Raw genomic sequence first — 115,343 nt, 5'->3', positions numbered from 1 at the left:
GTGCTGGCGCTTTGCTCTGCCTCTCTCCTGTACTTTACGCTGGACATAAGCCGGGTGCTGCTCCTGTACGGTGCCTTGCCCATCTACGGGGTTATCTTTGTGAGCGGCATTGCCCGGGGCTTTATGGGGCCGGCCATCTTCTCGTTTATGCCGCAGCTGGTGCCTAACAAGCAGCTGTACGCCAATGCCATTACCTGGAGCACCACCACCTGGCAGGCAGCCTCCGTGGCGGGGCCGGCTATCGGAGGCCTGCTGTACGGTTTCTACGGTATTACAGCCTCTTATATGACCGATGCCGTGCTGGTGCTGCTGGCCCTGCTCTTCTTTAGCATGATCAGCAGAAAACCATTGCCAGAAAACGCAAACCCCCAGAACCTGAAGGAGAGCCTGCAGTCGGGGATACGGTTCGTGTTCGGGAACCAGATCATACTTAGCGCGATCTCTCTGGACCTGTTTGCCGTGCTGTTTGGCGGGGCAGTGGCGCTGTTGCCCATCTTCGCCTCCGATATCTTACTGGTGGGGCCGCAGGGCCTGGGCATGCTGCGTGCGGCGCCTGCGGTGGGCTCTGTGCTGATGGCGATGCTCATGGCCTACTACCCGATCAATGTGGATGCCGGCAAAAAAATGCTGTGGTGCGTGGCAGGTTTCGGGGTGTGCATGGTGCTGTTTGGCCTCTCCAGGAACTTTTGGTTCTCGCTGGTGCTGCTGGCCCTGAGCGGGGCGTTTGACAGTATCAGCATGATTATCCGCTCCACCCTTATTCACACATTAACGCCAGAGTACATGAAGGGGCGCGTGTCGTCGGTAAACAACATCTTTGTCGGCTCCTCCAACGAGATAGGCGCTTTTGAATCCGGCTTTACGGCAAAGCTGATGGGGACAGTGCCAGCCGTGGTCTTCGGCGGCATCATGACCCTGGTGGTGGTAGCCTTTACCTCTGTAAAAGCCGATAAGCTACGGGTGCTGGACCTGACGCCAGAGGAGGCCGTGTAGCCTGGCCGGCGAGCCAAATGGCAGAAATATAAACGCGCCTCCCCCGCACAGCAAAGGCCGGGGGAGGCGCGTTTTGCTTTGCGGCGGCGCTACTCCGCCGTGGCCGCCTTGTCTGTAGGCTTCATCTTTTGGTTGTAGTCCTTGTGCGGGCGCCTTTTGCCGTAAGTGCCCTTCGTGATTTTGCCTTTTCTGGATTTTTTATCTCCTTTTCCCATAAAGCGTTAGGTTAGATGATGAACCTTTGCGCATACGCGCGTAAAAGGCTGTGGTTTAGGTTTATGAGCGATATTTTTCCGCCTGTTTCGCTACTCCAGCACTACCCGCTGGCGCACCACCTCCTGGCCTGATTTGGCCGATAGAATGAACATGCCCCGCAGGTTTTGCAGCTGCTGCTGGCTGAGCTGGAGCTCAGCGTCTTCGCCGGCCAGATTTTGCTCAAACAGTACACGCCCGGAGAGGTCCTGCAGCTGTACCAGTACCTCCCGCTGCTGGTAAGGCACTATTAAGCTAACGTTGCAGTCGCCGTTGCGGCACGGGTTAGGCGAAAGCATGATCTGCAGCTGTTTCGCCAGTCCCTCAGCGGTTGCTACAGCGATGACCTTGGAGTATTCGAACTGGCCGTCGTAGTCCACTTGTTTCAGGCGGTAGTAGTTCTGGCCTGGCAGCGGGCGGCTGTCCAGGTGGCGGTAGCGTTGCATTACGGAGGAGGTTCCGTGGCCCTGCACGGAGCCGATCTGCTCAAACTGCTTTCCGTCGGCACTGCGCTCCACCTCAAAATGGCTGTTGTTCTCCTCGCTGGCCGTGCTCCACTGCAGCGCCACGCCATTGGCACTGGCCACCCCGCTAAAGCTGATCAGCTCCACGGGAAGCGGCGTGATGGACAGGCAGGGGTCGTTGGAGTCCAGGCGGGCCTGCAGGTCCACGATCTCGGTCGGGATGGGAATCCTGAACCCGAAGAACTGCAGGTATGTGAAAGTGCTGACTACCACATCGGGCGTGCTCACAAAGAGGTCTCTGTTCACCAGGAGCTCCACAAAGGGGCTGGCAGCCAGCTGCGCCCTGGTCCGCAGAACGGGTACTCCGCCCACGGGCACGAAAATCATCCCGTCGATGTTACTGCAGTTGCCGCTGTTTAGCAGGGTGGCGTTTAAAACCACCAGTAGTGTGCCGGCGTTCGGGGCTGACTCCTGTACGGCCTCGTAAGCCACAAAAATACATTCGTCAGCGTACTCGCAAACGGCAACGGTCTGTGCCTTGGCCCTGCCAAAAGGCATCAGGAGTAAAAAAAGTATCGGTATCAGGAAGGTAAGCAGCGTAGATGTTTTCATGAATAGGGTCGCGTTAAGTTCTAGCTCACGGTGCAACAGGAGGCGTACCCAGCGGTAAACAAGGAGTCAGGAGGGCGATGGCCCCGGAGGGTGAGGGAACAGGCAAAGCGCCATCTTTGGAGGGGTTGGTTCGTTGCAGCAGAGCCTGCAGTGCAGTTTCTGCTACGCACACGGCTGCGCAGTTGCTACAGCATGCCATGCTATACTGTTGTGTACGAGTGCGATAGCTGGGAGGGAGCTGGGAGGTCGCGATTTTAGTAAAGCGCCTTTAAATGCCTGTGAAGCTGTGTGAAGTGTGCAAAAAAGTGGAGGTAGTGAGGGGGCTTGTGAGGCCGCGCCGGCTTTGTTTCCCTGCTGCACGTGCGGCCAGTGCTGTAACTGCAACAAAGCCCTTCAAAATGAGGTTATCTATTCGTAACTTTACCAATTAACAACCAGCATAAAAATGGCCTCTGCCAGAGGTAGTAATACCTGCCGGGGAGGCCGCAAAATTTATGGCAAACACATCTGCAGATAAACTTGACGAGTTAGACGCTCGCCAGAACATCATTATAAAAGGAGCACGGGTACACAATCTTAAAAACCTGAGCGTGGCGCTGCCGCGCAATAAATTTATCGTCATCACAGGGCTCTCCGGCTCGGGGAAGTCTTCCCTGGCTTTTGATACCCTGTATGCCGAGGGGCAGCGCATGTACGTGGAGAGCCTGAGCTCCTACGCCCGCCAGTTCCTGGGGCGTATGGACAAGCCCGACGTGGACTACATCAAAGGCATCAGCCCGGCTATCGCCATCGAGCAGAAGGTAAGCATTAAGAACAACCGCTCCACTGTGGGCACCAGCACCGAGATTTATGATTACCTGAAACTGCTTTATGCCCGCATCGGCAAAACCTACTCGCCTGTTTCGGGGGAGGTAGTAAAGAAGGACTCCGTAACGGATGTGGTGAACTTTATCTTCTCGCTGGAGGATGAGGCCCGCGTGATGATCCTGGCGCCGCTGCACCAGCACCAGGAGCGCACCCTGGCCAAAGAGCTGGACCTGCTGCTGCAGAAAGGCTACTCCCGCATCTACGCAAATGAGCAGGTATACTTTATCGAAGAGCTGCTGGAGGAGAAGAAGCCCAAGCTGGGCAAGGAGGTATTTATACTTGTGGACCGCGCGGTGATCTATAAATCCGACGAGGACCTTGCTTTTCGCATTTCCGACTCCGTGCAGACGGCTTTTTTCGAGGGCCACGGCGAGTGCCGCGTGCTGTACGGCAATGGGGAGGAGCGCGTTTTCTCCGACAGGTTTGAGCTGGACGGAATGGTGTTCGAGGAGCCGTCGGTCAACTTCTTCAGCTTTAACAACCCCTACGGTGCCTGCCAGACCTGCGAAGGCTTCGGCAGCGTGCTGGGCATAGACCCGGACCTGGTGATTCCGGACAAGAGCCTGACGGTGTATGAAGGGGCTATCGCTCCGTGGCGCACCGACAAGATGAATGAGTGGCTGCAGCCGCTGCTCAAGAACGGCATCCGCTTCGACTTTCCGATTCACCGGCCTTACAATGAGCTGACAGAGGCGGAGCAGGAGCTGCTGTGGACGGGCAACAAGTACTTCTCCGGCCTCAATGCCTTCTTTAAAGAAATCCAGTCGCAGACGCATAAGATCCAGTACCGGGTAATGCTCTCGCGTTACCGTGGGCGCACCACGTGCCCGGAGTGCCGGGGCTCGCGCCTGCGCAAAGATGCCAGCTATGTAAAAGTAGGCGGCAAAAGTATAACCGACCTGGTGCTGATGCCGATCACGCAGGTACTGCCGTTTTTCCAGAACCTGGAGCTAACGGAGCACGAGCATAACGTGGCGGAGCGCCTGGTAACGGAGGTGAGCAACCGCCTGGGCTATCTGCAGCGCGTGGGGTTGGGCTACCTGACGCTGAACCGCCTCTCCAACACCTTGTCTGGCGGAGAGAGCCAGCGGATTAACCTGGCTACCTCTCTGGGCAGTGCTTTGGTGGGGTCGATGTACATTCTGGATGAGCCAAGTATAGGCCTGCACCCGAAAGACTCTGAGCAGCTGATCGGAGTGCTGCGCTCGCTGCAGCAGATCGGTAACACGGTGATTGTGGTGGAGCATGAGGAGGAAATGATGAAAGCGGCCGACCAACTCATCGATATTGGCCCTGAAGCAGGCTCGGGAGGGGGCAACCTGATGTTCCAGGGCTCTTTCGAGGAGATGACACAACGTGCCGACACGTACACATCCAAGTACCTGTCGGGCAAGATGGAAGTGCCGGTGCCGGCGCAGCGCCGCAAGTGGCGCAATGCCATCGAAATTATCGGGGCGCGCGAAAACAACCTGAAAAACCTGAGCGTGAAGGTGCCGCTAGGCGTGATGACGGTGGTGACCGGCGTGAGCGGCTCCGGGAAGTCTACCCTGATCAAGAAGATTTTGGCGCCGGCCATGCAGAAGCTCCACGGCTCCACGGCTGAGGCAACAGGCAAGTTCGACAAGCTGGCGGGCGACTATAACAAGATCGAGCACGTGGAGTTTGTGGACCAGAACCCGATCGGCAAATCGTCGCGCTCTAACCCGGTAACCTACGTGAAGGCTTACGATGCTATCCGTACGCTGTACGCCGACCAGCCGCTGGCCAAGTCGCGCGGCTTTAAGCCGTCGCATTTCTCGTTTAACATCGAGGGTGGCCGTTGCGAAGTATGCCAGGGCGAGGGGCAGGTAAAGATCGAGATGCAGTTTATGGCCGATATCTACCTGACCTGCGAGAGCTGCCACGGGCAACGCTTTAAGCAGGATGTGCTCGATATCAAGTATAAAGACAAGAGCATATCGGATGTGCTGGAGATGACCATTGCCGACAGCATTGACTTTTTTGCTGACCAGCCGAAGATCATCGAGAAGCTGAAGCCGCTGAACGACGTGGGCCTGGGCTATATCCGGTTGGGGCAGTCGAGCAACACCCTGTCCGGTGGCGAGGCGCAGCGCGTGAAGCTGGCCTCCTTCCTGACGAAGGGTGCGCAGCCGCACCAGGAAAACATTCTGTTCATCTTCGACGAGCCGAGCACCGGCCTGCACTTCCACGACATCAGCAAGCTGCTCACCTCCATCAACGCGCTCATCGAAAACGGCAATACGGTGGTGATTATCGAGCACAACATGGACATCGTGAAATGTGCCGATTGGATCATAGACCTTGGCCCAGAAGGAGGCACCAACGGCGGTCACCTGCTGTTTGAAGGCACACCGGAAGAGATGGCGAAGCTGGAAGACAACGACACCGCCCGGTTCCTGAAGGAGAAGCTGTAAGAGAAGTATAAAGTAAGAAAAAGCCGCTGCAAGCACACTTGCAGCGGCTATATATGTTTTGCTGAAAATAATTTCGTAGTCTTTTTATCCATAAAAAATTAGTGTCTCGGTTAAAGTATAGAATATGCTAATTTTGTCATTGCTTATTTTTTAGCTTAATCTTATAATCTTGTTATTTGTTATATTGTTTATGGTTGCTTTAACTGAAGTTATTTCCTTATATATATTTATTAGTTGATGTATGTTTGATGCATTCAAACTAAACTAGAAATATGAAAGCAAAACTTAATTTAGTTAAGTCCACAATTTTAATCCTTATAGCATCCTGTGCAAGCTCGTGCGAAGATCAGCAAGCCGATCTCCCTGTTCCCACAGGGAGTAAAATTTTTTCAACGCACAAATTAAGTAATTTAAAGCAGCAGCTTATAAAGGAATACAAAGTTGTTGAAGATGATAGGATAGCAAATGATTTTCTCAAAAGTTTAGAAAAGTCGAAGCCTGAATCTTTTGAAATAGGAGAAGAAACTCTTAAGCTAAAAGCAAATAAAACTGTAGATAAACAAACGTCTCAACAAATTGAATTATACGCAACCAGACCTGATCTCGTTTCTGATACTGAGAGAGGTGGTTATGATAGTGGAGGTGGTGGGTCTGCAAGTTATACAGGAAGATCATATATGACGTTTGAAAATGATTGGCCTTACTCTAATGTAACAGTTGAAATAGCGTATTCAACTGATTCTAATGGAAATATTACATCGTGGGCTATATCTACTTATACCACAGATAGTTCTTTTGGAGGGTTTGATTTCAATGCATTAAGTGCTTCAGCGCATGTTTCTGGTAGTAGTTTATCTTTTAATTTTAGTGGGTTACTTTACACTGGAATGAACTACGATGGTAATGTGTACGGTAGTTCATATGTTGCGGAATATACTGGTGTTGTGAGTGGTGATGGGAGTACTTGGGGAAGGCAATTAATTAGAGATAACTAAACAAGTATGGCAATGACATTTTTAAATATCGATTTCGAAGATGTTTGGGTTCTTTTTGTTTTTATACACATCTGGTTGGTTGCTAGATATTGTTTTGGAGCCTTAACCGGTAAATATCCCTATAATTTTAAAACTTTATTGATAGTTGGGTTCGTCCCTTTCATTGGATATTATTATGTAATGAGACTTCCAAAAGAAGCAAAACAGTAGCACAATACAATAGGCATAAGCGAGAGAGGAGAGCAATATTGCTCTCCTCTCTCGCTTATGCCTATTGTATTCCATACAGTTGTTATCCTACATCAGGAATTACTATCTTGCCGTAAAGCTTCTGAGCAAGCTAAAGCAAGTATAACCATCATCAACACAAAGTATAAAGCATGAGAAAGAAGATTGTTGCAGGCAACTGGAAAATGAACAAAACCGCTGAGGAGGCGCTTTCGCTGGTGTCGGAAATCGACAACATGGTGAAAGACGAGGTGAATGGCGACGTGACCGTAGTGGTGGCTCCTCCTTTCCCGTTCCTGCAGAGCGTGGGCAAGCTAACACAAGGTAATGATAAGATGCACCTGGCTGCCCAGAACGTGAGCGAGCACGACAGCGGCGCGTTTACCGGAGAGGTGTCAGCGGCCATGCTGAAGTCGGTGGGCGTGGAGTACGTGATCATTGGCCACAGCGAGCGCCGCCTGTACCACCACGAGGACGCGCAGACGCTTTACAAGAAGATGAAAGCCGCTATTGCACAGGGCCTGAAGCCGATCTTCTGCTGCGGCGAGCCGCTGGAGGAGCGCGATGCCGACCGCCACTTCGACTACGTGGGCAAACAGCTGCACGACAGCCTGTCTTACCTGAGCAACGAGGAGTTTGACCAGGTGGTAGTGGCGTATGAGCCGATCTGGGCAATTGGCACGGGCCGCACGGCCAGCAGCCAGCAGGCGCAGGAAATGCACGAGTACATCCGGGAGCAGTTGGCCCGCATGTTTGATGCCGAGGCGGCTTATAAAACCCCGATTCTGTACGGCGGAAGCTGCAACCCGGCCAATGCGCAGGAGTTGTTCGCGCAGGCGGATGTAGACGGCGGCCTGATCGGGGGAGCCTCCCTGAAGTCCAGAGACTTTACAGACGTGATTAAGTCCTTTTAAAATACAATAGCATACTGTAAAAAAGGTTGCTGGCCTACGGGGTTAGCAACCTTTTTTTGTATCTTGCCCTGTATTTTAACAAAATTATATATGCAGATACTATTCATGATCTGGATGGCACTGCTGCCGCACCTTTCTCCTGCCGCGCCTGCCACAGCCACGGCAGGGCGTAACTTTTGCCAGATTTACGGATCGGTGTACCTGGAGCGAAACCCCATGTATAAAAACACCGCCTCGCATGTGGTGTATTTGGGGGAGGAAGAGGCCTTTGCCAACATGGTGGTGTACCGCGAGAGCAACAAGCTGTTTGCCGACGCAGCGGCCATCTGGTACGTCACTCCTAACAAAGCCTTTGCTGACCATGTGCTGTATGTAACGGAGCAGCGTTACCAGGCCGATTTTACTGTACATTTTACCGATACGCGCTCTTTTGCCACTTGCCGCGAATAACAACTACCATGGATTTTATAGAAGTAACACTTACCGTAAACACAGATTTTGCGGACATTCTGACAGCCGAGCTCGGAGAGCTGGGCTTTGATGCCTTTGTAGAGACAGAAAATGGCTTCAGTGCCTACATTGAGGAAGACAAGTATAACCAGCAGGACCTGGAGGAAACCCTGAGCCGCTACGCCGACTTTGTGGAGGTAACGTACGCGGTGCAGAAGATTGAGCGCCAGAACTGGAACGAGGAGTGGGAGCGCAACTTTGAGCCGCTGTTTATCGGTGGGGAGGTTTCGGTGCGTGCCTCTTTCCATGAGAAGCCTGCCGCCGCGAAGTACGATATCGTGATCAACCCGAAAATGTCGTTCGGCACGGGCCACCACGAAACCACCACCCTCATGATAGAGAACCAGCTGACGCTGGACCACCAGGGCAAGCGCGTGCTGGACATGGGCTGCGGCACCGGCATCCTGGCCATTATGGCCGGAGAACTGGGCGCCACCGAGATTGTGGCAGTGGAGATTGAGGACTGGACGGTAGAAAACGCACGCGAAAACGCCGAGCTGAACAATTATGCAAGTATAGATGTGCGTTTGGGCGGAGCTGAGACCATCGAAGGAGAAAAACCTTTCGATATTATACTGGCTAACATCAACCGAAACGTTCTATTAGAAGACATGCCTGCTTACAAGGCTGTGCTGAAGCCGGAAGGCTGGCTGCTGCTAAGCGGCTTTTACACCGAAGACCTGCCCATGCTGCAGGAGCGCGCCCAGGAGCTGGGCCTGACCTACCTATCGCACCGCGTTAAAAATAACTGGGTGTCGGCTTTGTTTAAAGCATAACCACTGCCTCAGAGTACATTCCCTTCTTTAATCCCCAACCCTTACCCTTATGAAACAGCTTCTACCCTTCATCTTATTTCTGACGGTTCTGACGACGCAGGCGCAAACCAAATTATCGGATAAGCCTGACGATTTTGTAGGAGATGTAAAAGCCATGTTACTTGCGGGGAAGGTGGAGAACGCCGAAGCCCTTTCCGCAGACCTGGAAGAAGTATGGGGCAGCGGCAAGCTCTCGTCCGGGCAAAAGAAGGAGGTGATTGATATTGCCCAGCTCATGTACCGCAAGCGCATGCGCAGCAACCCGCACTTTGCCAATTTCTTCACGATGCTCACGGCAGGGGCCCGGAAGCAGAACCTGAGCGCAAACCAGCTGAACAACCTGCTGGAGGTGACGTCAAAAGCTGTAAAGCAGGAGAACACCAAGAGCCTGGAGCAGTTCCTGAGCACGGCCAGCCTCTACCTAAGCGAAAACCGCCTGTTCAGGAACTCCTACTATAGCCTGAACGCCTCCGGCGGTTCTTTTAGCTTTGCCTACGAAGGAGCCAGCAAAGAAACCGGGGAGAAAGCGGAAGAGGCCGATGGCTGGGGCAGCGTGTCCTGGGACGACGAGGTAAACGAGCAGGGGGAGCTGGTAGAGGATGACGGCTGGGGCACTGTAACGAGCGCTCCGAAGAAGGAAGACAAGCAGAAAACGGCACAGAAGCGCAAAGAGAGCCTGAAGCGCCAGTTTGTGCCCGAGATGCCCAAGGTGTCGGGGCCGGTGCTGAAGCTGGAGGGCGTGGCGCTCACGTTCGTAACCCCCTGGGACTCCACCTCCATCCAAAACACTGCCGGCCAGCTGATGCTGGTCAACAACATGTTTGTGGGCGAGGGCGGCTCCTTTAAGTGGGAAGCGAAGGGCGAGCCTGCAACGGCAGACCTGGGCAAGTATAACTTTAACACAAGCTTTGCCGGTTTCAAGGCGCCGGACGTAAAAGTGAGCTACCCCGCAGTACTGGCCGCACCCGTGGACGGAATGCTGGAGTGGATCAGCAGTAAGCGCAAGTCTGGCAACTACCCTTACCCGAGGTTTGTCTCATTTACCAGCGATGCCAGGCTCAACAGCCTGGGGCCTAACATAGCCTACACAGGCGGCTTTTCGTTAACGGGCAACGTGGTAGGCAGCCGTCCGCTGGACGGAAGCCTGTCGCAGTTGGTGGTGACACACCAGGGCGCGCGCAAGTTCCGCACCATGGCCCGCAACTATACCTTTGAAGACTCCTTGGTGCTGGCAAACCGTGCCTCCGTGGCGATTTACCAGGGCCAGGACTCCATCACGCACCCGGCCATGCAGCTACGCTACGCCCGCACCAACCAAAACCTGACGCTCACAAAAGACAAAGGGCCTTATGCCCGCACCCCTTTCTTCGATACCTACCACAGGCTGGAGATCACAGCGGAGCGCGTGCACTGGAACCTGAACCAACCAGAAATAGAGTTCTCCATCCTGAATACGAAGACACTGATCCCGGTGCAGCTGGAATCAACGGAGTACTACTCAAACAACCGCTACCAGCAACTGGTGGGCATTGCGCCGTTTCACCCGCTGCAGATACTGGTGGGCTACGGAGCCAAGGCCAAAACCAGCACGTTCTATGCGGCCGATGTGGCCAAAGCTACCCGTTTAAACGAAACAGCCGTGCGGGAGGCTGCGGCAGCCATGTCGCAGCAGAGCTTCCTGGACTACGACCCTGCCTCGGGTTACATCCAGCTGAAGCCCAAAGCCTGGCACTATGTAGGCGCCTCCCGCGACCTGAAGGACTACGACCACTTGGTGATCAAGTCTGTGGTGCCCTCGGGCCGTAACGCCACCCTGAACCTGGAGGATAACAAACTGACGGTTCGGGGGGTGAACAGGATCGCTTTTAACAACGATACAGCGAGCGTTTATGTACTGCCGCGCCGCGAGCAAATCCATATCCTGAAAAACCGCGACATTGAGTTTGACGGGCAGGTGTTTGCCAGCAGCCTTGCCTTTAAGGGCCGCGAGTTCAGGTTCAGCTACGATGAGTTCGCGATAGACCTGGCGAAGCTGGACACCATCGCCTTGGTATCCAAAAAGCGCAGGTCCAGGAGCAACGAGGTGTCGGACCAGGTACTGACAGGCAACAGCGGGAAGCTTTCCGGTAAACTCTACATAAACAAGCCAAGCAACAAATCTGGAGAGAAACACTATGCCGAGTACCCTAAATTCGATGCCGTGGCCGGTGCACAGGTGGCTTTTTCGCGACCAGATGTGGCAGGCGGCGCCTACGACAGCACGGTGTACTTCGACATGCCGCCGTTTAAGCTCGACAGCCTGAGCTCCGGAAAAGGCGTGGTGTCCTTCGACGGTACCTTTAACTCCGGCGGCATCTTTCCGCCAATTAAGGCGAAGATGCAGATGATGCCCGATGAAACCCTAGGCTTTTACTACCAGCCGCCCGCCAAAGGCCTGCCAGCCTACGGCGGCAAAGGAATGGTGTACGATACCATCATGATGAGTTCAGCCGGTATTCAGAGCAAAGGAAGACTTACCTACCTGGCGGCTACGCTGCAGGCCCCGGCCTACACGTTCTACAAGAACGGGGCGACGGTTAAGGGAGGCAAAGAGGTCGTGATTGCGGAGAGCTCTCTCAACGGCACCGCGTTTCCGGTGGCTAGCCTGAAAGACTTCGATATGAACTGGCAGCCTCAGGCCGACACCATGTACCTGCAAACGCAGAAAGAGCCCATGTCTGTTTACAAGGAAGGGTATACCTTTAAAGGTGTCGCCAAGCTTTCTCCCGGCGGCTTGTACGGTAGCGGCGTACTCGATAACCCCAATGCCAACGTAACTTCTCCAAAGCTCCGGTTCAAGCAGCGGGGCTTCAGCGGTAACAACGCGCAGATGCTGGTGAAGTCGGATGTGGCGGGTCGCCCGGCCGTTAAGGCACAGGATGTGGCCTTCACCTACGACATGACCAAGGGCTTCGTGGATTTTGAGAGTGAGCAGAAGGGGGTAGCCAGCCTGGAGTTCCCGAAGGCACAGTACAAGACCTCCATGAGCAGTGCCCGCTGGGACATGAATCAGCAAAAGGTAAGCCTGCAGGCCGACGAGAACGGCGGGAAGAACTGGTTCTTCTCCCAGCACCCGGAGCAGGACGGGCTGAAGTTTATGGCTGCCAGCGGAGAGTATAACCTAAAAGACAACACCCTGCGTGCCGGTGGTGTGCCCTATATTGCCGTGGCCGATGTGTACGTGCTGCCGGACAGCGGTAAGGTGGCTGTGGCTGCCGATGCAACTATCCGCACCCTGCGCAACGCAAAGGTAATGGCCGATTCTGCCCAGCAGTTCCACAAACTGTACAAGGGCAACATTGATGTGCTCTCCAGGATGGCGTTTAAAGGCGATGCCCTGCACGACTACTACAACGCCGCCGGCGACTCGTTTAAGCTGCAGTTCTCGAACTTTATCTACGGTAACCCGAAGGAGAAGAAGAAGCCGGTGTTCACGTACGCCACGGCAAGTATGGAGGAAGGGAAGCCGTTCTACATCTTCCCGAGAATCCTGTACCGCGGCAAGGTAACGATGAACGCGCCAAACGAGCACCTGGACTTTGACGGCGACCTGAAGCTGAACTTTACGGGCAACCCGGCCGACTCTGACTGGTTCTCTTACAAAAAAGACACGCTGGACCCCAAAAACGTCCGTATCCCGATCAGCAAGTCAAAGGCTGCTGACGGAACAGCGCTGCACACCGGCCTGCACGTTTCGGCGGGCTCCGGCAAGCTTTACAACACCTTTGTGTCGAAGAAGCAGGCGGAGGAAGACCTGGACCTGTTTGTGGTGGATGGCCTGCTGTCTTACAACAAGGAGAAATCAGAGTTTAAGCTTGGGCGTGAAGAGCGGGCCTATGGCGGTGCTTACGAAGGCAACGTGCTGCTCTACAACGAGGCGACCAACACGATTCACTTCGAGGGCAAGCTGAACCTGCTGAAGCCTAAGAAAAGCTTTAACGTAGAGGCCTCTGGCAGTGGAGACGCTAACGTAGACAGCAGCCGCTACAACCTGAATACCATGCTGGTGTTTGACCTGGATGTGCCAAAGCAGACGCTGGAGGCCATGGCGGGGAACCTGCGCGGGAACGCTGTAGGTGCTGTGGAGGCCGTGGATAACACAGGCGATGCCATGGTGTACAAACTGGCGGAGTTTGTGGGAGACAGAGAGGCCCGCAAGTATAAAGAGCAGTCGATGGTGGAGTACGTGCCGCTGCCGAAGCTGTCTAAGAAGCTGGAGCGCAGCCTGGTGCTGAGCGATGTGGACCTGCGCTGGTCAAACAAGCAGAACGCCTGGTACAGCGTAGGCGGCATCAGCCTGGCCAGTAGCATGAAGGAGGATATCAATGCCCGCATGAACGGCTACCTGGAGATGAAGCAGGACATGTACGGAGACCCTGTGGTGAACCTGTACCTGCAGGCCGATCCTTTTACCTGGTACTATTTTAGCTACTTTGAGAACGGCTTAACGATGGCCTCCTCGGATGATAAGTTCAACAAGGCGGTGCGTTCCAAGTCGAAGGGCGGGCGCGGCTCCACCAGCAGCTACGGCATCTACGAGGGCATGCCGATCGAGAAGAACGAGTTCCTGAACTACTTCCAGACGACTTACCTGGGTGGCAAGGAAGGGTTTAAGGCAGCCTCAGAACAAGTGGTAAACGAGCCGACCGGCAACTTCGACTTTATTTCCGATGACGACGCGGCTAAAGGGGATAAAAAGAAGAAAAAGAAGAAGAACAAGAAAGACCCGTTTGAGGCGGAGCCGGAAACGGAGGGAAATAACCAGGAACTATAAGCATCGCGTATACAGTTACCGGGTAACTTAATTTTCGCAGATAATTAAGTTTTAGCTATATTTGGGCTTGTTTCTGCCATTGGTTGCGCCTGTTTACCCAAAGGCGTTTGGTGGAAAAGCATCCCTGGAATTAAAAGATTACATCAATGGATATTTTACTGATAGCTGTATTTGCCATAGCTGCTTACCTGATCGGCTCCATTTGCTCGGCCGTCTGGATAGGCAAGGCATACTATGGCATCGACGTGCGCCAGCACGGCAGCGGGAACTCCGGCGCCACCAACACGTTTCGCGTGCTGGGCAAAAAGCCAGGTGCCGTGGTGATGCTGCTCGATATTTTCAAAGGCTGGACAGCCACCTCCCTGGCCGGTTTCCTGGTGATATTCAATGCCATTGAGCCGGAGCAACTGATCGTGTTTCAGTTAATTTATGGTGCCTTAGGCGTGCTGGGGCATATTTTCCCGGTGTACGAGCGCTTTAAGGGCGGTAAGGGAGTGGCAACGCTGCTGGGTATGATGCTGGCTATTGAGCCGGTGGTGGCCCTGATGTGCATCGCCATTTTCGTGATTGTGCTCTTTGCCTCTAAGTATGTGTCGCTGGGCTCCATGATTGCCGCTCTGGCCTTCCCGATGCTGTTGCTGCTGGTGCCGCGCTTTCACCCGGAGAACCCGATCCTGATCATCTTCGGGTTTATACTTTTTGCCGTGGTGGTACTCACGCACCGTAAGAATATAAACCGCCTGATAGCCGGCGAGGAAAGCAAAGCCAACATCAACCTAGGGCGCAAGCGCTAAGGCACCCGAACAGGTACAAAATACTACCGAAGAGCCATCCTGCTAAGCAAGGGTGGCTTTTTTTTGTAACTTTAAGTCGAAACCTAGTTACTACGCTATGATAAACCAATATATCAACGACAACAAAGACCGCTTTCTAAACGAGCTGCTCGACATGCTGCGCATCCCGTCTGTGAGCGCTGACCCTAAGTTTAAGGCCGATGTAATGCGCAATGCGCAGTTCCTGAAGGAGCGCCTGCTGGAGGCCGGGGCCGACCATGTAGAGCTGGTGGAGACGCCGGGCAACCCTGTGGTGTACGGGGAGAAAATGGTGGACCCAAGCCTGCCAACGGTGCTGGTGTACGGCCACTACGACGTGCAGCCTGCAGACCCTTACGAACTGTGGAACTCGCCTCCCTTCGAGCCCGTGGTGAAAGACGGCAAGATATACGCCCGCGGCGCCTGCGACGATAAGGGGCAGATGTACATGCACGTGAAGGCCTTTGAAACTATGGTGAAGACCAACACGCTTGCCTGCAATGTTAAGTTTATGATTGAGGGCGAGGAAGAGGTTGGCTCCGTAAACCTGGGTACGTTTGTGCGGGAGAACAAAGACAGGCTGCAGGGCGACGTGATCCTGATCTCCGATACAGGCATGCTGGGCAACGACACCCCCTCCATTACCACGGGCCTGCGCGGCCTGAGCTATCTGGAGGTAGAGGTGACCGGGCCAAACCGCGACCTGCACTCCGGCCTCTACGGCGGGGCGGTGGCAAACCCGATCAATATACTTTGCCAGATGATCGCCTCGCTGCACGACGAGAACAACCACATCACCATCCCCGGCTTCTATGATAATGTAGATGAGCTGAGCCAGGAAGAAAGAGCCGAGATGGCCCGCGCGCCGTTTGACCTGGACAAGTATAAAAAAGCGCTGGACCTCGGCGATGTGCACGGGGAAGAAGACTATGTAACGATGGAGCGTAACTCCATTCGCCCGACGCTGGACGTGAACGGCATCTGGGGAGGCTATACCGGCGAAGGAGCCAAAACGGTTATTCCGTCTAAGGCCTATGCGAAGATCTCGATGCGCCTGGTGCCCCACCAAACCTCAGAGGAGATTACCGAGAAGTTTAAGAAGCACTTCGAGAGCATTGCACCGAAGAGTGTGAAGGTGGTGGTGAAGCCGCACCACGGAGGTGAGCCGGTGGTAACGCCAACCGATTCGCCGGCCTACCAGGCTGCCGCTAAAGCCTACGAAGAAACCTTCGGTGTAAAGCCGATACCGGTGCGCAGCGGAGGCTCTATTCCGATTGTGGCCATGTTTAAGTCTGAGCTGGGCCTGGATTCCGTGCTGATGGGCTTTGGCCTGGATTCGGATGCCATCCACTCGCCAAACGAGAACTTCGGCCTGTTTAACTACATGAAGGGCATCGAAACGATCCCGTTGTTCTACAAGCATTTTGCTGCCATGAAATAGCAGGTGTGCCTGCCCCAAACGCAAAGCGGCCCGGCGATAACAGCCGGGCCGCTTTGCGTTTACCAGCGCATCATATCGTCCGGAGACGGGCTGGGGATAAGGTAACCGATGCTCAGCTTAAACCCGAAGTTTTTCTGGTCCAGCGTTTTTGAGAAGGAGGTAAGGCCGCCGGTGTTGTGTAGGCTAAAGGAAAAGCCGTTGTCCATCTCGATGCCGATACCTACCGTGTAGCCGTAGTCCCAGCGTTCAAAGTCATCCATGCTGAGGGGGTAGTCGCCAAGTATGGCGGGCTCCGTGTTGCCGGAGTTGCGCTCTACGCGCACCACTTCTGTGTTCTCAGCGAGCAGGTAGCCCAGGTAAGGGCCTCCCTCCACAAACAAGCCTCCTTTCTGCAGTTTCAGCATCAGGGGCAGCGTGAGGTAGTGCAGCCGGTGGTCGTCTGCCAGCGCCTCGGCTACGTTCAGGGGGTACTCATCATATACAAACCCTTTCTGCTCATACAGCAGCTCCGCCTGCAGGGCCAGCCGCGACACAAACTCGTAGCACAGCACTACGCCTCCGTGGAAGCCGGCCAGGTTATCTGTAACATCCGAGGAGCCATCGTCGCCTTGTACAGCGTAGAGGCTGCCGCCCACCTTGGCACCAAAGCGGGTATACTGCGCCTGTGCCAGCAGTACGGGGGCAAGTATAAACAGGAGGAACAGGAGTGTCTTTTTCATAGCGTTGGGCAGTAGGTTTGATGCTTACATTTACTGCCGCAGGTATGAAATAGTTGGCGGGCATAAAAAAAGCCAGGCCCACCAAAATGATGGGGCTGGCTTAGGAAGACAGAAAAAAATAATGTTCTCTTACCCGGAGGTTTAGAAGTTCAGGCCGAGTGTCAGCATAACAGTAGAGTGGCGGGCATCGGTAAAGTTCTCATCGTCGAAGTACTCGTTGGAGGACTTGTCGACAATATCGGTGAAGCTACCGTTGTAGCGCAGGCCAATGCTCAGCATGCCGCTTGTAATACCGACTCCTGCGGCGTACCCTACCTCAAACTCCTTCATATCATCCTTATCCAGGTTGGTGGTGGCGGAGCTGGTGCGCTCACCGTTCATGTACTCTTTGATGTTGTTGTTCACGCTCAGCAGGTACGACGCCTGCGGGCCGCCTTCAAAATAAAGTGGGCCTGCCTTGATGCGGGCCAGCACCGGTAGCTCCAGGTAGTTATAGTTCATGTTGCCCTCTCTGCGGAAATCGCCTCCCAGGGGAAGGGTTATTTCGGTGTCTTCATACTTAAAGCCCTTGTTGGAGTACAGGAGCTCTGGCTGGATGGAGAAAAACTCGCCCACTACCGGAATGTTATAGGTTAAACCGGCATGGAAGCCAATCTTGTTCTCGTAGCGCGATTCATCCTTTAGGTCGCCGGAGAGGTTAGAGAGGTTGGCGCCCGCTCTGATGCCTAAACCAGACTGTGCCTGAGCCGCTCCAAAGGCAGCCAGCGCAAATGCGAATGATAAAAATAGCTTCTTCATAATCGTGTTCGTTAGTCGTATGTGCCTTAAACGTGCAGCATACAGGTTTTAGGATACTTGTGTTCTTAAGCTTTTATAATATTGTCCTTAAATCGGCGCAACAGGCTGTTACTGAAAGTGTAAATTTTTTACTGTCGCTAACACCCCTGGCGCCCTCACATGCATGTACCGGAAACGGTAGCAACAAGCGGGCCAAAACATAGCCAAAGAATATATAGAAGGGCGAAATATGTAGGCAGGCTATACTTAACGTATGGTAGAGAGGCATATAAAAAGTCCGGACCAGGTCCGGACTTTCAGTTTTTTCACAGAGTTAGTTTGTACTAAGGCATATTCTATCGGCTCGGGAACATATAGCCCAGCGTGAGCATAAATACCCCGTTCCTAAAGTCAGCAGCGTCGTCATCGTCATAGAGGTTAGAAAAGTCGCCGTTGTAGCGCACGCCTATGCTTAGCCCCAGCGGGGTAGAGGCAAGACCAATACCGGCTGCGTAGCCTATAGCCGTACGCTTCAGGCCGTCGCTGTCTACGTCAATGCTGCTGTCATCAATCTCCAGCTTGTCTTGTACCCGAAACGAGACCTGCGGGCCTGCCTCAAAGTATAACGGGCCGGCATTGATCTGGGCAAGCACAGGTACATCTATGTAGCTTAGCCTGTACTTTACCTCATCTATGTCTTCCAGCTTGGCACCTTTCTGAGAATACAGTATCTCAGGCTTTATCGAAAAGAAATCTTCCACTACAGGAAAATTGGCCGTAACGCCCGCGTGGAAGCCGAACCGTCTGTCCGCGCCGTCGGCATCGTCTCCTTCAAAGCCAGAATAGTTGGCGCCCACCTTTACTCCGAAACGGGTTTGGGCCTGGGCGGCAAAAACAGTAGTCAGTATAAATGCAAAAAGTAATAAGACCTTCTTCATAATTTTAAACATTTGTAACTTAATAGAACAATAGGATGAGCGCGGAAACACCGTGCTGCCTAATGTAAGCCTATTACGCAGGGGTTTTAGAAAAGTATAGCAGCCCAGAGCTATTTTAGCGACTGCAGAGTACATTTTAGGTAAGCCGGACCAGCGCAAAGGCAACAAAAAACAGGCTGCTGTCTGTAGCTGCCTGTTATGTTAAGTTATTGTTAAATAACGGTTTGTGTTGTGCCCGGTTCAGCCTGCCCAGCCCTCGCGGTCGAGGCTGCGGTACTGAATAGCCTCTGCTAAATGTTCAATTTTAATTTCCTCGCTACCGGCCAGGTCGGCAATGGTGCGGCTTACTTTCAGGATGCGGTCGTAGGCGCGGGCCGATAGCCCCAGGCGCTCCATCGCCGTTTTGAGGAGCGTGCGCCCGGCCTCGTTTATCTGGCAAACCTCCTTCACCATCTGGGAGGGCATCATGGCGTTGGAGTGAATCTGCGGCACTTCTTTGAAGCGGCTCGTCTGCAGCTCCCGGGCCTGTACCACCCGTTCCCGTACAGAGGCGCTGTCCTCGGCTTTGCGCAGGGCCGTCATTTCGTCAAACGTAACCGGCGTCACCTCTACGTGCAGGTCTATGCGGTCCAGCAGCGGGCCGCTTACCTTGTTCAGGTAACGCTGCACCACACCGGGGCCGCACACGCACTCCTTGTTGGGGTCGTTGTAATAGCCGCAGGGGCAGGGATTCATACTTGCCACCAGCATAAAGTTCGCCGGGAAGTCAATAGTAGTCCTGGCGCGCGAAATGGTAACGCGGCGCTCCTCCAGCGGCTGGCGCATCACCTCCAGCACGGTGCGCTTAAACTCCGGCAACTCATCCAGAAACAGCACACCGTTGTGCGAAAGCGATATCTCGCCGGGCTGTGGAATACCGCCGCCGCCAACCAGCGCCACATCCGAAATGGTGTGGTGCGGCGAGCGGTACGGCCGTGTGGTAAGCAGCGAACCGGTCTCGCCCAGTTTGCCCGCCACGGAGTGTATCTTTGTTGTCTCCAGGGCCTCGTGCATCGAGAGTGGCGGAAGTATGGACGGCAGGCGCTTGGCCAGCATGGTTTTTCCGGCGCCCGGCGGGCCGATCATGATGAGGTTGGTCCTTAGTAGCTAAAATGTGGTTTTTTAGGCAAAAAGAGCAGGTTTGAGCACTAAATCAATAGTACGGGTTACCAAGTGGTGACTAATTATACCCATTGTCTTTACAATTTGCTAAGTTCATCGCAAAATTGCTTTCTGGAAAAGGAAATTTTGGCATGAGTGTATCCTGCTTATTTATGATTATTCAAGCAAACTTAAAGTTTCTTCTAAAAATTCAGGGTATTCATTTTTATACTCCGAGAGGAAGGCTCTTTCTAAGGTATTGTTGATACAAATTAGCTTTGCTTCGTTATTAAGGTATGTTTCATTATAATCTGCTGCAGATATCTTGTTTTCTTTCGAATCTGCAATAGTCATTATTATTTGAGTATCTATTGGCTTATTTTTATAAATAAACTTTAATATAGAGCCTCTATTATCGTCATCAATATCCTCCTTGAAAATGGCATCCATCATAAAAGGAAGTCTATGTACATTTTCAGTTTTTTTAATTATCTTGTTGAAAGCAAAATTATAAGCTAATAAAGTTTTCAGTAATTCTACACCTTGTTTCGGGAATGCAGGTATTCTATACAATAATAGAAACCTATCATTGTCAAACTCTTTTACCCCTAATTCAGAAAGATAGCTCCCAAAATATCTTTTAAATTCATATTCCTTTGTCTTTCTTTCTTCTATGATGTCCTCATCTGCTTTGAATGCTTTTAGCTGTTCAATTTTCTTATCCAGCTTGACGCTTATCTCTCCTATTTTATTTAATGCATTCTCAGATAGTTGAACGTTTACTTTATTATCAATCCAAGAGTTGAAAGTCAAGCCGTCTACTTCATATCTAGTTAAAGTAGAGTATTCTTCTGAAATTAATTTTTTACGTTCATTAATTCTATCCTCTAATGAATTGATAGAGCCCTTTAGTCTCTTCAATTCAGCTATTTGTTTGCCTATTTCACTTAGTTGTTTATTTGTGTCATTGACATCCTGTAGATGGTCATAAATATATTCAATTGTGTTAGGTAGAGGTTGGTTACAGGTAGGACAGTTGTTTTTTAGTGGTTGCTGCTTAGTTAATGCTTTTTTAACTCTTGATAAAACCCTTCTACGCTCCTCTAAAAACGCTAGTTTATTACAAGCTAATAAATACTCTTTCTCCCACTTAATTAACTTCGCTTTGTTATTCTTATATTTTTCAATGTATTCATTAGATGTAGAAATAAACCTTTCGTCTTTCATTCTAGAAAGTCTAAACTCGTCATTACTTTTTTCAATCTCCTTTAAAAACTTTAGTTCGCTTTCAAGTTTAGTTTTTTCCGTTTCTAAAATATGCTTTTCAGCTCTATCGAAGTCATTTACTATACCTAAATAATAATCGAAAAAATCAGTTTTAAAATTTTTGATAAAGTCTAATCCTCTAAAAGATTTGTGCCTATACACCCATCCAACATCCTGCGCCACATAATATGGTAAAAACATAGCTTCAATAGATGCTGGTTTATATGTCCCTGCACTCTCTAAATGTAAAGAAGATCCAATTAAATTTCCTACGTATTCCTTAAGTTCCTTATGTTCTTCTGACCTATCACCGCTAATTCCAATAAATTTCTTGATAGGCTTATCTTCTCTTCTTACAACTATAAATTCATTATCTCTAATGAATGTTATTCTTTCAGGAGAATCCTTTTTCAAAATGAAGTCAAGCCTGAAAATCACTCTTTCTTTTAAGACCTCATCTAATTTGTATTTTTCATCATTAATACCAAAAGTATAGAGGATGGCCTGTATTAGTGTGCTTTTACCTGAGGTGTTTTTACCGTGGATTAAATTAATTCCTGAATTGAATTCTGTGTTGAAATATTTATTTTGACTTTCAGAATAGGCAAAAAACCTCTTATACTCAATTGTAGCTTTCATTATTTATTAAGCCTTTTTATACATCACTTCAAAATAAGCAGCATAGATAGCAGCTTTCAGGTCAATTTCTTTTAAGGTTGTGGCTTTTTCTAGCTTAAATTTGTCATACAATTCTAAGACGACCTCCTCCTCCTGCGTTTTCGAAGAAGTTAAATAGTTTACTCCCACAAATTGAAGTACATTTTTATGCTCTTGCTCTAATTTACTTTTGAATAAATCAAAAGCCGATTGAAAACTAAACTCAAACTCCTCTTTTTCATACGGTTTAATTCCAAGCACTTTCCTTATCCCTCTTTCTTCATTTCTCCAAAAATCAAATGCCTTGGATTTAGTTGTAATGACCCTTATAGTTTGGTCTATTTTATCGCTTGAAACTCTTTTAGTTTTATCAAGCAGTTTAGCTGTGTTTCCTTGATTATATGTCTTCTCAATCACTTCAAACAATGATATAAGTGTATCAATCGCAGCTTTTGTATCCACTATATCGGTTCCAAAAATATCCTCTAATTCACTCCTTAGGATCTTTCTTTGTTGTTCATCAGTTCTGGGTAAATCCACAAAAAGAAAATGTAGATGTTCTAATTCTGCTTCATTATCAATTATCGAAGAAGTAGTTAAACTTTTTTTTATCTTCTTCTTTAAGTCATCATCTAAGTCCTTAAAAGCCACCAAACAATTTTCTTCACTAATTGATATGCTCTTTTTCGATTTCTTATCTTCTAACTTTATTGAAGAATTGGTTGAAAAATGAAGTACATGAGCATAATCTGTAGATTTTGGGATTGAATCTTTGATTAACTTGTTGCCTGTATCTAATATCTTATTGATTATTTCTGCAAGTTCATTATTTATCGACCAGTTGGTAGGAGATTTCTTTTTAGACTGATAAGCATCTATCTTTTTAGCGTTGTCATTATCATCTAAAAAGCAGAAAAGAAAATCGTCGTGGTGTTCTAAACAAATGAAGTATTTGTTGTGCCTAAATTTAGAATCATAATCTGTTAAGAGAATGTATAATGCAGTGTTTCTTTGCAAAGCAAATCCATTTTCGGCTCTTGGGCCTGCATTCACACTATTATCTATCATCTGCTTTATTATGTTCTTATAAATTTATGGATATTTCCTGAAAGGAAGTCGGCAACATTACACTTTATGCATATAGATATTTTTATATTATAAGTATTCACTCGTTTTTATTGTTCAGTCGCTGCGACTTTTATATTTTCTTCCACTACCCCTACCTTATCTACCTCCTGCATTAGCCTATCTGTCTCATTCAGGGCAACAATAATTTTCTGGTAATGCATTATGTCATCAAAGCTTAACTGGCGACCTTTGCGGTCTTTAAGCCATTTTTGGGCAGGCTGGTACCCTCCAATGTAAAACTCCCAAGCTACTAAGGGTACATTGGCAAAGTATTGCGTATCGCTGATGTAGACGTTGCCATTATCATATTTTGGCTTCTCAACCACATTGCTGCCGTCTTCAGGGTACTGCGTAATGTAGTTATCCACTATTGGGCTTTCCAACAAATGTATTTGGCGCAGCTTACTGCCTAACTCTACCAGTGACCTAAACTCTTCGACATCCGTTGGGTACGGCACACGTGGGAAATCTATCTTCAAAAACTCCTTGTACTTCTCTCTATATGATGGGCTATGCAACACTGCGTAGATATAGTCTAAAATATCAACAGGTGAGAAAGTGCTTGGCGTGTTTTCTTTCTCTGAAGTAAATTTTAAACTTAGCTTCTCTTGAAGGTTCTGCACAATCTCTTTGTTCAGGTTTGGAACACGTAGCAGAGCAGGTTCGGTAGTAACTTGTAAAGTATTATTTGGATAAATGTACAGCGGAAAAACAGTACCTCCACCTCTATAATATATGTTTTGGTCTGAAATAGTGTCTGTGATAAATGATAAGTTCCAAGCCATACTACCTACAGCTTGCCCTTGCCGACCTGAAACCAAAGCAAAATTGTCTCCACCCCTCATGTTTCGCATGATTCGGTTTTGACTGTATGCAAAAAAGCCTTTAGGCTTTCCTGTAAAGTAAGTCCAACGACAGTCAAAAGGTCTGTATGATATTACTTTGTAGTTCTCTTCCTTGTGATTGTCCTTAAGGTCTTGAATAGCTCTTGATAAAGCCCAATCCCTGCTATCATCTTTGACATTGTAGGCTTTCTTTACCTCTGCTTCATTGTATTGTGTAAAAAAATTAATCCTTTGGCGCAACTCTTCTTTATCAAAATCAATAGTCACTTCATCGTTTTTTGATAACACACCTAGTGAGCTTTCATGAAACAAGTCTAGGAGATAAATACCTTTTTCGTATTGATTCTGGTCTTCAAAATTTTTCGGGGAAAGAAAAAAATGTGGTGAAGTAGGGTACACTTGATTGTAAGGTGTGCTACTTAATGTATTTTCTAAGAGAAAGCTATACTTGGTTTCCCTCTTTCCAAAAAGGTCAAAGTGAAAGACTTGCCCTAACTCACTCTGTTTCCTTCCTGTTTTGATAAAGAAATTGATGGACACCCCCTGTTCAATGTCAAACACATTTACGTCAGGAGAACCGTCAGGTGCTACTTCTTTCTTCTTTGCATTTCCATGCAGGTCAATAGTGTAAACCTTGTCATAGGTCTTCAATAGGTTCCAGCGCATTCCCCTGAAGGTTGGGTTGTCCAAGAAACCGTGCGGGTTGATGAAGGCTAATACTCCCTCACCGTTACGCTCAATGAAGTGCTGCCCGTAGCGCAGGAACTTTACGTAGTCATCATTGATGAATTTAGAATTCTTCTCCTTCAGCTTTACCTTGCCTCCTGGCTCTTTCTTGTAGTCTTCCATTAAGCTCATAATCCACTCTCCTTTGTTGGCGCTTTCACCGCTGTAAGGAGGATTGCCTATCACTACCATAACAGGAGTGTCACGCTTAATGTGGTTTGCCTCATTTGCCTCATTTGCTAAGGCTGTAGCAAACAAAGATCCTGTATCAGGGTGGTGCTCTTCCAAGCTGTTTGTTAAGTATACCCTAAATCGCTGATCTCTGGTGGGCTTGTAGCCCGTTTCTGACAGCAGTAAATCCAGCTTTAGGTGTGCCATAGCATAGGATGCCATAAGCAGTTCGAAGCCATTTAAGCGTGGTACAAGGTGGTTCTCCACGTAGTTGCTCCAAATACCCTGCTGTCCATTAAACTTATCATAAACATGTTTTACAACCTCTGCTAAGAAAGTGCCTGTGCCTGTGGCTGGGTCAAGTATCTGCACCTTGTGTACTTCCTGCTCAATCTCCCGTTGGCCTGCTTTGTATCGCTTGTCATGTGTTGGTATCTTCAGGCTTACTTTAGTCTTAGCCGTATCGGCTAAACCTTGTGGCAGGTCAAATTCTGTCTTCAATATGTCATCAACGGCACGTACAATAAAGTTTACTACAGGCTCTGGCGTGTACCATACGCCACGCGCCTTGCGCAGCTTAGGGTCGTACTCAGCCAGAAAGGTCTCGTAAAAGTGTATAATAGGGTCATGCGTCTGTGTAGCCTTGCCAAAGTTCTTCAGCAATGCGGCTACGTCTGTTGCCCTAAACAAGTCTGCCAAACCATCCACAATCCATTTAATGCGGCTGTCAAGATCGTAGCCTGCAATGTACTGGAAAAGGGTACGCAAAAAAGGGTTTGACTTGGGTATAAGTTCTGCCGCTTCTTGGCGAGTAAATGTAGGTAAGGTTGGGTCGTGCAAACGTGCCGCAAACATACCGTAGGCTATTGTCTGGGCATAAATATCTGCAAACTCCCTGCTTTTAATGTCGTGTATAAGCACCTGCTGAAAGGCATTCATTTGGTCTTTCAGCGTACTGTTCTCTTGGTTTTCCACGTCACTATTCAGTGCCTTCTCTATCACATCTGCAAGCATACGCGCCTTGCCTGCCATCATCTCTGCAAGCTTGCGGGAGCTTTTTATAGTTTGCCCGCTAAAAGTGCAGAAGTCCTTGACTAGGTTAGTAAAGGTCGTAAAGTTGTCCTGCAAGGGTTTAATTAAGCCATTTTGCAGCTCAGCAATTTTAACAGACGTTTTAAAATCTCCATCAATGTACAGGTGGAAGTCTAGGTAGTCTGTAATAAGTAGGTTATCCAGCGAGGCGCGATAACGGTCAAACTGCTCTTTTAAGCTCTTGCTGTTGAGGGGGACACCTATGTCCTTGGCTTCAATGTAGCCTACAGGTATCTCTTTTTTGGTTATAATATAGTCAGGAGCACCGCAAGCCACCCGCGCAGGTTCATTTGTAACCAATACTTCTGGTGCTAACGCTTCTAGTAGGTTCTGTAAGTCGCCACGGTAGCTGTGTTCTCTGGATATGCCTTGGTTATAGCGGGTAGTGATGCGGTCTAAATAGTCCTGTACAGTCATTTGTTTTCGTGCAAGTAAGGTGATGTGCTAGGCAGTCAGGAGCGAACAGTTACGCAATTGCCGTTGCAACTGTAAGTTGGCACAAAATACAAGTACATGCAAATAAATTGATATTACCATTGAGCTGTAGCACCAGCTGCAGCATGTACTTTTATGCTATTATAAGCTATGCTAACGAAGCCTCACCTTTACCCATAAAAACAAATGCCAACCACTGTAATGAGGTTGGCATTAGTAGTTGGAGGGCTTTAGCGGCTTAAATCAATTCTTCCTTAACTATACATGCCCATCCTTCCTTAAAAGCATTAGACCTTTTGAAGGTAATCGTGTACTTCCATGCTGCCGAGTAACATACTGTACCCTGCTTGGTTACTTCCTTTTTGCTACCGTCACAAAAGTTTTGAATAATCCACTGCTTGTCCTTTTCGCTCCGAACCCCTGTGATAGACTTGTTCAATATGCATTTGCCGTTCTTGTCGAAGTAGTTGTACATGTACACCTCCCCTACCTTGTAAGCTATATGACCATCTTTGGCCGTTTGGTAGGCTATGTCATTGTCTCGCAGTATCCATATCACCTCTTTTTTACTTCTCCCTATCACGTTACTCTGGCAAAAGGCAGAGTAAGAGAAGGCTGTAAACAGCAGTAGTATTAGCAGCTTTTTCATTTTAACCTTTGTCTTGTATTAATTCTTCATTTTCTTTTTGTGGTAAGGCTAGTTGACTATCTATGTGCCTTATTTAGCCCTTACATACTTCCCGCTGGGAATTAGAAAACTGTTCTCTAGGGTGAGGGTGTCAGTGTCGGTGATTTTAAAGCGCACCTGCGTTTGCGGGCTTGTCAGGTACAGGTAGCCATCCTCAACCCTGTACTCACTGCTAACCTCTGCCGCTGCAAGCACAGTCATAGTATAGGTTGCCATTGTCTCGCCTACCTCCAGCACATACTCATCCCTCAGTTGGCCATCATCTAAGAGCTTGTATGTTCCCTTTAGGCTGTTGCCTTGCATGCTCTCGCAGCCAGCAATTGCAAGTGCTGTAAAGCACAGGGGTAAAAACTTGTTCATAGGCTTTAGTTTAGTTGTTGTCAGTTGGGTTTGCTGTAGCAGAGGCGCTCAATCAACATCTGCAAAAGCATACTATAATATGTTTAATATTATGTGTGCAATATAATAGGTAAACTTTAATATGCATAATGCTGAATTTTCCCGAAAGTTTGCTCGTCATGCAGGAAAAGGAAGTAGACCCAAGGCTCAGGGTAATCGGGGAAAAAATAAAAAAGCTAAGGCTGCAAAAGGGGTACAGCTCCTACGAAAACTTTGCCTTCGACAATGGCCTGCCTCGCGTTGGTTACGGGCGCCACGAAAAGGGTAGCAACTTAACCATGGCCAGTTTGCTGCGAATTGCTGACATCCACAACATCACTTTAAGGGAGTTCTTCAGTGACATTGATGTGTAGTTTATAGCTGTGCTGTAGGGCTAATTTACAGCTTTGTAAGCCTAGCTACAGGCGCAGGTGTAACAGTGCTTCTTTGGCCCATTTTAAGCGACTTTGGGCGCTCCTTACCTACAAACCTAAGCTGTACCTACCTTTGGGGTAACACTGCGTTAAAGTCCTCCTTTTTAACATACCTTGTTAACCTGTACTACCCCTAGTACAAATAATAAAATAGTATACCTGTAGCCAAGCACCTTAAAAAGGTAGTACTGCAGGTATACTACTAAAAATTAACTGTAACGCTAGTTACAGGCAGCGTTAGCTGCTAGCTCTTTTTACTTTACTTTAGTTCTTTACTTATTTACTTTACTTAAGGGGGGTAATTTTAGGTATAGGTAAGTTAATTTTAACTACCCCCCCTACAGTTTTTAGTATGCTTTGTAATTAAATTTAACATACCTGTATATATAGAAACGACCTAATCCCAGTCATCATTATACAGGTCTTCATCCTCATTATTATCTGCACCACTTTGTTTCAAAAGCTTTTGCTGCTCTTCGTGCATGTGCACAAAGTGATTATACCTGTCTTTGTATCTTTCTAGGTGTTCAGGCTCTGCGAGGGGATGGCTTTTTTTGTCACTGATAAATAAAGCAGGAAGCAGTAGGTACAGTCGTTTATAATTCAGCTGATAAATAGTTGTGCCGGAAATCTTTTTCCCTCCTATCCAACTCGATAGTATCTTCAGCTTTATCTCGAATCTCAACAATATCTTTTTAACAGTAGCCACACTAAATCCTGTGTCCCTACAAATTCTTTTGTTAGAATGGTAAAAGTTTGGGTACCCTTTGTTGAAGTAATGCCTACTTAGCATTATCATGTACTCTAACATCATTGCTTCATTTCTACTTACAAGTAGCCTTTTCTTTATCGATCCAAGCGAAAGAGCCTTTTTAAAGTTTTTAATACTATGATCTGCCACGATTAGGTGATCCTGGAAGTGTAAGTAGTTAAATGCTGCCGGATAGTGTAGGTTCTTATCCTTTATATTCTCTGTTGTAGCACTACCTGTTTTTCTTCTATTAATTACTGTTTTGTGTTGTGTTAATGGATTAGAATTCTTTTTAAACTCGTACGTCTTGGTCTTGCTGTTGTACAGATAGTGGGGATTATGTATGCGCATTTTTTTAGTGTTTACATTTCGATAGATTACATCTAGCTTAAGTTTCTTAGGAGAAATTTATAGCCCATATTACTTTAGGATACTTTCGTAGGATCTCTTTACATGCCTTTCCATAAACTCGTCAAGATCCGACTTCCGGTACCTTACTTGTTTTCCCGGTCGGTAGGAGGTTACTTTTCTAGTGCTTGTCCACTCCCTCAGTGTGGACTCTGGAATGTTTCCTAGGTACTCTATAGCCTGCTTGAAGCTTAAGAATGGGTTTGCCAGAACAATTTCTACTTTGGCTTCTTGTCTCATGTTAATGTTCAAAATTTTTGTTCTGGTTTAGATAACTGTACTCACTTTCGTCACTAGAGCAAATTTTAGGTATAGAGCAGCGGTTAATTTGTGTAGGGTTTGAAATGTTATATAAACTGGGTTTTATAAAGCAAAAGGAGGGTTATTAACCCTCCTTTAATACCAATGTTAAGAAATTGTTAAGAATTTTTTTAGCTGCTTTTTTGCCCTTTTTAGGGTGATTTTACCCTAAAAAGCTGTTGAGTTGACTGATTGCGGCCTCCTTCCTGCTGTCCACTACCTTGGCATATCTAAGTGTCATGCTAATGCTCTTGTGACCCATTAATTTGCTCGTGGTGTTGATGTCTACACCAGCGGTCTGTAGCATGGTACCGAAGGTGTGGCGGGAAGAGTGGTAGGTAAAATAAATACCTGACTGTGTGCGCCATCTGTGGATGTACCTCTTGGTTTGGGTGCGGCTCTTTAGCTTGAATACTAGGTCATGTGCCCGAGTGTCTTTAGTTTCTAAGTTTTGTCGCTGTAAAATACTCATCGCTTGCTTGGAGAGGGGAATTACGACTGTTTCCCCCGTTTTGGTCTGCTCCTTTATAAGTGTAAACTGCCCGTGCTTCCCCGCTGTAGGTACTATTTCCGCCCAAGTCAGGCTTTCCACGTCTGATAGCCTCAAGCCTGTATAGCAGCTGAACAGGAAAGGGTCTGTAAACCACTGTGGTATGTTTTGAGTGTTTTGCTCTAAGACCTCTATCTGCTCACGAGTTAAGTACTTTGGCGGAATCTCTTTTCCCCTTACTTTTCTGATGTTGGTAGCCGGATTTGCAAGGATAACCTTCTCCCTTACAGCTTGATTCAGGCATGTTGTGATGATGCCCATGTAGGAGCACACAGTAACATCTTTTATCTTGGTTCTCAGATATTCTTGGAAGCGGTGAAGCCATTCTTCTGTTACGTTCCCAAAGGTTAATTTACCTTTAGTGTAATCATAAAGGTGGCGTCTTACACTTTGCCAGTTTTGGTTTCTGCTTTCCGCCAGTTGTTCGAAGTAATGTATGAAGGAGGCGGTTTTATCCGTCTTGGTAGGTAAGTCGTGCTCTCCATGCGCCAGTTGCATTTCTTTCTTATGCTTTAGATACAGGGCTTTAGCATAGGTCTCTTCAAAGGCATTTTTAAGAATAGGGTTTTTGCTCCTTTTGTCGCTCGGATACACATAGAGCTTTAAAGTTTCTTTCTTTCGCTGCCCGTGTTGGTAGTAGTCCAACAGTAAAGATACCTTACCCCCTGTAAGCTTCTTTTCAACGATGTTTACTTTAGCCATTGTCTGTGGTTGTTATTAGTCTGTACAGCTAATAACCCTACTCGTTTTCGTTTTTAAATAACTTTTAAATGAAGTTGCAGGACTATTAGTTGGTCCCTAATTAACCGTTAACAACCGTATCTAACTAGACGAAAAAAAAACGAAAATTTGGTGGTGCAGTTTTTAGCATATAAATCTAAAGCCTCTTTTACTATTGATCTGGAGCTTCTAAGCTTGTAGTACTAGTTGTGTTCAAAGGCAAATCGACACTTCTCTTGCCGATGCTATTGAAATAAGTAATTTTGATATATTTACAATTCACTAGATTAAGTTAAGCTATATGAAGAAGTACTTCATTACTTGTAACGGAGTGAAAAAGGGGCCTCTGACCAAGGAGGAAATGCAACAGGAGAACATAAATAATGAAACTCTTGTTTGGTATAGTGGGCTCTCAAATTGGTCTAAAATGTCTGACTTAAGGGAGTTCGATGACATTCTCATTCCTCCTGTATTACATACTAAGGGGCAGACTTCTGTTATTAAGTTTAAGAGAGCTATTGCAACAGAAATAGTAAGGTTTGTAAAAGCTGTAGTAGTTGTGCTAGTCCTTGCGGCAGTATTCGCATCTATAAGCTATCGAGCAAGTATAGCTAACATAGACTGTGAGTTGGAAAATATAAACAAATGGATGGCAACTCAAAGCGAAGAAGATCTAAGACATGATTTAGCATTGCTAGAAGCAGGATTTGTTGGTGCATCTCGTTCTACAAGCCTAGAATACTTACAGTGTAGCGAGTATAGCAAGTTTCTCGTTAACAGCTTAGGTAATAGTTATGAAAGACAATTTATGACGAGTAACCTTAGTTCGTTGATACCCGATTACCAGCGTGAGGAAGAACAGAAGGAGTTATATGCAAACTTGAACAAAGAGCTTTTTGCCTTATTATTTATTGGCCTACTATGTTCTTACATTGTTTTGAGACTCGGCAACTTTGTTATAAGATGGGTAAGTGAACATTCAAAGTAAATGTGTGCATTGAGCTACTGCTAAAACGGAAACTTCTTCGGGTACCATTGGGGTACTGTAAACTCATATGTAACCATAAGAAACCAGAAATACCACTATGATAAGTTTTACTACTTTTGAAGAGGAAGCTTCAAGAGTAGCTTATAAACTGACTTTTATTTATGGGTAGCTATGGTTACTAAGGAGGCGCTAGTCAAGCGAAAATACGGGGACCAATAATGATGACATTGTGGCCTCCGGCAGCGGCAATCTCCAGGGCGCGCTTTATGTTCTCCTGCCCCTGCACGTCAGCGAAGTCGGCGGCGTACTGGTCTACGGCGCTGTTGAACAGGTCACGCGTGTTAATCTCCAGCGGCGCTATGTCGCGGGTCCCGTCCAGAAACTCGACGGCCTCCAGGATGTTTTCCACACCGATCACCTCCAGGTTGTTGACAATAGCCGCCTCCTGAGCGTTCTGGATCGGAAGCACGATGCCTTTGAAGCCCTCTTTGCGGGCCTGTATCGCAATAGGAAGCACTCCTTTGATTGGGCGCAGCGAACCGTCCAGCGACAGTTCCCCCATGATCATATACTGCGATACTTTCTCCGGCGCGATTTGGCCGGAGGCAGCCAGAATGCCCATGGCGATGGTCAGGTCGTAGGAGGAGCCCTCTTTGCGGATATCGGCGGGCGCCATGTTTATAACGATCTTCTGGCGGGGTATTTTATAGCCGTGCTGCTTCAGCGCAGACTCTATGCGCTGCTCGCTTTCCTTTACGGCATTGTCGGGCAGGCCAACCAGAAAATACTTGGTGCCGGCGCTTACGCTAACCTCCACTGTAATGGTATAGGCATTAACGCCCTGCACGGCGCTGCCAAATGTCTTGATGAGCATTTATGTAAACTTTTTCCGATCTAAAACAGGTAACGTGACGTTTGTGCGGCAACACCGGGCAAAGCTACAAAGTTCTGCGCATTGCATTAAATAAAGAAATAATGATCGGCTACCGCTCATGCTCCGCCTGCTGCTGCTTTACCGGGGCTGCTGTGGCTGGCGAAGGCGCGTTGTGTCCGGGTGAATGGGCAGGTAAGTGGCGGTTATGTCCTTGCCTTTTTCGTGCACTGTAATGGCAACGCAGGTGCTGTCGGGCGGTGTCACCTCAAAGGTTATCCCTTCGGCCTGATCATCGAAAATGTACACCTTTTTGTTTTGCTTATTGGTGTAGTAGGCGATAGGGGTAAGGGAGCCGAACTGCTCCCGAATGGCAGGCATTGTGCTGCCTGTGCTAATGCCGTTGCTGGTTTTATAGTTGGGGGAGGTAACCTGTATCTGCTTTACTTTGGCCGGACTGCCGGTCCCGTCGAAGTTGTTAACAATGTACACGGCAAGGTAATCCTGTGGCTGCCCCTGGTTCAGCCAGAACTGCAGCGACTTCCCCATGGCGGCGTTGCCACTGTCAGGCTCACCCATCGCATCGCTGATGGCTGTGTGCGGCATGTTGAGCGTGAGCGGCCCGATGCGCTCACCGGGCACGATCAGGTGGGCAGAGTCGGGGGCCTGCGGCTCCGGGGGGAGTGCGGCTGTGGCAGTGCCGTTGCCGGCCGGTTCGGTTGTTGTCGCGTTATTGTTCTCCTGGCTCTGGCAGGAGGCGAAGCAAAGCGTGCCTGCAAGGATGCAGTGTAGGGTAAACTGTTTCATAGGGTTCGTTCATTTATTATCTGCCCGTATACGAGTGGCAATGCAAGTACGGCAAACGCGCTGCTCGCAACATGGCTGCGGTGAAAAGCGAAAGGCCCTGCAACGGAAGCATTTTCCGACTGCAGGGCCTTTCTGGTATACTTGCCGTGGTGTAAAGCAGCTACACCAGTTTTTGCTCCAGCAGCAGAATCAGGATGTGGATGACTTTGATGTGGATTTCCTGCACACGGTCGGCATAGCCAAAGTGCGGTACGCGCACCTCCACATCGCAGAGCGGAGCCAGTTTGCCGCCGTCCTTGCCTGTGAGGCCTACCACCTTCATGCCCTTCGCCCTGGCAGCCTCTGCCGCCTTTAGTACATTGGCAGAGTTGCCGCTGGTGCTAATGGCCAGCAGCACATCGCCCGCGTTGCCTAAAGCCTCCAGGTAGCGCGAGAACACAAAGTCGTAGCCGTAGTCGTTGCCGACGCAGCTCATGTGGCTCGGGTCTGAGATGGAGATGGCCGGCAGGGCTCTGCGGTCGTTGCGGTAGCGGCCGGTCAGTTCTTCGGCAAAGTGCATGGCGTCGCACATAGAGCCGCCGTTGCCGCAGCTCAATATCTTGCCGCCGTTTTGCACGGCTCCGGCCATGGTATCGGCGGCCAGTTCTATGGCGGCGATATTTTTCTCGTCAGACAGAAACGCAGTAAGCACTTCCTGTGCCTGCGTCAGTTCCGTCAGTATGGTAGTAGCTGTCATGTTTGTGTTAGTTCAGTGCCTCCACCTCTTCTTGGGCGGGGGCTTCTTTGTGGCTATTGCTCCGGAAGGCCTGGCGCTTTTCGTAAAGGTTGGCCTTCAGTTCGTTTATCTTCAGTTGGGCGCGGTACCTGTCGTGCTTCATGCTGGCAATGTACACGCTGCTCATCAGTACCCTGGCCAGCATAATAACGCCGCCCACGGCTACTAGTATTTTGTAAAGCGTCAATGCCTGGTCTTCGCCGCCGGTAGCCAGAACAGCGTTCTCGTCCATGGCTCCCGCCAAAAGTAACGCTGTAAAGAGTACGTAGCCAATTACCAGTACATCGAGTAATACCTTAAGAGCTTTCATGCTGAAATAGGGGGTTTGGGTGCAACAACTGTTTCGATAAAAGTAAAAATAAAATATGATTTTACCGAACCGTTGTGCCCTAACCCGGTCATGAAGGCTGTATGGTATAGTATGTAACGCTATTTTACCGCTACACCGTCAGCTGCATCTGCGTTAGCTTGGCGTACAAACCGGAGTTCTCCAGCAGCTCATCGTGGGTGCCGCGCTCCACTACCCGGCCTTGCTGCAGCACCAGGATCTGGTCTGCGTGCTGGATGGTGCTCAGGCGGTGGGCAATCACAACAGAGGTGCGGTTCTTCATCAGGTTGTTTAGCGCCTCCTGCACCAACTTCTCCGACTCCGTGTCCAGGGCCGAGGTGGCCTCATCCAAAATAAGGATAGGCGGGTTCTGCAGGATGGCGCGGGCAATGCTCAGGCGCTGGCGCTGCCCGCCCGAAAGCTTGCCGCCCCGGTCGCCGATCATGGTTTGGTAGCCGGCTTCTGTGTTGATGATGAACTCGTGCGCGTTGGCGATTTTTGCCGCCGCTATTACCTCCTCCTCGGTGGCTTCGGTCTTGTTAAAGGCGATGTTGTTGAAGATCGTGTCGTTGAAAAGGATAGACTCCTGCGTTACCACGCCCATCTGTGCCCGCACCGATTCCATGGTATAGTCGCGGATGTCGTGGCCGTCCAGCAGTATTGCCCCGCCGGTTGGGTCGTAGAAGCGCGGCAGCAGGTCGGCCATGGTGGACTTGCCGCCGCCTGATGGGCCAACCAAGGCCACGGTGGTACCCTTCTTTATATGGATGTTGATGTCCTGCAGCACCGGTTTATCGCCGTAGGCAAAAGACACGTTACGGAACTCAATCTCCTCTTTAAAGGCAGGCAGCACTTTGGCGTTCGGCTTGTTCACGATCTGCGGCTTCGTATCGATCACCTGCAGCACGCGGTCGCCGGAAACAAGGCCGCGCTGAATGTTGCTGAAGGCCGCCGACATGGCCTTGGCCGGCACAAGCACCTGCGAGAAAAGGATGATATAGGTGATAAACTCACTGGCTGAGAGGTCCGACTCCTGGTTCAGCACCAGTGTGCCGCCGTACAGCAGCAGCCCCGCCACCACCGATACGCCCAGGAACTCCGATAGCGGGGAGGCCAGGTCGCGCTTGTTGGCGATAGAACGCTGAATACGGGCATAGCGGCTGTTCTGGTCCTGAAACTTGCTCAGTATAAAGGGCTCAGCGTTAAAGGCTTTCACCACGCGCATGCCACTCAGGGTCTCATCAATAATGGTCAGTATAAAGCTGAGGGAGTTTTGGCCTTCCTTCGCCTTGCGCTTCAACCGCTTGGAGATGCCGGCAATAATACCGCCCGACAAAGGCAGGAGGATGAGCGAGAACAGCGTCAGCTCTACCGACATGTTGAACAGCAGTATGAAGAAGGCAATGATGGAGATCGGCTCACGAACCACCACCGTCAAGGTACTAACCACGGAGCTTTCCACCTCCTGTATGTCCACGGTCAGGCGCGTCATCAGGTCGCCTTTGCGCTCATTGCTGAAGTAGCCCAGGTGCAGCTCCGTTACGCGCTGGTACACTGTATGGCGCATGTTGCGCACCACGTGTGCCCGCAGCGCCCCCACAATCCGGAAGGCCAGGTAGCGGAACAGGTTCGCCAGGAACACGGAGATGATCACCATGACGCAGACAAACAGCAGTGCCCCCTCACGCCCCTCCTGCAGAATGATCTGCCCGAAGTAGTAATTGAAGAACTCTTTAAAGAACTCGATATTGAGCGCGAATTCAGGCTTTGTAGCAGCCATAACTACCGCTTCTTTCTGCCCAACTTCGCCAAACAGCACGTTCAGCAGCGGTATGATGAGCGTGAAGTTAAACAGGCCGAAGATGATGCCCAGAAAAGTATAAATGGTGTACAGCGGCACAAACCGGCTGTAGGGCTTGGCAAACTGCAGTATGCGAAGGTAGGTCTTCATGGTGTATCTGGGGTTGCCAGCCGCTTCTTCCGCACGCGCTTCTGCTGCAGGCCGGCAACAAGGACGGCCATCGTTGCAGCCATCACAAATCAAAGTTAAACAGTTTATACTATGGCTGTTAGGCGGTTAACCGCACCAGCCGCTGCAAAGATACTTAAATAGAATGGAGAACGAAGAATTGTGACGGACAGAATTGAGGGCGGAAAAGCCACCAAAACAGAAGAGGCGCAACTGGTTGCGTCTCTTCCGTTTTGGTGGCACTAAGCCAGCCGGAGTGGTACGTGACCGATTAAAACTCATGCAGCCTCTGCGGAATGTTCCAGCGGAAGGCAAAGGAGGTGAAGTAGGTGCTGTAGTCTGGCGCCTCGCCCTCGGTGTTTGTGCGGCGCACGATCTGCTTCAGGTCCAGGAACATGTTGTGGCGCAGCTGGAACGAGGCCGTCAGGTCCAGGTACAGCTGGTCTGTTTTTACGCCCTGCCCGATCTCGTTGCCGTAGGTGGACACGCGGTCGAGGTAGGAGAGGAGCGGGTTGTTGCCGTAGTTCAGCGTGTCTGTTGGCGTTACGATGTCCTGGCCGTAGCGTGTGGCGATGGCCTTGCCCGTCAGCATCAGGCGCGGGATGGGCTGGTAATACACGATGCCTACAAACTCCAGCAGGTTCGCCCCGATCGGGTGCGCCAATGGCTGGCGGTAATGCTGGTAGTTGGTAAACTGGTCCTCGTGCTGGTACATGTACGGGCGGATAATGTTCATCTCGCCCTGCAGGTCGAGGTTGCTGATGCCGAAGGCGTCGATGTACTTGGCGCCGATCTGGCCAGCCTGTTTGTTGGCCCACCAGCCGTTGCCGGACTTCACCTCATCCAGCACAAACTCATCCAGCTGCAACTGGCCGTACAACTGCAGGCGGTTGGCTATGTTCCAGCGGAAGTCTGCTCCCAGCATGGCATTGTCCGAGCTGCCCAGGCCCTGCTCTATACTTCTGTAAAAGATAACCGGGTTGAGGTACTGTAGCTCAAACTTACCCTCGCCGCGCGCAAAGATTACCTGCTCAAACAGGCCCAGGTTAAAGTTGTCGGTTATGTTGATGCCCAGGCGGTGCAGGGCCATGTACTTCTTCGGCAGCAACTCGTCCTTGCGGTCGGCGGTGGCGATCAGCTCCTGAAAGAGGTTCATGTAGTGCAGCTTCCACACCTTGGTGTTGAGCTTCAGGAAGAATGCCGGCGGGGCGTAGTCGGAGTACACCAGGGAGCGGTAGCCGTCGCCGATGAAGTGGCGGTCGTGGCCCAGCTGTATCTCCACATGCTTGCTCAGGGCGTAGTTCAGGTAGCCCCGGGCCGTGATAAAGTCGTAGCCGTCCTCTTTAAAGTCTTTCCAGAGCGTTTCGTGCGGCACCACGCCGTCGCGGCGTATGCGGCGGTTGACGTACTCGGGGAAGCGCGCCTGGTTCTCGCCCACAAAGGCGTAAAAGCCGAAGCGCTTGTCGATGCTGCCCTCCAGCTGCACACCGCGCGTGTTAATGTAGCGCACGCCGTCTGACTCGTTGTCCAGGCCAAGCTCGAAGTGGAGAACCGGGTTCACGCGCAGCGTAAAGTCCTCCGACTCCACATGGAAAAGGTCGGTTTTGTTGCGGTAGAAATAGGTGAGCACAGGCTTGCGGCTGTCGTTGTTCTCCTGGTTTGTGTAGTTCCAGTTGTCGTTAAGCAGGTAACCCGTATTGAACTGGTCTACGGCTGTACGGGCGTTGCGGGCGCTGATCTCGGCCAGCTCCGCCACATCGCGGCGGCCATAGGGGCGCACGGCAGTATGCATTTCAGGCACCTGCTCCCCATATTTTATCTGGTAGCGGTCTATCAGGTGGTAGGTGTCGCGGCTGTACGGCATGTACACATCCTGCGCTTGTGCAGCAAAAGCGGCAAGCGCCAGGGCAAAGGCACCGAGTATGCGTTTCATGTGGGCTAGTTTAGTGCAACTAATTTGATCTGGTTAGGTGCGAATGTACTGCTTTTGGAGCTTAAAGTTTAGGTGGGCAGGCCTAATTTATACTTTAGCAGGAACGTACACTAGTTTTACAGGTCTGTTTAACGCTTGCCGCCGCCATACCAGTGCGGTGAGAAAGAAGGCTTGCTTCTGCTGCGGGCCGGTTGCAGGGGAGCGCCGAGGGTAAAATTTGCCGTCAACTTTGGTGCATGCCCTGCGTCTTCTGTATCTTTAGGGCAAAATAACATACGCTCTGGCGCCTCGCATGGAAAATAACAACATACACATCCTGACTAACACACCTTCTCTGGCCAATCACTACGTAGCTGAGCTGCGGAATGTGCAGGTCCACGGCGACAGCATGCGCTTCCGCCGGAATCTGGAGCGTTTGGGTGAGTTATTAGCCTACGAGATATCTAAAACGCTGCCGTACAAAGAGGAAACCATCATCACGCCCCTGTCCCAGACAAACACGCTCCTGCTGACGGAGCAGCCGGTGCTGGCCACCATCCTCCGGGCTGGCTTGCCGTTGTACCAGGGCATGTTAAACTACTTTGACAAGGCCTACAGCACGTTTGTGGGTGCTTACCGGGTAGAGGAGGAGAACACGCAGCTGCAGATCAACATGGAGTACCTGGCCTCTACCAACCTGCACGACAAGATCCTGATCCTGGCTGATCCGATGCTGGCCACCGGCCGCTCCCTGGTGAGGTCGTATGAGGGAATGCTGCGCCACGGCAAGCCGAAGCAGGTGCACTTTGCCGCAGCCATTGCCGCACCGGAAGGTTTGGCCTATGTGCGGGAGCAGGTGCCGGAGGCCCATGTATGGCTTGGGGCGCTGGATGATCACCTGAACGAGAAGTCCTACATTGTGCCGGGCCTCGGCGACGCCGGTGATCTGGCCTTTGGGCCTAAAGTATAGCCTGAACCTTTGCCCTCTGCGGGCTGTTACACCTCTGCCTTCGCAACGCTTTGCTATTTAAGTGATTAGCTTAATAGATTGTTAAAATGTTTATACGTTTTAATCGTGTGGTGTGCGTATACATTAGTATGCCAACCTTTGCCTTTGAGCGAGTGCAATTTTAATTTAAGAATACTGTGTTCGTAGAGATAATGAAATACCTGACGGTGTACTTGATCAGCATGGTCAAGTTCTTTGGTGGCCCTGTCACAGGGGTCTCGTTGGGTCTTACCTATGTAGAGACTGTCTTGCTTACCGTGGCAGGTATGATGACGAGTGTTATCATATTTTCCATCCTGGGCAGGGCTGCGTCTAAATGGCTCTCGGCTCGCCGTAAAGCAAAGCAGAAGCCTGTGTTCACAAAGAAGAGCCGCCGCATTGTGCAGGTGTGGTGCCGCTTTGGCATACCAGGCGTTGCCTTCCTGACCCCCATCCTGCTTACTCCTATATTCGGAACCATTGTAGCTGCGCTGTTCGGGGCACCTCGCAAACTTATCTTTGTCCACATGCTCTGGAGTGCCTTTTTCTGGAGCGCCATTCTTAACCTCATGGTATTTGAGTTCGGCCAGATGGCCGAAGGGCTCTTGCTGAGCATCACCAACCTTTGGTAGCAGCAAATCATATCCTTGCCGATGATGAGGCACGGCTTTTTCCCCTATTTCAGGTATAAAACTGTAGCAGAGCAACACCAGTGCCCCACCCTCCCGAGAGGGTAGTTTGTGGCTGTTCTTGTTCTACGCCACGGTTTGCCCAACCGCTCACTTCCCCCTGTTTAAGTACAGGAAGCCTACTGCTACTGCAGTTACCGTTTCTAAAGTGTAAACGCTGTAGCCTGAGCAGTATAAGGCCTTTTCCCTGGGTTCTTAAAAAAAGGTCTTCTGAAGTATGAGCAGTAAAAGGTTCTATAGTAAAAGCAGTGGCTACTGAAATTGATCCCAGTCTTTGGGTTGGACGCCTTGTGCCTGTTGCGGTGCCCGTAAGAACATCCCGTAGCGGAGCTAATAGAGGGCCCCTACCCCCGGAGCAGCTTCAGGCATACAACGCGATGCCCGAGGCACGAGCCCTCGCGGGCCTGAGCGCTCCAAAGTATAAGGTGAAACGAAAGCTTTGTGGGAGCTGGAGGATAAACGGAAGCTAGAAAGGATAGCTTGGCTGAAGATGCGGTAAGCAGTTATGATAGAAGTATAGCAGGAGCAGTCGCGGCACAAGCGGACGCTTGCGCCAGAAAGGTACACGTATAGCCAAGGCAGTAACAGGTGTGGCTTTACAAGCCAGTTGAGTTACAAACTCAACATCATAGTAAGACACGAGTTGTAAACTCGCGCCAGCAGGGGAAGACTCGCGCCAGCAGAGGAAGACTTACGCCAGCGGGAGCAGTTGGAGGCACAGGCGGACGCTTGCGCCAGCGGGGAATAGGAAGACACAGGCAGACGTACAGGGCTGGCAAGTAGCAAGTATAGGTAGCAAGTACAGTTGAAACAAAAACAGCAACCGTTGCCAGTTGCTGTTCCTTCAGGTGTAATAGTCAAGATATAGTCTGACAGCTGTGGTTTAGCTGACAGTGGTCTGCCTTAACGTATTGTTCCATGAGCCCGCGTCGTGGGGCTCATTTTTTTTCTGCACCACCCCTTCGTCTGCAGGTGTAAGGACTGGTTCCGAAAAAAAATGTTTGACAGGATCTTGCCGAAGAGTGTCGAGCATTTTCTCCTGTGCCAGTGGTTTCGTTTCCAGCAGGGTCTGGTAAGGTGTTCTGCCAAAGCAGTACTTGCCTGTGTGGGTACGCTCTTTGTTGTAATGCTCCAGCCACAGGTCCAGGCCTTCCTGCAGCTCCTCTAGAGTTGTATACACCTTTTTACGGAAAGCGATCGCGTAAAACTCGTCCTGCATGGTGCGGTGGAAACGCTCGCAGATGCCATTGGTCTGCGGGCTCCTGGCTTTGGTTTTAGAATGGTCAATGTCTTCAATAGCCAGGTAGAGCTGGTACTCGTGGTGCTCTCTGGCGCCGCAGTACTCGGTGCCGCGATCGGTCAGGATGCGCAGTAGCTTCAGATCATGCTGCTCATAGAATGGCAATACTCTGTCGTTGAGCATGTCGGCTGCCACCAATGCATTCTTTCTATCATACACTTTAGCATGTGCCACCTTGGTGTAGGTATCAATAAAGGTCTGCTGGTAGATCTTGCCTACGCCTTTGATGTAGCCCACGTAATAAGTGTCTTGCGCACCTAAATAGCCAGGATGGTGTGTCTCGATCTCTCCGTGCGCCGTCTTCTCTTCTTTGGCTTTTTCCAGGGCTACGATCTGCGCCTCGGTCAGGATCAAACCTTCCTGAGCTACCTTCGCTTCTAATGCTTTTAAACGTTTGGGAAAGGTCTCCAGGGCGTGGCGCAGCCAAATAGAACGTACCCCGCCAGGTGAAATGAAGAGGCCTTGCTTTTTGAGTTCGTTGGAAGCTCTGAGTTGCCCAAAGGCTGGTTGCTCAGTGGCCAGTGCTACTACCGCTTCTTCCACGGCTTGCTCTACCCTGTTCTTGATGTTGGGCCTTGCGCGGCTTATCTCCTGCAGAGCGGATGTGCCGCCCTGTTCATAGAGCTGTTGGAAGCGGTAGAAGGAATCCCTGCTGTAGCCCATCACCTTGCAGGCCTGGGATACGTTGCCAAGCATCTCGGCCAAGCTTAGCAATCCTAACTTGTTTTTGATAATTTTGTCTTGAGTGGTCATGATATAAGCGGGTTTAAATAATTAAATGCGTCACATTCAATTTACTTAAACTGTCAGATTATATCTTGACTATCTCACTTCAGGTTATTTCTTGCGGCTGCCTTTCTTCTTCGTCTTCTGCCAGTAAGAGTCTTTCGGGTCGCCCTTGCTTTTCTTGCCCTTGGCGAAGTTAGACTTGTGCTTGCCTTGCTTTTCATGGAAGGCCCCTTTAAAGTCCGGGTTCTCGCGGCGCTTCTGGCGGTCTACCTCGCGGGCCATCTCCTGCTGCTCCTCAAAAGGTGTTTTAAACAACTTTACACTGGCTGGCATCGGCACCTGCGGTATCTGCATGCGGATGATCTTCTCGATCTTCTGCACGTGGTACAGCTCAGCGTCAGTGGCGAAGGTGATTGCGGCACCTTCGTTCTCGGCGCGGCCCGTGCGGCCAATCCGGTGCACATAATCTTCGTAAATCAGCGGCACATCAAAGTTAATCACGTGGCTCACCATGGTAACGTCTATACCCCTTGCGGCCACATCCGTCGCGACCAGGAAGCGCACTTCGCCGCCCTTGAAAGCCTCCATCGAGTTAATGCGCGTGTTCTGCCCTTTGTTGCCGTGGATGGCGCGCACGTCGCCGTAGTCGCGGTGCTCCAGGAACTTGGAAACGCTCTCGGCGTTCTTCTTGCTGCGCGTAAAGATGATCACGCGCTTAAAGGTCTCCTCATCCTGGATCAGGTGCTCCAGCAGCTCTATTTTGGTGCGCAGGTTAGGCACCTTGTACAGGGTCTGGCTTACGGTTTCAACCGGTGTGGCCTGCGGTGTGATCTCCACGCGCGTCGGGAACTCCAGGAACTCCTCTGACAGCTCCACCACCTTGTTCGGCATGGTGGCCGAGAAAAGCAGGTTCTGGCGCTTGCGCGGAATCACCTCCAGCAGCTGGCGGATCTGCGGCATGAAGCCCATGTCCATCATCTTGTCGGCCTCGTCCAGGATCAGCGTCTTCAGGTCTTTGAGCACAAGCTCTCCTTTAAAGTACAGCTCCATCAGGCGCTTGGGCGTGGCCACCAGTATGTCGATGCCTTTATTCAGAATCTCGATCTGTGTTTTGGGGCCCAGGCCGCCGTAGATGGCCGTGTGGCGCAGGTCGGTGTATTTGGCCAGCAGCGTGATGTTCTCCTCAATCTGCATTACCAGCTCGCGGGTAGGGGCAATAATGAGCGCGCGCGGGTGCTGGCCCTGGGCATATTTCACTTTCATGAGCAGCGGCAGCAGGAAAGCGGCCGTTTTGCCTGTGCCGGTCTGGGCGATACCCAGGATGTCGTGCCCCGCCATGATCAGCGGGATGGCCTGCAACTGGATGGGAGTCGGCTTTTCGTACCCGGCATCGGCTATAGCGTTCAGCAGCTGCTTGTTCAGCTTAAAATCCTCGAAGGTGGTTATCTCTTTCTCTGCTTCTTCTGCCATGATGGTAATGTATACTTTGTGTTAACATACAAAAGTACGGCTTTTTTATCGGAGAGAGGTAAAGACTGGGCGGATAGAAAGCAAATGACGGGCAGATGCCGTATCTTAGCCGATATTAAGGTTACCTGAGAGCAAATATGCAGATGAAGTCTATCCTCATAAAAAACGCACAACTCGTAAACGAAGGAAGTATAACTACTGCCGATGTACTGGTAGAAGAAGGCCGTATCACCCGTGTAGGCCAAGGTATAAGTGCCGCGGCTGATGAAACCATAGATGCCACCGGGCTGCACCTGCTGCCCGGCGTGATCGACGACCAGGTGCACTTCCGGGAGCCCGGCCTGACGCATAAGGCCAACATAGAAACGGAAGCCCGTGCGGCTGTGGCAGGCGGTACCACCTCTTTTATGGAGATGCCCAACACGGTGCCCAACGCTACCACGCAGGAGCTGTTGGAGGACAAGTATAAAATAGCCGCTGAGACCTCGCTGGCGAACTACTCCTTCTACATGGGCGCCACCAACGATAACCTGGCCGAGGTGCTGCTTACCAACCCCAACACGGTGTGCGGCATCAAGATTTTCATGGGCTCGTCTACGGGCAACATGCTGGTGGATAATGAGGAGACGCTGGAGCAGATCTTCTCGAAAGCCAAACTGCCGATTGCGGTGCACTGCGAGGACGAGCAGACCATACGCGACAACATGGCGCTGTACGAAGAGAAGTATGGCGAAGACATTCCGATCAGCTGCCACCCTGAGATACGGAACGAGGTCGCCTGCTTTAAATCATCGTACCTGGCCGTAAAGCTGGCCGAGAAGCACAACACGCGCCTGCACATCCTGCACATCTCCACCGAAGAAGAGCTGAAGCTTTTCCGCAACGATATCCCGCTGAAGCAGAAGCGCATCACAGCAGAGATATGTGTGCACCACCTGTGGTTTGATAAGGAGGACTACGAGAAGTACGGCACCCAGATAAAGTGTAACCCGGCTATAAAAGAGCATCGCCACAAAGAAGGACTGCTGCAGGGGCTGTTGGAAGATAAGCTGGATGTGATTGCCACCGACCACGCGCCGCACACCTGGGACGAGAAGCAGGCCAAGTATAAAAAAGCACCGTCTGGGGTGCCGCTGGTGCAGCACTCACTGCAGATGATGCTGGAGTTTGTGAAGCAGGGCAAGCTGACGCTGGAGAAAGTGGTGGAGAAAATGGCGCATGCCCCGGCTATACTGTTTAACGTGCGCGAGCGCGGCTACATACGCGAAGGTTACTGGGCCGACCTGGTGCTGGTAGACCTGAACAAGCCGTACACGGTTACCAAAGAGAACACCTACTACAAGTGTAACTGGTCGCCGTTCGAGGGCCATACCTTCAGCAGCAGCATTACGCACACCTTGGTTTCCGGGCACCTGGCCTTTGCCAACGGAGCGTTTGATGAGAGCAAGAAAGGGGAGCGCCTGCTGTTCGACAGGTAAGTAGGGAGCTAGAGCCAGTGCCGATGGAACCGCAAGCCACTTTAAGGCAGCAGTATGCAATGGTGCAACAGTCGCGTGAGGTGCTGCTGCAGTACTGCGACACGATAACGACTGCCGACTTTTGTATGGAGAACAGCTCCTTCGGGAGGGGGAGTATGCGGAACCTGCTGGTGCATGTTGGCAACACCTATGAGCTCTGGCTGGGGAAGCGGGCCTTGCGCCGGGAAGCCAGCCTTACAGCGCCAGAGGCCATCGGAAACGTGGAAGCCTGCCGCAGCTTCTTCCAAAGCGTTGATGCACTGGTGGCGGCTTTTCTCGACGCCTTTTCGCAGGACTATCTATCCGAGATCAAATTAAGTATAAACAACACACCTGCCCAGGCAAGCCCGCTGAAGCTGTTCACGCACGTGGTCACGCATGAGTACCATCATAAAGGGCAGGTGCTCTCGCTGAGCAGGCATTTGGGGTATACGCCGGTTGACACAGACATTATGCGCTAGCCTTAGAACGGGTTTCTATCCTTCATGCAAAGCAAGCGCGTTGCCGGCACAGGTTTTACAAGAGAGTTACAGAGCGCAATGGAGCTGGATAAATTTAAAGAATTGCATGCCCGCTTCTCCGGGGAGGAGCTGCCGGAGGAGGTAATGGCTTCAGAAGAGTATGAGGCCTATGTTGATGCCGTGCATGAGGATGAGGCCTGCTACAACTGGGCCACAGCCGAGAAATTAAAAAGCCAGGGCTTCGACTACGAGCGCTACTGCTGCATGATGCTAGCCGATAAAGTATTCCAGAGCCTAGATGAGGAAGGGGAAACCAGGTACGGCGACCCGGAAGTAATCATCAACAAATGGGACGAGGGGCTGTACGGTATTCCCATCCACGATGGCGGTGCCTCCATGGTCGTAATCAACTACTGCCCGTGGTGCGGGCACAGGCTCAGCAAATAGCCGCAGGCAGTACTATAGCGGAGGCTATATATTCAGGAAAAATATGCTTCTGATTTATAGTTGTTTATAGTTGTAAGGGCTTTTTTGAGCTAAAAAATATGCGCCAGCTATTGCATTGTGTCAAATGCTACGTATATTTGCACACTCAAACGAGACACGGTGGTTGTAGCTCAGTAGGTTAGAGCACCAGATTGTGATTCTGGGGGTCGTGGGTTCGAGCCCCATCTTCCACCCCAAGCCCTTGAAGCTGAAACTTCAAGGGCTTTTTTGTTTATATTGCATGGTTGGGTGGCCGGCTTGCCTTGTTCGCAAGGCCTGGGCGTTCACCCGTGCAAAAATCAGTCATTCAAAATTTAAAGATATGAGCTTAACAGTAGTTGGTTCGATGGCGTTTGATGCGCTGGAGACTCCCTTCGGAAAAACAGATAAAATTGTTGGTGGCGCGGCGACCTATATTTCTTTGTCGGCCTCTTATTTTGTGAAGCCGGTAAACGTGGTTTCGGTAGTGGGCGGCGACTTTGACCAGGACCACATCAAGCTGATGCACGAGCGCAACATCAGCACCGAAGGTGTGCAGGTAAAGGAGAACGAAAAGTCTTTCTTCTGGTCTGGCCGCTATTTTAACGACATGAACAGCCGCGAAACGCTGGCAACGGAACTCAACGTGCTCGGCGATTTCGATCCGATCATCCCGGAGAGCTATCAGGGATGCGAGTACCTGATGCTGGGCAACCTGGCGCCGCAGGTGCAGAAGACGGTAATAGAGCGCCTGGCGAAGCGCCCGAAGCTGATCGTGATGGACACGATGAACTTCTGGATGGATATCGCCCTGGAAGAGCTGAAAGAAACCATTAAACTGGTCGACGTGCTTTCGATCAACGATGAGGAGGCACGCCAGCTGAGCGGCGAGTACTCCCTGGTGAAAGCGGCTAAGAAGATCATGGGCATGGGCCCCAAGTTCCTGATCATCAAAAAAGGGGAGCACGGTGCCCTGCTGTTCAACGAGGATAAGGTGTTCTTCGCGCCGGCCCTTCCGCTGGAAGAGGTGTTTGACCCAACCGGAGCCGGCGATACTTTTGCCGGTGGCTTTATCGGCTACATCGCCAGCACAGGCGACACGAGCTTCGAGGGCATGAAGCGCGCCGTGATCCACGGTTCTGCCCTGGCATCGTTCTGCGTAGAGAAGTTCGGCACAGAGCGCCTGAAGAGCCTGACACAGGAAGAGATCGATAGCCGCGTGCAGCAGTTCGTAAACCTGGTGGCCTTTGATACCGTGCTGCAGTAGGTACAGGAAGTATACAGGATAAAACAAAAAAGGGGAGGCTTCGGTCTTCCCTTTTGTTTTAGATATAGTACTATAAATATTCTTTAGAATCGCTGTATTTGCAGTAATTACACAGGAGGTGCAGCATCAAGGTGCAACAAAGTGCTGCCTGGCAGGGTATACTAAGTATAGACTAATGAGGAGAACGAACTATGAGCATAAAGAATCAAAATAAAAAAAACCTGGATGAGTTGAAGAAAAATAACCCCAACGAGGCGGATCCAAAGAAGCCGATGGGCAACATCGACGATAATCCTAACCGCAACGCACTGAACAAAGACGCTACGAAAGTGCAGAACCCGAACCGTAACTTAGCAAAAGGCGGTAACAACATGCCTTACGATAAAAAGTAGGGCTGTTAAGCAGAATAAACTATGAAAACAACGGAAGAGGAAGTCCTGTAGAAGGGCTTCCTCTTTTTTATGTCTGCTCTGTGCCGTTTGGCTGCTTCTGTTTATATTTAAAGAAGTATTTGAACACGCTATGCACGAAACAGACGTTTGTATCCTGGGAGCCGGCCCTGCCGGTGCCACTGCCGCCCTTCACCTTGCCACTAAAGGCATCCCATCGCTTCTGATAGACAAAGCGGTGTTTCCGCGCGATAAGGTGTGCGGCGACGCCCTGAGCGGCAAAGTGGTAAATGAGCTGAGGCGGATCTCTCCGGAGCTGCCGGCCTTGCTGGGGGCGCAGCAGGAGGCGCTGCCGTCGTGGGGGATACACTTTATCTCGCCGGGAGGGCAGAAGCTGAGCGTGCCTTTTAAGTATGACTACCGCCCGGAGCAGGACGTGCCGGCAGGCTATATCTCCAAGCGTGTTGATTTCGACAACTTTTTGATAGAGCAGGTACGGCAGCGGCCGGAGGTGGAGCTGTGGGAAGGGGTGGCGCTGCATAAGTATGAGCGTACGGCCCAGGGCGGGTTTGTACTTTCTGACAAGCAGGGCCAGCCGCTGGTGCAGGCGAGGCTGCTGCTGGTGGCAAACGGAGCCCAGTCTGGGTTTACGCGCCATGTGGCGGGGCTGGAGCAGGAGCCGGAGCACTACTGCGCCGGCTTGCGGGCCTATTACAGGGGTGTGGCGGGCATGGATGCCGACAATTTTATTGAGTTGCACTTCTTCAGGGATTTCCTGCCGGGCTACCTCTGGGTGTTTCCGCTGCCGGGGGGGCAGGCGAACGTGGGGGTAGGCATGCTGAGCAGCGAAGTGAGCCGTAAGAAAATCAACCTGAAAAAGGAAATGCTCCAGATGCTGGCGACGCACCCCGACCTGAAGCAGCGCTTTGCCAACGCCGAGCTGATCGACAGTATCCGGGGGTATGGCCTGCCGCTGGGCTCCCGGAAGCGGGTGATCTCCGGCGATAGCTACATGCTTTTAGGGGATGCGGGGGCGCTGATTGACCCCTTTACCGGCGAAGGCATCAGCAATGCCATGATCAGTGGCCGCTGGGCAGCGGCACAGGCGGCGCAGTGCCTGGAGCAGCAGGACTTCTCCGCTGCTTTTATGCGCGGCTACGATAAAGCGGTGTACAACCGCCTCTGGAAGGAGCTTCGGCTCAGCCGCCAGATGCAGAAGCTGCTGAAGTACCCCTGGCTCTTTAACCAACTTGCCAGCAAGGCTTCTAAAAACCAGGCGCTCGCCGAAACCATCTCCTGTATGTTCAACGACATAGACATGCGCCAGCGCCTGCGCCAGCCTTCATTCTACATGAGATTGCTGTTTAATTGAGAGACACAAGACATAAGTATCAAGACAAAAGACTTTTCTATTGACGTAAAGTAAAAAGCCGCTTTGACGGCAGGTTTAGGTTCCGCTTTCTAATATTCAAGTATGAGGTTGGGAATGATAGTATCAGCAGCCAAGCCAGAAGTAAGTCTGGCGTCCAAAATCTAACGTCTAAAATCTAGCGTCTAATATCTAAACTAAAACTCCTGCTTTAGCCAGCGTTTGAAGTTCTCCTTCTCTGCTGCTGTTGCGTTTGCCCGTTTCTCTACCGTGTACTTGCTGTAGTAGCTTTCCTGGTTTTGCTCCAGCCTTACCACGCGCAGTTGCTTGTCCCTGAACAGCACCAGCTCCACCTCCTTTGGCTCCAGTGCCAGTAGTTGCTGCAGGTTGTTCTCCAGCTTTCGGCCATTGAGTGCCACAAGTTCGTCGTCTATACTTAGCAACTCACTGGCCGGTGAGCCTGGCGCCACGGCTGTCACTTTTGCACTTCCCTCGGTGGATACCTTAAAGCCGTATCTGCCTTCGTGCCGTAGCGGGTTCTGCTGCTCTTTAAGCGTGCAGCCAACAAAGTGCAGGGCTTCATCCAGCGGTTGCTCAATAGGCGCGGTGCCGTTTATGAAGTTATCAAAGTAGGATTGAAATGATTGACCAGCCACCTCGTCAACTAATTGGGCGTAATCCTGCGCCGTGTAGCCAACGTTCCCTTTCCCGTATCGCTCCCAGAGCTTCCGCATCACCACATCCAGGCTGGCCTTGCTGTCGGTGGCCTGGCGTAGCTGCAGGTCCAGGAGCAGGGCGGTTAAGGCACCTTTGATGTAAATAGACACCTTACGGTCGGGGATGCCGGGCTTGTAGCCGTCGAGCCACAGGTCAAAGGAGGAGTCTGCCACAGAGAGGTTGTGGCGGCTGTAGTCGGCAAAGTAGCGCTGCAGGGTCGTGTTCAGCTCTTCAAAATATGCTTCGGCAGAGAAGAACCCGCTGCGGGCCAGCATGTAATCGCCGTAGTAGGTGGTGATGCCCTCGGCCACATAACCGGTTTTAAAGTAGTTCTCCTGCGCAAAGTTGTAGGGCAGCATTTCCTTTGGGCGAATCTTCTTGATGTTCCAGGTATGGAAAAGCTCGTGCGAGCTCACGCCCACGAACTCCTTGTACAGGCTGGGTGCCATCAGCAGCTCGCCCGGCCCCAGTGTAATAACGGTGGAGTGGCTGTGCTCCACGCCGTGGTAGAAGCGGTAAGGCAGTATTTCGTTCAGGTAATGGTACTCCGGCACCGGAAACTCGCCGAATACCTCCAGCTGCTCGCGCGTAAAGCCTTCGAAGTCGCGGGTCAGCTTTTGCCAGTCCGGCTGGCAGTCGCCCTGCATCCAGATGTGGAAAGTATAGCCGCCCACCTTGAAGGTTTCCCGGCTGAGGCTGTCGCTGGCGATAAAAGGGCTGTCTGCCAATTCGTCAAAGCTGGCAGCCTGTAGTGTGTGCCTCTCTTTCTCCGGCAGCCCGCAGGCAAGCTGCCACTCCTGCGGTAGCTGCAGCTTAAGCTGGCAAGGCTCCTGCTCCCTGCCCTCTACGGCCATCAGGCAGTTGATCGGGTTCAGGTAAAGCTGCTGCTCGTCCAGCCACGAGCCCCCGGCGTCCATCTGCCTGGCAAAGAAACGGTAGCGGATCTCTACTTCCGTGGCGCCACCGGCCTGTACCTGCCAGCGGTCTTTGGTGGCCTTTTCAATGTTCAAGCTTTCCCCATTGGCCGTTGCCGTAACGGCACTCAGTTTCTGTGCAAAATGCTGCAGCTCATACCTGCCGGGCCGCCAGGCAGGCAGCTGCAGGTACAGCTCCTGCTGTTGGTTGTCTTTTACAGTAATCCTGACGTCGAGAAAATGCGTGAGCGGGTTTTGGAAGGAGAGGTGGTAGTAGATCATAGGTATGGATGCTGGTGAAGTACGGTTATACTTTGGAGTGCCTAAAAGTGATACAAGTATAAAGTAGCCGGAACGGAAAGTCAAAGGCGCGGCATGCAAGGTGCTCTGCTAAAACAAGGAGGGCAACACTGCCCTGCACCCAGTTGCCCGCTACTCCTGGGTATGTTCCTCCGGGCTTTGGAGATCCGGTGCCTAGGCCTGCAGGGTGAACGTAGCCAGGAAGGTTCGCTTGGGTGAAGACGCAGCCGACGGCTGCAGAAGTATAACGGCGTAAAGTACAGCCGAGGCGGTGGATGTGCGGCTTTTTGAGCTAGCCGAGCCAAAGGCCCGGCACTACAGTAAGCCCCAAACCTGGAGACTTGCACCAGCAACAGGAGAAGCAGCGGCGGCTGCAAAAGCCGTTTGAGCAGCCACTACGCAGCCTCTCTGCATCTTTTTGCAAAATTTCTGAGGCAGACTTTGCTATTTTACAAAGGTTTACTAATTTTGCAGGCCATAATAAAACCATTGGCAGACGATGAAAAGAACATTCCAGCCTTCTCAGAGAAAAAGAAGAAATAAGCACGGTTTCAGATCTAGAATGGAGACCGCAAACGGTAGAAGAGTATTGGCCAGCAGAAGAGCCAAAGGCAGAAAGAGACTGACAGTTTCTAGCGAGAAAAGACATAAGGCAGCTTAATTCCTGATGCAGGAATTGGCTTCGCTAGTAGTATACAGCCGCTAATGGATTCAGCAGCAGCTAACGAGCAGCAAGCCGGCCAGCCTAACACTTATACATTTTCGAAAGAAGAACACTTGTGCAGTAAGCGGCTTATTTCGCTGCTTTTCGCCAAGAGTTCTTCTTTTAATTTGTATCCGCTGCGGTTTGTGTACTACACGCCGGAGAACCTGCCGCCTGGCTCCACCCAGGTGCTCATTTCTGTGTCTAAGCGCTATTTTAAGCGCGCTGTAGACCGTAACCGCCTGAAACGGCAAATACGGGAGGCTTACCGCCTCAACAAGCACATACTGTACCAGCACCCTGAGCAGGCACCCCGCCTGCTGGGTATCCTGTACATCGGCAAGGAAAAAAAATCCTTCCAGTCTATTCAAAAAAAACTAATTTCAGGTTTAGAGCGTTGTCTAAATAAATAGACTCACCTCGTCTCTTAAGCCTGATATTATGTATAAGAAATCCATCGCTGGCCTTTTTGTCGGCGTTTTTGCCCTCGGCCTTTTCTCCTTTAAAACGGATTCTGAGCGATACTTCGAAATAGCCAAGAACCTCGACGTTTTTGCCACGCTTTTTAAGGAAGTAAACACCTATTATGTGGACGATGTGCCGCCCGCACAGATGATGCGCACCGGCATTGATGCCATGCTGAAATCGCTCGACCCGTACACCAACTACATTCCCGAAGACGATATTGAAGACTTCCGCACCATGACCACCGGTCAGTACGGCGGAATCGGTGCTATTATCGGTGCCCGCGACGGCAAGGTGATGGTGCAGATGCCTTACGAGAACTCCCCGGCGCACAAAGCTGGTTTGGCCATCGGCGACGAGATACTGAAGGTGAACGGGGTGAACGTGCAGGGTAAGTCTTCAGAGGAGGTGAGCAAGCTGCTGAAAGGGCAGGCGAACACGGCCATTAAACTGGAGGTGCGCAGCTACGGCCAGGCCAAATCACGGAACGTGGAGCTGATGCGTGAGAATATCGTGGTGGATAATGTGCCTTACTATGGTATGCTGGATAGCGAGATTGGCTACTTCCAGCTTTCAGGCTTTACCATGGATGCGGGCAAAGAGGTGAGAACGGCCGTCCAGAAACTAAAGGAGATGGGCGCCAAGAAGATTGTGTTTGACCTGCGCGACAACCCGGGCGGCCTGCTGCATGAGGCGGTGAACATCTCCAACGTGTTTGTGGACAAGGGCACGGATATCGTCAGCACGAAGGGCAAGGTAGAGGAGTGGAATAAAACGTACAAGGCGCTCGACGAGCCGCTGGACAAGAACATGCCGCTGGTGATACTTACCAGTTCGCGCAGCGCGTCGGCTTCCGAGATTGTGGCCGGCGTCATGCAGGACTACGACCGTGCCGTGCTGGTAGGGGAGCGCACCTTCGGGAAGGGCCTGGTGCAGGTAACGCGTCCGCTCTCTTATAACTCCCAGTTAAAGGTAACCACAGCCAAATACTACATCCCAAGCGGGCGCTGCATTCAGGCGATCGACTACACGCATCGCAACGAAGACGGCAGTGTGGGTAAAATACCGGACTCGCTGCGCGTGGCCTTTAAAACCGCGGCAGGCAGAGTGGTGTATGACGGAGGCGGCGTGAGCCCGGATGTAGAGGTAAAGCAGACGGGCTTCTCAGAGATTACCAGAACCATTGCCGGCAAGGGCTACTTCTATGACTATGCGAACCAGTATAAACTGGAGCACCCAAGCATTCCGGCGGCCAAGGAGTTTCAGCTGACGGATCAGGAGTACAAGAAGTTTGTGGCTTACCTGGCGAATAAAGACGTTTCCTATACAACAGGCATAGAGAATGAACTGAAAGATGTAGCGGAAACTGCCAAAGAGGGCAAGCACTACGATGATATAAAGGCAGAGCTGGAGGCGATAAAGCAAAAAGTGTCTCATAACAAGGCAAACGACCTGATGCGCTTCCGCGAAGAGATCCAGGAGGTGTTGGAGGCGGAGATTGCCTCGCGCTACTATCTGCAAAAGGGATATATTGAGTCTTCTTTCGATGATGACCCGGATATCCTGATGGCAAAACAAGTACTGAACGATCCGGTTAAGTATAACGCGTACTTAAAGGCCAACTAAAGTATAAAACACACAAGCAGGGGAGGGAGGTGCAGCAGTGCCTCCCTCTTTTGCTTTCCGGCGGCCATACTTTTGGTGCCCTCGCCGGCTTAGCTTAATTTTGTGTAGATTTTAAACCATAACCATACTTGCACATGCCACTGTTGCTCGCGCTCGAAACCTCTACCACCGTCTGCTCTATCGCACTATATAAGGGTCAGCAGCTGCTGGGAGCCTCTGAGCTGCAAATAGAGAAATCGCACTCTTCGCACATAACCGTTATGGTGGCGCAGCTGGTCGAGAACTGCGGGGCCACACTGCAAGAGCTAAGCGCTGTGGCCGTTTCTGGTGGCCCTGGTTCCTACACAGGCCTTCGGATCGGCACATCCACGGCAAAAGGGTTGTGCTATGCCCTCAACATTCCGCTGCTGGAGGTGTCCACCTTGTACGGACTGGCGGCGCAGGTAATAGCCGCTACACCAAACCCGGAGCGCTACCTGTTCTGCCCGATGCTGGACGCCCGCCGTATGGAAGTATACACCTGCATGCTGACCCACGAGCTGCAGGAGGTAGAGCCCATTGCGCCGGTGGTGCTGGAGGAGGACACGTTTAGAGAGAGACTACAGGAGCAACCGGTTATCTTCTTCGGGAGCGGTGCCTCCAAGTATAAAGGTATGGTGGGGGCAAACACAAACGCTCTGTTCGTAGACGGGGTGCTGCCATCGGCTAAAACCATCGGAGCCCTGGCCTTGCCGAAGTATGAGCAAAAGCAGTTTGAGGACGTAGCCTATTATGAACCCTTCTACCTGAAGGATGTTTATATAACAAGTGCCGTGAAAGGCGCTAAATAAAAAGGAGAACAACCATGTCAGAAGAAATAGTAAACAGAGTGGCGCAAAGTGCGCTGGTTACGCTGAACCTGGAGCTGCTGCTGCACCCAGGCGAGCGCGTGGTGTATGATATAAAAGATAACCTCTTTCAGGGGCTAATTCTGAGGGAGAAGGATTTTCGCGCCTTTGTAAAAGAGCACGACTGGTCGCAGTATGCTGGGAAGAATGTCGCCATCATTTGCTCTGTGGATGCGATAGTGCCAACCTGGGCGTACATGCTTCTGGCGTCTAAACTGCAGGGGCATGCCAACTACTACGTGTTCGGCGATTTGGAAGCACTTGAGCAGGCGTTAATGCAGGAGGCAATTGCCAAAGTAGACATAGAAGAGTACAGAGACGCTAAAGTTGTAGTGAAAGGCTGTGGCAGTGAGCCCGTACCAACCTATGCCTATGTGGAAGTAATGCGAAAGCTCTTACCCGTTGCCGCCAGCATTATGTACGGGGAGCCGTGCAGTACAGTCCCTTTATATAAGAAGCCAAAGGGCGCGTAGTGTAAAAACAAATGCCAGACAGAAGGGGAGCAGAATGAGTTGAATTCTGCTCCCCTTCTGTTTTTTTATGGGCGTACTATCCAAATGTATAAAGTAGAGACAGACAAGAGGCAGATAAAAAAGCTGAAATTTTAGCTGGTTAGATGGAACAAACACCGTTGCAGTGGGTGTTAATTACCTACGACCGGAGAAAAAGGGAACTTTACTTGAAAAGCCGCAAAAATAATCCCCTTCAGCTCCAGGCTGTTGCGGGTTTTCCGGTTTTATTTGGCGGCGTGCGCTTGCGGGCCGGGGAAAGTTTGCTACTTTTGCATCCCGGTTCAGCAGGGACGGGAGAGAAGGGGGGACGCTAACACAGGCTGCGGCCGCGGTTTTGGGCCCCCGGCGGAGAAAGAGAGACTGAAAAAAAAAACTTGGCCGGGGCCTTGCGGAACGGAAAGCTTTGCTTACCTTTGCAGCCCGCCTCGGAAGGAGACGGCCACCGGCTTCCGCCCCTTTGGAGGGACGGGCCGGGGAGAGAAAAAGAAAGAAAGTTTTTCTTGTTTTCCGGAAGTTTCCCCTTACCTTTGCAGCCGCTTCCAACGCGAGCCGCGCTACGGAGGCCGGGAAAATAAAGTTCAAAAAAAGTTTTGCGGTTCGAAATAAAGCCGCTACCTTTGCACCCCGCCACGGAGCGAACGGCTCTGAAGGGGAAAGAGGAAAGAAAGGAAGATAACGTCGCAGGACGGCAAGCGAGGACAACAGGTCCTCGGAAAGTTCTTTGAGAGATTGCTTGAGACAGAAATTAAGGTAAGACCTTGCGGCCCCCTCGGGGGCCAGACACAAGGGGAGCCGGGGTCGGACAGACACATTTTGCGGTTTTATGCCGCAGGAAGCATATTCTTACAATGGAGAGTTTGATCCTGGCTCAGGATGAACGCTAGCGGCAGGCCTAATACATGCAAGTCGAACGGATCAGGTTCCTTCGGGGACCTGGTTAGTGGCGCACGGGTGCGTAACGCGTATGCAACCTACCTTCCACAGGGGGATAGCCCGGAGAAATCCGGATTAATACCGCATGTGACCACGAGAGGGCATCCGACCGTGGTAAAAGCTTCGGCGGTGGAAGATGGGCATGCGTGCCATTAGCTAGATGGCGGGGTAACGGCCCACCATGGCTACGATGGCTAGGGGTTCTGAGAGGATGGTCCCCCACACTGGTACTGAGACACGGACCAGACTCCTACGGGAGGCAGCAGTAGGGAATATTGGGCAATGGCCGAGAGGCTGACCCAGCCATGCCGCGTGCAGGAAGAAGGCCTTCTGGGTTGTAAACTGCTTTTGTATGGGAAGAAAACGCCCCTGCGGGGGTAACTGACGGTACCATGCGAATAAGCACCGGCTAACTCCGTGCCAGCAGCCGCGGTAATACGGAGGGTGCAAGCGTTGTCCGGATTTATTGGGTTTAAAGGGTGCGTAGGCGGCCCGTTAAGTCAGCGGTGAAATCCCACGGCTCAACCGTGGAACTGCCGTTGATACTGGCGGGCTTGAGTTCGGTCGAGGCGGGCGGAACTGGCGGTGTAGCGGTGAAATGCTTAGATACCGCCAAGAACCCCGATTGCGTAGGCAGCTCGCTGGGCCGAAACTGACGCTGAGGCACGAAAGCGTGGGGAGCGAACAGGATTAGATACCCTGGTAGTCCACGCCGTAAACGATGATGACTCGATGTTGGCGATACACTGTCAGCGTCCAAGCGAAAGCGTTAAGTCATCCACCTGGGGAGTACGCCCGCAAGGGTGAAACTCAAAGGAATTGACGGGGGCCCGCACAAGCGGTGGAGCATGTGGTTTAATTCGATGATACGCGAGGAACCTTACCTAGGCTAGAATGCGCGTGACCGCTCCAGAGATGGAGCCTCCCTTCGGGGCACAAAGCAAGGTGCTGCATGGCCGTCGTCAGCTCGTGCCGTGAGGTGTTGGGTTAAGTCCCGCAACGAGCGCAACCCCTATCTTCAGTTGCCAGCACATCATGGTGGGGACTCTGGAGAGACTGCCTCCGCAAGGAGCGAGGAAGGCGGGGACGACGTCAGGTCATCATGGCCCTTACGCCTAGGGCTACACACGTGCTACAATGGCCGGTACAGAGGGTTGCCACCCAGCGATGGGGCGCCAATCTCAAAAAGCCGGTCTCAGTTCGGATCGGAGTCTGCAACTCGACTCCGTGAAGCCGGAATCGCTAGTAATCGCGTATCAGCAACGACGCGGTGAATACGTTCCCGGGCCTTGTACACACCGCCCGTCAAGCCATGGAAGTCAGGGAGACCTGAAGCCGGTGACCTCAAAGGAGCCGTCTAGGGTAAAACTGGTAACTGGGGCTAAGTCGTAACAAGGTAGCCGTACCGGAAGGTGCGGCTGGATCACCTCCTTTCTAGGGACGGCCCTCGGCTCCCCTAAGGCTTACGTTAACGTCTGTCTCGGCAATTGCTCAAAACTCACTTACTCGGGCGGCCAGGCCCGGCCAGAGAAGCGGGCTTGTAGCTCAGGTGGTTAGAGCGCTACACTGATAATGTAGAGGTCCGTGGTTCGAGTCCACGCAGGCCCACCGCGAATTACCTGGGGGATTAGCTCAGCTGGCTAGAGCGCCTGCTTTGCACGCAGGAGGTCAACGGTTCGACTCCGTTATTCTCCACACCGAGAGTAAACACAAGGCAGGAACGACAGGTTCTTGCTTCATATCTTAAAGAGTTGGCAAAAGGGCTAGATGTCTAACATCTAGCGTCTAATGTCCAGCGTCTTCAGGAGAAAGTTCTTTGACATGATGGGAGAGAGACAAAAGAAATAGACTAGGCCCTAGCGATAGGGCCCTAGTGCGAGAGAGGCGGGCCGGCCCACGCTTGTGGGGCCGGCCGAAGACGCAGAGAAGGGCGCACGGGGGATGCCTAGGCTCTCAGAGGCGATGAAGGACGCGACAAGCTGCGATAAGCTTCGGGGATCGGCACATACGAGTTGATCCGAAGATTTCCGAATGGGGCAACCCAGTGTATTGAAGATACACTACCCTACGGGGGGCGAACCCGGGGAACTGAAACATCTAAGTACCCGGAGGAAGAGAAAACAACAGTGATTCCGCAAGTAGTGGCGAGCGAACGCGGATTAGCCCAAACCAGTGCTGTTACGGCAGCCCTGGGGTTGTAGGACCACGTCGTGGGACCAAGTATTGAAGCATAACAGGCTGGGAAGCCTGACCATAGGGGGTGATAGTCCCGTGTGCGTAAGCTGCTTGGCCCTAGTGGTATCCTGAGTAGGGCGGGACCGGAGAAATCCCGCCTGAATCCACCGGCACCATCCGGTAAGGCTAAATACTCCTGAGAGACCGATAGTGAACCAGTACCGTGAGGGAAAGGTGAAAAGCACCGTGAATAACGGGGTGAAACAGATCCTGAAACCGTGCGCTTACAAGCGGTCGGAGCCACTTCGTGTGGTGACGGCGTGCCTTTTGCATAATGAGCCTACGAGTTACTCCTCCCTGGCGAGGTTAAGTGTTTGAAAGCACGGAGCCGCAGCGAAAGCGAGTCTGAACAGGGCGCGCAGTCAGGGGGGGTAGACGCGAAACTTTGTGATCTACCCATGGGCAGGATGAAGGCTGGGTAAAACCAGTTGGAGGTCCGAACCAGTTTACGTTGAAAAGTATTTGGATGACCTGTGGGTAGGGGTGAAAGGCCAATCAAACTGAGAAATAGCTCGTACTCCCCGAAATGCCTTTAGGGGCAGCGTCGTGGTGGAGTCATATGGAGGTAGAGCTACCGATAGGACTAGGGGGAGTCACATCCTACCGAATCCTGACGAACTCCGAATGCCATTTGATATACACGGCAGTGAGGCCTGGGGTGCTAAGGTCCCAGGCCGAGAGGGAAAGAACCCAGACCGCCAGCTAAGGTCCCAAAGTCTGCGCTAAGTTGAACAAAGGGGGTCCAGTTGCCTAGACAGCCAGGAGGTTGGCTTGGAAGCAGCCATTCCTTTAAAGAGTGCGTAACAGCTCACTGGTCGAGCGACAGGGCATCGATAATAATCGGGCATCAAGCACAGCACCGAAGCTGCGGATTGTATTTATACACTGGTAGGGGAGCATTCCAAGGGCGACGAAGGCGTCCCGGCAAGGGGCGTTGGAGCGCTTGGAAAAGCAAATGTAGGCATAAGTAACGATAATGCGGGCGAGAAACCCGCACACCGAAAGACCAAGGTTTCCTGATCAACGCTAATCGGATCAGGGTTAGTCGGGTCCTAAGGCCGAGGCGAAAGCGCAGGTCGATGGACAACTGGTTAATATTCCAGTACCGGCACGTCATAGCGATGCGGTGACGGAGAAGTGAAAGGACGGCGCGCTGACGGAATAGCGCGTTTAAGGGCGTAGGTAGTAGGACGGTTGTGAAGTACGCCGACCTAGCTGAAACCCGAAAGTACTCCGCGGCCCCGGCCAAGGAGATCGTCCCTAATCAGGCTCCCTAGAAAACCCGCTAAGCGTTTAAATGGCTTGCCGCCCGTACCGCAAACCGACACAGGTGGTCGAGGAGAGAATCCTAAGGTGCTCGAGTGAATCACGGCCAAGGAACTCGGCAAAATGGCCCTGTAACTTCGGGAGAAGGGGCGCTTCCTGCTAGCAATAGCAGAAGCCGCAGTGAAAAGGCCCAGGCGACTGTTTAACAAAAACACATGGCTTTGCGAAATCGAGAGATGAAGTATAAGGCCTGACACCTGCCCGGTGCCGGAAGGTTAAGAGGGGGGGTTAGCCGTAAGGCGAAGCTCTGAATCGAAGCCCCGGTAAACGGCGGCCGTAACTATAACGGTCCTAAGGTAGCGAAATTCCTTGTCGGGTAAGTTCCGACCTGCACGAATGGTGTAACGATCTGGGCGCTGTCTCAGCCGTGAGCTCGGTGAAATTGTAGTCTCGGTGAAGATGCCGAGTACCCGCAACGGGACGGAAAGACCCCATGAACCTTTACTATAGCTTAGCATTGACGCTGGGTAACTCATGTGTAGGATAGGTTGGAGGCTTTGAAGCGGCGTCGCCAGGCGTCGTGGAGCCGTCCTTGAAATACAACCCTTGAGTTGCTTGGCGCCTAACCTTGTAAGACAGGGGACAGTGCTTGGTGGGTAGTTTGACTGGGGTGGTCGCCTCCAAAACAGTAACGGAGGCTTTCAAAGGTGCCCTCAGCACGCTTGGTAACCGTGCGCAGAGCGCAATAGCATAAGGGCGCTTGACTGTGAGGCCCACAAGCCGAGCAGGGCCGAAAGGCGGATATAGTGATCCGGTGGTTCCGCATGGAAGGGCCATCGCTCAAAGGATAAAAGGTACTCTGGGGATAACAGGCTGATCTCCCCCAAGAGCTCATATCGACGGGGAGGTTTGGCACCTCGATGTCGGCTCGTCACGTCCTGGGGCTGGAGAAGGTCCCAAGGGTTCGGCTGTTCGCCGATTAAAGTGGCACGCGAGCTGGGTTCAGAACGTCGTGAGACAGTTCGGTCCCTATCTGTTGTGGGCGTAGGAGATTTGAGGGGTCCTGACCTTAGTACGAGAGGACCGGGTTGGACGAGCCTCTGGTGGACCTGTTGTGGCGCCAGCCGCAGCGCAGGGTAGCTACGCTCGGACGGGATAAGCGCTGAAAGCATCTAAGCGCGAAACCCGCCCCAAGATGAGATCTCCCTTAAGGGCCGTCAAAGACGATGACGTCGATAGGCCGCAGGTGTAAAGCCAGGAATGGCAAAGCCGAGCGGTACTAATTGCCCGAGCGCGTCCGGTCAGCAGCACCGGCCCGCCGCTCTCGATTTTGTTTCTCCCCCACAAGTCATGTCATAAAGCATCCGGCACGCATAACAGCCGTGCGCAAGATAATGGTGGCTATGGCCCCGGTGAGCACCTCTTCCCATCCCGAACAGAGAAGTTAAGCCCGGGCGCGCCGATGGTACTGGGGTCACACCCGGGAGAGTAGGTGGCCGCCAACCCCAACAAAGAGCGCCCCCTCCGCAGCCGCGGAGCGGGGCGCTCCCTTTTTACCCCCGTCCCGAAACCGCACCACCCGCACCAGGCAGGGCCTGAAGGAGGAGCGGTGGCGCGTGCAGCAGCACAGCAAGCAGCCGCCAGAGCAACAAGCCCGTGGCAGAGAGCAAACGGAAACAAACACAAAGGCCCCGGCGCGAAAGAGCGCCGGGGCCTTTGCCTTTTTCAGGGCCGGACGGGTTAGCTGTTGATGAAGCGCGGGTGGATCAGGTTCTCCACCGAGAACACCTCGTCCCACTTCGCCTGCGTGATCCTGCCGCGCTCATTATATACATTCTTCCTGTACTTGTCTTAAAATAAAGTACAAAGTAATTCGCACAAAAAAAGCCCCGACTAATGCCGGAGCTTTTCTGTTTCAATAGAAGCTTCTATGCTTTTCTACCTGCAACGGAAGTATAAAAGTCCTCTTCCTTCAGATAGGTCGTAGCCAAGGCTTGCAATTCTGCTGCTGTCACAGTCCTGACAGTGGTAACATAATTGTTGTAGTGCTCCTGAGGCAGCTGGTGCAGTACAATGCGCTTATACCTGTCACACTGATCAAAGATGGTGTTAATGTCGTTCAGGAACTTACCAAGCATGTAGTTCTTCACTGTTTCCAGCTCAGAGGCTGATATTTCCTCCTGCTGCAACAGTTTTACTTCCTTCAGCACTTCTTCTATGGTATTTTCAGTTACCGCGTAGTTCACGTCTGTGCCAATAAAGAATAGGCTGTCCTGTTCTTTGGGTGACATGGCAGAGTAGATGCCATATGTGTAGCCTTTATCTTCGCGTATGTTACGCATCAACCTGGAGCCAAAGTACCCGCCCAGCACCTCATTCAGCACGAGCAGCTTCTGGTAGTCCGGATGGCTGATCTCAGGGAAGCGCTTTCCTATACGTATGGAAGACTGCAGACTCTCCTCTACCGGAACAAGGTTGAACTTGCTGGCAGCACCACTAATACTATGGGAAGGAGTAGTAGCCGATGTGGCCGAAGGCTGCAGCTGGAGGTTTGAAATCTCCTTTACCAGGTCCTGCTGCATCAGGTCATCTATAGCACCACAGGCAAACACTTCCAGTTCTTGTGTGATAAACCTGTTACGGTAGTAGGCTTCCACATCCTCCTTGCTAATGGCCTCCAGTACGCCATCGTCAAACCCGAAGGTGTAGGCATGGCCTTTGCCATATACTTGCTGCGTAAAGCTGTGGGTGGCGAGGTAGTTGTTCTTCTGCCGCTGCACTTTTAGCGATTGTACTGTACGCTGCTTCAGCAGGTTAAACTCTTCTTCCGGGAACACAGGGTTCTGCAGCACGTCCAGTACAAGTGGCAGGAGCTCAGAGGTATACTTAGCCAAACAGTACAGCGTAAACTCAGAGCGGTCGTAGCCGTGGTTATTCTCAAACGAGGCGCCGTAGAAGGCTACCTTGTCAGCAATTTGTTTTGCCGTATGGTTGAGGCTCCCCTCCAGCAGCATTTTTGCCGCTATATCCGAGACGCCTTTCTTATCCTCAAACCATTTACCGGCTTTAAAAACAAAATCCAGCCTGATAACAGGCTGGGTTTCGCTTTTGATAGCATGCAGTCGTGCTCCGTTGCTAAGGTGTGTCACCTCGGCGATCTGGATGTTAACGGCATCTATTTCATGTATTTCAGGAGCTTTTGTTCTATCAAGCATTCTTATTGTTTTGTTTACTAATCCAGGTTAAGAGCAAGCGTGAAACGCCATGTGTCGGCGAGTGGGTTGCTCTGGTCGTTCGGGATGAGGTAAGCAGCATCTAACCCGAACTTTTGGTAACGTATACCTAAACCGGTTGAAAAGTATTTTCTACCGCCTTTATCCGGGTGCTCATAGAAATAACCGGCACGCGCTGCAAAGAGCTCATTGTACCAATACTCCACACCCGCAGAAAGGTTGACCTCTTTCAGCTCCTCGCTGCCACCGCCTTCAGCATCTCCGAAAGAAGAGAAGATACCGCTAACCACGCTCTGGTCTGTGTCGGCACCAGGAGACGGCACCAGCAGTTTGTTGGCGTCCAGCAGGAAGGTAAGCGAGTTGTAAGCGTCGAGGTTATACTTTACAGCAGTACCAACTTTCAGGTTTGTAGGCAGGAAGCTTTTATCCTCGTTTTCGGAGTAAGCGATCTTGCCGCCGATGTTGGAGATGTTGGCGCCAAACGCCAGGTTCAGGTTCTGGCTCAGGTCCCTGTTATAGTACACGCCTACGTCTACGGCGGCTGTGTTACCCGGTTGCGACTCCGTATTGCTGCCGCTCACGTTCACATCACCGGCAAGGTTAGAGTGTATAAAGCGCGCCGAGATACCCAGGCTGAAGTTCTCACTCAGCGCCTGCCCGTACGAAACAGTAACAGCGTACTCTTTCGGGTTGTAGTTCTGCAGGGGGTTCTGGTTGATGTCTATGAACTGTATTTCTCCCAGGTCGAAGTACATCAGGGAAAGGGAGATGGCAGATGTCTCGTTCAGCTTCTTGTACCCAGACAGGTAGTTGAGCGACATATCGTCCACGATGTTACGAAGCCACGGAGAGTAAGAGAAAGCCACGCTCAGGTCGTTTTCCACAAAACCAAGTTTTGCTGGGTTCCAGTAAGATGAGTTGGCATCTGGAGACAAGGCTACACCGGCGTCACCAAGGGCTGCGGCGCGGGAGTCTGGGCCAACGGTCAGGATCGGAACGGCGGTGGTTACAGCGTTCAGATCGGAGCCTGTTGTAGTTGACTGTGCCTGTGCAAAAGCTGCCGGAGCTGAGATTAAGGCGAGCGCCAACGCGGCGGCCTTCCATGTCTTACTATTTTTATGCATATGAAGGGTATTGATAGCTATATCAAATATAGAAAAATTGTAGTACTATTCTAGTTCAAGATTACAAGTTTCTCAACCTTGGAGGCCTTGGAGCCGTCCTGCTGCGACCGCACACTCACTCTATAAACATAAACGCCGCGTGCCAGCACATCATTGCTCTCGCTTCGCCCGTCCCAGGTTAATTCTCCCACGCGCGTACTGCTGCCGTAGAAGGTGGTCTGCAGTGTTTTTACCAGTTGTCCAGATAAAGTGAATATTTGCACCTGTACATCTAAGTCTTCGCCGGCTCGGTTATGGTCAAATTGGAAAGTTGTTTCTGTAGAAAACGGGTTCGGATGGTTGAGTACATGCTCTAACGCAAGATGGGCATCATTTGATACATAAAACTCTATATAAGCTTCCGCAGAGTTGTTATGGGTGTCCCAGGCTTTGAAGCGGATGGTGTGCGGCCCCGGCTCCAGGTTCTTGAGGGTGTACTGCAGCTCTCCTTTCTGGTAGCTGTCGGGTACGGACGTATAGTAATCGTTAAGGATGACCAGGGTGTTTGGGTCCTCGTCGAGTACCGCTGTTATCTCGTGGCCGATACCGATGCCAGCCGTGTTAATGCCATTATCGTCGAAGAGTTTGGCTAACAGCATCGTGCTTTGGCCGGTTAAGCCGCCGGAAACAAACGAAGCATCGTCCATGTACAGCTGCACGGTGGGCGGAGTGTTATCCGTGGCTACGTCCTTGGCTGTACCCCCGATAACAATATCCTGGTTGGCTCCCAAAGCGTCCTGCGTATCGTTGCTGGCGTACAGGCTGATCTTGCCCTGGCCAAAACTGTAAGAAATGTCCTTCGGCACCACAAAGCTAATCTCGAAGAGCCCCTTCCTAACGGTTGCCTTGCCGTCGTAGAGGATGTTTTCCCGCACTTGCACCGCCGTTTTCAGCCCGTTTTCGTCGCCCAGGGTCTGCCGCTTTGTCGGTTTCTCATAAACCCTGAGCTGCAGCATACCGGAGAAGTCGCTGGCTATGTTACCGGCGTTATCCTGCAGCTGCCCTTTTAAGGTTACTTTACCCAGCGCGCTCAGCGTGTCGGTGGGGGCAAGCTGGCTCTGAATGCTGGTGATGCTGGCTTCCAGCGAAGGGTAGGCCAGCTGCAGCGAAGGGTCGCAGAGCAGGGAGAAGTTACGGTTGTTGACGCCGGTAGAGCCGCCTGCATTCTCTGTGATGCTGTTATTCTTGGTGAGCATCACCAGGTCGCCGAGGCGCGGCATACGGCCATTGATCGGCGTGAAGGCACTCCTGAAGAAGTTGCGGTTAAGTACGCGGTTGCTGTTTGAGTAAACAGGGCGGGTGGTGGTGATAAGCCCGATAGCACCGCCTTCGGCATGGAGCAGCGCCATCTCAGCACCGGACGGCCTGCCCGGGTCATCGTAGCGGCCAAACTCACAGGTGGCGGTCAGCAGGAAGGCAAGGTTGTTCCGGTTCTTCCAGTTGGCGATCTGCTGCAGGCCCAGGATCTGCTCGCTGGCCCAGCTTACCTCGTTTCCGTGCCCGGTGTAGTTGATGATCAGCGAGCCCTGTTCCACGGCTTTGTCTATAGCGGCGGCGGCATCGGGCACACGCTGCCCGTTGGCCACGGCCTGCTGCTGGTACAGGTCGGTGTATACTTTGTTCGGGTTATACTTGGGGTGATGCTCCACCAGGTAATCGGCCAGAAACTCGGCATCGTTCTGGTGTTCGTTGTAATCCCCGTCGTCCGATACCAGCGTTATGTTGCTGCGCCAGCTGCCGAAGTGGCTTGGGCTGTCGTAGGCGATGATCTTGTTAACCAGCGTGGCTGCCTCTGCGGCTGTTTTGGCCGGGAGCCTGCCGATGCCAATATCCATCAGGTGGTCACCCGCTGTTGTTTCTGCCCACTCGCCTTCGTCCTCATCCAGAAAACCGTAATAGTCTTCAGAAGAGTAGCTGGCGATCGGGTGCAGCGACTGCCGCGACTCATAGATAGGAACAAAATTGGTGTTCTGGCGGATGCGGTCCTTATAGTCGTAGGAGGCGTCTCCGAAGAGGAGCAAGTACATCACATCGCCCCCGGACTTGCTGCTGCGGCCATAGAGCATGCGCATAAAGTCGCGGATGGCCGTCACATCCTGGGCACCTGAGGAGAACTCGTTGTATATCTGCGTGGTGGTAACAACTTCTACCTGCATGTTGCTGTGCTGGGCACGATGCGCCGCCAACCTGTTCGCCTCCTGCAAAAAGCCCGGATACGTGACGATCACAAAGTCCACCGCACCGCCTGCATTCAGGCTGTGGAGGTTCTGGTTTGCTACCTTTCCTACGGCTACGGGCGTTCTGCTGATGTTACTGGCCTGGAACACCACAAACTCCCGCAGTACATCTGTTGCCGTGCTGAAGCTGCCATTGCTATGCCGCTGCGCCACAGGCTGCCCCAGGGTCGTAACATCCCACACCGTGGCCCCGGCAGGGACCTCTGCCACCGAAAAGGTACTGATCGGCTGGTTTATACTTCGGATAGAGCGGAAAGCCGTCTGCGCGCCATACAGCTTTAGCTGCCGCTCATAATTCAGCTCCAGGTAATTCAGGTAGCCCATTGAGGTGGAGCTGCCGCCTGTAAAAGAAAGTGTAACCCTATAATTGCTGTCTGAGCCGAGCTTCTGTTGAGATATGCTGTAGGTGCTGGTACTGTTAACGCCTTCCGCATGGTAGCTGTAGTTACCGCGGCCTGAGATGGGCTGTGAGCCGAGCGCCTGGCCGTTCAGCGCAACACTGAAGGCGCAATCGGAAGAAGAGTTGGCCATCAGGGCAGCCGTCAGTTTCACCGTGGAGGCAGGCACGGCGTCTGAGCCGGGCAGGCTGAACTCGCGGGAGGGCTGGAAGGAGTTAAACTCCTCTCCATACCACTCGCGGCCCGAGAACACCATGTTCTTCAGGTCCTTTTCATAGAAAGTGTGTTCGTTGTAGCTGCTGATGGTCTGTGTGGCCCCTGAAGCCTGTTCGCGCGTGGCTACCCTGGCGCCGGGGCTGTGGTTAATCCGCAGGAAGTAAAAAGCCGTGTCCGAGTAAAGGTTAAACGCATGCCTGAACTGCTCCTCTGCGGCATCATAGCGCCAGGTATGCGGCCCCTGTGCATAGAACAGCACGTAGTCTCCGTCATCAAATCTACCGTCTGCCTCGCCTACCACGGTTACGGCGTTTTCCTGCAGGTCGTCGGGGCGGGGGGCGCTGTTAGGCTGGGGCAGCATGCCGCCGCCGTTGCCAAAGAGCTGTATCTTTTTCGGGTCTATGGCGGAGGGGCTGACGCCCAGCGCCTGCAGCACGCCTTTGTCAATTTTATAGATGCCGCTTTCAGTGACTGCCAGTTTGTACCAGTCGCCGGAGCTTAGAACAGAGGTAGCGGAAAAGCCCGTGGTGCGCGCGGTGGTGTTTTGGGTAGCGTACGCTGGCGTGGTGCCTGCTACTACGGCTGGGCTATGGCTCGCGATGGCAGCAGCCTGGCTTTGCCGGGCGGGGGTAGCGGGAGTGGGTGCGGTGGCTTGTGCCGTGGCGGCTGAAGAGGCCAGGCTCAACAGAAACAGCGCACATGCATTTACCAATCGCCTGGGCCACATCATAAGCAAACAGAATTAATGAAAAGCTGCCTGCACCACTCGTTTCAGCAGGGCAGGCAGCAACCTTATCTTTCAACAAAGATAAAGGTAAATTATTGTACTACAGCAGGTTTTTATGCCTGCTTCAGCTCAAAGGTATAAGACTCCATGATGAGGTTCGCCAACAACTTGCTGCAGGCTTTCTCTACCTTTTCGCGGGCGATGTCCTCTGTCTCGGCTTCCAGGTTCAGGGTGATGTGCTTACCGATACGCACGTCGTCTACTTGGTCCAGCCCGAGGTGCTCCAGGCCCAGCAATACGGCTTTACCTTGTGGGTCCAGTAGTTCAGGGCGAGGCATTACGTCAATTTCAGCAACAAATTTCATGATGTATGGGATGTTTTTTTGATGATGGACAAAAGTACGTACAGCACTATAATCAGTGGTATGGCTGCGAATTTAAGCATAGCCACCAAGATAACCGACAACCCCAGGAAAATAAACCGGATAGAGTTATCCTGCCACGTAAAGTTCTTGAACTTAAGGGCAAACAGGGGCAGCTCCGCCACCAGCAGGAAAGACAGCATGACCGTGAGCACAAGCAGCACCGGCTGGTTCAGGATGATCTCAAACATGATGAGGTCGCCGGTTTCCAGGATAAGCGGCAAGGAGGCCACGAACAGCGTGCAGGCCGGTGTGGGCAAACCGATAAACGAGGTGGTCTGGCGGGTGTCGATGTTGAACTTGGCCAGGCGCAGCGCCGAAAAGATAGTGATGAGAAAGCCGGCAAACGGCACCACGTCTGCAGGTATACCCCAGAAAGGCGCCTCGATGCGCTGCAGCAGCATAAACATGATCGTGCCCGGCACCACACCGAAAGAGACCATGTCGGCAAGAGAGTCGAGCTGCTTTCCAATCTCCGAGTAGGCACCTATCAGGCGGGCGATCATTCCATCCATGAAATCGAATATGGCGGCTATGCCCACCAGGTAAGCTGCGGTTACCAACTCACCTTTAAAGGCAAAGTACAGCGCCAGGCAACCTGAAAGCAGGTTAAGGCAGGTAATAACGTTGGGGATGTGTTTCTTCATGTAAGGATGTGGCGGCAACAGCGGCTACCGCAGAAATGGGTTATATTTTTTCTCGTACCCAATGGTGGTTTCCGGGCCGTGGCCGGGGTAAACCGTTACGTCATCAGGCAGGGCGAACATCTTCTCTCTTATACTGGTGATGAGCGTGTCAAAGTCTCCGCCGGGCAGGTCTGTGCGACCGATGCTGCCCTGGAACAGCACATCGCCGCCAATGCAGATCTTCTCGGGGCCGTTGTAGAACACCACATGCCCCGGGGCGTGGCCCGGCGTAAAGAGCACCTGTAGCTCCGTGTTACCGAACTTTACCGTGTCGCCCTCCCTCAGAAAGCTGGCCGGGAGTTGCTCGGCATACATCGGGAAGCCATACACAGGCGCATAAGCAGGCACGGCACGCAGCGTTTGCTCATCCTCCGGGTGTATCTCCAGGCCTACGTTGTAGGTGTCGGCGACGAACTTGTTGCCCAGCACGTGGTCTATGTGGCAGTGGGTATTGAGCAGGCGCACCACCTGCAGGCCCTTCTCTTCAATATATTTCTTTAGCTGCTCCTGCTCCCCGCGCTCATAGCAGCCGGGGTCCACAACCACGCATTCGTTGGTTTCGTCGTGCAGCAGGTACGTGTTCTCCTGAAACGGATTAAATGTAAGGCAGGTAACTTCCATAGCTTCTTCTCCTGGGGTTTAGGCAAGCACAAAATCGGCTTCTAAGTTAAGAATTTACGCCGTACATCTCGTAACTTGCCTTTATGAAATACGATTTTATAGTGGTTGGCCACGGCATTGCCGGTGCCATTCTGAGTTATACCCTACGCAAACGGGGGCAGCGGGTGTTGGTGGTTGACGAGCCTCGCCCCAGCGCCGCCTCGCGCGTGGCCGCCGGTTTGCTGAACCCCGTGGCGGGCAAGCGCTTTGCAAAATCATGGCTGGCCGATGAGTTTATACCTGCCGCCGATGCCTTTTACGATGAGCTGGAGGAGCGCTTCGGGCAGGAGCTGTTTGTGCACAAGCCCATCTACAAGATATTCTCCTCTGTAGAAGAGCAGAACACCTGGATGGCCAAGAGCGCCGGCACCAACTGGAATGACTACATCCTGGCCACCCACACCCAAAGTACAGGCCAGCCCGGCATTGAGGACCCGCACGGCGGCATCATGATCGGGCGGGGAGGCTACCTGCAGGTGGCGGAGATGCTGGACCTGCTGGCAGAGGAGCTGCTGGCGCAGCAGCTGATGCTGCCGGAGCGCTTCGAGATGGAGCAGCTGCAACTAACCCGCAACGGTGTGCGCTATAAGGGGGAAGAGGCAAAGCACCTGGTGTTCTGCGAGGGCTTTCAGGTGGTGAACAACCCGTACTTCAGGTGGTTGCCCATCCAACCGACCAAAGGGGAGGTGCTGGAGGTGCAGACGGAGAATTTTACGCCGGAATGCATCTATAATAAAGCCGTTTACGTTGTTCCGGTAGGAGGTGGCCGCTTTAAGATTGGGGCTACCTACAACTGGCGCCAACCCGACGAGGAGCCGAGCCCGGCAGGGCAGGAGGAGCTTTCGGAGCGGTTTAGCCAGATTACCTCTCAGCCATTTCACGTGATACACCATTGGGCAGGCATTCGGCCGGCCGTACGCGACCGTCGGCCGCTGGCCGGAACGCACCCGCAGTACCCACAGCTGAGCGTGTTCAACGGAATGGGGTCTAAAGGCGTGCTGATGGCCCCTTATCTGGCCCGGCAGTTTGCTGCAGCGCTGGTCGGAGAAGGGGAAGTGATGCCGGATGTACAGATTTCAAGATATTTATCGTTATATTACGACTACATAAAAGAACAAAACCAGCAACCCTAAGCGCATGCGTTTTTATACAAGATTTCTGCCTCTGCTCATACTTGGCCTTTTGTCTGCCACTGCCCTGCAGGCGCAGCGAAATGCAGAAACGTTCGGCAAGAGCCGGATACAGTATAAAAGCTTCGACTGGAAGCTCTACAGCACGCAGAATTTCAATGTATACTTCTATGAGGGCGGCCAGGAGGAGGCTATCAGCGCGGCAGCGTATGCAGAAAAGGAGCTGAAGCGCGTCACCAGCCTGATCGGGTACTACCCCTACTCCAAGGTCACGCTTATCCTTTACAACTCCCCCTCCGACCTGCTGCAAAGCAATATCGGCCTCGACAATGACCTTTACCAGACCGGCGGCGAAACGCTTTTCCTGAAAAATAAGGTGGAGCTGGCCTTTGGCGGCACGCAAACCGACTTTAAGCAGAACCTGAGCTTTAAGCTGACGGAGCTGCTGATGAACGACATGATGTATGGCGGCAGCCTGAAAGAGGCCCTGCAGAGCAGCTACCTGCTGCGCCTGCCCGAGTGGTTTATCAGCGGTGTGGCCGCCTATACGGCAGAGGGCTGGGGAATCCGGATGGACAGCTACATGCGCGAAATGCTGCTCGAGCAGGACAAGCCGCGCCCGGAGAAGCTCTTCGCCAAAAACCCGAAGCTTACAGGCCAGAGCGTCTGGAACTATATTGCCGAGCGCTACGGCTATACCGCCATCCAAAACATCCTGAACCTGACCCGCATCACGCGGGATGTGGAGATTGGTATTACCAGCAGCCTGAACGTGCCGTACAAGCGCTTTCTGCAGGACTGGTACAATTACTACGTGCAGATAAACACGGCTACTGATAACCCGCTGGTGCAGCTGCCCGACGAGGCGAAGCTGTTTAAGAAAAACAAAGAGGGCCATTTCTACGGCAAGCCGGTGCTGAACCCGGACGGTACGCTGCTGGCCTACGTGAAGAACGATAACGGCATCTACAAAATATTTGTGCAGGAGGTGCGCACAAAGAAGGACCGCGTGGTGTGGCGCGCCGGCTACAAGAACATGGACCAGGAGGTGGATTACAGCATGCCGGTGCTGGCCTGGCGCTCTAACTCACAGCTGGGCTTTATTGAGGCCAGGCGCGGGAAAATGATGCTGCGCCAGATTGACGCCCGCGACAGGTACTCCTTCATCCCCTTCATAGAGAACCTGACCACGCCTGCCGCCATACTGGAACAGTTTGCCTACGTAAACAGCATGGACTATGCCGAGGATGGGCAGACCATTGTGGTGAGTGCCGTGCGCAACGGCCAGTCAGACCTGTTCCTGCTTCGGGCCAACGGCCGCCTGCAGCAGCAGCTTACCAACGATATATTCGATGATGTAGACGCGGTGTACCTGCGCAACAACGGAGGCATTGCCTTCAGCTCCAACCGCTGGGACGATACCACCGCCACCTCCCTTACCCCCGACTTTAACAGCATCGTAAATAACTACGATATCTTCTTGCTGCAGCAACAGGGGGCAAGAAACAGCATCCGGCAACTTACCAGCGACATTGCCAGCGAAGTAAAGCCGCGCCCGACGCAGGACGGAAACCTGGTATACCTAAGCGAAGAAAGCGGTATCCGCAATGTGTACCGCTATGACCTGAGCACAGGCACCAGCACGCCGGTAACCAACTTCCTGCAAAGCATAGAGCAGTATGACTATGTGCCGTCGGCCAACGTGCTGGCAGTAGTAGCCCGCGACGAAGCAAACGACTTTGTGTACCTGCTGCCTAACTTTACGCCAACCGCGCTGAGCGAGCTGCCCAAGACATCGCGCCAGATTATACTTGAAACGCGTGCCCGCACAGCCCAGAACGCCGTCTCGGCCCGCCGCAAGTTACTGGATAAAGAAGAGAAGCAAACCAGCGGAAATGAAACGCGCCGGGAAGGTGAGATCAACATAGAGGACTATGAGTTCGACAAAACCGAGCAGCAGGCGGCACAGCCGAAGCAGGCCTCAGCGCCGGTGCGCCGGGCCAGTAGCGGCAGAGGCGGTACGGAGCTGGTAGGCCCGCTGGACTATGACCTGCGCTTCAGTGTGCAGGAGATCATTACCTCGGTGCAGGCCGATCCGCTGCTGGGCTTTGGTATAGTGGCCGGTGTGGAGATGAGCGACCTGTTTGAGAACCACCACATCCGGGGCGCGGCCTTCATGCGCACCGACTTTGAGACGAACAATTTCTTCGCGGAGTACATGAACCTGTCAAACCGGGTAGACCTGGGGGTGCAGTTTGAGCGCTCCACCCTGGTCGGAAGCCTGCTGAATGCGCCGGGATCGGTTGTGAGCTTCACCAAGAACGAGCTGACGCCAGTGCTGAAGTACCCGCTGAGCCACAGCACCAGCCTACACCTGAAGCCCAAGTTTGTGAGCACCCGTTTCACGTACAAGAATGACTTTTCCATTCCGGACACGGTGGGCACTTTCTGGGGAGGCAACGCCGAGCTGGTGTACGATAACAGCGTGATCACCGGGGTGAACCAGCGCGAGGGCACCCGCTTTAAAGTAGGCTTGCTGTCGCTGAAAGGGGTAGAAGGGTCGCAGGGGAACTTCAGTAAATTTTACGCGGATTTCAGGCATTACCTCAAAATTCACAGGCAGATCATACTGGCCACCCACGTAAGCTATGGCGCCTTCTTCGGCAACTCTCCCAAGAAGTTCCTGATCGGCGGTATGGATAACTGGCTTCTGGCCGATGAGGACGAAGAGGCGGAACTGAACGATGTGCAGATCAACTCGCCCGCCGACCTGTTTTACCTGGAGTACATCACACCGCTGCGGGGCTTTAACTTTAACGTGAGAAGTGGTAGCCGCCACCTGCTGGCCAACGCTGAGCTGCGCATCCCGATCATACAGTACCTGTACAACGGGCCTATCGCCTCCGGCTTCTTCCGTAACCTGCAGCTAAGCGCCTTTGCCGATGCCGGCTCTGCGTACAGCGGCGATAACCCTTTTTCAGGCAATAACTCCATTAACACCCGCGTAACCGGCGGCACGACCGACCCGCTGAACGTGGACAAGTTCGATATTACCGTAATTAACTACCGTAACCCGTTCCTGCTGGGCTATGGCTTCGGTGCCCGCACCACCCTGTTGGGCGTGTACGGCAAGCTGGATGTGGCCTGGGGCGAGGAAGAGGACAGGCGCGTAGGCCCTAAGTTCTACGTAACGCTGGGGTACGATTTCTAACACAAACCACACTGCATGAACCGCAAAGCCAAACGCTTTGGGCTGGGCACTCTGCTGCTGCTGGGGCTGCTGGCCGCCTATATCCAGATGTCTGACAGGAGCTACGTGTACAAAGCCGTTGTTTACAACTTCGCTGATATTGACGACAATGACATATTTGAGCAACGCGAAGTAGACGCGCCGCCGCAGGCGCAGCCCTGGCCACTGGCCAAAGAATACAACCAGCTACAGCTCCCAAAAAAACTACAGCGGCTGCACGAAGACCTGGAGTCGATCGCGTTTCTGGTGATAAAGGATGACTCCATACTTTATGAGCAGTATTGGGGCGGCTATTCGGATGAGTCGCTGAGCAACTCGTTTTCGATGGCCAAAAGCATTGTGGGCATGCTGGTAGGCGTGGCGATAAAAGAAGGCAAGATCCAGAGCGTGGAGCAGCCGGTAGGCGATTTCCTGCCCGAGTTCCGGAAAGGCGATAAGGCAAAGATACGGATCAAGCACCTGCTCTGGATGAGCTCCGGCCTGAACTGGGACGAGTCCTACAGCAACCCGTTCTCCATGACCACCGAGGCCTACTATGGCACCGACCTGGAAAAGGTGATTAACCGGCTGGAAGCGGAGGAGGAACCCGGCCAGCAGTGGAGCTACAAGAGTGGCGACACACAGGTGCTGGGTTTTGTGCTGCAGGAGGCGACCGGCAAAAGCCTGAGTGAGTATGCGGAGGAGAAGCTCTGGAAGCCTTTGGGTGCAGCCCACGACGCGGAGTGGAGCGTGGACCGCCCTGCTGGTATTGAAAAGGCATACTGCTGTTTTTTCTCCAACGCCCGCGACTTTGCCCGCCTCGGAAAGCTATACTTGCAGAACGGCATCTGGAACGGCGACACCATTGTGCCACCATCCTACGTTAAAGCATCGCTTACCCCCAACGGCCTTCCTGCCGCCACCGATGGCGAGAAAGTCAACTTTTATGGCTACCAATGGTGGTTGCTGCCTGATTACAAAGGCCAGGACATCTTCTATGCCCGTGGTATACTGGGCCAGTATATTATTGTGATCCCTGAAAAGGACCTGATTATCGTGCGCCTAGGCAAAGAGCGTGGTGAGCGCATCAACAACCATCCGAGCGAAGTAATGGCGATGATTGACGCGGTTAATAAGATGGTGGAGTAGAAGTATAAAAAGGTAATGTAATTTATACTTGGGGACAAGCGGTTTGTGCCTTACCCCTGACAGCTTAGGCCGTTGTTGTGCGCTAAATGCAGCCCAGGACTGAAAGCAAAACCCCGCTGCCGTTCACTCAATGAAACAGCAGCGGGGTTTATACTTTAAGTGTATGTAGTTTACGCCAGCTTATCTGTGGCTACCGCGTAATGTGGGTCCTCCATAATATTGACATCGATGACCTCCTCCGCGTTTTTGAGGAGTATTCTACAGTCCTCGCTTAGGTGCTTCAGGTGCAGTTTTTTACCGGCGTTCTGGTACCGCTCCGTCAGCTTGTTCAGCGCATCAATGCCGGACATGTCCGCTACGCGGCTTTCCTTGAAATCAACCACCACCTCTTCGGGGTCGTTCAGCACATCGAACTTTTCGGAGAATGCCGTTACAGAGCCGAAGAACAGCGGGCCGAAAATCTCATAGTGCTTTACACCGTTTGCGTCGATGTACTTTCTGGCTCTGATGCGCTTAGCGCTCTCCCAGGCAAACACCAGTGCCGAAATGATAACACCGATCAGCACGGCCAGCGCCAGGTTGTGCAGCCAGATCGTAATCACAGCCACCAGAATCCCCACAAAAACATCCTGTTTCGGCATTTTGTTGATGATTCGGAAGCTGATCCATTCAAACGTGCCAACGGCCACCATGATCATAACACCCACCAGGGCCGCCATCGGCACGAGCTCAATAACAGGGGCGCCAACAAGTATGATCACCAGAATGGTAAAGGCTGCCACAATACCCGCGAGGCGGGCTCTGGCACCGGCAGAAAGGTTTACCAGCGTTTGAGCGATCATGGCGCAGCCGCCCATCCCGAAGAAGAAACCGTTCAGCAGGTTTGCGCTACCCTGGGCCATGCTCTCTCTGTTGCCCTGGCCTCTGGTGCCTGTAATTTCATCAACCAGGTTTAGGGTTAGCAAGCTTTCTGTTAGGCCCACTCCCGCCATGATCAGGGCGTAAGGGAATATCACCTCCAGCGTTTCCAGCGTGAAAGGCACTGCCGGAACATGGAAAGGAGGCAGGCCACCGCTAACGGCCGCAATGTCTGCCACAGTTTTGGTATCGATGTTAAAGCCGAGAACAACCAGGAAAACAACGATGATGGCCACCAGCGACGGAGGAACGGCCTTGGTTACTTTAGGCAGTAAAACAATGATGGCAATAGTTAGCGCCACCAGGCCGGCCATAGTGTACAAAGAGCTGCCGGACAGCCAGACCAGCTGCCCGTTTACCTCTGTCTGAAACTGCCCCACCTGCGACATGAAGATGATCACAGCAAGGCCATTCACGAAACCGTACATAACGGGTTGCGGCACCAGGCGGATAAACTTGCCCAGCTTAAAAAGGCCGACCAGTATCTGCAGCACGCCCGCCAGCGCCACGGCCGCGAAAACGTACTCGAGCCCGTGCGACTGCATCAGGGCGATCAGGACGACAGCTGTTGCGCCCGCCCCACCGGAAATCATGCCGGGCCTGCCACCCAGCACAGCCGTAACTAAGCCCATGATAAAGGCGGCATAAAGGCCCACCAGTGGCGGGAAGCCAGCCAGAATGGCAAACGAAAGTGACTCGGGGATCATGGTCATGGCTACGGTAAGGCCAGCCAGCACTTCTACTTTATAATCGACCTTTTGGCTAAAGTCAAAGAGTCTGAGGTATTGCTTCATTTTCTTAACAGCGTATTGTAAGGTTCGCGAAGCCATCAGCCAGGCCAGCGTCGCATAGAATGGAAACGGCGGGGCAGTTATCCGGTTGCCGGGCAGCTTATACGGTGCGTACGGCAGCCGGTAAGCCAGCGCCGCTCCCATAGGTGCCGGGAGAGGCGGGTTTGCGTCCTTCTAAACGAGTGCCTGTGTGTTGGCGGTTCGCTCTTTAAGTATAAAAAGGATATAAAGTACAGCATAGGCTACGCTATGCCGCATACAGCAGGGGTGGCAGCAGGTATATTGCACCACAGTTGCTAGCTATGCCATTTAAGCATAGCAAAACCTGGTAACGGCCTGCCAGGCAGCTGCTTCAGGGTGGAGTAAGCGATATAAATGGGGTTGCTTTTCTCATTGCGGGTGCAAAGGTACGGCTTTTCTCTTAAACGTAACAGTGCAGCTGGCGCTGAGGGTGATACAGCGGCAGGCACGGGTACAAAAAAACCGGATGACGGCTTTAGCAGCTGTCATCCGGCGTGTTATTTTATGCAGGAAAGGCTGGCGTAAGCAGCCTTAGGCGTTCACTAGGTTTAGGATAGACTCAAAGATGGCGCGGCCGTCCGTGTTTCCCAGTTCTGGGTCCACTGCGCGCTCCGGGTGCGGCATCATTCCGAACACGTTCTTCTGCTCGTTGCTCACACCGGCAATATTCAGCAAGCTACCGTTAATGTTGTAGATTTCGTGGGTGTCGGCCACATTGCTGCTGTACTTGAACATGATCTGCTCGTTGTCTTCCAGCCGCTTCAGGGTTTCCTTATCGGCGTGGTAGCGGCCCTCGCCGTGCGCCACCGGAATCTTGTAAGCCTTGTCCATGTCCAGCAGGCGTGTCGGCAGCAGGTTTGTGGTAGCCGGCTTGATGTACACGTTGTCGCAGATGAACTTTTGGTTGGCATTGCGCAGCAGCGCCCCCGGCAGCAGCCCAGCCTCGGTCAGGATCTGGAAGCCGTTACAAATGCCCATCACGTAGCCGCCTTTGTTGGCATGCTGCACCACCTCCTGCATAATAGGAGAGAAGCGCGAGATAGCACCGGAGCGCAGGTAGTCGCCATAAGAGAAGCCACCAGGCAGCAGTATAAAATCACAGCCCTGTAAGTCGTGGTCTTTATGCCACAGCTTAATACATTCTTGCCCCATGCCAACGCTAATGGCATCCACAAGATCTTGGTCGCAGTTGGACCCCGGAAAAACGACTACACCAAATTTCATGATTCAAAGTTAAGTAATTTATACTTCGGCTACATACACAAAGTGCGGCTTTTACAGCTTTCACATGTGCTTGCTGTACAAAAGTGAATAATTATCCCTAATTTGCCAAAGTATCATTTTATAAAGAGCTTATGTTGCAGTCAATGACAGGCTTTGGCAGTGCCCGCCTCGATGCCGACCAGTATTCGGTTTCAGTGGAGATCCGCTCGCTTAACTCCAAGAGCATGGACCTGAGCGTGCGTACCCCCAGGTTTCTATCAGACAAGGAGTACGAGATCCGGAACATGGTGCAGAAGGCCTTGGTGCGTGGGAAGGTGAGTGTTTCAATTGAGTTTGTGAAAAACAAAACGCAGAAAGCACGCAACACAGTAAACAGAGAATTGCTGAAGGCATACTATACGGAGCTGAGCGAGGTGGCCGATAACCTCGGAGCCTCAAAAGGAGAGCTCTTCAGGCTGGCCCTGCACATGCCCGAGGTGCTGCAGCAGGAGGAGCAGGACGAGGACGCCGCCGAGGCAGACTGGAGCCTGGTGCAGCCGCTGCTGCAGGAGGCCCTGCAGAACATCAACGTTTTTAGGGCAGATGAGGGGAAAGCCCTTACAACCGAAATCATGTCTTACATCGACCGCATCCGTATTCTGCTGGCCGAAGTAGACAAGCACGACCCGGTGCGCATGGAGAATATCCGCACGCGCATCCGTGGCCACATCGCAGAGCTCTCCAACTCAGAGCATTTTGACCAGAACCGCTTTGAGCAGGAGATGGTGTACTATATGGAGAAGCTGGACATTGCCGAGGAGAAAGTGCGCCTGGTGAACCACCTGCATTACTTTACCGAAACAGTGTACCTGCCGGAGCCAACCGGTAAAAAGCTGGGCTTTATCTCACAGGAGATAGGCCGGGAGATTAACACTATCGGCTCCAAAGCCAACGACTCCACCATTCAGCACCATGTGGTGGAAATGAAAGAGGAACTGGAGAAGATAAAGGAGCAGATCAACAACATCCTCTAAGTATAAGTACAGCTTAGAAAAGGCGGGGCCGCTGCAGCAGATGTTGCAGCGGCCCCGCCTTTTTACGTTTTACACCTGCCGCCTGAGCAGGATTAGTGTCAGCAACTCCCGGTGTTAGGCTGCAGTGTGGTTAAGGAGTTGCCGTTGCCGTGCTGCGCGATGGGAACGGTATGGCTGTCGCTCTTCTGTAGCTGGTCTGCCTTGTTAAAGTAGCCGCTTCGGAAAGTCTCTGCTGTGATAACGGCGCGAAAGTCGGCGAGCTCTGCCCGATGATGAGCGTTTCTTTTGGCTCCAAGAGGTACCCTGCCCCTGTTGGAGCCATTTTTTTTGCGCAGCACGACCTACATCAGATGTTACTTTTATGCCGTTGGTGCGGTGTTATAAGTGAGAAACAGGCCAAGCCAAGCGTTTTACAGCAGCGATTTATGGCACTTTTAAATGTTACTTTCTGCAGTGTGTATTCCTTATTTATGAGTTTTATATATGCTATGTTTATAGCGTAAGTATCTGTTGTGTTGTCAGATATGGTCAATTTGTATTGATTGTGTTAACATTGATGTGATTGCACTAATATCAGGAGGTGCGCTGGAGGGGTATGCCGTGTAGCAGCCAACAACCTATACTTACAGGCTTACTGACACCTTATAGATTACTAAACCATATGTCTAACCCAAAATTATTTAACGTATGAAAATGAGACGTTTATTTGCTCTTGCAGCGCTTGCAGCTGTATTCGGTTTCTCCTCCTGCCAGCAGGAAGAGGAAGAGGCAATAACACAGAACGAGGTGTCAGCCGATGCCCTGTCGCAAATAGCAGCCATGGGCTTTAGCAACCACAACGTGCAGCGTATGGAAGGCGGCTACCTGGTGGAAGGCGACATTATGCTGTCAGAAAGCGACCTGAGCGGCTACCACGAGCAGAAAGCCCTGCGCGTAGGAGAGTCTGAGCAGTACCGCACCAATAACCTTGTAAGCGTGGGTACAACCCGCACCATTGATATTGCAATCTCTACATCGCTTCCTTCTAGCTATGTGGCTGCCATTGATGAGGTGATTCGCCGGTACAATGCCGAGAACCTGAAGCTGAACTTCCGCCGCGTATCTTCCGGGTATGACGTGCTGTTTACAAAGGCTCCGAGCGGCGCTTCCTACCTGGCTTCCGCTGGCTTCCCGTCTGGTGGCAACCCGTACAACAAGGTGCAGGTAAACTCTGCGTACCTGGGTTCTAACCCTGGCACAAGCTACCTGGCCACCATTCTGGCGCATGAGTTGGGCCATTGCATTGGCTTCCGCCACACCGATTATATGGACAGAAGCTATAGCTGCGGCGGTGGTTACACCAACGAAGGCGCCAGCACAGTAGGTGCTGTATACATCCCGGGCACACCATCCGGCCCAGATCCAACTTCCTGGATGCTGGCCTGCATTGGCACCGGCCAAAACCGTCCGTTTAACTCAAACGACAGAGTAGCGCTGAACTACCTTTACTAACCCAACATTTCCTAAAACAAAGCAATACTAACACAGTAAGATATAAGGTTACGGCCTCTGCAGCACCAGCTGCAGAGGCCGTTTTTTTGCTGTTAAGGCATAGCGCTCCAGCTGGTAAGGTATGGCCAGCCCTTCTCGGTTACGTTAATGGCGCTGTGGCAACAGTGGCATTAGCTGTTGCGGTGGGTGATTGCTGGCAGCTTTGTCTCGTGCCTTTACAGGCGACATGGCTGAAAGCCTGCTAGAGCACAAGCAGCCGTGTCGTCAGCTTTTCCCCCTTTTCTGTGATGAGGCGCAACACGTAGAGCCCGGCAGGCAAGCCCGCAGTCGGTACCGTTTTAACGACACCCCCGTCGGTTGAGCTGTGGAGGAGCTGGCCTGTAAGGTTGTAGAGCTGTAGTTGTGCCAGGCCCTCCCCGTGGGCGACTACCTGTACTTCCTGCCCTGCCACCACCGGGTTCGGAGCTGCCTGTATAAAACCCCGCCGGGTATAGAACACATCCTCCAGCTGGCTATAGTAGTATTGCTGCCCATGTGCTGTAACGCGTGCCCTGTAACGGTTCAGCCCGGCTTCCGGGGCATCATCAGAAAGCGTAAAACTAGTATGCCCTTCCTCGGATTTGGTTTGCACAGTGCGGTAAGCGCCCTGCTCCCACCGCTCCAGCGCTACCTCCTGTACTTTGTAAGCGGTACTTAGGCGGAGGTTAAACAGCACAGAATCCATGGCGAGTTGCTGCGGCAAAAAGCTGTAGATGTAACATCGCTCCTCCTGGGGGTTAAAGGTAACGGCATCGCTGCGTTCGCCTGCTACCCCTGAAACTACGGGGGCCACAGAAAAATAGGCGCCTGCCGTTTGCCCGGTTTTGGGAAGCACGGCCACGGTGTCTGCAGTGGTAAGCAGCGGCTGCAGGTACAGGCCGTCCAGGCGGTAGAGCTGGTAGCTGCTTGCATGCTTCACTTGCGGCCACTGCAACAGTACTTTCGTGCCGCAGTTTAAGGTAACGGCGGCCTGCGTGGTGGGGGCAAGTATAAATTCCGGGGAGAGTAAGGTTTGCCCGTTCGTGCTAAGCCGCAGTTGCACCAGTGCCAGTGTGTCGGGGGCAAGCCAGTCAACATAAGGCTGCCTTAGGTCGATATTGTCAGAGATAGGAACCCAGTCGTTGCTGCCGCTCCATTTGTAGGCAAGCTCTCCCGTGCCATTGCCCACGCCACTCCAGCGCAGGCGATTGCTGTGGCCGGCTTTCAGGCTACTGCCTTGGCTGGGGTAGGACCAGGTGAGGCCGGAGGTGTACTCATAGGCGATGCTGTAAAGCTGCGGGCCCTGCGGCACTGCAAAACCCTGCACCTGTACTTCGTAGGTGCCTGCATCGGGCTGCTGCAGTGTTACCTGCTCCACGTTATTGAGGTGGTCCGGTTGGCGGGTGGCCGTTTGGTGGAGTGAGTCGGGGTGAGGGTAGGGGTTGAGCACCCACGGCAGCCAGCTCGCGCCGGAAGCGGTGTGCTGCAGGCGCAGGTCCAGGTCGTTAACTAAGGCTGTGGGCGCATCTGGGGAGGAGGGGGCATCGTGCCACACCAGCGTCACTTTTAGCTCCTGTGCCCCTGCCGGAACCCGGAGTGTAAACTTATCCACGGCACCTGCGGCTACACTTCCAGAGAAGAAGCGCTGCTCCTTTACCGTCTGCACAGCTCCCAGGGCATCGGCATTGCCATAGCCGCTTTTAAAGTCCACGTGTGGGTTTTCCACGTCGTCGGCACTGTTTATTAAGATAGCCTTTACAAGTGCAGCCGGCGGCAAGCTGCCGTTGTGCTGCTGTGCATAGGCCTGCTGTACCAGCAGCGCTATTCCTGATACCACTGCCGCTGCTTCTGAAGTGCCGCCCACTCCGTGCGCCACCACCTCGGGCTTTACGCGGCCGTCATAGGCAGGGCCGGTGGAGCTGCGGGTGCCAACGGTTCTATCGGCATCCAGTGCGCCCACACTCAGCGTGTTTTTCGATGTTTTGAACTGCCCGGTCAGGTTGGCAACACCGCTTATGCCGGCGTAGCGGCCCGTTTCGGGTGTTTCGTCGCCGCTGTTACCTGACGAGAACACATGCAGTAGTTGCGGCTGCGCCAGTGCCTGCTCGTCGTAGGCCATACTTTCGAGCCCGTAGTAGTTCTCCAGCCCAACACCATAGGAGTGGTTCTGCACGCTGATGCCCTGTGCTGCCAGCGTGGCGGCGTCGTCAGGCATGAGGTTGGCAAAGCTGGAAGAGGTAACTGCCGCGGCCCGGGCTACACCAGTGGCGTCAGGCGAGGTGTTGCCGGCGCCGGCGACCACGGTAGCCATGGTGGTGGCGTGGAGCGAGTACGCCTCCTCAAAAGCTGGTGCCGGAAGAATACGGCCTTTCAGGTCAATGTCTGTCGTGTCGAAAGGGCTTTCTTTGATGGATACGGCCAGCCCGGCACCGTTCAGCTCCGGGTAAAGGGCATGTACGGCCGTGATGTTGTTTGCGCTCAGATCGGTGTCTTTCAGTTCCAGCTCTTCCTGTGCCTGCCGGTTTGCCCGGTCTATGTACCTGACCCAAGGGCACTGCTGCAGCTGTACAAGGTCCTGCGCCTGCAGGTTGGTGAGCGTTATACTTTGCCCCGTAGTTTGCTGCCGCTTTACATGCGGCAAACGCTGCTGTAGCCATGCGTGTAGCTGCTCCCGGTCCTTGGGTAGCACGCGCACCTGTTGTGGTGTGCTTTGCTGGCTGTTCTGCAGCAGGGGAGCTGCTATTTTGAACGGCTGTACCGGCTTTTGCTGTGCCTGTAGCGGAGCAGCTGCGGAAAACAGCAACAGAAAGGGCAGCAGGTAAGCCGCAGCAGGTTTTCGGAGCCGGTGCCGCATAGCGATCAGTGTAAAATAGGGAACATAGGCTAAAGAAAGCTACGCAATATCCCCCTCAAACACAACTTATAACGGCTGAATTTAGCTGCCTCAAAGCTAGTTTTCCTGTGCCGCCCCTGCCGTGAGCGCGCGTGCAAAATCAGTAATGAGGGCAAACACCTCCGGAAATTTTGTGAGCGGCAACTGCGCAGCATAGTCCTGGGTGCTGTGGTAGGCGGCGGTGCCTCCGAGGGTGTAGAAAAAGAAAGCCGGAACGCCAGCCTCAGAGAAAGGGTAATGGTCTGAGTTGGCGGCTTTCCCGCGGCTCTTTAGCTGTGGCAGGTAGCCGTGCTGCTCGTTCAGGCGCCGGAGCAGGTTAAACTCCTGCTCGTGTACTTGGCCGTTTACCACCATCAGGCCATCGCCGCCGGTGCCAAGCAGGTCCAGGTTAAGCAGGAAAGCAATCTGCTGCAGCGGGAAAAGCGGCTTCTGCACGTAGTAAAATGAGCCTAACAGCCCGGCCTCTTCGGCGGCGAAGGCAATAAAAGCCATGCTGTAGGCGGGCGTGTTTTCGGGCTTGCTGTAGTGCTGCGCGAGCTCCAGCAGCATGGCCGTGCCACTGGCGTTATCGTTGGCCCCGGGGAAGTATACCTCCTCTCCCTGGCTGCCCAGATGGTCGTAGTGGGCGGAGAATACCAGCACGGAGTCCGGTTGCCGGCTGCCGCGGATAAAGCCGATTACATTCCGGGCCTGGTGTTGCTGGTTAAGGTCTGCCTGTACGTCAAAGTTTACCTGCTGTGCCTGTTGTGGCCATGCGCTTTGCAGCACCTCCAGCATAGGCATAGCTGTCTGCTGCCGGGCTACGGTGGTGAGCAACGCTTTGGGCTGCAGTATGAGGTGCAGTTTTGCCTGTTGCAGTTGCTGTTGGTAGGCGGTTGGCAGTTGCAGCAGGCGCTGCTGCTCTCGCTGCGGGTACACCAGTGCCTTGTCTGAGAAGTCGCGGCGGAAGAACTTGCGAGATGCCCTGGCATCTGAGAAGATCAGCGTATCGAGGGGGAGCACTGTTGCCTTGCCCGCACCGGAGCCAGAGGAGGCCCTGGCGACAAAGTCCTGCCCCGGCACCAGCCTTTGCCCATCCACCTGTAGTTGGGGCGTCTGTACAATGCGGTTTACCGGAAAGCTGAACTGCTGAAAGTAGGAGCCGTTCACCGGCTGTAGCCCCATCTCCTCAAACCTGTTTTGGATATACTCGGCCGCCTTGCGGTCGCCGTTGAACGTATAGCCGCGGCCATGCATGCTCTTAGAGGTAAGTGTGTCGATGGTGTGGCGCACACGCGTCATGTCCTGAGCCCGGGTAACCGGAGCGGAAAGGCACAACAGCAGCAGCAGAAGGAAAGGGAGTCTGTTCATACTTCTAAAATAGCATGAACTCCGAAACCAACCAACTTTAAGCTATCCCGGGTGAGTGCACCTGGCCTTGCCTGCCAGTACAAAGTATAAGCTATGATCTTTTGAGAATGTAACTCGATTGGTGTTGCTAGTGAGGCAGCCCGAGGCGCAAGGGCAGAATACGATAGCTGCGGCGAACGGGCAGGAAAGGAGCGCCAGCCTTCATAAGCCAAAGCTTGTGTATGAAAAGCCACAGGGGAAAGGTGCCGGCAAAGCTACGGTAGCTTAGGCAAAAGCTGCAAAAGCCTTCTTCGGGTGCACCAAAAGGTTGTGAGTTATACTTGCCGAAAGGCAGCGGGTGCTACCAGATGTAAATCCACTTAAAGAGCACGATGCCAAACAGGCACCCGAGGGTGTTGGACACTACATCGATGATATCGCCCTGGCGGCCGTAGATGAAGAAGTGCTGCAGCAGCTCGATGAAGATGCCGAACATGGTGCTGATAAAAAGGCTGCTCCGGATGGCGAAGTGGTGCAGGTGCGGATAGGTAAACTGCTTCGACATGCCCACAATCATCAGAAAGCACAGCACACTGAACATGAAGGCGTGTGCAAAGGAGTCAAAGGAGAAGAGCTCCCAGACTGAGAGAGCAGGAAGAGAGGAAGAAGGCAGCAGTGTCATCAGTAAGATCACTGCTGCCCACATTATCGTAAATAGGTTGTAACGAAAAATCAAACCTATCTGCTTCTGTTTTACTGACCGATTACTTCACGGTAGCCTTCTGCCGTAAGCAGACCGTCAACTTGGCTTGCGTCGTCGATAGACATTTTGATGATCCAGCCGTCGCCGTAAGGATCAGAGTTTACCAGCTCCGGGCTGTTCTCCAGCTGCTCGTTAAACTCCAGTACAGTACCGCTCAGTGGGCTGAACAGGTCAGACACTGTTTTTACAGCCTCTACTGTGCCGAACACATCTTCTTGGTTGATCTGCTTGTCTACTGTATCGATGTCAACGTACACGATGTCACCCAGTTCGCTTTGAGCAAAGTCAGTGATGCCGATGATAGCTGTATCGCCTTCTATGCGTACCCACTCGTGGTCTTTGGTATACTTCAGGTTCTCAGGTAAGTTCATTTGTTATGTATTTTTTAAATTACTTGTCAAAAATACGGTCTTTTTCGCAATGCCAAAAGTTTATTGCAGACTAACTCGCAGCTGAATGCCTCCCTCCGTTACACTGTTGCGGAACGACGTGGATATTTTGGGATCTGACACGGTGCGCAGCACATAGAACTGCAGGTTCAGGCGCTGGCTCAGTACGTAGTCTATCGTTGGGCGCAGCTGCAGCTGGCGCGTACCGTTCGTGATCTGGTTCTGGCTGCGCTCGTTACCGGTACCGTCGTCGGAGATGGCGCGCTGCACGGTTTGGTTGTCGCGCACCTGCAGGTCCAGGCGCATGGTTAGCTCGTTGTCGAGTGTGATGCGCTCCCCGCCGATCTTAAACGGTAGCCTGAAATGGTTCGTGCTGTAGCCAAAGCCCACTACGTAATCCTTCACGTTTGTTTCCGTAATCTGTGCGTTTGTCAGGTTCAGCGACAGGTTTCGCTCCATCTTATACTCAAGCCGCCCGGTAAGGTTATTCTTTGTCCGGAAGTTGATGCCCAGCAGTGGCGCCAGTCGCTCCATTACCGTTAGTTGGTTTACGATGTAGTACGGCTCAATCTGCCCGAACTCGTTCAGCTGTGTCGGGAAGCCCGACGGCTCCTGGTTGTAAGCCAGCGAGGTGGTGTAGCTGGTGATGTTGTAGCTGGAGCTGTACGCGTGCGAAATACTGATCTGGCTGAACCAGGTCTGGAAGATCGGCAGGCGCTCCAGGCCGTTGTAGGTTATGCTCCAGTTCGGGATCGGCAGTCGGCTGAACGGGCTCTCCGCCTTGGCCTCGTATCCGTTTACCTCCCGCCCCTGGTAGGCATAGAGGAAGGACTTCAGCAGCACCTCCTGCGAGTTTAGGGTATAGCCGGAGTCACCTGCGGCCGGGTTGGCAGCTGTGAGCCTGTCGCGGATAACATGGCGGTTACGGATAAATTCCTCAAAAGCAGCAGAAACCCCATCGTCGGTGGATTCGAACAGCGTACCCAAGGCCATAAACGAGGTGCTGAAGGCACCGGAGGTAAACGGGTTCTGGCGCTGGTCCTCCTGGCTTACGTCCCCGAAATCGTCGAACTCCTTGCGGTAGAACACTTCCTCTATCTCAGACTTGGTGCGGCGCACGTCCAGCGTTACGTTAAAGTTGCGGAACGGCTCCAGGTTGGCACGGCCGGTAAAGGTTTCGGTGTGGACGGCGCTGAACGGCGTGTTTAAGTACTGGCTGCTGTCGGTGTACCAGCCGTTGCTGTTGGCGCGGTCGTACAGCTCGCTCAGCTCATACTGCTTGCCAAGTATAAACGGCAGGCCTGGTGCGTCGAAGGCATCGTCAAAACCGAAGAACTTAGTGTCCGGCAGGTAGCCCGGCAACAGTGTGCCGCGGTTCTCCTGGTAGGTCATGTTCAGGGAGCGCGTCATCATCAGCACCCGGGCCAGCGACTTCACAAACTTCAGGTCCGGTTTCTTCTTTTCGGTGGCGCTGGTGTCGTTCGGGATCAGGTTGGCAGGTTTGGCCGGCGTAGGGGAGTTCACCTCTTTCAGGAACTTCACCTTGTTGTAGAGCTTCACCATGTCAATCCTGCCGTTCATACTAAACTCCATGTTGTTCTCCGCCGTGTTGCCCAGCCTGAACGTTGTATCCTGGTTCAGGGCCGTTGAGCCTGCCGTCCAGATGTAGGTGGCGGCATAGCGGGTGTCGGCGCTGATCCAGTCGGTCAGCGGGAACTTGTCGAGCGGCAGCTTGTAGTTTAGGGCTACCAGCTGGTTAAAGTTGGTGTTGCGGCCTCCTTCTCTCAGGTTCTCCCAGATTCTCTTGTTCTTATAGGCCAGCGAATCCACCTCGTTGTTAATGCGGCCGTCCGGCTCATCTATTACGGAGCGGTTGGTGGCGGTGTAGTCCAGCGACAGGCTCTTGGTCAGGTCCCAGCGCATGTCGTAGATGCGGTTAAAGAAGAAGTTTTTCTGGAATACCGGCTCAATGCCCCTGGTTGTTACAAAGCGCGTCTCCGGGTCTGGGCGCTGCAGGTACGTTTCGTTGTAGAAGCGGCTCAGGTCGGCCCGGAACGAGAAGGTGCTCGGCAACAGCGAGAAGTTGAAGTCCTTGATCAGGCGCAGGTACGGCGAATTTAGCTTTTCGCTGTCGGCGAACGGCTGATAGCTCCTCGGGGTGTTGGTGTAGGTATACGCCAGTGCACCCGTATAGGTCTTGGTATAGTCGCGGTCTGTCTCCACGTCTGTGTACAGGCGCTCGGCGTAGGAGTAGGACACGGCAAAGTTCTCAATGTCGTAAATGCGTGCTTTGGCCTCCGGGTCGGTTCGCTCCTTGCGCACGTTCAGCAAACTGATGCTGCGGCGGGTCTCCTGCGTGATCACCTCTTTCTTGTAGGCATCGCGGGCCTCGTCGTTGTCGAACTTGGAGAGCGACTGCTCCAGCGGCACGTCTTTGTCCAGCGGGTCGTACTGCGGCTCGGCACTTGTTACGCCGTACTGTACCGTTAACGGTACCTTTACGCCCCACTGCTCCGGAAGGAACTTGTCCAGTACCACATTGGCTGTTACGTCAAACTGGGAAATGTCTTCACGCGAGCGCAGCGACAGTTGCTGCTGCAGTCCACCGAAGCCCACCGTGGTGTAGGCGCCTGTGGCGGTGATGTTGGCAAAGTCTGCCAGCTTTGCGTTCATGCGCGCAGTAGAGGCCCAGCCGGACTTGTTCACGAAGTCAGTCACGCGCAGCTCATCCACCCAGATACAGGCCGAATGCGGGCGCGCATCCGAGTTCCTGTCAGAAGGGTTGCGGATACCAATCATGATGCCCTCTACCTCACTAAAGTCCGGGTTACCCACCACGCGGATCAGCTTCCCGTCGGCGGTAGTGACTGTGTACGGCACATAGATGTTGCCTGGCGCTGCTGTGTTGCGCTTTACTTTGGCGTCTACCAACTCCTGCAGGTTTACGTTCACCTCGTTTTCGTTTGGCCAGATTTCATTTGCGCTAATGGCCCCCGCTTGTGTGAATTTAAGCGGCACCACATACTCGTAGTAGTTTTGGGTAAAGTCTGTACCGATGCGGATAAAGGCCTGCATCTCGCCATCCTGGATGGACGGCTCGTCAGACTGCGCGTGAATAAACATCTTGAGCTGCTTGTAGGCCAGCAGGTCGAGGGAGATGTTCTTGAATACGGCTTTGGAGAAAGAGTCTTTCAGGTCCTCCACGCACAGCTGCAGCGATTGCTCGTTCTGGCGGCGCTCGTTGGTTGAGGAATAGTCGCGGAGGCGTTCGATGCCCGGCGGTACCTGGTACGGTATCGTGTTGACACCCTCTACCACCTGGCTGTTTTCCTCAATGTTTACGGTTGATACGGTAAAGCTGCGGGCGTCGTCGGTACAGGTAAGGCAAGGGGTGCCCTCGGTAAGCGGTTGCTCAAACTTACGCCACTGGTTAGCCACAAACTGGAACTGCGCCATGCGCAGCACTACCGGGTCGGCAAAGCCTGTCATGTACAAGCGCATAAACCGCACCGACTTAAAGCCGTCGATGTTGCCGACAGTGCCTGTTGGCTGGCGCACCGGCACCCGGAACTGGTACCATGTTGCCCCGTTTCGACCTTCCACCTTGTCCACGATGTAGTTTTGGCCCACATTCAGCTGGTCTGGGTTCAGGTTGATCTTGTACTCGTAATACTGCTCCAGGTCGTTGATGACGTTGTCGCCGTTCAGGTCCTCTTTATCCGGGAAGGCATAGTTGGCGAAGCGGCTGTTTTCCGGGGAGTTGTTCTCCATGCCGTTGTAGTTCTTGTAACGCTGCAGTACACCGGCGTTGCGCTGGTCGTACACGGGGTCCAGGTGGTGCAGGAAGTTGTCGGCAGAGGGGTCGTCCAGCACTGTTTGCGGCACGGCACCCGGAATGCGGCTCAGGAACGGGTCCTGAAAGAAAGTGGTCTCACTGGCGTCATTTAAACCATCCAGGCCAATGTCCTGAAATTTACGGCCGCCCGGGATGCCGGTGAAAGCATCCGTCAGGAACTGCTGCTGCGTAATGCGGCCCCAGATCGTTTCCTCCAGGTCCTGCACATCGTTGGCACCCGTTGGCAAGCCGTTCTCAAAGGCGTACTCGTTGTCGTCCAGGATGTCCTCCGACACGTTGCCCAGGTTCAGCACCAGCTGGCCCGGGTCGCGCGGGTTCACATTGCCGCCAAAGGCGCCGTCTCTACCGTTAGGCCCGGCAATGAACGGGTCCATGAGCCAGAACTCCATGTACTCGATGTTGGCATTGTCAAAGTCGGTGTCGAAGGAGATCTCGCGGCTGATACCGCCCCAGTTGTTACGCGGGTCGCCGGCAAGCAAGCCCTCCTGGGTTAGGTTATAGTTATAGTTGTACTGGCCACGCTCGCGCGGGTAGTAAGCCAGGTCAAAGGTATACTCGTAGGTGTTGGATACTTCGGAGTCGCGGCCCGGGAATATCTCTGTGCGGTACACGCCACGCACGTAGTTGTTCTTAAGTTCTTCGTCCGTAATGTTGTCTGGCTTCAGGTTGTCGGCGTTACGGTAGAAGATCTGGTCAATGGTGTACCAGGCAAACTTTGCCCGGTTGTAGGAATAGGCAAGGCCCGCGCCGGGCACAAGTGGGGCCGGTGTAGCCGCCAGCCGCCAGGTGCTGTTGTTAAAGCCGCCCAGGCTGTACGGTGTTTCCGCACCCTCAAAGTCATCGAGGTAGGAGGCGCCGTCTTCATTGGCGTTCGACTTAGACTTGGTTGGCACGAGCTGGGCAAACTCCCCGCTGAAGGTCACGAGCGATGGGGCCTTGGTCTGTATCAGCGGGATGGCATCCACGAACCGCGTCAGCATGCGCGACTCCTTCTGCATGTTCAGGTCCAAGCCGTACATGGTGTTGTTCGTAGGCTCATCGCCTATACTTACCCGGTTGATGTAGGACTGCTCGCTCAGGTGCAGCACCGTGGCGCCGATGTTCACATCGTCGTTCAGGCGGTAGTCGAAGCGGGCGCCCAGCATCGTGCGCGGCTGAATGTTGAGCAGCTCGGCCTTCTCATAGGTCACGCGCAGGTCGTTGGCGGAGCTCAGGTAGCTTGGGTTCAGGATTTTGATACGGCCCAGGTCATAGAACACCTGGTAGTCGGTGCCCTCCACCAGCCTGGTGCCGCCAGAGTACACCACCACAGAGCCTTCCGCAATCTGGAAGCCCGGCAGCATGATCTCATCAGATGAGGTAGACTGTAGCCTGCCTTTGATGTAGAACTTTGCCTTTACGTTGTTCTGCTGTGCATCTGTCTGCGTCTGCTCGTACAGTTCCTGAAACACATACTGATCCACCAGGTTCGGGTAGCCCTCCAGTTTGCTGGCCAGGTAGTCGCCGAACGGCTCTACCTGCGGAAAGAAGATGCGCCCCGACTCCGTGTCGATGGTGATGCCCGGCAGAAAGTCGAAGTTGCCGTCGCTTGGCTTGTCATTGTTAGAGTTTACGTTGTCCAGGTTCAGAACCTCTACCAGCGGGATATTCTGGATCGGGCTCGGCTCCTTTATACTTGTCAGGTCCACACCAGACTCGTCATCCTTGTAAACGATCTGCAGCTTAAAGTCCTCCCGGTTTACCTGTGTTGCATCCAGCGCGTACACGTTCTTCATCATCAGGTCCCAGGTCGGGTAGTTCAGAGACGGGTTCGTGGCGCGCAGCAACTTCATGTGGATGACCTTCTCCGAATCCAGGTTCTGGTAGTCGTCTATGAGTTCCCCCACCTGATAGGTCTTGCCGTTGTAAGTATACTCAAAGGCGATGCCCAGCACCTGGTCAGGCAGCAGGGCAGAGTTAAGCGAGATATAGCCTAGCTGCGGGTTAAACTTATACTCGTTTGGCTCCAGCTTGCGGGCGCGCACGTGCTCAAAGTCAATGCCTTTCTCCAGCCCCAGCGATTGCAGGTAGCCATCTACGGCGGAGTTGTTGCGGGCCTTGCTGTCTTTCGGAGAGATAAGACTGTAGAGGGCGTTGGCCTGATTGTCGGCAGGGGCCGTGGCAGGCCTGCTGGTGTCAAAACGGTCGCGGTACGGGTCTGCTTCGCCCAGGTCCATATAGGCGACGATGTTACGCAGGTTCTCTGTAGAGCGGTTATTGTTGGTGACGTACAGCTCCACGCGGCGAATCACGATGCCGGAGTTCACAAGCGGCAGGCTTCGGAGAGCCTGGTTGTAGCGGCCTCTGAAAAACTGCGACAGGAAGAAATGGCGGTCGCGGTCATACCTGTCCACCCGGATCTCAAAAGGCTTGTTCTGCCCTCCGTTCTGGATGATCACCTCGTCGTTGGTGCCGCGTACGCTGGAGGCGATAGTGGTAACGCCAAGGCGGCCAAACTGCAGCTGCGCCTTTACGCCAAACAGGTTCTGCGCACCCGTGATCAGGGAGTTGTTCAGGGGCAGGCTTACGTTACCGGCCTCTACCTTGCGTATAATCTCCTCTTCGTAGCCGGTATAGTCCAGCTTCATGTTGTTCTCGAAGTCGAAGTTGGCGTTGTTGTCCCAGTTAAAGTTGAGTCGCATCTTCTCGCCTATCTTACCCACCAGGTTCAGGGAGATGTTCTGCTCAAAGTCGAAGTCGCCGGTGCGCTGCTGGCTAAGCGGAATGGTGGGGTTCTCGTTGCGGTTAAAGCGCGCGCCGAATTTTAGCCCCACGTTGCCGTTCGGCTGAATGTCTACGTAGTTGCCGCCGAAGATGCGGTCAAACACAGGGCTGATGTATATTTTGGGGATCAGGCGGTTGCTGCTCACCACGCTCTCGCCGTCCAGGCCGGCGGATTTGGCGCGCCAGTAGTTGCGGATGGCCTCGCGCTGCTGCCACTCCGAGTACTCCCGCATCGACATAGAGGACGGCGGGCGGTACATTACGCTATCGCCGAGGGTTTCGGTAATGTTATACTGCTGCAGGCTGTCGTCCAGCTCCACGTTTAGCTGTACGTTGTTTGGCTGGCCTAACAGCAGGGGCGAGGTGCTGGAGCGGGTGCCAAACGGGCTGCCGTAGCGGTCGGAGGGGGTAAACGTAGGCCGCCGGCTGGGGATATACTTGGCCGTGTCCTGGCGCAGGGTATCTTGTAAGGATAGGAGATTTTGGAGAATAGTAAGTTTAGACCGGCGTGATGTACGCAGTTCTTCCGCCTGCGACCACCACGCCAGCATAGAAATAGAAGCAACCAGTGCCAGGAACAGGTTGGGCTTTTTACTTTTCCAGATCAAAATTGGGTATATCTCTTATGAAGACTTCAACGCAAACTTTATCAACTCCTCAACACTTAAGTTACCACCCTCGCGTTTGATAATCGAGTCCAGCGTTTTTTCGGCAACGTTCTTAGCAAACCCCAAGGTTACTAGTGCTGATAACGCCTCGGCCCGATTCGTATTGTGTGAGGCGGCAGGTATGGTGACATCCGACACCAGCGCCTCTTTTTTCATCTTGTCCTTCAGCTCCAGAATGATACGCTGCGCTGTTTTGGCACCTATCCCTTTCACCTGCTGTATCGTGCGCACATCCTCCCGGATAATGGCGTGCTGCACCTCCTCAACCGACAGGGAAGACAGGATCATGAGCCCCGTGTTGGGGCCCACGCCTGAAATGGATATCAAGTGCAGAAACGCGTCTTTCTCGGCTGCCGTCGTGAAGCCATACAAGGTATGGGCATCTTCTTTGATGTGCAGGTAAGTCTGTAGTTTACAGCGCTCACCGGCGGGCAGCGAGGAGTACGTGCTCAGTGAAATGCGGATCTGGTAACCTACGCCATTCGCTTCGATAATGACGTAGGTGGGATCTTTGTGCGTTAATTTGCCATCTATATAGGCTATCATCTATATATGTTGATTATTATAGTTCTGAGCATCTACGACAGCAATGGATACCATGTTCACGATATCGCGAATGGAAGACCCAAGCTGCAGAATATGTACTGGTTTGCGCATGCCCATCAGTACCGGGCCAATCACCTCAACGCCACCTATTTCCTGCAGCAGCTTGTAGGCAATGTTGCCCGAAGCAAGCGTAGGGAAAACCAGCGTGTTTGCGCCCTTATCGGCCAGCTCGCTGAACGGGTAGTGCTCGCGAAGCAGGTTGCGGTTCAGGGCAGTGTTTGCCTGCATCTCCCCGTCGATCAGCAGTTCCGGGTAGCGCTGCTTGGCCTTGCGCACTGCCTCGGTGGCTTTGTTTGGGATTTCCCCGCGCACTGACCCGAAGTTAGAGTACGAAAGCATCGCCACGCGCGGCTCCGTGTCGAAGAAGCGGACCGTGCGCGCCGTCAGGCCGATGATGTCAACCAATTCGTCGGCCGTTGGGTTCACATTTACCGTGGTATCTGCAAAGAAGTATGGCTCTTTCTGCCCAAGGATGATGTACATGCCCGCCACCTTGTTGATGCCCTCTTCCACACCTACCACCTGCAGTGCCGGCAGCATGGTTTTAGAGTAGTCGCGGGTAAGGCCGGAGATAAGCGCGTCGGCCTCCCCGGTGTTCAGCATCATACTTCCGAAGTAGTTGCGGTCGCGCATCAGGCGGCGTGCGTCGAACAGGGTAAGGCCCTTGCGCTGGCGCTTGTCAAACAGTATCTGCGCATACTCCTCGCGCTTGGCGTCCTCCTTAAACGGATCGATGATCGTGACACCCTGCAGGTCCATGTTGTTTTCGGCGATAATGGCCTCGATACGCTCGGGGTTGCCTAGCAGTACAGGGTTGGCGATGCGCTGCTCTTTTACGATCTGCGCCGCCTTCAGTATTTTGTAGTGGTCCGCCTCGGCGAATACCACGGTTTTCGGGTCTTTCTTAGCCTGCGTGGTAATGCGCGACATCAGCTTCTGGTCGATGCCGATGCGCTCTTTCAGCTCCTGCTCGTACGCCTCCCAGTCCGTGATCGGCTGGCGGGCCACGCCGCTTTCAATGGCAGCCTTGGCAACCGCCGGTGACACGGTGGTGATCAGGCGCGGGTCCAGCGGTTTTGGGATCAGGTAAGTACGGCCGAAGTTAATGGTGTTGTCGCCGTAGGCTTTGTGCACCAGCTCCGGTACGGGCTCTTTTGCCAGCTTCGCCAGGGCGTGCACGGCGGCCAGCTTCATTTCCTCGTTTATCTCGGTGGCGCGCACATCCAGGGCACCCCTGAAAATGTATGGGAAGCCCAGCACGTTGTTCACCTGGTTCGGATGGTCGGAGCGGCCGGTTGCCATGATCAGGTCCTCGCGCGTTGCCATGGCCACGTCGTATGGAATCTCCGGGTCCGGGTTCGCCAGCGCGAAGATAATCGGGTCGGCTGCCATAAGTTTCACCAGCTCCGGTGCCAGCACGTTACCGGCCGAAAGGCCCACAAATACGTCGGCGTCGGTCAGGGCCTCGGCCAGTGTGTTGATCTTGCGGGTCGTAACGAACTGCGCTCTGTAAATATCAAGGTCGTCGCGCTCCGGGCGGATGATGCCGTCTTTGTCGAACATCACGATGTTGTCCATCTTCACACCCAGTGCCACGTAGAGCTTGGTGCAGGCGATGGCCGCGGCGCCGGCGCCGTTCACCACAATCTTAATCTCCCCGATTTTCTTATCAACCAGTTCCAGCGCGTTGAGCAGGGCGGCAGACGAAATGATCGCCGTACCGTGCTGGTCGTCGTGCATGAGCGGGATGTTCATCTGCGTCTTCAGCGCATTCTCAATCTTAAAGCTCTCCGGCGCTTTGATGTCCTCCAGGTTGATGCCGCCAAAGGTAGGCTCCAGCGACTTTACGATGCGCACAAACTCCTCCGGGTCAGTGCTGTCGATCTCAATGTCAAACACGTCGATGCCGGCGAACTTCTTAAAGAGCACGCCTTTGCCCTCCATCACAGGTTTAGAGGCATCCGGGCCAATGTTCCCCAGGCCCAGCACGGCTGTGCCGTTGGAGATGACGCCCACCAGGTTGCCCTTAGCGGTGTACTTATATACGTTGTCTTTGTTTGCGTAAATTTCTTTGCAGGGCTCTGCCACACCCGGAGAGTAAGCCAGCGCTAAATCGTGCTGTGTGCTCACCATCTTGGTTGGCACGACCTCAATCTTACCGGGTTTCCCCTCCATGTGGTAGTTCAGGGCGTCCTCTTTGTTAACTTTGATCATGTTGTGGTTGTATTGTATGTAGTAGTGTAGCTAACTCAGCTTGGTCAACATGTCTTTAACTTTTCCCCAAGTTAATCTGGCTAAAGACCAATTTTGCAAGAATTTACCGTTAATCCAAAGCTGAGCCTTAAAGATAAGTGGTGCAATATTTATCAAGGCAGATTTTATACTTTTTTTAACTCGGTAATTAAAGTGTAACATGCTATAAACGAAAAGCACCCTCTTGTGCAGAAGGTGCTCCTAAGGTAAGCCGTACGTGGCTTGCCTAGCTCAAAATCAGCTTTTGGCCGGGTTTTATTTCGTTTGACCTCAGTCTGTTCAGTTTCTTGATCTGCTCTACGGAGATGCCGTTATACTTCTTGGAAATATTCCAAAGGGTATCGCCGGGCTGCACGTGGTAAATCAGCTCTTTCTTCTCCACGGCAGACTTCGCCTCTGGCTTGCCTTTTGTGTTCAGGGCCAGCACGGCTCCCGCCTCCGCCTGTTGCATCACCAGTAGCTCCTGCTTGGGCATCAGGCTGCTGCTCTTCAGGTTGTTCCACTCCTTCAGCTGCTCCACGGTCACATCGTGGCGCTTGGCAATCTGCGTCAGGTTATCGCCGGGCTGTACGGTATAAGTAACCTTGGCAACGGCTGGTGCCTCCTTCTTCTCTGCGGCTTGCTCCGTTTTTGCGGAGGCAAACATCACCGGTGTTTCCGGCTCCGGATCTTTTGTGTGCGGCACTACCGGGGCCGCCGCCAGCATAATGCAGCTCTTGTCGTCGGCTGTGGCGAGCAAGGCGCTCCTGCTGGCCGGTATGCGCAGCTTATAGTTGCGCATATGGTCGGGGAGGTTCGTTTTCTTCAGCTCAGGGTTAAGCGCCATCAGCTCCTTTGGGTCCAGGTGCAGTTCCTCCGCCAGCTTCTCCAGGTCCAGCGCCTGCATTACCTCCAGGTACGCTACCTCGGGCTGGTACAGAATGGAGTCGGAGAAGATGTTGTGCTCGCCGGCATAGTTCATGGCATACTGCACGGCGGTCATACTTGGCACATAGCCTCGTGTCTCGCGCGGCAGGTAGGGGAAGATCTCCCAGAATGTCTTTTTACCTCCCCCTGCGCGGCGGATAGCCTTGTTCACGTTGCCCTGCCCACAGTTATAGGCGGCAAGCGCGAGTTCCCAATCGCCATAGTAATTGTGCAGGCGGCGCAGAAAGCGCATGGCGGCTTCCGTTGATTTCTCCGGGTCCAGGCGCTCATCAATGTACTGGGTCTGGTGCAGGCCGTACTCGCGTCCGGTAGGCTTCATGAACTGCCACAGGCCGGCCGCCCCCACAGGGCTTTGCGCCAGCGGGTTTAACCCAGACTCCACAATGGCCAGGTACTTTAGCTCATCCGGCATGTTGTGCTTCTTGAGGTATTTCTCAAAAAGGGGAAAGTACACGTTCTCGCGCGTGAGCATCGTGCGCGTATACTTGCGGTTGCGGATGGTGAAGTAATCGATAAAATTCCTTACGTAGTCGTTGAACACCAGCGGGATGTCCGATTCGATGCAGCTAAGTCTGTCGGCGATCACGTCGTTGGGCTCGTTTGGAATTACCTCCACCAGGAGTGCCAGCTCTTCCGGCGTTAGCACGGAGACGGTGGTGGTGTCGGTCTGCTGCAGTTTAACCGGGTCGGCTGCAGCCAGTGCGAGCGAGTCTTTGGTGGGCGCGTCAAGCAAACGGCTATGGCCGAGAGCACTGGCGTCAGATGTCCAGATGCTGCCAGCCATAGCCGCAAGCAATGTAAAGAATTTGCTGTAAGTCATGTCAAGGTTTATGCTTCAACGGTTATCTTGTCCAGGATGTAATTTGAGAAAGCAAGCAGCTGCGGCTCCTCAAATGAGCGGGTCATTAACTGCAACCCGATGGACAGGCCGTTGGCATCGCGACCAACCGGAATAGAGATGGCTGGTACGCCGGCAAGTGAGGCCTGAACCGTAAAGATATCGGCCAGGTACATGGCCAACGGGTTTGCTGTGTTTTCTCCTATTTTAAAAGCGGTAGTAGGAGCGGTAGGCAATATAAGGAAATCATATTGCTGAAGCAACTCGTCGGTTTTCTCTTTAATCAGGCGCCTCACTTTCTGCGCCTTGGTATAGTAAGCGTCATAGTAGTCTGCGCTGAGCACAAACGTACCAAGTACGATACGGCGCTGCACTTCCAGGCCAAAGCCTTCGGCTCTTGTCTTTTTGTACAACGATGTAGGGTCGGTAACATTGTCTGAGCGGTAGCCATACTTCACGCCGTCGTAGCGGCCGAGGTTAGAGCTCGCCTCCGCGGTGGTCAGGATGTAGTAGGTCGGTACCATGTAGTCGAGGTAGGGGAACTCCACAGCCTCTACTTCATGGCCTGCATCGCGCAGCATGTCCTTTACGCCAAGTATGGCGTCTTTTACTTCTGATTCAAGGCCCTCGCGCTCAAAGCAGTCGCGGATGTACCCTATCTTATACTTCTTGTCTGTCTGCAGTAGCTCGCTGTAAGCGGGCACCTCGCGCTGGCTGGCGGTGCTGTCCATGCCATCCTGCCCGGCAATTACCTCCAGCAGCAGAGCGGCATCGTCCACGCTCTTGGTGATCAGGCCAACCTGGTCAAAAGAAGAGGCATAGGCGATGAGGCCGTAGCGGGAAATGCGGGAGTAAGTGGGCTTCAGGCCGATTACGCCGCAAAACGAGGCTGGCTGGCGTACGGAGCCGCCTGTGTCTGAGCCAATGGAGGCAAGGCAGAGGTCTGCCTGCACGGCCACGGCCGAGCCACCCGAAGAGCCGCCCGGTACGCGGGCATGGTCGTCGGCGTTCAGTACGTTACCGAAGGAGGAGTTCTCGTTTGAGGCACCCATGGCAAACTCGTCGCAGTTCTGGCGACCGATGATGATGGCGTCCTCTTGCAGCAGGCGCTGCACCGCCGTGGCAGTGTAGAGCGACTTAAAGCCGTTCAGGATCTGGCTGGATGCCTGCAGGCTGTGGCCTTCGTAGGCCAGCACGTCTTTTATGCCTATTACCATGCCCGCCAGCTTGCCCGCTGTTCCGTTGGCTAACTTCTGATCGACGGCATTGGCCTGCGCCAGTGCCTCTTCTTCAAAAATTTCCAGAAAAGCGTTTAAGTTGGCTTTCTCTTTTATGTTATGGAGATACTGCTCCACCAGTTGCCTGCACGAAACCTGGCCACTGGCTATGTCCGTGCGGATGTCACGTAGCGAATTATACTGTCTCAATCTTTTTTGGACTTAGGATCGTCTTTGATGGATTGCTCTAGTTCGTGTTTTATTTCGTTTGTTGCGTCTTTAAACTCCCGGATGCCGCGGCCCAGGGAACGGGCAACGCCGGGTATCTTGTCGGCACCAAACAACAAAAGAAATGCGGCCATAATGACCATCATTTCTCCTCCCCCCAGATCCCCCAGGAAAAGGAAAACGGTGTTAAGGTACATAGGGTGACCTTACAATATGTCAGTCAGTACTACTTGGTAGTGCTATCGTCCTTTACAGAGGTTTCGATATCGCTCTTAATCTCTTTGGTGGCGTCCTTAAACTCCCGGATGCCGCGGCCCATGCCTCTAGCTAGCTCAGGAATACGCTTCGCGCCGAAAAGCAGCAGAATCGCGAAAAGAATCAGGATAACTTCTGTACCGCCTAAGCCTCCAATGAATAAGAAAATGTTGGTGATACCCATGTCTTTAAATGTTTAAAGTGTGCTACAAAATTAGGGTTAATATTTTAAATAAACCCACAACAGCCGGGATAAGTTTAAAATGCCTGAAAGTTGACGCTGACGCGTCGCTTATGCCAACTTCTTACTTACGGGGGCAATATACGGCCGGATTTTAGCTCCGGCAAAAAGAAGCCTGTGTTTGGTGGGGGATGCGCGGTGCATCTTTCCCATGACTGGAAAAATGCAGTGGTTTTATTCCAATATAGGGATGTTTTTGATCTTGCTTTAATTTGTTGATACTAAGAGTCAGTGTGTTATGTATTGAGGCGGTTTTGGCACAACACTTGTAAAGTGTAAAAGCAGAAGCCCTTCGGTGTAGTTTGGTGAACGTGCTGAAATAAAGGGTTAAAGTTAATGGGGCCGCCGTTAATTCACAACCTAAAAAGCAACTCAAAGCGGGTGTAAGATGTTATAGAAGCAACTAGGAATTTTTTTTAGAGCATCTATAACCTTTATCTCTAAATAGGAGTATAGCTATACATAAATGCGATTGGGAATTAGTTTTTGCCTCATTGTTGCATTTTTATAAACAAGGTTGTAATTTAGTGTCATGAAATCTCAGCAGGCCTTCAGCGCCTGCCTATAGATATAAATATTAAGTTTGTTTTCATAGCTTGGAAAGGCACCCTGCACTGTGGGGTGTTTTTTTATTTTAACCTAAGCTGTTTTGGTTCTAACACAAACACAAACGGCCTTTAGTAACATTGCTTGAGTTTTGCCTGGGGGAGGTAAAACTTAAAAAGAGAAAGCCACAGCAACGCTGTGGCTTTTTTCGTTTCTGCCGAGGCTGTTCTGCCGCCGCTCTATTTTTTTACAATCCAGGATTCAGGGTTCATGTTGGAGCTGTTCTTCCAGATCTGGAACTGCAGCTCGGTGGTGCCGTCGCTGTCGGTGTACACCGTGCCGATGGTGTCTTTCAGCTTCACTGTCTGCCCCGGCTTCACGTTCACGGTCTTTAGCTTGGCATACACGGTAAAGTACTCGCCGTGCTGCACCATCACAATGTTGTTCATGCCTGGTACGCTGGCCACAGTCAGCACCTTGCCCTCGAAAATGGCCCTGGCTGCCGCTCCTGCCGCCGTCTGTATATCCACGCCGCGGTTCTCCACCACTACCCCCTTCAGAACAGGGTGGTTGTGCCGCCCGAACTTCTGCGAAATAAAGCCGCGCTCTACCGGCCAGGCCAGCCTGCCCTTGTTGCCCGCAAAGGACGAGGAGATGAGGGCCGCCTCCGGAGTGAGGGTTACCTTGTTGGGGCTGCCGCTGGTGGCCTTGCCCGCTTCGCGTGCGGCGCGTGCTGCCCTGGCAATCTCCTCGCGTACAATGTCGGCGATAAGTTTGTCGAGCTTCTTCACAGCCTGCTGGCGCTCGGCTACTTCTTTCTGCAGGTTGCTCTCCTGCTGGCTCAGGCGGGTGATCACGCTGTCCTGCTGCTGCTTGAGCGACTGCAGGCTCTTGCTTTCCGCTACGTGCTTTGAGAGGAGGTTCTGCTTTTGCTGCTTTTTGGACTCCAGTACCGCTACCTGCCCATTAAGCACCAGCTGCACCTTGTTTATCTGCTCCACCTGCTTCTTGCGTGCCTCGGAGTACTGCTGCAGGTAGCGCAGGCGCATCACAAACTGGTTAAACGAGTCGGAGGCGAACAGGAACATGAGCTTGTTATAGCTGTTTGCTGTTTTGGAGGCTGCATACACCATGTGGGCGTACTCAGCCTTGAGCTGCTCCAGGTCGTGCTGCAGGGCACCAACAATGCCCTCTGTCTCCTTTACATCCGACTCTATGAAGGTGATTTCGCGGGAGATGTTCTGTACAACCCCTTTCTGCACGGTTATTTTCTCTTTGATGGCGTTGAGCTGGCCAATGGAAGCCTGCTTCTGCTGCTTGGTCTGCTGCAGAATGCGGTTTGCTTCTTTTATTCGGGTGAGGTTCTCCTTTTTCTCCTTCTCTAGCTGTGCCTTCGATTTTGTTTTCTGGGCCATGGAGGCCAGCGGCAGGCTCAGCAGAAGCAGGAAAAAGGCTAATCTGTAAAGGGCCTTCATCAAAACGTTCGGTTCTTCTTCTCTCAGTCTACAAATATGGCAAAACTATAACGGAAGAACCAACGGGCCCAGAGATTTAATTAATCGTGAGGTGCTTATACTCGCTCGGCACCGTGAACGGAAACGAGAGGGGCTCGTCAGACACGCTTACGCGGCTGTGCTTGAGTGTAAAGTCGGACACCTCGCCTTTCTGCAGCACCTGTGCGGCCAAGCCATGGGCAAAGGGCACCTGGCCTACCGGCTCAAAGCTGTTGTACTTCACCGTGATCGTGTTGCTGGTGTTGATGTCCTGCACGTTCAGCTGCTGTAGCTTGCTGTTGATGTCGCTGATAAAGTAGTCGAAGGTCAGGTTCTGGCGCTGCTGCTGTATATGCTGCATGCCTTCTGCGCTCATCACCTTCTCAGAGCCCTGCGGCTGGTAGTTGCCCAGCAGTATGGATTGCAGCACCTCAAAGCTAACATCCACCTGGAGCTTGTTGCGCAGGAAGCGGTAATCCGTGGCGGCGTACTCTTTCTTCAGGCGGTTCATGAAGTATACCGAGTCCTGGGTCAGCATCATGCGGGCGGCCTCAATGCCCAGCCCGGGCTGTATCGACACCCATATCACGCTGTCTTTCTGCATGCGGATGCTCAGCCCGGAGGAGAGGTTGTCGTTTTTGTCATTGACCGTGATCTGGCCTTTGCTGCTGAGGTAGTTGAAGTCGAGGTTGTTTACCTTTACATCCCCGACGGCTTTTACGGCCGTGGAGGCGGTGGAGGGTACAGTTTCTTTCTTGCAGCCTGCCAATAGCAGCAGGCCGAACAGGAAAAGCAAAAGATGCTTACTCATAAAGCTTTCTGTCTTTGATCTTTTTGTCGATGTAGGCGGAGGCTTCTCCTTTTAATTTGGCTTTCTGCCACTGGCTTACGGCTTCTTCTTTCTTGCCCAGCTTAAACAGCACATCGCCGTAGTGCTCTACCACGGTGGCATCGTCGGAGATGGCCACGGCCTGCTCCAGGTACTTCCGAGCATCGGTGTAGTTACCCATTTTGTACAGCACCCAGGCGTAGGTGTCCAGGTAGGTCGGGTTGGTGGGGTGCAGCTTTACCAGCCGCTCCGACATCTGCTTGGCGCGGTCCAGCTTCTCGTTTCGCAGCGACAGGAAATAGCTGTAGTTGTTGAGCACGTGTTCGTTATCCGGGTCCTGGGCCAGCACTTCCTCATAGGCTGCATCCGATTTTTTGTAGTCCTTCAGCGAGTTGTAGCTGTCGCCCAGCTGCAGGTTAAACTGCTTCACCAATTCCGGCTCACCGGCAGAAAGGCGCTTGCCATACTCCAGTGCCTTTACGGCTTTGTCGTAATTCTTCTCGATAAGGTGGCCGGTGCCGCTGTAGAACCAGAAAACAGCCTGGTTCGGGAACAGCTCCAGCGCCTGCTCTGCATGCTTTACCATCTCATCCGGCTGCTCCAGCTCCGCATCCAGCAGCACAATCTGCTGCCATATCTTAAAGTGGGAGTCGTCTAGCTTCACCGCTTTCAGGTAATTGTTGCGGGCGATCTCTTTCTTGCCGACGATAGTCTGCAGGTCGGCGGCCACGGCATAGGCTTTGGCCTCTTCCGGGTGTGTTGCAATTGTCAGGTCTACCAGCTCCAGTGCCACGCCCTCGATCTGGGGGTTCGGCAGCTGCCGGATAAAGTCCACCAGTATGCGCACTTTGGTGTCAATGTCCAGTTCCGGGCTGGCGAAAGCGAGCTTTACCTGCTTCTCCGACTCTGTATGCTGTCCTTTCTGGCGGTTCAGGTCCGAGAGCATCAGATGGGCGAAGGGGTTGCCTGGCTCCAGGCGCAGGGCTCTGTTCAGGGTAGAGATCGCTTCGTCGGGACGCTGCGAGGCATTGTAAAGCTCCGCCTGAGACAGGAAGTAGCTGATCTCCGTAGGGTTGGACTTCAGGAGCTTCTCGCCTTCTGCAATGGCTTTGTCCACGTTCTTCTGGCGCAGGTAAATCTGCTGGCGGTTTACGTGGAGCTGCTCCATATCGCCGAACTCCTTTTCGATGCGCTCATACGTGCGCAGGGCGTTGTCGTACTGCGACTGCGACAGGTACAGGTCGGCCAGGTTAAACAGGTACTCGTCCGAGCCCGGCACGTTGCGGATCAGGTCGTTGAAAGCCTGGGCGGCGGCATCGTACTGCTTCTGCTCAGAGTGCAGCTGTGCCAGCAGCAGGTAATAATAGGCGTTACGCTTGTCGAGGGTGGCGGCCGCCTGGGCAAAAGGCATGGCTGACCGGGGCTCGCTCAGGTGCAGGTAGGTTTCGCCGATCTTGTAGTTGAGTGCGGCGTTGCCCGGTGTTATGGTGTAGGCTTTCTGAAAAAGCTGGAGGGCTTGTTGATAGTCCTCCAGCATAAAGTATTTCATTCCATCCAGAAACAATGCCTCGCTAATCTGGCGCTCGTGCTCACTTGGCTGCTGCACCTGTGGTGCCGGTGCCTCCTGTGCGGCCTTGGCTTTCTTCTTAGCGGACTGTGCCTTGCTTTCGCCTGTGCCGATAATGGCCAGGCAGCAGGTGGCAAGTATGATGTTTCTGTATGTAGTAGTCATGGTATTACTCTGTAAGCGTATTGTAGTCGCCTAGGCTGAGATCAGACTGGCGCCCCTCATACACAACAAAGTTGCCCAACATTGAGTTTGCCACGTTGCCGTTTTTAAGGGATGTGCTCTCCTGAATGATGGAGTTGCTCACCACAGAGTTGTATACGTTAGTGTTGTTGCCTATGGAAACATGTGGTCCTACTACCGAGTTGGTAATGCGCACGTTTTCGCCAATGTATACAGGAGGGATGATTACTGCATTCTCCAGCTTTGCCGACGAGGCCACCAGGCCTTCCTCATCCTTTATATACTCCAAATAGCGCTGGTTAGTATGAACAGTTGCGTTTTTATTTCCACAGTCTAACCACTCCGAGATCACGGCAGGTATAAACTTGGTGCCCTTGTTCTTCATGTTCTCCAGGGCGTTGGTGAGCTGGTACTCGCCTTTATCCTTGATGTCGTTATCGAGCAGGTACTGTAGCTCTTCTTTCAGGTACTCGCCGTCGCGGAAGTAGTAGATGCCGATGATAGCCAGGTCGGAGATGAACTCCTGCGGCTTTTCCACAAAGTCAGTGATCTCGTTTTTGTCGTTCAGCTTCACCACACCGTACGGACGCGGGTCCTCCACGCGCTGCACCCAGATGGTGCCGTCGGCGTTGGTGTCGAGCTGGAAGTCTGCTTTGAAAAGCGTATCGGCGAAAGCCACCACCACTTTACCCTTCAGGGCCTCTTTGGCGCAGAGTATGGCATGCGCTGTTCCCAAGGCTTCCTCCTGGTAAACAATGGTGCCCTTGGCGCCGATCTTGTCAGCGATTTCCTTCAGGTCGTTTTCTACTTCCTCCCCAAAATGACCGATAATGAAGGCTACCTCTTCAATAGGCTCCTGGCACACTTTGGCTATATCTTCCACCAGGCGCTGCACGATCGGCTTGCCTGCAATAGGGATAAGTGGTTTGGGAACTGTAAGCGTGTGTGGGCGCATGCGTTTGCCCATTCCGGCCATCGGTACGATAATCCTCATAGCTGTTTTTTTAGTTCTAAAGTTAAGTTTATGCTACGGCCTGCGCCATAGCTTATTTATTCGTTTTATACTTGTTACTGTTGGCGGGCGTGCCCCGGGCTAGCCGTGCGCCATAGTTCCCAGCGGTGTGCGGGCCAAAGCAGCAAGGTTTGGCCGCTTACCTGGTGCCGGTGCTGCCGTAGCCGCCCGCCCCACGGGCTGTGTCCGATAGGGCGTTTGCTTCCTGCCACTCAACGCGCTCATACTTTGCCACCACCATCTGGGCTACGCGCTCTCCGTCCTCCACCACAAAATCCTGGTCCGAGAGGTTGACGAGCAATACCTTTATTTCGCCACGGTAATCGGCGTCGATAGTGCCCGGGCTGTTAACGATGGAAATGCCATGCTTGTAAGCCAAACCGCTTCTTGGGCGTATTTGCGCCTCGTGCCCCTCAGGCAGCTCGATAAAAAGGCCCGTTGGGATGAGGGCACGCTGCAGTGGCTTCAACGTAACAGGCGCCTCGAGGTTCGCCCGCAGGTCCATGCCGGCAGAATGCACGGTTTGGTAGCCCGGCAACGCGTGCTTCGATTGGTTAATGACGTTTACAGGCAGGTTCTTGTTGTCCATTATAGCTAAATATATATATTAAAGTTTAAGAAGACTATGGCGCTCCCGCACCCACACCACTGCCGCAAAGGCAAGGCAAACGGAGAGGTGGTAAGCGTGGCGCAGCCAAAAGTTCTGGATATCAACGGATAGGGCCAGCCACACGAGGCCTGCCGCCAGCAGCACGTACCCCATAATGCTTTTGACAGGGTAGGGGATGGGGTAATGCCTGTTGCCGAGCAGGTAACTGGCCAGCGCCATGCTAAAGTAGCAGACAAGCGTGGCGACAGCGGAGCCCATGTACCCCAGCACCGGTATCAGCAGCAGGTTAAAAAGTATGGTGACGGCCGCACCGCCAAAGCTGATGTAGGTGCCGTACTTGGTCTTGTCCGTCAGCTTAAACCACACAGACAGGTTGTAGTACACGCCCAGGAACAGGTTCGCCAGCAGCAGCACCGGCACCACCATGATGCCTTCGCGGTACTGCGGGCTACGCAGCAGCAGGGCAAAGTCCTCCAGGTTGGCCGAGATAAACAGGAAGATGAAGGCGCACACAATCACAAACCACTTCATGACCAGCGCAAAGGTGGTAGGGGAGTTACGGTCTCCGGACTGTGAGAAAAAGAACGGCTCGGCGGCGTAGCGGAAAGCCTGTATGGCCAGCGTCATGAAGATGGAAAGCTTGTAGCAGGCCCCGTACACCCCAACGGCAGCCATGTTGCTCATGTCAGGGTAAAAGCTTTCGGGTAGCCAGCGCTCCAGCAGGATGCGGTCGATCACCTCGTTAACCATACCTGCGAGCCCCATGAACAGCAAAGGGTACGCATACAGCCACATTGGCTGCAGCACCTCCCTGTTCAGGCTAAAGCGGAAGTCGCGGAACTCGCGCCACAGCATCGGGATAAGCAGCGCGTTGGCCACCAGGTTGATCAGGAAAATGTAGCCAACGCCAAAGTCCGGGTTGTAGATGCGCTCCACCAACGGGCGCAGCCCCTGCAGGTACTCTCCCTGGTAGATGTTCCGGCACAGCACGAGAAAGAACATGTTAGCCCCTACGGTGAGCAGGATGTTCGACAGTTTTATACTGGTGAACTTCATCGGGCGGCCCTCCAGGCGCAGCCTGGCAAATGGAATGGCGACGATGGCGTCAATGGCCAGTACCAGTGCCAGCCAGATGATGTACTCCTGCTGGTCGGGATAGCCGATATAAGACGCGATGGCCCCGGAGGCAAGTATGAGGACGGCGGTAAACACGATGCTGCTGCAGATGATGAGGCTGAGCACCTGGTTGTAGAGCCGGTGTTGGTTGGTGTCGGGCTTGTTGGCGAAGCGGAAGTAGGCCGTTTCCATCCCGTAGGTGTACAGGATGTTAAAGAAAGCCACAAACGCATACAGGTACGTTACCACGCCGTACTCCTCCGGGAGGAATACGGCGGTGTAAAGAGGAACGAGCAGGTAGTTGAGGGCTCTGCCTACAATGCTGCTCAGGCCATAGGCAGCAGTTTGCCCGACCAATTTCTTGGCTATGCTCATGCGGTCTGTCTCGGGGTCGGGGTAAGGGGTGTTTTTGCGTGATTAATTGCCAGTGAACTCCGGCTTACGTTTCTCGATAAAAGCGCTGGTGCCCTCTACAAAGTCTTCGGAGGTGCAGCAGCGTGCAAAGGCGTTTGCTTCTGTCTGGTACCCGTTCTCGTCCTTGTTGAACACGGCGTTCACGCACTCAATCACCAGCCCAATCGCCAGCGGTGCCTTGCCCATGATCTTTTCCAGAATCTCAACGCTTTTGCCCATCAGCTGCTCCTGTGGCACCACGTGGTTCACCAGCCCCAGCTGCAGGGCCTCCTGCGCCCCGATCATGTCGGCAGTCATCATAAGCTCCATGGCTTTGCCTTTGCCCACCAGCTGCGTCAGGCGCTGTGTGCCGCCGTAGCCCGGTATCAGGCCCAGGTTTACCTCCGGTTGCCCGAAGCGGGCGTTCTCAGCGGCAACGCGAATGTGGCAGGCCATGGCCAGCTCGCACCCGCCGCCCAGCGCAAAGCCGTTGACAGCGGCAATCACAGGCTTGGTGCTACGCTCGATCATGGCGAACACTTCCTGCCCTCTTTCGGCAAAGCTACGGGCCGTTACCTCGCTCAGCTCGGCAATCTCAGTGATGTCGGCGCCTGCCACAAATGCCTTCGGTCCGGCACCTGTCAGGATGGCTCCTTTTATCGCTGTATCGTCGTATACTTGCTGCATCGCGTTTTTTATTTCCTTGATAGTGTCTATATTCAAGGCGTTAAGCTTGTCTGCACGGTTGATGGTAATTGTCAGGATGCCGTTTTGCAGGTCAAGCAAGAGGTTTTCGTATGTGGCCATAAGATATTGTCAACTCTGGTTAAAATCTTTTTTCTTTGTCACAAATATAAGGATTTAGTTCAATCCCGAAACAGCTACTCAAGGAGCAGCCGGTGTGTGCGGCTTGTCCTGAGGGGGTGCCAGCCTGCTGCCGGGGGCCTTCTGGTCGTCTTATTTTTCACCCTTTATCTATAGTTTTATTCATGGGATTTATCTCTGATTTTAAGAAATTTGCCGTCAAAGGCAACGTCATTGACCTTGCCGTAGCGGTTGTGATCGGTGCCGCCTTCGGGGCCATTACAAAATCGCTCGTTGATGATATTATTATGCCCCCGCTGGGCCTGCTCGTTAGTGGCATAGACTTTAGTTCGCTCCAAGTGGTGCTAAAGGAGGCCGTGGTGGAGAACGGCGAGGTCGTGGCGAAGGCTGTTACCCTCAACTACGGTAATTTTATACAGGTGGTCATCAACTTCCTGATTATCGCCCTGGCTATATTCATGCTGGTGCGTACCATTAACCGCCTGCAGGAAAAAGAGGCTGCCAAACCTGCGCCGCCTGTTAACAAGCAAGAAGTGCTGCTGGCCGAGATCCGCGACCTGCTGAAAGGGCAGAACCCCTCTGCCGCCTCAGAGCCCCACGATAAAGTTGTTTAATCTATTCCAAAGTCATGTCTTTTTACTGTTTGCGCGTACTTTTACTTGTTCTTACTCTTTTCCCTTTCTTCTCCACAGTAGCTGCAGCGCCACTCCCGCAGGATACCACCAAGGTCAACATCTGGGATTTTGGCGGCGTTGGGGCCGTTAACTTTAGCCAGGTAAGCCTGAGCAACTGGGCCGCCGGCGGTCAGAACACTGTTTCAGTGCTGGGCACGGCCTCTCTGTACGGCAACTACAAGCAGGGCAAAAACACCTGGAACAACTCCCTTGATCTTACTTACGGGCTCGTGAAGCTAGAGGGGCGGCGTGTGCAGAAGAGCGATGATAAGCTGGAGCTGAACCTGAAGTACGGCTACCGTGCCTCCAAGCGCTGGTACTACACGGGGCAGTTCAACATCAAGACCCAGCTTACGCCAACCTACACCATTACCCGCGATACACTCCGGTCTAACTTCTTCTCGCCGGCCTACATCCTCGCTTCCGTCGGTATGGACTATAAGCCAAACGACAAGCTTTCGGTGTTTATTTCGCCCTTCACGGGCAAGTTTACGATCGTAGAGAGCCAGGTGCTGGCAGACAAGGGCGCCTTTGGGGTTGCCCCCGCCAGGAAGGACAGCGAAGGCAACCCTATACCCGGAACTGGTGAGCACCTCCGCAAGGAGTTCGGTGGCTACGTAAACGTGCGGTACACCAGCGAACTGCTGACCAACGTGACGCTGCAGTCTAAGCTGGACCTGTTTTCGAACTACCTGCGCGACCCGCAGAACATAGATGTGAACTGGGAGAACATGGTCAATTTCAAGGTGAACAAAACCATCTCTGCCAGCCTTTTCGTGCACATGATCTATGACGATGACGTTGACGTGGCGCTCGACCGGGACGATGACAATAAAGTGGACGGTTCCGGCCCGCGCCTGCAGCTGAAGCAGACGCTTGGGCTCGGCGTTTCGTACAAATTTAAATAGCAGGAATTTTCTATTCCGGTGTTGTGTTTTGAGAAAAATGTATACTTTTAGAGCCTGTTTGCGTTGTATACATAGAACATTAACAATGGTTTATGAAAAAACTGATTCTGCTTCTGTTTTCTCTTGGAATTGTACTTTTCACCACGAAAGCCAATGCCCAGTCGTCGCTTAGTAGTGCTTCTACTAAAGATGAGTATTGGGGCACGGCCAAGAAAGAGACCCGTGGCTCGACGGAAGATGCAGTAGGCCAGCGCGCCGCTGGTCTGGATGTTCGGTACAATACCTACGAGGGTGTTACGCGCAGCAGCTTCGCCAAAAGAAAGATTGCGAACAGCAAACGCATGAAGGCGATTCTGAAGAAAGAGGAGAAGATGATGAAAAAGCGTAAGCGCGATAAGCGACGCCTCCGCCGGCAGGACCTTGATTAAACGAAGCTAAAGATATAAGTATAAAGCAGGAGCGGTCGCCCTTATTGGGCGGCCGCTCCTGCTTTATACGGGCTCCTGTAAGTACGGTCTGTAGCCTTGGCTGCCTTCTCTGTACTTCTTTGCGGCAGTCGGTTAAGTGCTGGTGTCTGGATCCTTGTCTTTTAATGGCAGTTGCTTCACGCTAACCGCCCCTTCCTCTTCTTTCGCTTCCCCTGGTAAGAAGTTTGTTGCTGGTAAGTTACGGTTGGTCTCTTTGTGGGCAAGTAAGATCAGGTTTGGTACTGAGCGTACCTTCCGGCTCTCTTGTCGATAAAGACCTACGCTGCCCTCATGTGCAGGCCTGGGCAGGATGTGCCGCCGCCGCATAAGCCTGGAGCTATGGGAGCTGTACTTTAGCCTCAGTCGAGCAACAGCGGCCTTTTGGTATGTTGGCATAGCTATAGCCTTGCCAGCTTAGGTAACCCCGGCCTTAGGCTGCCGTGCTTTGGTAGCTCCTTATTTTTTGAGATAGGAGGTATCTAAAAGAAAAGCCCCCGGCTGCACAAGGCAACCGGGGGCTTTTTTATGATGCATGCTGTCTGTTACTACAGCGTACGTTTCACTTCTTTTTCTACGTAAGCTTCAATTACGTCACCTACCTGGATGTCATTGTATCCTCTGAGGCTGATACCGCACTCGTAGCCTTGTCTTACTTCTGCTACGTCGTCCTTGAATCGCTTCAGAGCCAGGATCTCTCCATCGTGTACCACGATGCCTTCACGTACCAGACGTACCTTGGCGTTACGCTGAATAGTACCGTCTGTCACCATACAACCTGCAATGGTACCCACCTTGCTGATCTTGAATACCTCACGTACTTCTACGTTACCAGTAATCTCCTCTTTCAGGGTAGGGGCAAGCATACCTTCCATGGCATCCTTCACCTCGTTGATCGCATCGTAGATGATAGAGTACAGGCGCACATCAATTTGCTCCTGCTCAGCCAGCCTGCGTGCGTTCACAGACGGACGAACCTGGAAGCCAATGATAATGGCGTCAGAGGCAGAGGCAAGCAGCACGTCTGATTCTGAGATGGCACCCACACCTTTGTTGATGATGCTCACCTGAACCTCAGGCGTAGACAGCTTCAACAGGGAGTCGGAAAGCGCCTCTACGGAACCGTCCACGTCACCTTTCACAATCACGTTCAGCTCCTTAAACGTACCGATTGCCAAACGGCGACCGATCTCATCCAGTGTAATGTGCTTACGTGTACGCAGGCTTTGCTCACGCTGAAGCTGCGATCTGTTAGAGGCGATTTCTCTGGCTTCACGCTCAGAGTCCATTACCACGAACTTATCACCTGCCTGTGGCGCGCCATCCAGACCCAGTAACTGTACCGGGGTAGAAGGACCGGCCTCTTTCATTTTCTTACCGCGGTGGTCGGTCATGGCCTTTACCCTACCGTAGTGAGAGCCTGCCAGTACCACATCACCTATTTTCAGGTTACCAGTCTGTACCAGTACGGTGGCAACATAACCGCGGCCTTTGTCCAGCGAGGCTTCGATTACGGTACCGATTGCCTGGCGCTCTGGGTTAGCTTTCAGCTCAAGCAGTTCTGCCTCCAGCAATACTTTCTCGAGAAGGTCAGGTACGCCCTGGCCGGTTTTTGCCGAAACTTCCTGCGCCTGATACTTACCACCCCATTCCTCTACCAGAACGTTCATTTGGGCAAGCTCCTCACGAACTTTGTCCGGGTTTGCTCCTGGCTTATCAATTTTGTTCAGCGCAATGATGATTGGGGCACCCGCCGCCTGTGCGTGGTTGATGGCCTCCTTCGTCTGCGGCATCACAGAGTCGTCTGCTGCTACCACAATAATAACAACGTCTGTTACCTTGGCACCACGGGCACGCATTGCCGTAAAGGCTTCGTGACCCGGTGTATCCAGGAAGGTAATGGTGCGGCCGCTTTCCGTCTGTACCTTGTAGGCACCGATGTGCTGCGTGATACCGCCGGCCTCACCGGCTGTTACGTTGGCGCTACGGATGTAGTCAAGCAACGATGTTTTACCATGGTCAACGTGGCCCATGATGGTTACCACTGGGGCACGCTCTTTCAGGTCTTCCTCGTTCTCCTCTACAATATCCTCCAGGCCTTGCTCTTCCTCGGTGGTGATGAACTCTACGTTGTAGCCGAACTCATCAGCAATGATGGTGATGGCTTCGGCGTCAAGGCGCTGGTTGATGGACACGAACATCCCCAACTGCATACATACCTTGATCACGTCGTTCACGCTCACATCCATTAGGGAGGCCAGGTCGTTCGCAGATACGAACTCAGTTACACGCAGTGTCTTAGACTCTGCCTGCTCCTGCATACGGCGCTCCTCCGTGGCGTCAGCAATAGCTGAGCGCTTTTCACGGCGATACTTGGCGCGGTTACCGCCGCCGCCTTTACCACCGCTCAGTTTGGCAAGTGTAGCCTTAATCTGCTCCTGGATCTGCTTATCGGTAACCTCTGCTTTCTCAGGCCTTGCAGCTCCTCTGCCTTTGGCAGGTCTTGCCGGGCGTTGGTTACCACGGTCTGGGCGGTTGCCTTGCTGGGCAGGCTGTGTCGGGCGCTGGTTTCCCTGTCCCTGGCCCTGAGCGGCTCCTGGCTGGCCACCTTCTGTGGCCACCATAATACGTTTGCGCTTCTTCTTCTTCTTGCGGTCATCAGAAGAGGCGGCAGGCTTGGCGCCTTTTCTACGCGATTCTGTCGGCAGTTCAATTTTGCCGAGTACAGTCAGACCTTTAAGTTGGTCTGCTTTTGCTGTGATCTTTTCTATATCTTCTTTGGTTTCTGTGCCTTTGTTTGCCTCTGCAGGAGTGGCCGGTTGCTGTGGCGCCTTCTCTGCTTCTGGCTGTTTTGGTGCTGGTGCAGCTGGTTTTTCTGCTGCCGGCGTGCTTGGCTGCTTCGGAGCTTCTGGCTGCTGAGGCTTGGCAGGTGCCTCAGGCGCTTTGGCTTCCGGTTGAGCAGGCTTTTCCTCTGCCTTCGGTGCTTTTGGCTGCTGTGGTTTGGCTGGTTCTTCAGCTTTAGGAGCAGCGGCCTCTGGAGCTGGCGTTACGGCAGCGGGCTTGGCTGGCTCTTCCGCTTTTGGCACTTCTGGTGCCGCTGGCTTTGGAGCTTCCGGGGCTGGTGCCGGCTTTTCCTCTGCTTTGGGTGCCTCCGGTGCAGGCTTCTGCTCCGGTTCCGGTTGTTTCGTTACTGGTCTGCCTTTTGCGTCCAGGTCGATTTTGCCGAGTATCTTTATTCCCGGCAGCTTAGATGCAGGCTCCTCCTCTTTTGCTGGGGCAGGGGCAGGTGTTGGCGCTGGCGCCTCTGGTGCCTTCGGAGCGCTTGCGTTCTTGATGAGGATCTCCTCTTCAGGCTCGCTTTGCTTTTTAGGCTCCTGTGCTGCCGGCTCCGACTCAACTACCTGGTTGCTCTGTGGCTTTTTACCGATGTGAATCTCATCTGCCTCTTGCTTTTCCTGCATTGAGGATGCGAATTCTTTAGCCAGCATACCGAACTGCTCTGCCGTGATTTTGGTGGTTGGTTTATTTTCCACCTCAAACCCTTTAGCAGAGAGGTAATCCACGATCGTGGATGTACCAATGTTTAAAGTAGTCGCAACCTGTTTAAGCCTCCTTGTTTTTTCTTCTGCCATTTTGTTCTAATATGCTGTCTATTTAATTCTGTGTTTAATATTAGTTGCTCCCTAAGGTATAGGTCGGGCTCCGCGCCAACTTTGTTTCAAAATTAGCGCAACGGAACGCAACTCACAACTATTGATTGTCTTCTGCTTCAAACTCTTCGCGAAGGATCGAGAGCACATCTTCGATCGTCTCCTCCTCCAGCTCAGTACGGCGCAGCAGGTCTTCCTTGCTTACGGCCAGCACACTTTTTGCCGTGTCCAAGCCGATGCGACGCAGTTCAGCAATCACCCAATCCTCGATCTCGTCCGTGAACTCTTCCAGGCTGATGTCTTCCTCATACGTTTCAGACTCACGGAACACATCGATCTCCATGTCCACCAGGCGGCTTGCCAGTTTAATGTTCTGGCCGCCTTTACCGATTGCCAGGGATACCTGGTCCGGCTTCAGGAACACAGATACTCTGCCGTTCTCCTCGTCGATCTTCATGCTGCTGATCTTAGCCGGGCTAAGGGCGCGCTGAATGTAGAGTTCGAGGTTCTCGGTGTAGTTGATCACGTCGATGTTCTCGTTCTCCAGCTCGCGCACGATGCTGTGGATACGAGAACCTTTCATACCTACGCAGGCGCCTACCGGGTCAATACGGTCGTCAAAAGACTCAACCGCTACCTTGGCACGCTCTCCTGGCTCACGAACGATCTTCTTGATGGCGATCAGGCCGTCGAAAATCTCCGGCACCTCGTTCTCGAACAGGCGCTCCAGGAACGTAGGAGAGGTACGCGAAAGGATAATCTTCGGATTACCGTTTACGATCTCTACGCGTTGCACAACAGCTCTTACTACGTCTCCTTTACGGTAACGGTCTTTCGGGATCTGCTCCGCCTTCGGGATCAGCAGTTCATTTTCCTCCTGGTCCAGCAGCAGCACCTCGCGGTTCCACACCTGGTATACTTCACCGGAGATGATCTCACCCACCAGGTCTTTATACTTCTGGAACAGCAACTCCTTCTCCATGTCCTTGATGCGCTGGATCAGCGTCTGGCGGGCTGTTAACACAGCGCGGCGGCCGAAGTCCTCCAGCTTCACCTCCTCCGACACCTCTTCGCCTACCTCAAAGTCAGGCTCAATCTTGCGGGCGTCCGAAAGGCTGATCTTGTCATGGTCCCAGATATCCTCAGAGTTGTCGTCCACGATCTCGCGGTTACGCCAAATCTCTAAGTCTCCCTTCTCCACATTTAGAATGATGTCAAAGTTCTCGTCGGTAGACCACTTCTTGCGGATCATGGTGCGGAACACATCCTCCAGGATGCGCATCATGGTCGGACGGTCTATGTTCTTGAATTTCGCGAATTCGGCGAACGACTCGATCAGGACTGAACTGTTCATTATTTTATCATTTAAAAGATATTACAACATTTGCTTTTACAATGTCCCCAAAGGGTATCTGCACAGGCTCATACGTTGCCTTTTTGCCTTTTTTTGCTTTCACCTCCTCCATCAGGTTGAGGCCTGTTTCGGTTACTTCTTCCAGTTTGCCGGTTTTCTCGGAGCCGTCCTGCAGCTTGATCTTCAGGTTTCGGCCGGTGTTACGTTTAAACTGCTGCGGTTGTGTCAGCGGGAAGTCTGTGCCCGGGGAGCTTACCTCGAGTACGTAGCTCACCTCCTCGCCTTCGGTCTCCTCAATTTTTTTGTTGATGCGGCGGCTGATGGTCGCGCACTGGTCTATGGTGATGCCTTGCTCGCCGTCGGCCAGCACCGTGATCTTCGGTCTGACAGATGAATCGGATACAGCTACATCCACTATAAACAAGTCGCTCTCCGGCAGGCTCGCCTCCGCCATCTCTCTTATGGTTTTTGCGGTAAGTGCCATAGCAAACAGTTAAGAAATAAAGAAGGGGACCTCGTGTCCCCTCAACTCCTTGGAAATATTACTGCAAATTTACTACAAATACATTATAAACACAACATATTGTGCCGCTGTGGCCTGTATTAAATTTATTGCAACCAACTATTTCCGGGGTGTCCGG

At 52.8% G+C, this 115,343-nt stretch carries 84 protein-coding genes, 3 tRNA genes, 3 rRNA genes and 3 pseudogenes (1 of these 93 only partly in view); 40 read left to right on the top strand and 53 right to left on the bottom strand.

All coding sequences use genetic code 11. The features are described from left to right. On the top strand, positions 1 to 993 hold the 3' portion of the coding sequence (locus CA264_RS14965; RefSeq protein WP_025608195.1) for an MFS transporter. The gene continues 267 nt to the left of window position 1, outside the view; 993 of the gene's 1,260 nt are visible here — the last part of the coding sequence; its start codon lies off the left edge, out of view; it ends in the stop codon at positions 991 to 993. Between the two features lie 89 nt (positions 994 to 1,082). Here the strand turns inward: CA264_RS14965 and CA264_RS14960 are convergent, their stop codons facing one another. Together CA264_RS14960 and CA264_RS14955 are read right to left on the bottom strand one after the other, a co-directional pair. Then, positions 1,083 to 1,208, bottom strand: a complete 126-nt coding sequence (locus CA264_RS14960; RefSeq protein WP_071784617.1) for a 30S ribosomal protein THX — start codon at positions 1,206 to 1,208, stop codon at positions 1,083 to 1,085. A 90-nt stretch (positions 1,209 to 1,298) separates the two neighbouring features. Then, a complete protein-coding gene (locus CA264_RS14955; RefSeq protein ID WP_025608194.1) occupies positions 1,299 to 2,321 on the bottom strand; it encodes a type 1 periplasmic-binding domain-containing protein in 1,023 nt (340 codons plus the stop codon). A gap of 494 nt (positions 2,322 to 2,815) precedes the next feature. On the opposite strand from CA264_RS14955, the gene uvrA reads away from it, so the two are divergent. From uvrA to CA264_RS14915, 9 genes are all read left to right on the top strand, one after another. Further along, positions 2,816 to 5,623 carry an excinuclease ABC subunit UvrA gene (uvrA, locus tag CA264_RS14950; RefSeq protein WP_025608193.1) on the top strand — a complete coding sequence of 936 codons (2,808 nt, stop codon included), beginning with the start codon at positions 2,816 to 2,818 and terminating at the stop codon, positions 5,621 to 5,623. A 272-nt stretch (positions 5,624 to 5,895) separates the two neighbouring features. Next, on the top strand, positions 5,896 to 6,618 hold the full coding sequence (locus CA264_RS21880; protein ID WP_157593709.1) for a hypothetical protein: 723 nt from the start codon (positions 5,896 to 5,898) through the stop codon (positions 6,616 to 6,618). Positions 6,619 to 6,624: 6 nt separating this feature from the next. Continuing rightward, positions 6,625 to 6,828, top strand: coding sequence for a hypothetical protein (locus tag CA264_RS22130; protein ID WP_025608192.1), 204 nt, complete (start codon positions 6,625 to 6,627; stop codon positions 6,826 to 6,828). Positions 6,829 to 6,998: 170 nt separating this feature from the next. Beyond that, positions 6,999 to 7,760 carry a triose-phosphate isomerase gene (tpiA, locus tag CA264_RS14940; protein ID WP_025608191.1) on the top strand — a complete coding sequence of 254 codons (762 nt, stop codon included), beginning with the start codon at positions 6,999 to 7,001 and terminating at the stop codon, positions 7,758 to 7,760. A gap of 90 nt (positions 7,761 to 7,850) precedes the next feature. Beyond that, on the top strand, positions 7,851 to 8,210 hold the full coding sequence (locus CA264_RS14935) for a 7(1) septoil knot domain-containing protein (protein ID WP_051364480.1): 360 nt from the start codon (positions 7,851 to 7,853) through the stop codon (positions 8,208 to 8,210). Between the two features lie 8 nt (positions 8,211 to 8,218). Continuing rightward, positions 8,219 to 9,046 carry a 50S ribosomal protein L11 methyltransferase gene (gene prmA / locus CA264_RS14930; RefSeq protein WP_025608189.1) on the top strand — a complete coding sequence of 276 codons (828 nt, stop codon included), beginning with the start codon at positions 8,219 to 8,221 and terminating at the stop codon, positions 9,044 to 9,046. A 49-nt stretch (positions 9,047 to 9,095) separates the two neighbouring features. After that, complete coding sequence (locus tag CA264_RS14925; RefSeq protein ID WP_025608188.1) at positions 9,096 to 13,898, top strand: hypothetical protein; 4,803 nt, start codon at positions 9,096 to 9,098, stop codon at positions 13,896 to 13,898. Positions 13,899 to 14,044: 146 nt separating this feature from the next. Continuing rightward, positions 14,045 to 14,692, top strand: a complete 648-nt coding sequence (plsY, locus tag CA264_RS14920) for a glycerol-3-phosphate 1-O-acyltransferase PlsY (protein ID WP_025608187.1) — start codon at positions 14,045 to 14,047, stop codon at positions 14,690 to 14,692. A gap of 97 nt (positions 14,693 to 14,789) precedes the next feature. Beyond that, complete coding sequence (locus tag CA264_RS14915; RefSeq protein WP_025608186.1) at positions 14,790 to 16,151, top strand: dipeptidase; 1,362 nt, start codon at positions 14,790 to 14,792, stop codon at positions 16,149 to 16,151. Positions 16,152 to 16,210: 59 nt separating this feature from the next. Here CA264_RS14915 and CA264_RS14910 read toward each other — a convergent pair whose 3' ends face one another. From CA264_RS14910 to CA264_RS14870, 9 genes and pseudogenes are all read right to left on the bottom strand, one after another. Further along, complete coding sequence (locus CA264_RS14910; protein ID WP_025608185.1) at positions 16,211 to 16,870, bottom strand: porin family protein; 660 nt, start codon at positions 16,868 to 16,870, stop codon at positions 16,211 to 16,213. A gap of 141 nt (positions 16,871 to 17,011) precedes the next feature. Beyond that, positions 17,012 to 17,668 carry a porin family protein gene (locus CA264_RS14905; RefSeq protein WP_025608184.1) on the bottom strand — a complete coding sequence of 219 codons (657 nt, stop codon included), beginning with the start codon at positions 17,666 to 17,668 and terminating at the stop codon, positions 17,012 to 17,014. A gap of 335 nt (positions 17,669 to 18,003) precedes the next feature. Continuing rightward, positions 18,004 to 18,585 carry a porin family protein gene (locus CA264_RS14900; RefSeq protein ID WP_025608183.1) on the bottom strand — a complete coding sequence of 194 codons (582 nt, stop codon included), beginning with the start codon at positions 18,583 to 18,585 and terminating at the stop codon, positions 18,004 to 18,006. A 240-nt stretch (positions 18,586 to 18,825) separates the two neighbouring features. Continuing rightward, a pseudogene (locus CA264_RS14895) lies at positions 18,826 to 19,719 on the bottom strand (YifB family Mg chelatase-like AAA ATPase); the annotation flags it as partial. A gap of 183 nt (positions 19,720 to 19,902) precedes the next feature. Continuing rightward, positions 19,903 to 21,630 carry a hypothetical protein gene (locus CA264_RS14890; protein ID WP_025608181.1) on the bottom strand — a complete coding sequence of 576 codons (1,728 nt, stop codon included), beginning with the start codon at positions 21,628 to 21,630 and terminating at the stop codon, positions 19,903 to 19,905. Between the two features lie 6 nt (positions 21,631 to 21,636). Further along, positions 21,637 to 22,716, bottom strand: a complete 1,080-nt coding sequence (locus tag CA264_RS14885) for a hypothetical protein (RefSeq protein ID WP_025608180.1) — start codon at positions 22,714 to 22,716, stop codon at positions 21,637 to 21,639. Between the two features lie 107 nt (positions 22,717 to 22,823). After that, entirely contained in the window at positions 22,824 to 26,027 is a 3,204-nt protein-coding gene (locus CA264_RS14880) for a type ISP restriction/modification enzyme (protein WP_025608179.1), read from the bottom strand. A gap of 256 nt (positions 26,028 to 26,283) precedes the next feature. Continuing rightward, the gene (locus tag CA264_RS14875) at positions 26,284 to 26,694 is read right to left on the bottom strand and encodes a hypothetical protein (RefSeq protein ID WP_025608178.1); all 411 of its coding nucleotides are present in this window, start codon (positions 26,692 to 26,694) and stop codon (positions 26,284 to 26,286) included. A gap of 69 nt (positions 26,695 to 26,763) precedes the next feature. Next, positions 26,764 to 27,093, bottom strand: a complete 330-nt coding sequence (locus CA264_RS14870; RefSeq protein WP_025608177.1) for a hypothetical protein — start codon at positions 27,091 to 27,093, stop codon at positions 26,764 to 26,766. 128 nt (positions 27,094 to 27,221) lie between these two features. Between CA264_RS14870 and CA264_RS14865 the strand changes: the two genes are divergently transcribed. Beyond that, positions 27,222 to 27,485 carry a helix-turn-helix domain-containing protein gene (locus tag CA264_RS14865; protein ID WP_025608176.1) on the top strand — a complete coding sequence of 88 codons (264 nt, stop codon included), beginning with the start codon at positions 27,222 to 27,224 and terminating at the stop codon, positions 27,483 to 27,485. 457 nt (positions 27,486 to 27,942) lie between these two features. Here CA264_RS14865 and CA264_RS14860 read toward each other — a convergent pair whose 3' ends face one another. The 3 genes from CA264_RS14860 to CA264_RS14850 all read right to left on the bottom strand — a co-directional run bounded on the left by CA264_RS14860 (position 27,943) and on the right by CA264_RS14850 (position 30,256). Then, positions 27,943 to 28,647: a hypothetical protein gene (locus tag CA264_RS14860; protein WP_025608175.1), complete on the bottom strand. Its 705-nt coding sequence runs from the start codon at positions 28,645 to 28,647 to the stop codon at positions 27,943 to 27,945. 69 nt (positions 28,648 to 28,716) lie between these two features. Further along, the gene (locus CA264_RS14855; protein WP_025608174.1) at positions 28,717 to 28,944 is read right to left on the bottom strand and encodes a helix-turn-helix domain-containing protein; all 228 of its coding nucleotides are present in this window, start codon (positions 28,942 to 28,944) and stop codon (positions 28,717 to 28,719) included. A gap of 223 nt (positions 28,945 to 29,167) precedes the next feature. Further along, positions 29,168 to 30,256 (bottom strand): site-specific integrase, encoded by a 1,089-nt coding sequence (locus CA264_RS14850; protein WP_025608173.1) that lies wholly within the window; start codon positions 30,254 to 30,256, stop codon positions 29,168 to 29,170. Between the two features lie 319 nt (positions 30,257 to 30,575). Here CA264_RS14850 and CA264_RS14845 point away from each other — a divergent pair, with 319 nt between their 5' ends. Next, the gene (locus CA264_RS14845; protein ID WP_025608172.1) at positions 30,576 to 31,262 is read left to right on the top strand and encodes a DUF4339 domain-containing protein; all 687 of its coding nucleotides are present in this window, start codon (positions 30,576 to 30,578) and stop codon (positions 31,260 to 31,262) included. Positions 31,263 to 31,470: 208 nt separating this feature from the next. Here the strand turns inward: CA264_RS14845 and CA264_RS14840 are convergent. The 6 genes and pseudogenes from CA264_RS14840 to CA264_RS14815 all read right to left on the bottom strand — a co-directional run. Next, positions 31,471 to 32,136, bottom strand: a pseudogene (locus tag CA264_RS14840) (magnesium chelatase domain-containing protein); the annotation flags it as partial. A gap of 138 nt (positions 32,137 to 32,274) precedes the next feature. Next, a complete protein-coding gene (locus CA264_RS14835) occupies positions 32,275 to 32,940 on the bottom strand; it encodes a hypothetical protein (RefSeq protein WP_025608171.1) in 666 nt (221 codons plus the stop codon). A gap of 160 nt (positions 32,941 to 33,100) precedes the next feature. Further along, positions 33,101 to 33,676, bottom strand: a complete 576-nt coding sequence (gene lpcA / locus CA264_RS14830) for a D-sedoheptulose 7-phosphate isomerase (RefSeq protein ID WP_025608170.1) — start codon at positions 33,674 to 33,676, stop codon at positions 33,101 to 33,103. Positions 33,677 to 33,683: 7 nt separating this feature from the next. After that, complete coding sequence (locus CA264_RS14825) at positions 33,684 to 34,025, bottom strand: hypothetical protein (RefSeq protein ID WP_025608169.1); 342 nt, start codon at positions 34,023 to 34,025, stop codon at positions 33,684 to 33,686. A 130-nt stretch (positions 34,026 to 34,155) separates the two neighbouring features. Then, positions 34,156 to 35,994 carry an ABC transporter ATP-binding protein gene (locus CA264_RS14820; protein ID WP_025608168.1) on the bottom strand — a complete coding sequence of 613 codons (1,839 nt, stop codon included), beginning with the start codon at positions 35,992 to 35,994 and terminating at the stop codon, positions 34,156 to 34,158. A gap of 289 nt (positions 35,995 to 36,283) precedes the next feature. Then, a complete protein-coding gene (locus tag CA264_RS14815; RefSeq protein WP_025608167.1) occupies positions 36,284 to 37,945 on the bottom strand; it encodes a capsule assembly Wzi family protein in 1,662 nt (553 codons plus the stop codon). Between the two features lie 292 nt (positions 37,946 to 38,237). Between CA264_RS14815 and upp the strand changes: the two genes are divergently transcribed. Both upp and CA264_RS14805 read left to right on the top strand, forming a co-directional pair. Next, positions 38,238 to 38,894 (top strand): uracil phosphoribosyltransferase, encoded by a 657-nt coding sequence (upp, locus tag CA264_RS14810; RefSeq protein ID WP_051364479.1) that lies wholly within the window; start codon positions 38,238 to 38,240, stop codon positions 38,892 to 38,894. A 176-nt stretch (positions 38,895 to 39,070) separates the two neighbouring features. After that, complete coding sequence (locus CA264_RS14805) at positions 39,071 to 39,544, top strand: hypothetical protein (RefSeq protein ID WP_025608165.1); 474 nt, start codon at positions 39,071 to 39,073, stop codon at positions 39,542 to 39,544. 1,084 nt (positions 39,545 to 40,628) lie between these two features. Here the strand turns inward: CA264_RS14805 and CA264_RS14800 are convergent. Next, a pseudogene (locus CA264_RS14800) lies at positions 40,629 to 41,654 on the bottom strand (IS481 family transposase); the annotation flags it as partial. Between the two features lie 84 nt (positions 41,655 to 41,738). Continuing rightward, entirely contained in the window at positions 41,739 to 43,100 is a 1,362-nt protein-coding gene (locus CA264_RS14795; protein WP_025608164.1) for a DEAD/DEAH box helicase, read from the bottom strand. Between the two features lie 143 nt (positions 43,101 to 43,243). Between CA264_RS14795 and CA264_RS14790 the strand changes: the two genes are divergently transcribed. From CA264_RS14790 to CA264_RS14760, 7 genes are all read left to right on the top strand, one after another. Next, positions 43,244 to 44,578, top strand: a complete 1,335-nt coding sequence (locus CA264_RS14790; RefSeq protein WP_025608163.1) for a dihydroorotase — start codon at positions 43,244 to 43,246, stop codon at positions 44,576 to 44,578. A 23-nt stretch (positions 44,579 to 44,601) separates the two neighbouring features. Further along, positions 44,602 to 45,078 (top strand): DinB family protein, encoded by a 477-nt coding sequence (locus CA264_RS14785; protein WP_036776923.1) that lies wholly within the window; start codon positions 44,602 to 44,604, stop codon positions 45,076 to 45,078. 78 nt (positions 45,079 to 45,156) lie between these two features. Further along, entirely contained in the window at positions 45,157 to 45,525 is a 369-nt protein-coding gene (locus CA264_RS14780; protein WP_157593708.1) for a DUF6980 family protein, read from the top strand. Positions 45,526 to 45,684: 159 nt separating this feature from the next. Next, positions 45,685 to 45,761 (top strand) — tRNA-His (locus tag CA264_RS14775). Between the two features lie 125 nt (positions 45,762 to 45,886). Then, positions 45,887 to 46,810, top strand: a complete 924-nt coding sequence (locus CA264_RS14770; RefSeq protein WP_025608160.1) for a PfkB family carbohydrate kinase — start codon at positions 45,887 to 45,889, stop codon at positions 46,808 to 46,810. 191 nt (positions 46,811 to 47,001) lie between these two features. After that, positions 47,002 to 47,202, top strand: coding sequence for a hypothetical protein (locus tag CA264_RS14765; RefSeq protein WP_025608159.1), 201 nt, complete (start codon positions 47,002 to 47,004; stop codon positions 47,200 to 47,202). A gap of 130 nt (positions 47,203 to 47,332) precedes the next feature. Continuing rightward, the gene (locus tag CA264_RS14760) at positions 47,333 to 48,571 is read left to right on the top strand and encodes an NAD(P)/FAD-dependent oxidoreductase (protein WP_025608158.1); all 1,239 of its coding nucleotides are present in this window, start codon (positions 47,333 to 47,335) and stop codon (positions 48,569 to 48,571) included. A gap of 194 nt (positions 48,572 to 48,765) precedes the next feature. On the opposite strand, the gene CA264_RS14755 is transcribed toward CA264_RS14760, so the two are convergent. Continuing rightward, positions 48,766 to 50,481, bottom strand: a complete 1,716-nt coding sequence (locus CA264_RS14755; RefSeq protein ID WP_036776919.1) for a M61 family metallopeptidase — start codon at positions 50,479 to 50,481, stop codon at positions 48,766 to 48,768. Positions 50,482 to 50,998: 517 nt separating this feature from the next. Between CA264_RS14755 and rpmH the strand changes: the two genes are divergently transcribed. The 11 genes from rpmH (at position 50,999) to rrf (ending at position 60,631) form a co-directional block, all read left to right on the top strand. Further along, positions 50,999 to 51,160 (top strand): 50S ribosomal protein L34, encoded by a 162-nt coding sequence (rpmH, locus tag CA264_RS14750; RefSeq protein WP_071784616.1) that lies wholly within the window; start codon positions 50,999 to 51,001, stop codon positions 51,158 to 51,160. Positions 51,161 to 51,204: 44 nt separating this feature from the next. Next, positions 51,205 to 51,615, top strand: coding sequence for a ribonuclease P protein component (locus CA264_RS14745; RefSeq protein ID WP_025608156.1), 411 nt, complete (start codon positions 51,205 to 51,207; stop codon positions 51,613 to 51,615). Positions 51,616 to 51,643: 28 nt separating this feature from the next. Next, positions 51,644 to 53,293 (top strand): S41 family peptidase, encoded by a 1,650-nt coding sequence (locus tag CA264_RS14740; RefSeq protein WP_025608155.1) that lies wholly within the window; start codon positions 51,644 to 51,646, stop codon positions 53,291 to 53,293. 134 nt (positions 53,294 to 53,427) lie between these two features. After that, entirely contained in the window at positions 53,428 to 54,123 is a 696-nt protein-coding gene (gene tsaB / locus CA264_RS14735; RefSeq protein WP_025608154.1) for a tRNA (adenosine(37)-N6)-threonylcarbamoyltransferase complex dimerization subunit type 1 TsaB, read from the top strand. 14 nt (positions 54,124 to 54,137) lie between these two features. Continuing rightward, positions 54,138 to 54,653 carry a DUF2480 family protein gene (locus CA264_RS14730; RefSeq protein WP_025608153.1) on the top strand — a complete coding sequence of 172 codons (516 nt, stop codon included), beginning with the start codon at positions 54,138 to 54,140 and terminating at the stop codon, positions 54,651 to 54,653. Positions 54,654 to 54,796: 143 nt separating this feature from the next. Continuing rightward, a complete protein-coding gene (locus tag CA264_RS14725) occupies positions 54,797 to 55,006 on the top strand; it encodes a hypothetical protein (protein WP_119570450.1) in 210 nt (69 codons plus the stop codon). A gap of 531 nt (positions 55,007 to 55,537) precedes the next feature. Next, a 16S ribosomal RNA gene (locus CA264_RS14715) occupies positions 55,538 to 57,059 on the top strand. A 100-nt stretch (positions 57,060 to 57,159) separates the two neighbouring features. After that, positions 57,160 to 57,233 (top strand) — tRNA-Ile (locus tag CA264_RS14710). Between the two features lie 13 nt (positions 57,234 to 57,246). Beyond that, a tRNA-Ala gene (locus CA264_RS14705) sits at positions 57,247 to 57,320 on the top strand. A gap of 217 nt (positions 57,321 to 57,537) precedes the next feature. Then, positions 57,538 to 60,429, top strand: a 23S ribosomal RNA gene (locus CA264_RS14700). Positions 60,430 to 60,519: 90 nt separating this feature from the next. Further along, positions 60,520 to 60,631, top strand: a 5S ribosomal RNA gene (gene rrf, locus CA264_RS14695). The 16S, 23S and 5S rRNA genes sit together here with 2 tRNA genes alongside, the layout of an rRNA operon. 423 nt (positions 60,632 to 61,054) lie before the next feature. On the opposite strand, the gene CA264_RS14690 is transcribed toward rrf, so the two are convergent. From CA264_RS14690 to CA264_RS14665, 6 genes are all read right to left on the bottom strand, one after another. Then, positions 61,055 to 62,341 carry a M16 family metallopeptidase gene (locus CA264_RS14690; protein ID WP_025608152.1) on the bottom strand — a complete coding sequence of 429 codons (1,287 nt, stop codon included), beginning with the start codon at positions 62,339 to 62,341 and terminating at the stop codon, positions 61,055 to 61,057. 17 nt (positions 62,342 to 62,358) lie between these two features. Then, a complete protein-coding gene (gene porV, locus CA264_RS14685) occupies positions 62,359 to 63,483 on the bottom strand; it encodes a type IX secretion system outer membrane channel protein PorV (RefSeq protein WP_036776282.1) in 1,125 nt (374 codons plus the stop codon). A 50-nt stretch (positions 63,484 to 63,533) separates the two neighbouring features. Next, positions 63,534 to 67,103: a type IX secretion system sortase PorU gene (porU, locus tag CA264_RS14680; protein WP_237151127.1), complete on the bottom strand. Its 3,570-nt coding sequence runs from the start codon at positions 67,101 to 67,103 to the stop codon at positions 63,534 to 63,536. Positions 67,104 to 67,213: 110 nt separating this feature from the next. After that, complete coding sequence (gene purS / locus CA264_RS14675) at positions 67,214 to 67,465, bottom strand: phosphoribosylformylglycinamidine synthase subunit PurS (RefSeq protein ID WP_025608150.1); 252 nt, start codon at positions 67,463 to 67,465, stop codon at positions 67,214 to 67,216. Continuing rightward, on the bottom strand, positions 67,462 to 68,169 hold the full coding sequence (gene pssA, locus CA264_RS14670) for a CDP-diacylglycerol--serine O-phosphatidyltransferase (protein ID WP_036776279.1): 708 nt from the start codon (positions 68,167 to 68,169) through the stop codon (positions 67,462 to 67,464). The genes purS and pssA overlap by 4 nt, the downstream gene beginning before the upstream one ends. A gap of 24 nt (positions 68,170 to 68,193) precedes the next feature. Further along, positions 68,194 to 68,829 (bottom strand): MBL fold metallo-hydrolase, encoded by a 636-nt coding sequence (locus CA264_RS14665; protein WP_025608148.1) that lies wholly within the window; start codon positions 68,827 to 68,829, stop codon positions 68,194 to 68,196. Positions 68,830 to 68,912: 83 nt separating this feature from the next. Here CA264_RS14665 and CA264_RS14660 point away from each other — a divergent pair, with 83 nt between their 5' ends. From CA264_RS14660 to CA264_RS14650, 3 genes are read left to right on the top strand one after another with little or no spacing between them, the layout of a single operon-like run. Continuing rightward, positions 68,913 to 70,001, top strand: a complete 1,089-nt coding sequence (locus tag CA264_RS14660) for an NAD(P)/FAD-dependent oxidoreductase (protein ID WP_025608147.1) — start codon at positions 68,913 to 68,915, stop codon at positions 69,999 to 70,001. A gap of 4 nt (positions 70,002 to 70,005) precedes the next feature. After that, positions 70,006 to 73,209 carry a hypothetical protein gene (locus tag CA264_RS14655; protein WP_025608146.1) on the top strand — a complete coding sequence of 1,068 codons (3,204 nt, stop codon included), beginning with the start codon at positions 70,006 to 70,008 and terminating at the stop codon, positions 73,207 to 73,209. Between the two features lie 15 nt (positions 73,210 to 73,224). Continuing rightward, entirely contained in the window at positions 73,225 to 74,376 is a 1,152-nt protein-coding gene (locus CA264_RS14650; protein WP_025608145.1) for a serine hydrolase domain-containing protein, read from the top strand. A 170-nt stretch (positions 74,377 to 74,546) separates the two neighbouring features. Here CA264_RS14650 and CA264_RS14645 read toward each other — a convergent pair whose 3' ends face one another. Both CA264_RS14645 and purQ read right to left on the bottom strand, forming a co-directional pair. Continuing rightward, positions 74,547 to 76,088 carry a SulP family inorganic anion transporter gene (locus CA264_RS14645; RefSeq protein WP_025608144.1) on the bottom strand — a complete coding sequence of 514 codons (1,542 nt, stop codon included), beginning with the start codon at positions 76,086 to 76,088 and terminating at the stop codon, positions 74,547 to 74,549. 549 nt (positions 76,089 to 76,637) lie between these two features. Next, on the bottom strand, positions 76,638 to 77,330 hold the full coding sequence (purQ, locus tag CA264_RS14640) for a phosphoribosylformylglycinamidine synthase subunit PurQ (RefSeq protein WP_025608143.1): 693 nt from the start codon (positions 77,328 to 77,330) through the stop codon (positions 76,638 to 76,640). A gap of 131 nt (positions 77,331 to 77,461) precedes the next feature. On the opposite strand from purQ, the gene CA264_RS14635 reads away from it, so the two are divergent. Beyond that, complete coding sequence (locus CA264_RS14635; RefSeq protein ID WP_025608142.1) at positions 77,462 to 78,343, top strand: YicC/YloC family endoribonuclease; 882 nt, start codon at positions 77,462 to 77,464, stop codon at positions 78,341 to 78,343. Between the two features lie 98 nt (positions 78,344 to 78,441). Here the strand turns inward: CA264_RS14635 and CA264_RS14630 are convergent, their stop codons facing one another. Beyond that, a complete protein-coding gene (locus CA264_RS14630; protein WP_025608141.1) occupies positions 78,442 to 78,681 on the bottom strand; it encodes a hypothetical protein in 240 nt (79 codons plus the stop codon). Positions 78,682 to 79,036: 355 nt separating this feature from the next. On the opposite strand from CA264_RS14630, the gene CA264_RS14625 reads away from it, so the two are divergent. Then, positions 79,037 to 79,834 (top strand): M57 family metalloprotease, encoded by a 798-nt coding sequence (locus tag CA264_RS14625; RefSeq protein WP_335682336.1) that lies wholly within the window; start codon positions 79,037 to 79,039, stop codon positions 79,832 to 79,834. Positions 79,835 to 80,075: 241 nt separating this feature from the next. On the opposite strand, the gene CA264_RS14620 is transcribed toward CA264_RS14625, so the two are convergent. From CA264_RS14620 to CA264_RS14535, 18 genes are all read right to left on the bottom strand, one after another. Continuing rightward, positions 80,076 to 82,706: a S8 family peptidase gene (locus CA264_RS14620; RefSeq protein WP_025608139.1), complete on the bottom strand. Its 2,631-nt coding sequence runs from the start codon at positions 82,704 to 82,706 to the stop codon at positions 80,076 to 80,078. Between the two features lie 96 nt (positions 82,707 to 82,802). Next, entirely contained in the window at positions 82,803 to 84,095 is a 1,293-nt protein-coding gene (locus CA264_RS14615) for a M28 family metallopeptidase (protein WP_025608138.1), read from the bottom strand. Positions 84,096 to 84,435: 340 nt separating this feature from the next. Then, on the bottom strand, positions 84,436 to 84,780 hold the full coding sequence (locus CA264_RS14610) for a VanZ family protein (RefSeq protein ID WP_025608137.1): 345 nt from the start codon (positions 84,778 to 84,780) through the stop codon (positions 84,436 to 84,438). 47 nt (positions 84,781 to 84,827) lie between these two features. Continuing rightward, positions 84,828 to 85,208 (bottom strand): glycine cleavage system protein GcvH, encoded by a 381-nt coding sequence (gene gcvH, locus CA264_RS14605; protein WP_025608136.1) that lies wholly within the window; start codon positions 85,206 to 85,208, stop codon positions 84,828 to 84,830. Between the two features lie 60 nt (positions 85,209 to 85,268). Beyond that, positions 85,269 to 92,453: a T9SS outer membrane translocon Sov/SprA gene (gene sov, locus CA264_RS14600; RefSeq protein ID WP_025608135.1), complete on the bottom strand. Its 7,185-nt coding sequence runs from the start codon at positions 92,451 to 92,453 to the stop codon at positions 85,269 to 85,271. 15 nt (positions 92,454 to 92,468) lie between these two features. Next, entirely contained in the window at positions 92,469 to 93,059 is a 591-nt protein-coding gene (ruvA, locus tag CA264_RS14595; RefSeq protein WP_025608134.1) for a Holliday junction branch migration protein RuvA, read from the bottom strand. Continuing rightward, positions 93,060 to 95,333 (bottom strand): NADP-dependent malic enzyme, encoded by a 2,274-nt coding sequence (locus tag CA264_RS14590; RefSeq protein ID WP_025608133.1) that lies wholly within the window; start codon positions 95,331 to 95,333, stop codon positions 93,060 to 93,062. It lies immediately after the preceding gene. 265 nt (positions 95,334 to 95,598) lie between these two features. Continuing rightward, a complete protein-coding gene (locus CA264_RS14585; protein ID WP_036776269.1) occupies positions 95,599 to 97,119 on the bottom strand; it encodes a lytic transglycosylase domain-containing protein in 1,521 nt (506 codons plus the stop codon). An 8-nt stretch (positions 97,120 to 97,127) separates the two neighbouring features. Beyond that, positions 97,128 to 98,564 (bottom strand): Asp-tRNA(Asn)/Glu-tRNA(Gln) amidotransferase subunit GatA, encoded by a 1,437-nt coding sequence (gene gatA / locus CA264_RS14580; RefSeq protein ID WP_025608131.1) that lies wholly within the window; start codon positions 98,562 to 98,564, stop codon positions 97,128 to 97,130. Next, positions 98,561 to 98,779 (bottom strand): Sec-independent protein translocase subunit TatA/TatB, encoded by a 219-nt coding sequence (locus CA264_RS14575; protein WP_025608130.1) that lies wholly within the window; start codon positions 98,777 to 98,779, stop codon positions 98,561 to 98,563. The genes gatA and CA264_RS14575 overlap by 4 nt, the downstream gene beginning before the upstream one ends. Before the next feature lie 29 nt (positions 98,780 to 98,808). Beyond that, the gene (locus CA264_RS14570) at positions 98,809 to 99,021 is read right to left on the bottom strand and encodes a Sec-independent protein translocase subunit TatA/TatB (RefSeq protein WP_025608129.1); all 213 of its coding nucleotides are present in this window, start codon (positions 99,019 to 99,021) and stop codon (positions 98,809 to 98,811) included. 842 nt (positions 99,022 to 99,863) lie between these two features. Beyond that, entirely contained in the window at positions 99,864 to 101,099 is a 1,236-nt protein-coding gene (locus CA264_RS14565) for a murein hydrolase activator EnvC family protein (protein ID WP_025608128.1), read from the bottom strand. Between the two features lie 76 nt (positions 101,100 to 101,175). Then, entirely contained in the window at positions 101,176 to 101,928 is a 753-nt protein-coding gene (gene lolB1, locus CA264_RS14560) for a lipoprotein insertase outer membrane protein LolB1 (RefSeq protein ID WP_025608127.1), read from the bottom strand. Continuing rightward, a complete protein-coding gene (locus tag CA264_RS14555; RefSeq protein WP_237151126.1) occupies positions 101,921 to 103,678 on the bottom strand; it encodes a tetratricopeptide repeat protein in 1,758 nt (585 codons plus the stop codon). Before CA264_RS14555 ends, lolB1 begins: the two co-directional genes overlap by 8 nt. A gap of 4 nt (positions 103,679 to 103,682) precedes the next feature. After that, positions 103,683 to 104,690: a sugar phosphate nucleotidyltransferase gene (locus CA264_RS14550; protein ID WP_025608125.1), complete on the bottom strand. Its 1,008-nt coding sequence runs from the start codon at positions 104,688 to 104,690 to the stop codon at positions 103,683 to 103,685. Between the two features lie 157 nt (positions 104,691 to 104,847). Continuing rightward, positions 104,848 to 105,297 (bottom strand): dUTP diphosphatase, encoded by a 450-nt coding sequence (gene dut, locus CA264_RS14545; RefSeq protein WP_036776264.1) that lies wholly within the window; start codon positions 105,295 to 105,297, stop codon positions 104,848 to 104,850. An 18-nt stretch (positions 105,298 to 105,315) separates the two neighbouring features. Continuing rightward, positions 105,316 to 106,809 (bottom strand): oligosaccharide flippase family protein, encoded by a 1,494-nt coding sequence (locus tag CA264_RS14540; RefSeq protein WP_025608123.1) that lies wholly within the window; start codon positions 106,807 to 106,809, stop codon positions 105,316 to 105,318. Between the two features lie 42 nt (positions 106,810 to 106,851). Further along, positions 106,852 to 107,634 carry an enoyl-CoA hydratase/isomerase family protein gene (locus tag CA264_RS14535; protein WP_025608122.1) on the bottom strand — a complete coding sequence of 261 codons (783 nt, stop codon included), beginning with the start codon at positions 107,632 to 107,634 and terminating at the stop codon, positions 106,852 to 106,854. A gap of 182 nt (positions 107,635 to 107,816) precedes the next feature. Here CA264_RS14535 and mscL point away from each other — a divergent pair, with 182 nt between their 5' ends. The 3 genes from mscL (at position 107,817) to CA264_RS14520 (ending at position 109,662) form a co-directional block, all read left to right on the top strand. Then, positions 107,817 to 108,266, top strand: coding sequence for a large-conductance mechanosensitive channel protein MscL (mscL, locus tag CA264_RS14530; RefSeq protein WP_025608121.1), 450 nt, complete (start codon positions 107,817 to 107,819; stop codon positions 108,264 to 108,266). A gap of 14 nt (positions 108,267 to 108,280) precedes the next feature. Beyond that, entirely contained in the window at positions 108,281 to 109,234 is a 954-nt protein-coding gene (locus CA264_RS14525) for a DUF3078 domain-containing protein (RefSeq protein WP_036776260.1), read from the top strand. A gap of 92 nt (positions 109,235 to 109,326) precedes the next feature. Further along, positions 109,327 to 109,662: a hypothetical protein gene (locus CA264_RS14520; protein ID WP_025608119.1), complete on the top strand. Its 336-nt coding sequence runs from the start codon at positions 109,327 to 109,329 to the stop codon at positions 109,660 to 109,662. Positions 109,663 to 110,246: 584 nt separating this feature from the next. Here CA264_RS14520 and infB read toward each other — a convergent pair. The 3 genes from infB to CA264_RS14505 all read right to left on the bottom strand — a co-directional run bounded on the left by infB (position 110,247) and on the right by CA264_RS14505 (position 115,186). Beyond that, positions 110,247 to 113,330, bottom strand: a complete 3,084-nt coding sequence (infB, locus tag CA264_RS14515) for a translation initiation factor IF-2 (RefSeq protein ID WP_025608118.1) — start codon at positions 113,328 to 113,330, stop codon at positions 110,247 to 110,249. Positions 113,331 to 113,448: 118 nt separating this feature from the next. Then, entirely contained in the window at positions 113,449 to 114,702 is a 1,254-nt protein-coding gene (gene nusA, locus CA264_RS14510; RefSeq protein WP_025608117.1) for a transcription termination factor NusA, read from the bottom strand. A gap of 7 nt (positions 114,703 to 114,709) precedes the next feature. Next, complete coding sequence (locus CA264_RS14505) at positions 114,710 to 115,186, bottom strand: ribosome maturation factor RimP (protein ID WP_025608116.1); 477 nt, start codon at positions 115,184 to 115,186, stop codon at positions 114,710 to 114,712. Positions 115,187 to 115,343: the final 157 nt, after the last annotated feature.

It is taken from the genome of Pontibacter actiniarum, from assembly GCF_003585765.1.
GTDB lineage: Bacteria > Bacteroidota > Bacteroidia > Cytophagales > Hymenobacteraceae > Pontibacter > Pontibacter actiniarum.
The sequence above is the reverse complement of the archived record's forward strand: the minus strand, read 5'-3'. Positions and strand labels throughout refer to the sequence as shown.

What these genes read in the sequence shown, in the direction of transcription:
- CA264_RS14960 (WP_071784617.1), bottom strand. Translation starts at nt 1,208, where the DNA reads ATGGGAAAAGGAGATAAAAAATCCAGAAAAGGCAAAATCACGAAGGGC.
- CA264_RS14955 (WP_025608194.1), bottom strand. Translation starts at nt 2,321, where the DNA reads ATGAAAACATCTACGCTGCTTACCTTCCTGATACCGATACTTTTTTTA.
- uvrA (WP_025608193.1), top strand. Translation starts at nt 2,816, where the DNA reads ATGGCAAACACATCTGCAGATAAACTTGACGAGTTAGACGCTCGCCAG.
- CA264_RS21880 (WP_157593709.1), top strand. Translation starts at nt 5,896, where the DNA reads ATGAAAGCAAAACTTAATTTAGTTAAGTCCACAATTTTAATCCTTATA.
- CA264_RS22130 (WP_025608192.1), top strand. Translation starts at nt 6,625, where the DNA reads ATGGCAATGACATTTTTAAATATCGATTTCGAAGATGTTTGGGTTCTT.
- tpiA (WP_025608191.1), top strand. Translation starts at nt 6,999, where the DNA reads ATGAGAAAGAAGATTGTTGCAGGCAACTGGAAAATGAACAAAACCGCT.
- CA264_RS14935 (WP_051364480.1), top strand. Translation starts at nt 7,851, where the DNA reads ATGCAGATACTATTCATGATCTGGATGGCACTGCTGCCGCACCTTTCT.
- prmA (WP_025608189.1), top strand. Translation starts at nt 8,219, where the DNA reads ATGGATTTTATAGAAGTAACACTTACCGTAAACACAGATTTTGCGGAC.
- CA264_RS14925 (WP_025608188.1), top strand. Translation starts at nt 9,096, where the DNA reads ATGAAACAGCTTCTACCCTTCATCTTATTTCTGACGGTTCTGACGACG.
- plsY (WP_025608187.1), top strand. Translation starts at nt 14,045, where the DNA reads ATGGATATTTTACTGATAGCTGTATTTGCCATAGCTGCTTACCTGATC.
- CA264_RS14915 (WP_025608186.1), top strand. Translation starts at nt 14,790, where the DNA reads ATGATAAACCAATATATCAACGACAACAAAGACCGCTTTCTAAACGAG.
- CA264_RS14910 (WP_025608185.1), bottom strand. Translation starts at nt 16,870, where the DNA reads ATGAAAAAGACACTCCTGTTCCTCCTGTTTATACTTGCCCCCGTACTG.
- CA264_RS14905 (WP_025608184.1), bottom strand. Translation starts at nt 17,668, where the DNA reads ATGAAGAAGCTATTTTTATCATTCGCATTTGCGCTGGCTGCCTTTGGA.
- CA264_RS14900 (WP_025608183.1), bottom strand. Translation starts at nt 18,585, where the DNA reads ATGAAGAAGGTCTTATTACTTTTTGCATTTATACTGACTACTGTTTTT.
- CA264_RS14890 (WP_025608181.1), bottom strand. Translation starts at nt 21,630, where the DNA reads ATGAAAGCTACAATTGAGTATAAGAGGTTTTTTGCCTATTCTGAAAGT.
- CA264_RS14885 (WP_025608180.1), bottom strand. Translation starts at nt 22,716, where the DNA reads ATGATAGATAATAGTGTGAATGCAGGCCCAAGAGCCGAAAATGGATTT.
- CA264_RS14880 (WP_025608179.1), bottom strand. Translation starts at nt 26,027, where the DNA reads ATGACTGTACAGGACTATTTAGACCGCATCACTACCCGCTATAACCAA.
- CA264_RS14875 (WP_025608178.1), bottom strand. Translation starts at nt 26,694, where the DNA reads ATGAAAAAGCTGCTAATACTACTGCTGTTTACAGCCTTCTCTTACTCT.
- CA264_RS14870 (WP_025608177.1), bottom strand. Translation starts at nt 27,093, where the DNA reads ATGAACAAGTTTTTACCCCTGTGCTTTACAGCACTTGCAATTGCTGGC.
- CA264_RS14865 (WP_025608176.1), top strand. Translation starts at nt 27,222, where the DNA reads ATGCTGAATTTTCCCGAAAGTTTGCTCGTCATGCAGGAAAAGGAAGTA.
- CA264_RS14860 (WP_025608175.1), bottom strand. Translation starts at nt 28,647, where the DNA reads ATGCGCATACATAATCCCCACTATCTGTACAACAGCAAGACCAAGACG.
- CA264_RS14855 (WP_025608174.1), bottom strand. Translation starts at nt 28,944, where the DNA reads ATGAGACAAGAAGCCAAAGTAGAAATTGTTCTGGCAAACCCATTCTTA.
- CA264_RS14850 (WP_025608173.1), bottom strand. Translation starts at nt 30,256, where the DNA reads ATGGCTAAAGTAAACATCGTTGAAAAGAAGCTTACAGGGGGTAAGGTA.
- CA264_RS14845 (WP_025608172.1), top strand. Translation starts at nt 30,576, where the DNA reads ATGAAGAAGTACTTCATTACTTGTAACGGAGTGAAAAAGGGGCCTCTG.
- CA264_RS14835 (WP_025608171.1), bottom strand. Translation starts at nt 32,940, where the DNA reads ATGAAACAGTTTACCCTACACTGCATCCTTGCAGGCACGCTTTGCTTC.
- lpcA (WP_025608170.1), bottom strand. Translation starts at nt 33,676, where the DNA reads ATGACAGCTACTACCATACTGACGGAACTGACGCAGGCACAGGAAGTG.
- CA264_RS14825 (WP_025608169.1), bottom strand. Translation starts at nt 34,025, where the DNA reads ATGAAAGCTCTTAAGGTATTACTCGATGTACTGGTAATTGGCTACGTA.
- CA264_RS14820 (WP_025608168.1), bottom strand. Translation starts at nt 35,994, where the DNA reads ATGAAGACCTACCTTCGCATACTGCAGTTTGCCAAGCCCTACAGCCGG.
- CA264_RS14815 (WP_025608167.1), bottom strand. Translation starts at nt 37,945, where the DNA reads ATGAAACGCATACTCGGTGCCTTTGCCCTGGCGCTTGCCGCTTTTGCT.
- upp (WP_051364479.1), top strand. Translation starts at nt 38,238, where the DNA reads ATGGAAAATAACAACATACACATCCTGACTAACACACCTTCTCTGGCC.
- CA264_RS14795 (WP_025608164.1), bottom strand. Translation starts at nt 43,100, where the DNA reads ATGGCAGAAGAAGCAGAGAAAGAGATAACCACCTTCGAGGATTTTAAG.
- CA264_RS14790 (WP_025608163.1), top strand. Translation starts at nt 43,244, where the DNA reads ATGAAGTCTATCCTCATAAAAAACGCACAACTCGTAAACGAAGGAAGT.
- CA264_RS14785 (WP_036776923.1), top strand. Translation starts at nt 44,602, where the DNA reads ATGGAACCGCAAGCCACTTTAAGGCAGCAGTATGCAATGGTGCAACAG.
- CA264_RS14780 (WP_157593708.1), top strand. Translation starts at nt 45,157, where the DNA reads ATGGAGCTGGATAAATTTAAAGAATTGCATGCCCGCTTCTCCGGGGAG.
- CA264_RS14770 (WP_025608160.1), top strand. Translation starts at nt 45,887, where the DNA reads ATGAGCTTAACAGTAGTTGGTTCGATGGCGTTTGATGCGCTGGAGACT.
- CA264_RS14765 (WP_025608159.1), top strand. Translation starts at nt 47,002, where the DNA reads ATGAGCATAAAGAATCAAAATAAAAAAAACCTGGATGAGTTGAAGAAA.
- CA264_RS14760 (WP_025608158.1), top strand. Translation starts at nt 47,333, where the DNA reads ATGCACGAAACAGACGTTTGTATCCTGGGAGCCGGCCCTGCCGGTGCC.
- CA264_RS14755 (WP_036776919.1), bottom strand. Translation starts at nt 50,481, where the DNA reads ATGATCTACTACCACCTCTCCTTCCAAAACCCGCTCACGCATTTTCTC.
- rpmH (WP_071784616.1), top strand. Translation starts at nt 50,999, where the DNA reads ATGAAAAGAACATTCCAGCCTTCTCAGAGAAAAAGAAGAAATAAGCAC.
- CA264_RS14745 (WP_025608156.1), top strand. Translation starts at nt 51,205, where the DNA reads ATGGATTCAGCAGCAGCTAACGAGCAGCAAGCCGGCCAGCCTAACACT.
- CA264_RS14740 (WP_025608155.1), top strand. Translation starts at nt 51,644, where the DNA reads ATGTATAAGAAATCCATCGCTGGCCTTTTTGTCGGCGTTTTTGCCCTC.
- tsaB (WP_025608154.1), top strand. Translation starts at nt 53,428, where the DNA reads ATGCCACTGTTGCTCGCGCTCGAAACCTCTACCACCGTCTGCTCTATC.
- CA264_RS14730 (WP_025608153.1), top strand. Translation starts at nt 54,138, where the DNA reads ATGTCAGAAGAAATAGTAAACAGAGTGGCGCAAAGTGCGCTGGTTACG.
- CA264_RS14725 (WP_119570450.1), top strand. Translation starts at nt 54,797, where the DNA reads ATGGAACAAACACCGTTGCAGTGGGTGTTAATTACCTACGACCGGAGA.
- CA264_RS14690 (WP_025608152.1), bottom strand. Translation starts at nt 62,341, where the DNA reads ATGCTTGATAGAACAAAAGCTCCTGAAATACATGAAATAGATGCCGTT.
- porV (WP_036776282.1), bottom strand. Translation starts at nt 63,483, where the DNA reads ATGCATAAAAATAGTAAGACATGGAAGGCCGCCGCGTTGGCGCTCGCC.
- porU (WP_237151127.1), bottom strand. Translation starts at nt 67,103, where the DNA reads ATGATGTGGCCCAGGCGATTGGTAAATGCATGTGCGCTGTTTCTGTTG.
- purS (WP_025608150.1), bottom strand. Translation starts at nt 67,465, where the DNA reads ATGAAATTTGTTGCTGAAATTGACGTAATGCCTCGCCCTGAACTACTG.
- pssA (WP_036776279.1), bottom strand. Translation starts at nt 68,169, where the DNA reads ATGAAGAAACACATCCCCAACGTTATTACCTGCCTTAACCTGCTTTCA.
- CA264_RS14665 (WP_025608148.1), bottom strand. Translation starts at nt 68,829, where the DNA reads ATGGAAGTTACCTGCCTTACATTTAATCCGTTTCAGGAGAACACGTAC.
- CA264_RS14660 (WP_025608147.1), top strand. Translation starts at nt 68,913, where the DNA reads ATGAAATACGATTTTATAGTGGTTGGCCACGGCATTGCCGGTGCCATT.
- CA264_RS14655 (WP_025608146.1), top strand. Translation starts at nt 70,006, where the DNA reads ATGCGTTTTTATACAAGATTTCTGCCTCTGCTCATACTTGGCCTTTTG.
- CA264_RS14650 (WP_025608145.1), top strand. Translation starts at nt 73,225, where the DNA reads ATGAACCGCAAAGCCAAACGCTTTGGGCTGGGCACTCTGCTGCTGCTG.
- CA264_RS14645 (WP_025608144.1), bottom strand. Translation starts at nt 76,088, where the DNA reads ATGAAGCAATACCTCAGACTCTTTGACTTTAGCCAAAAGGTCGATTAT.
- purQ (WP_025608143.1), bottom strand. Translation starts at nt 77,330, where the DNA reads ATGAAATTTGGTGTAGTCGTTTTTCCGGGGTCCAACTGCGACCAAGAT.
- CA264_RS14635 (WP_025608142.1), top strand. Translation starts at nt 77,462, where the DNA reads ATGTTGCAGTCAATGACAGGCTTTGGCAGTGCCCGCCTCGATGCCGAC.
- CA264_RS14625 (WP_335682336.1), top strand. Translation starts at nt 79,037, where the DNA reads ATGAGACGTTTATTTGCTCTTGCAGCGCTTGCAGCTGTATTCGGTTTC.
- CA264_RS14620 (WP_025608139.1), bottom strand. Translation starts at nt 82,706, where the DNA reads ATGCGGCACCGGCTCCGAAAACCTGCTGCGGCTTACCTGCTGCCCTTT.
- CA264_RS14615 (WP_025608138.1), bottom strand. Translation starts at nt 84,095, where the DNA reads ATGAACAGACTCCCTTTCCTTCTGCTGCTGCTGTTGTGCCTTTCCGCT.
- CA264_RS14610 (WP_025608137.1), bottom strand. Translation starts at nt 84,780, where the DNA reads ATGTGGGCAGCAGTGATCTTACTGATGACACTGCTGCCTTCTTCCTCT.
- gcvH (WP_025608136.1), bottom strand. Translation starts at nt 85,208, where the DNA reads ATGAACTTACCTGAGAACCTGAAGTATACCAAAGACCACGAGTGGGTA.
- ruvA (WP_025608134.1), bottom strand. Translation starts at nt 93,059, where the DNA reads ATGATAGCCTATATAGATGGCAAATTAACGCACAAAGATCCCACCTAC.
- CA264_RS14590 (WP_025608133.1), bottom strand. Translation starts at nt 95,333, where the DNA reads ATGATCAAAGTTAACAAAGAGGACGCCCTGAACTACCACATGGAGGGG.
- CA264_RS14585 (WP_036776269.1), bottom strand. Translation starts at nt 97,119, where the DNA reads ATGACTTACAGCAAATTCTTTACATTGCTTGCGGCTATGGCTGGCAGC.
- CA264_RS14575 (WP_025608130.1), bottom strand. Translation starts at nt 98,779, where the DNA reads ATGTACCTTAACACCGTTTTCCTTTTCCTGGGGGATCTGGGGGGAGGA.
- CA264_RS14570 (WP_025608129.1), bottom strand. Translation starts at nt 99,021, where the DNA reads ATGGGTATCACCAACATTTTCTTATTCATTGGAGGCTTAGGCGGTACA.
- CA264_RS14565 (WP_025608128.1), bottom strand. Translation starts at nt 101,099, where the DNA reads ATGAAGGCCCTTTACAGATTAGCCTTTTTCCTGCTTCTGCTGAGCCTG.
- lolB1 (WP_025608127.1), bottom strand. Translation starts at nt 101,928, where the DNA reads ATGAGTAAGCATCTTTTGCTTTTCCTGTTCGGCCTGCTGCTATTGGCA.
- CA264_RS14555 (WP_237151126.1), bottom strand. Translation starts at nt 103,678, where the DNA reads ATGACTACTACATACAGAAACATCATACTTGCCACCTGCTGCCTGGCC.
- CA264_RS14550 (WP_025608125.1), bottom strand. Translation starts at nt 104,690, where the DNA reads ATGAGGATTATCGTACCGATGGCCGGAATGGGCAAACGCATGCGCCCA.
- dut (WP_036776264.1), bottom strand. Translation starts at nt 105,297, where the DNA reads ATGGACAACAAGAACCTGCCTGTAAACGTCATTAACCAATCGAAGCAC.
- CA264_RS14540 (WP_025608123.1), bottom strand. Translation starts at nt 106,809, where the DNA reads ATGAGCATAGCCAAGAAATTGGTCGGGCAAACTGCTGCCTATGGCCTG.
- CA264_RS14535 (WP_025608122.1), bottom strand. Translation starts at nt 107,634, where the DNA reads ATGGCCACATACGAAAACCTCTTGCTTGACCTGCAAAACGGCATCCTG.
- mscL (WP_025608121.1), top strand. Translation starts at nt 107,817, where the DNA reads ATGGGATTTATCTCTGATTTTAAGAAATTTGCCGTCAAAGGCAACGTC.
- CA264_RS14525 (WP_036776260.1), top strand. Translation starts at nt 108,281, where the DNA reads ATGTCTTTTTACTGTTTGCGCGTACTTTTACTTGTTCTTACTCTTTTC.
- CA264_RS14520 (WP_025608119.1), top strand. Translation starts at nt 109,327, where the DNA reads ATGAAAAAACTGATTCTGCTTCTGTTTTCTCTTGGAATTGTACTTTTC.
- infB (WP_025608118.1), bottom strand. Translation starts at nt 113,330, where the DNA reads ATGGCAGAAGAAAAAACAAGGAGGCTTAAACAGGTTGCGACTACTTTA.
- nusA (WP_025608117.1), bottom strand. Translation starts at nt 114,702, where the DNA reads ATGAACAGTTCAGTCCTGATCGAGTCGTTCGCCGAATTCGCGAAATTC.
- CA264_RS14505 (WP_025608116.1), bottom strand. Translation starts at nt 115,186, where the DNA reads ATGGCACTTACCGCAAAAACCATAAGAGAGATGGCGGAGGCGAGCCTG.